This window comes from Peribacillus sp. TE19612 (assembly GCF_056279465.1).
Genome location: NZ_JBWCCL010000008.1, coordinates 1 through 115,343 on the forward strand (window position 1 = coordinate 1; position 115,343 = coordinate 115,343).

118 protein-coding genes, 1 tRNA gene, 1 other RNA gene and 4 riboswitches (1 of these 124 running past the window's edge) are annotated in these 115,343 nt (G+C 42.6%); of the genes, 102 read left to right on the forward strand and 18 right to left on the reverse strand.

The genetic code is table 11. The features are described from left to right. Positions 1–352 precede the first annotated feature (352 nt). The 6 genes from ACZ9AO_RS14880 (at position 353) to ACZ9AO_RS14905 (ending at position 5,904) form a co-directional block, all read left to right on the forward strand. The gene (locus ACZ9AO_RS14880; protein WP_476109355.1) at positions 353–1,453 is read left to right on the forward strand and encodes a DUF4097 family beta strand repeat-containing protein; all 1,101 of its coding nucleotides are present in this window, start codon (positions 353–355) and stop codon (positions 1,451–1,453) included. Between the two features lie 528 nt (positions 1,454–1,981). Beyond that, entirely contained in the window at positions 1,982–2,917 is a 936-nt protein-coding gene (gene hprK / locus ACZ9AO_RS14885) for an HPr(Ser) kinase/phosphatase (RefSeq protein ID WP_048687982.1), read from the forward strand. 26 nt (positions 2,918–2,943) lie between these two features. Then, positions 2,944–3,756, forward strand: coding sequence for a prolipoprotein diacylglyceryl transferase (gene lgt / locus ACZ9AO_RS14890; RefSeq protein ID WP_340878088.1), 813 nt, complete (start codon positions 2,944–2,946; stop codon positions 3,754–3,756). Between the two features lie 27 nt (positions 3,757–3,783). After that, positions 3,784–4,728 (forward strand): nucleoside recognition domain-containing protein, encoded by a 945-nt coding sequence (locus ACZ9AO_RS14895; RefSeq protein WP_251540531.1) that lies wholly within the window; start codon positions 3,784–3,786, stop codon positions 4,726–4,728. After that, entirely contained in the window at positions 4,718–5,389 is a 672-nt protein-coding gene (gene ppaX, locus ACZ9AO_RS14900) for a pyrophosphatase PpaX (protein WP_476109356.1), read from the forward strand. The genes ACZ9AO_RS14895 and ppaX overlap by 11 nt, the downstream gene beginning before the upstream one ends. Further along, positions 5,386–5,904, forward strand: coding sequence for an acyltransferase (locus ACZ9AO_RS14905; RefSeq protein WP_476109357.1), 519 nt, complete (start codon positions 5,386–5,388; stop codon positions 5,902–5,904). Before ppaX ends, ACZ9AO_RS14905 begins: the two co-directional genes overlap by 4 nt. 37 nt (positions 5,905–5,941) lie before the next feature. Here the strand turns inward: ACZ9AO_RS14905 and ACZ9AO_RS14910 are convergent, their stop codons facing one another. From ACZ9AO_RS14910 to ACZ9AO_RS14920, 3 genes are all read right to left on the reverse strand, one after another. Beyond that, the gene (locus ACZ9AO_RS14910) at positions 5,942–6,085 is read right to left on the reverse strand and encodes a YwzD family small protein (protein ID WP_251540524.1); all 144 of its coding nucleotides are present in this window, start codon (positions 6,083–6,085) and stop codon (positions 5,942–5,944) included. A gap of 78 nt (positions 6,086–6,163) precedes the next feature. Then, complete coding sequence (locus tag ACZ9AO_RS14915) at positions 6,164–6,796, reverse strand: class D sortase (protein WP_251540522.1); 633 nt, start codon at positions 6,794–6,796, stop codon at positions 6,164–6,166. 1 nt (position 6,797) lies between these two features. After that, entirely contained in the window at positions 6,798–7,856 is a 1,059-nt protein-coding gene (locus ACZ9AO_RS14920) for a processed acidic surface protein (RefSeq protein ID WP_476109358.1), read from the reverse strand. 472 nt (positions 7,857–8,328) lie between these two features. Between ACZ9AO_RS14920 and ACZ9AO_RS14925 the strand changes: the two genes are divergently transcribed. From ACZ9AO_RS14925 to ACZ9AO_RS15000, 16 genes are all read left to right on the forward strand, one after another. Then, positions 8,329–9,513, forward strand: coding sequence for an ATP phosphoribosyltransferase regulatory subunit (locus ACZ9AO_RS14925; RefSeq protein WP_048687999.1), 1,185 nt, complete (start codon positions 8,329–8,331; stop codon positions 9,511–9,513). Beyond that, positions 9,506–10,135 (forward strand): ATP phosphoribosyltransferase, encoded by a 630-nt coding sequence (gene hisG, locus ACZ9AO_RS14930; RefSeq protein WP_034311625.1) that lies wholly within the window; start codon positions 9,506–9,508, stop codon positions 10,133–10,135. The genes ACZ9AO_RS14925 and hisG overlap by 8 nt, the downstream gene beginning before the upstream one ends. A gap of 26 nt (positions 10,136–10,161) precedes the next feature. Then, positions 10,162–11,451, forward strand: a complete 1,290-nt coding sequence (gene hisD / locus ACZ9AO_RS14935) for a histidinol dehydrogenase (RefSeq protein ID WP_476109359.1) — start codon at positions 10,162–10,164, stop codon at positions 11,449–11,451. An 89-nt stretch (positions 11,452–11,540) separates the two neighbouring features. Continuing rightward, positions 11,541–12,128, forward strand: a complete 588-nt coding sequence (gene hisB, locus ACZ9AO_RS14940) for an imidazoleglycerol-phosphate dehydratase HisB (RefSeq protein WP_048688005.1) — start codon at positions 11,541–11,543, stop codon at positions 12,126–12,128. Beyond that, positions 12,129–12,761 (forward strand): imidazole glycerol phosphate synthase subunit HisH, encoded by a 633-nt coding sequence (gene hisH / locus ACZ9AO_RS14945; protein WP_476109360.1) that lies wholly within the window; start codon positions 12,129–12,131, stop codon positions 12,759–12,761. Beyond that, positions 12,758–13,492, forward strand: coding sequence for a 1-(5-phosphoribosyl)-5-[(5-phosphoribosylamino)methylideneamino]imidazole-4-carboxamide isomerase (gene hisA, locus ACZ9AO_RS14950; protein ID WP_476109361.1), 735 nt, complete (start codon positions 12,758–12,760; stop codon positions 13,490–13,492). Before hisH ends, hisA begins: the two co-directional genes overlap by 4 nt. Then, on the forward strand, positions 13,493–14,251 hold the full coding sequence (gene hisF / locus ACZ9AO_RS14955) for an imidazole glycerol phosphate synthase subunit HisF (RefSeq protein ID WP_251540513.1): 759 nt from the start codon (positions 13,493–13,495) through the stop codon (positions 14,249–14,251). It abuts the gene before it with no gap. Next, positions 14,248–14,904 carry a bifunctional phosphoribosyl-AMP cyclohydrolase/phosphoribosyl-ATP diphosphatase HisIE gene (gene hisIE / locus ACZ9AO_RS14960; RefSeq protein ID WP_251540511.1) on the forward strand — a complete coding sequence of 219 codons (657 nt, stop codon included), beginning with the start codon at positions 14,248–14,250 and terminating at the stop codon, positions 14,902–14,904. The genes hisF and hisIE overlap by 4 nt, the downstream gene beginning before the upstream one ends. A 31-nt stretch (positions 14,905–14,935) precedes the next feature. Next, on the forward strand, positions 14,936–15,121 hold the full coding sequence (locus ACZ9AO_RS14965; RefSeq protein WP_476109362.1) for a hypothetical protein: 186 nt from the start codon (positions 14,936–14,938) through the stop codon (positions 15,119–15,121). Next, positions 15,114–16,616, forward strand: coding sequence for a tetratricopeptide repeat protein (locus tag ACZ9AO_RS14970; RefSeq protein WP_476109363.1), 1,503 nt, complete (start codon positions 15,114–15,116; stop codon positions 16,614–16,616). Before ACZ9AO_RS14965 ends, ACZ9AO_RS14970 begins: the two co-directional genes overlap by 8 nt. A 103-nt stretch (positions 16,617–16,719) precedes the next feature. Beyond that, a complete protein-coding gene (gene trxB / locus ACZ9AO_RS14975) occupies positions 16,720–17,667 on the forward strand; it encodes a thioredoxin-disulfide reductase (RefSeq protein WP_034309960.1) in 948 nt (315 codons plus the stop codon). 557 nt (positions 17,668–18,224) lie between these two features. Next, the gene (locus tag ACZ9AO_RS14980) at positions 18,225–18,683 is read left to right on the forward strand and encodes an NUDIX hydrolase (RefSeq protein WP_034309963.1); all 459 of its coding nucleotides are present in this window, start codon (positions 18,225–18,227) and stop codon (positions 18,681–18,683) included. Positions 18,684–18,728: 45 nt separating this feature from the next. Continuing rightward, a complete protein-coding gene (gene rapZ / locus ACZ9AO_RS14985; RefSeq protein ID WP_048688021.1) occupies positions 18,729–19,628 on the forward strand; it encodes an RNase adapter RapZ in 900 nt (299 codons plus the stop codon). After that, entirely contained in the window at positions 19,618–20,604 is a 987-nt protein-coding gene (locus ACZ9AO_RS14990) for a gluconeogenesis factor YvcK family protein (RefSeq protein WP_063595787.1), read from the forward strand. Before rapZ ends, ACZ9AO_RS14990 begins: the two co-directional genes overlap by 11 nt. Before the next feature lie 67 nt (positions 20,605–20,671). Continuing rightward, entirely contained in the window at positions 20,672–21,625 is a 954-nt protein-coding gene (gene whiA, locus ACZ9AO_RS14995) for a DNA-binding protein WhiA (protein ID WP_034309971.1), read from the forward strand. Positions 21,626–21,645: 20 nt separating this feature from the next. Continuing rightward, a complete protein-coding gene (locus ACZ9AO_RS15000) occupies positions 21,646–21,903 on the forward strand; it encodes an HPr family phosphocarrier protein (RefSeq protein ID WP_476109364.1) in 258 nt (85 codons plus the stop codon). Positions 21,904–22,003: 100 nt separating this feature from the next. On the opposite strand, the gene clpP is transcribed toward ACZ9AO_RS15000, so the two are convergent. After that, complete coding sequence (clpP, locus tag ACZ9AO_RS15005; RefSeq protein ID WP_034309977.1) at positions 22,004–22,609, reverse strand: ATP-dependent Clp endopeptidase proteolytic subunit ClpP; 606 nt, start codon at positions 22,607–22,609, stop codon at positions 22,004–22,006. 289 nt (positions 22,610–22,898) lie between these two features. Here clpP and ACZ9AO_RS15010 point away from each other — a divergent pair. The 16 genes from ACZ9AO_RS15010 (at position 22,899) to ACZ9AO_RS15085 (ending at position 34,331) form a co-directional block, all read left to right on the forward strand. Beyond that, positions 22,899–22,970 (forward strand) — tRNA-Arg (locus ACZ9AO_RS15010). Between the two features lie 313 nt (positions 22,971–23,283). Further along, positions 23,284–24,621 carry an RNA polymerase factor sigma-54 gene (rpoN, locus tag ACZ9AO_RS15015; protein WP_476109365.1) on the forward strand — a complete coding sequence of 446 codons (1,338 nt, stop codon included), beginning with the start codon at positions 23,284–23,286 and terminating at the stop codon, positions 24,619–24,621. Positions 24,622–24,636: 15 nt separating this feature from the next. Continuing rightward, entirely contained in the window at positions 24,637–24,879 is a 243-nt protein-coding gene (locus ACZ9AO_RS15020) for a glutaredoxin family protein (protein WP_251540502.1), read from the forward strand. Between the two features lie 139 nt (positions 24,880–25,018). After that, entirely contained in the window at positions 25,019–26,053 is a 1,035-nt protein-coding gene (locus ACZ9AO_RS15025; RefSeq protein WP_048688036.1) for a sugar-binding transcriptional regulator, read from the forward strand. A 32-nt stretch (positions 26,054–26,085) separates the two neighbouring features. Then, the gene (gene gap / locus ACZ9AO_RS15030) at positions 26,086–27,093 is read left to right on the forward strand and encodes a type I glyceraldehyde-3-phosphate dehydrogenase (RefSeq protein WP_034309982.1); all 1,008 of its coding nucleotides are present in this window, start codon (positions 26,086–26,088) and stop codon (positions 27,091–27,093) included. 246 nt (positions 27,094–27,339) lie between these two features. After that, entirely contained in the window at positions 27,340–28,524 is a 1,185-nt protein-coding gene (locus ACZ9AO_RS15035; protein WP_053536811.1) for a phosphoglycerate kinase, read from the forward strand. 46 nt (positions 28,525–28,570) lie between these two features. Then, on the forward strand, positions 28,571–29,332 hold the full coding sequence (tpiA, locus tag ACZ9AO_RS15040) for a triose-phosphate isomerase (RefSeq protein ID WP_048688041.1): 762 nt from the start codon (positions 28,571–28,573) through the stop codon (positions 29,330–29,332). Further along, positions 29,325–30,860, forward strand: coding sequence for a 2,3-bisphosphoglycerate-independent phosphoglycerate mutase (gene gpmI, locus ACZ9AO_RS15045; RefSeq protein WP_476109366.1), 1,536 nt, complete (start codon positions 29,325–29,327; stop codon positions 30,858–30,860). The genes tpiA and gpmI overlap by 8 nt, the downstream gene beginning before the upstream one ends. 30 nt (positions 30,861–30,890) lie before the next feature. Beyond that, positions 30,891–32,186: a phosphopyruvate hydratase gene (gene eno / locus ACZ9AO_RS15050; RefSeq protein WP_476109367.1), complete on the forward strand. Its 1,296-nt coding sequence runs from the start codon at positions 30,891–30,893 to the stop codon at positions 32,184–32,186. A gap of 258 nt (positions 32,187–32,444) precedes the next feature. Next, on the forward strand, positions 32,445–32,606 hold the full coding sequence (locus tag ACZ9AO_RS15055; RefSeq protein ID WP_476109368.1) for a hypothetical protein: 162 nt from the start codon (positions 32,445–32,447) through the stop codon (positions 32,604–32,606). Positions 32,607–32,697: 91 nt separating this feature from the next. Then, entirely contained in the window at positions 32,698–32,907 is a 210-nt protein-coding gene (locus ACZ9AO_RS15060) for a hypothetical protein (RefSeq protein WP_476109369.1), read from the forward strand. Between the two features lie 111 nt (positions 32,908–33,018). Further along, positions 33,019–33,345, forward strand: a complete 327-nt coding sequence (locus ACZ9AO_RS15065) for a hypothetical protein (protein ID WP_476109370.1) — start codon at positions 33,019–33,021, stop codon at positions 33,343–33,345. 20 nt (positions 33,346–33,365) lie between these two features. Beyond that, complete coding sequence (locus tag ACZ9AO_RS15070) at positions 33,366–33,560, forward strand: hypothetical protein (protein WP_476109371.1); 195 nt, start codon at positions 33,366–33,368, stop codon at positions 33,558–33,560. 58 nt (positions 33,561–33,618) lie between these two features. Further along, complete coding sequence (locus ACZ9AO_RS15075) at positions 33,619–33,798, forward strand: hypothetical protein (RefSeq protein ID WP_476109372.1); 180 nt, start codon at positions 33,619–33,621, stop codon at positions 33,796–33,798. Continuing rightward, positions 33,795–33,959: a hypothetical protein gene (locus ACZ9AO_RS15080; protein ID WP_157831060.1), complete on the forward strand. Its 165-nt coding sequence runs from the start codon at positions 33,795–33,797 to the stop codon at positions 33,957–33,959. The genes ACZ9AO_RS15075 and ACZ9AO_RS15080 overlap by 4 nt, the downstream gene beginning before the upstream one ends. A gap of 3 nt (positions 33,960–33,962) precedes the next feature. Then, a complete protein-coding gene (locus ACZ9AO_RS15085; RefSeq protein ID WP_476109373.1) occupies positions 33,963–34,331 on the forward strand; it encodes a hypothetical protein in 369 nt (122 codons plus the stop codon). 315 nt (positions 34,332–34,646) lie between these two features. On the opposite strand, the gene ACZ9AO_RS15090 is transcribed toward ACZ9AO_RS15085, so the two are convergent. Further along, on the reverse strand, positions 34,647–35,477 hold the full coding sequence (locus ACZ9AO_RS15090) for a M15 family metallopeptidase (RefSeq protein ID WP_476109374.1): 831 nt from the start codon (positions 35,475–35,477) through the stop codon (positions 34,647–34,649). A gap of 55 nt (positions 35,478–35,532) precedes the next feature. Beyond that, positions 35,533–36,075 (reverse strand): hypothetical protein, encoded by a 543-nt coding sequence (locus tag ACZ9AO_RS15095; RefSeq protein WP_048688068.1) that lies wholly within the window; start codon positions 36,073–36,075, stop codon positions 35,533–35,535. 176 nt (positions 36,076–36,251) lie between these two features. Here ACZ9AO_RS15095 and secG point away from each other — a divergent pair, with 176 nt between their 5' ends. The 6 genes from secG to ACZ9AO_RS15125 all read left to right on the forward strand — a co-directional run bounded on the left by secG (position 36,252) and on the right by ACZ9AO_RS15125 (position 41,957). Next, positions 36,252–36,485: a preprotein translocase subunit SecG gene (gene secG, locus ACZ9AO_RS15100; protein ID WP_034309999.1), complete on the forward strand. Its 234-nt coding sequence runs from the start codon at positions 36,252–36,254 to the stop codon at positions 36,483–36,485. A gap of 141 nt (positions 36,486–36,626) precedes the next feature. Continuing rightward, complete coding sequence (locus ACZ9AO_RS15105) at positions 36,627–37,373, forward strand: alpha/beta hydrolase (protein ID WP_251540487.1); 747 nt, start codon at positions 36,627–36,629, stop codon at positions 37,371–37,373. 30 nt (positions 37,374–37,403) lie between these two features. After that, positions 37,404–39,761, forward strand: coding sequence for a ribonuclease R (gene rnr / locus ACZ9AO_RS15110; protein ID WP_048688073.1), 2,358 nt, complete (start codon positions 37,404–37,406; stop codon positions 39,759–39,761). A gap of 67 nt (positions 39,762–39,828) precedes the next feature. Further along, on the forward strand, positions 39,829–40,296 hold the full coding sequence (gene smpB, locus ACZ9AO_RS15115) for an SsrA-binding protein SmpB (protein ID WP_048688075.1): 468 nt from the start codon (positions 39,829–39,831) through the stop codon (positions 40,294–40,296). Positions 40,297–40,419: 123 nt separating this feature from the next. Then, positions 40,420–40,781, forward strand: a transfer-messenger RNA (tmRNA) gene (gene ssrA / locus ACZ9AO_RS15120). A 201-nt stretch (positions 40,782–40,982) separates the two neighbouring features. Continuing rightward, positions 40,983–41,957, forward strand: coding sequence for a nuclease-related domain-containing protein (locus tag ACZ9AO_RS15125; protein ID WP_476109375.1), 975 nt, complete (start codon positions 40,983–40,985; stop codon positions 41,955–41,957). Between the two features lie 202 nt (positions 41,958–42,159). Here ACZ9AO_RS15125 and ACZ9AO_RS15130 read toward each other — a convergent pair whose 3' ends face one another. After that, the gene (locus ACZ9AO_RS15130) at positions 42,160–42,636 is read right to left on the reverse strand and encodes a helical membrane plugin domain-containing protein (RefSeq protein WP_251540485.1); all 477 of its coding nucleotides are present in this window, start codon (positions 42,634–42,636) and stop codon (positions 42,160–42,162) included. Positions 42,637–42,652: 16 nt separating this feature from the next. Continuing rightward, positions 42,653–45,592 (reverse strand): formate dehydrogenase subunit alpha, encoded by a 2,940-nt coding sequence (gene fdhF / locus ACZ9AO_RS15135; protein ID WP_251540484.1) that lies wholly within the window; start codon positions 45,590–45,592, stop codon positions 42,653–42,655. Between the two features lie 334 nt (positions 45,593–45,926). Between fdhF and ACZ9AO_RS15140 the strand changes: the two genes are divergently transcribed. From ACZ9AO_RS15140 to ACZ9AO_RS15225, 18 genes are all read left to right on the forward strand, one after another. After that, on the forward strand, positions 45,927–46,289 hold the full coding sequence (locus ACZ9AO_RS15140) for a Na-translocating system protein MpsC family protein (RefSeq protein WP_048688083.1): 363 nt from the start codon (positions 45,927–45,929) through the stop codon (positions 46,287–46,289). A gap of 55 nt (positions 46,290–46,344) precedes the next feature. Beyond that, positions 46,345–47,142, forward strand: coding sequence for a formate dehydrogenase accessory sulfurtransferase FdhD (gene fdhD / locus ACZ9AO_RS15145; RefSeq protein WP_289351310.1), 798 nt, complete (start codon positions 46,345–46,347; stop codon positions 47,140–47,142). 146 nt (positions 47,143–47,288) lie between these two features. After that, positions 47,289–48,161, forward strand: a complete 873-nt coding sequence (locus ACZ9AO_RS15150) for a LysR family transcriptional regulator (RefSeq protein WP_476109376.1) — start codon at positions 47,289–47,291, stop codon at positions 48,159–48,161. Between the two features lie 154 nt (positions 48,162–48,315). After that, entirely contained in the window at positions 48,316–49,242 is a 927-nt protein-coding gene (locus ACZ9AO_RS15155) for an AEC family transporter (RefSeq protein ID WP_034310023.1), read from the forward strand. A 321-nt stretch (positions 49,243–49,563) separates the two neighbouring features. Beyond that, positions 49,564–50,586: a tripartite tricarboxylate transporter substrate binding protein gene (locus ACZ9AO_RS15160; protein ID WP_034310025.1), complete on the forward strand. Its 1,023-nt coding sequence runs from the start codon at positions 49,564–49,566 to the stop codon at positions 50,584–50,586. Positions 50,587–50,642: 56 nt separating this feature from the next. Further along, a complete protein-coding gene (locus tag ACZ9AO_RS15165) occupies positions 50,643–51,098 on the forward strand; it encodes a tripartite tricarboxylate transporter TctB family protein (protein WP_054398749.1) in 456 nt (151 codons plus the stop codon). An 18-nt stretch (positions 51,099–51,116) separates the two neighbouring features. Further along, complete coding sequence (locus ACZ9AO_RS15170; RefSeq protein WP_476109377.1) at positions 51,117–52,643, forward strand: tripartite tricarboxylate transporter permease; 1,527 nt, start codon at positions 51,117–51,119, stop codon at positions 52,641–52,643. A gap of 79 nt (positions 52,644–52,722) precedes the next feature. Beyond that, the gene (locus ACZ9AO_RS15175) at positions 52,723–53,235 is read left to right on the forward strand and encodes a hypothetical protein (protein ID WP_476109378.1); all 513 of its coding nucleotides are present in this window, start codon (positions 52,723–52,725) and stop codon (positions 53,233–53,235) included. Next, the gene (locus ACZ9AO_RS15180) at positions 53,232–54,311 is read left to right on the forward strand and encodes a sensor histidine kinase (RefSeq protein WP_476109379.1); all 1,080 of its coding nucleotides are present in this window, start codon (positions 53,232–53,234) and stop codon (positions 54,309–54,311) included. Before ACZ9AO_RS15175 ends, ACZ9AO_RS15180 begins: the two co-directional genes overlap by 4 nt. A gap of 1 nt (position 54,312) precedes the next feature. Then, complete coding sequence (locus tag ACZ9AO_RS15185; protein WP_082196624.1) at positions 54,313–55,020, forward strand: response regulator; 708 nt, start codon at positions 54,313–54,315, stop codon at positions 55,018–55,020. Positions 55,021–55,312: 292 nt separating this feature from the next. After that, on the forward strand, positions 55,313–56,365 hold the full coding sequence (gene desA / locus ACZ9AO_RS15190; protein ID WP_476109380.1) for a Delta(5) desaturase DesA: 1,053 nt from the start codon (positions 55,313–55,315) through the stop codon (positions 56,363–56,365). 94 nt (positions 56,366–56,459) lie between these two features. Beyond that, positions 56,460–57,581: a sensor histidine kinase gene (locus tag ACZ9AO_RS15195; RefSeq protein ID WP_048688106.1), complete on the forward strand. Its 1,122-nt coding sequence runs from the start codon at positions 56,460–56,462 to the stop codon at positions 57,579–57,581. A gap of 12 nt (positions 57,582–57,593) precedes the next feature. Beyond that, positions 57,594–58,202 (forward strand): response regulator transcription factor, encoded by a 609-nt coding sequence (locus tag ACZ9AO_RS15200; protein ID WP_034310044.1) that lies wholly within the window; start codon positions 57,594–57,596, stop codon positions 58,200–58,202. Positions 58,203–58,306: 104 nt separating this feature from the next. Further along, positions 58,307–58,828: a peptide-methionine (S)-S-oxide reductase MsrA gene (gene msrA / locus ACZ9AO_RS15205; protein WP_251540472.1), complete on the forward strand. Its 522-nt coding sequence runs from the start codon at positions 58,307–58,309 to the stop codon at positions 58,826–58,828. A gap of 147 nt (positions 58,829–58,975) precedes the next feature. Further along, a complete protein-coding gene (locus tag ACZ9AO_RS15210) occupies positions 58,976–59,671 on the forward strand; it encodes a response regulator transcription factor (protein ID WP_476109381.1) in 696 nt (231 codons plus the stop codon). Then, on the forward strand, positions 59,668–61,023 hold the full coding sequence (locus tag ACZ9AO_RS15215) for a sensor histidine kinase (RefSeq protein WP_476109382.1): 1,356 nt from the start codon (positions 59,668–59,670) through the stop codon (positions 61,021–61,023). Before ACZ9AO_RS15210 ends, ACZ9AO_RS15215 begins: the two co-directional genes overlap by 4 nt. 64 nt (positions 61,024–61,087) lie before the next feature. Continuing rightward, positions 61,088–61,636, forward strand: a complete 549-nt coding sequence (locus ACZ9AO_RS15220; protein WP_048688116.1) for a PepSY domain-containing protein — start codon at positions 61,088–61,090, stop codon at positions 61,634–61,636. 249 nt (positions 61,637–61,885) lie between these two features. Further along, the gene (locus ACZ9AO_RS15225) at positions 61,886–62,368 is read left to right on the forward strand and encodes a tetratricopeptide repeat protein (RefSeq protein WP_251540467.1); all 483 of its coding nucleotides are present in this window, start codon (positions 61,886–61,888) and stop codon (positions 62,366–62,368) included. Positions 62,369–62,593: 225 nt separating this feature from the next. Here ACZ9AO_RS15225 and shc read toward each other — a convergent pair whose 3' ends face one another. The 3 genes from shc to ACZ9AO_RS15240 all read right to left on the reverse strand — a co-directional run bounded on the left by shc (position 62,594) and on the right by ACZ9AO_RS15240 (position 66,867). Next, the gene (gene shc, locus ACZ9AO_RS15230) at positions 62,594–64,489 is read right to left on the reverse strand and encodes a squalene--hopene cyclase (RefSeq protein WP_048688130.1); all 1,896 of its coding nucleotides are present in this window, start codon (positions 64,487–64,489) and stop codon (positions 62,594–62,596) included. Between the two features lie 167 nt (positions 64,490–64,656). Next, complete coding sequence (locus ACZ9AO_RS15235) at positions 64,657–66,306, reverse strand: M14 family metallopeptidase (protein WP_476109383.1); 1,650 nt, start codon at positions 66,304–66,306, stop codon at positions 64,657–64,659. A 219-nt stretch (positions 66,307–66,525) separates the two neighbouring features. Beyond that, entirely contained in the window at positions 66,526–66,867 is a 342-nt protein-coding gene (locus ACZ9AO_RS15240) for a DUF1450 domain-containing protein (RefSeq protein ID WP_226990537.1), read from the reverse strand. Between the two features lie 265 nt (positions 66,868–67,132). Here ACZ9AO_RS15240 and ACZ9AO_RS15245 point away from each other — a divergent pair, with 265 nt between their 5' ends. From ACZ9AO_RS15245 to ltaS, 6 genes are all read left to right on the forward strand, one after another. Then, positions 67,133–68,083 (forward strand): ABC transporter permease, encoded by a 951-nt coding sequence (locus tag ACZ9AO_RS15245; RefSeq protein ID WP_048688135.1) that lies wholly within the window; start codon positions 67,133–67,135, stop codon positions 68,081–68,083. After that, complete coding sequence (locus ACZ9AO_RS15250) at positions 68,076–69,023, forward strand: iron chelate uptake ABC transporter family permease subunit (RefSeq protein WP_048688138.1); 948 nt, start codon at positions 68,076–68,078, stop codon at positions 69,021–69,023. Before ACZ9AO_RS15245 ends, ACZ9AO_RS15250 begins: the two co-directional genes overlap by 8 nt. Beyond that, positions 69,017–69,775 (forward strand): iron ABC transporter ATP-binding protein, encoded by a 759-nt coding sequence (locus ACZ9AO_RS15255; protein ID WP_034310071.1) that lies wholly within the window; start codon positions 69,017–69,019, stop codon positions 69,773–69,775. Before ACZ9AO_RS15250 ends, ACZ9AO_RS15255 begins: the two co-directional genes overlap by 7 nt. Positions 69,776–69,988: 213 nt before the next feature. Further along, positions 69,989–70,933 (forward strand): siderophore ABC transporter substrate-binding protein, encoded by a 945-nt coding sequence (locus ACZ9AO_RS15260; RefSeq protein ID WP_268591509.1) that lies wholly within the window; start codon positions 69,989–69,991, stop codon positions 70,931–70,933. Between the two features lie 522 nt (positions 70,934–71,455). After that, positions 71,456–71,611, forward strand: a complete 156-nt coding sequence (locus ACZ9AO_RS15265) for a hypothetical protein (RefSeq protein ID WP_476109384.1) — start codon at positions 71,456–71,458, stop codon at positions 71,609–71,611. 402 nt (positions 71,612–72,013) lie between these two features. Further along, positions 72,014–73,981, forward strand: a complete 1,968-nt coding sequence (gene ltaS, locus ACZ9AO_RS15270) for a lipoteichoic acid synthase (RefSeq protein WP_476109385.1) — start codon at positions 72,014–72,016, stop codon at positions 73,979–73,981. A 54-nt stretch (positions 73,982–74,035) separates the two neighbouring features. Here ltaS and ACZ9AO_RS15275 read toward each other — a convergent pair whose 3' ends face one another. After that, positions 74,036–74,656 (reverse strand): RraA family protein, encoded by a 621-nt coding sequence (locus ACZ9AO_RS15275; protein WP_476109386.1) that lies wholly within the window; start codon positions 74,654–74,656, stop codon positions 74,036–74,038. 203 nt (positions 74,657–74,859) lie between these two features. On the opposite strand from ACZ9AO_RS15275, the gene ACZ9AO_RS15280 reads away from it, so the two are divergent. Further along, positions 74,860–75,084: a hypothetical protein gene (locus tag ACZ9AO_RS15280; protein ID WP_072272278.1), complete on the forward strand. Its 225-nt coding sequence runs from the start codon at positions 74,860–74,862 to the stop codon at positions 75,082–75,084. Between the two features lie 658 nt (positions 75,085–75,742). Here ACZ9AO_RS15280 and ACZ9AO_RS15285 read toward each other — a convergent pair. Next, complete coding sequence (locus ACZ9AO_RS15285; RefSeq protein WP_034310080.1) at positions 75,743–75,922, reverse strand: hypothetical protein; 180 nt, start codon at positions 75,920–75,922, stop codon at positions 75,743–75,745. Between the two features lie 118 nt (positions 75,923–76,040). On the opposite strand from ACZ9AO_RS15285, the gene ACZ9AO_RS15290 reads away from it, so the two are divergent. The 7 genes from ACZ9AO_RS15290 to ACZ9AO_RS15320 all read left to right on the forward strand — a co-directional run bounded on the left by ACZ9AO_RS15290 (position 76,041) and on the right by ACZ9AO_RS15320 (position 83,090). Further along, positions 76,041–76,370 carry a DUF948 domain-containing protein gene (locus ACZ9AO_RS15290; RefSeq protein WP_072272279.1) on the forward strand — a complete coding sequence of 110 codons (330 nt, stop codon included), beginning with the start codon at positions 76,041–76,043 and terminating at the stop codon, positions 76,368–76,370. A gap of 40 nt (positions 76,371–76,410) precedes the next feature. Next, a riboswitch (guanidine-I (ykkC/yxkD leader) is annotated at positions 76,411–76,509 on the forward strand. Between the two features lie 48 nt (positions 76,510–76,557). Beyond that, positions 76,558–76,878 carry a quaternary ammonium compound efflux SMR transporter SugE gene (gene sugE / locus ACZ9AO_RS15295; RefSeq protein ID WP_251540456.1) on the forward strand — a complete coding sequence of 107 codons (321 nt, stop codon included), beginning with the start codon at positions 76,558–76,560 and terminating at the stop codon, positions 76,876–76,878. A gap of 54 nt (positions 76,879–76,932) precedes the next feature. Beyond that, complete coding sequence (locus ACZ9AO_RS15300; RefSeq protein ID WP_251540455.1) at positions 76,933–77,466, forward strand: YhcN/YlaJ family sporulation lipoprotein; 534 nt, start codon at positions 76,933–76,935, stop codon at positions 77,464–77,466. A 143-nt stretch (positions 77,467–77,609) separates the two neighbouring features. Beyond that, the gene (locus ACZ9AO_RS15305) at positions 77,610–79,121 is read left to right on the forward strand and encodes a spore germination protein (RefSeq protein ID WP_476109466.1); all 1,512 of its coding nucleotides are present in this window, start codon (positions 77,610–77,612) and stop codon (positions 79,119–79,121) included. 24 nt (positions 79,122–79,145) lie between these two features. Further along, positions 79,146–80,246, forward strand: a complete 1,101-nt coding sequence (locus ACZ9AO_RS15310) for a GerAB/ArcD/ProY family transporter (protein WP_251540451.1) — start codon at positions 79,146–79,148, stop codon at positions 80,244–80,246. Beyond that, positions 80,243–81,325 carry a Ger(x)C family spore germination protein gene (locus tag ACZ9AO_RS15315; RefSeq protein WP_251540448.1) on the forward strand — a complete coding sequence of 361 codons (1,083 nt, stop codon included), beginning with the start codon at positions 80,243–80,245 and terminating at the stop codon, positions 81,323–81,325. Before ACZ9AO_RS15310 ends, ACZ9AO_RS15315 begins: the two co-directional genes overlap by 4 nt. A gap of 85 nt (positions 81,326–81,410) precedes the next feature. Next, positions 81,411–83,090 (forward strand): glycoside hydrolase family 13 protein, encoded by a 1,680-nt coding sequence (locus tag ACZ9AO_RS15320; protein ID WP_251540446.1) that lies wholly within the window; start codon positions 81,411–81,413, stop codon positions 83,088–83,090. 49 nt (positions 83,091–83,139) lie between these two features. On the opposite strand, the gene ACZ9AO_RS15325 is transcribed toward ACZ9AO_RS15320, so the two are convergent. Further along, positions 83,140–84,591 (reverse strand): amino acid permease, encoded by a 1,452-nt coding sequence (locus tag ACZ9AO_RS15325; protein WP_034310089.1) that lies wholly within the window; start codon positions 84,589–84,591, stop codon positions 83,140–83,142. A 96-nt stretch (positions 84,592–84,687) separates the two neighbouring features. Beyond that, a riboswitch (Lysine riboswitch) is annotated at positions 84,688–84,872 on the reverse strand. Between the two features lie 257 nt (positions 84,873–85,129). Beyond that, entirely contained in the window at positions 85,130–86,092 is a 963-nt protein-coding gene (locus ACZ9AO_RS15330; RefSeq protein WP_476109387.1) for a LacI family DNA-binding transcriptional regulator, read from the reverse strand. Positions 86,093–86,722: 630 nt separating this feature from the next. Here ACZ9AO_RS15330 and ACZ9AO_RS15335 point away from each other — a divergent pair. The 5 genes from ACZ9AO_RS15335 to ACZ9AO_RS15355 all read left to right on the forward strand — a co-directional run bounded on the left by ACZ9AO_RS15335 (position 86,723) and on the right by ACZ9AO_RS15355 (position 91,546). Beyond that, on the forward strand, positions 86,723–87,646 hold the full coding sequence (locus tag ACZ9AO_RS15335) for a metal ABC transporter solute-binding protein, Zn/Mn family (RefSeq protein WP_476109388.1): 924 nt from the start codon (positions 86,723–86,725) through the stop codon (positions 87,644–87,646). Between the two features lie 12 nt (positions 87,647–87,658). Continuing rightward, entirely contained in the window at positions 87,659–88,414 is a 756-nt protein-coding gene (locus ACZ9AO_RS15340; RefSeq protein WP_048688176.1) for a metal ABC transporter ATP-binding protein, read from the forward strand. A 10-nt stretch (positions 88,415–88,424) separates the two neighbouring features. After that, entirely contained in the window at positions 88,425–89,348 is a 924-nt protein-coding gene (locus ACZ9AO_RS15345; RefSeq protein ID WP_048688180.1) for a metal ABC transporter permease, read from the forward strand. Then, positions 89,345–90,226, forward strand: a complete 882-nt coding sequence (locus tag ACZ9AO_RS15350; protein WP_285856517.1) for a metal ABC transporter permease — start codon at positions 89,345–89,347, stop codon at positions 90,224–90,226. The genes ACZ9AO_RS15345 and ACZ9AO_RS15350 overlap by 4 nt, the downstream gene beginning before the upstream one ends. A 147-nt stretch (positions 90,227–90,373) precedes the next feature. Beyond that, complete coding sequence (locus tag ACZ9AO_RS15355; protein ID WP_048688186.1) at positions 90,374–91,546, forward strand: FtsW/RodA/SpoVE family cell cycle protein; 1,173 nt, start codon at positions 90,374–90,376, stop codon at positions 91,544–91,546. Positions 91,547–91,628: 82 nt separating this feature from the next. On the opposite strand, the gene ACZ9AO_RS15360 is transcribed toward ACZ9AO_RS15355, so the two are convergent. Together ACZ9AO_RS15360 and ACZ9AO_RS15365 are read right to left on the reverse strand one after the other, a co-directional pair. Next, entirely contained in the window at positions 91,629–91,964 is a 336-nt protein-coding gene (locus ACZ9AO_RS15360; protein WP_048688189.1) for a spore coat protein, read from the reverse strand. Positions 91,965–91,977: 13 nt separating this feature from the next. Next, positions 91,978–92,256 (reverse strand): hypothetical protein, encoded by a 279-nt coding sequence (locus ACZ9AO_RS15365; RefSeq protein WP_034310108.1) that lies wholly within the window; start codon positions 92,254–92,256, stop codon positions 91,978–91,980. Positions 92,257–92,404: 148 nt separating this feature from the next. Between ACZ9AO_RS15365 and ACZ9AO_RS15370 the strand changes: the two genes are divergently transcribed. After that, positions 92,405–93,322, forward strand: coding sequence for a proline dehydrogenase family protein (locus tag ACZ9AO_RS15370; RefSeq protein ID WP_476109389.1), 918 nt, complete (start codon positions 92,405–92,407; stop codon positions 93,320–93,322). 49 nt (positions 93,323–93,371) lie between these two features. Here ACZ9AO_RS15370 and ACZ9AO_RS15375 read toward each other — a convergent pair whose 3' ends face one another. After that, complete coding sequence (locus ACZ9AO_RS15375; RefSeq protein ID WP_072273724.1) at positions 93,372–93,506, reverse strand: YuzL family protein; 135 nt, start codon at positions 93,504–93,506, stop codon at positions 93,372–93,374. A 208-nt stretch (positions 93,507–93,714) separates the two neighbouring features. Here ACZ9AO_RS15375 and ACZ9AO_RS15380 point away from each other — a divergent pair, with 208 nt between their 5' ends. From ACZ9AO_RS15380 to ACZ9AO_RS15475, 20 genes are all read left to right on the forward strand, one after another. Next, a complete protein-coding gene (locus tag ACZ9AO_RS15380; protein ID WP_251540438.1) occupies positions 93,715–96,099 on the forward strand; it encodes a 3-hydroxyacyl-CoA dehydrogenase/enoyl-CoA hydratase family protein in 2,385 nt (794 codons plus the stop codon). A gap of 71 nt (positions 96,100–96,170) precedes the next feature. Continuing rightward, positions 96,171–97,349: an acetyl-CoA C-acetyltransferase gene (locus ACZ9AO_RS15385; protein WP_251540426.1), complete on the forward strand. Its 1,179-nt coding sequence runs from the start codon at positions 96,171–96,173 to the stop codon at positions 97,347–97,349. A gap of 69 nt (positions 97,350–97,418) precedes the next feature. After that, positions 97,419–99,206 carry an acyl-CoA dehydrogenase family protein gene (locus ACZ9AO_RS15390; protein WP_476109390.1) on the forward strand — a complete coding sequence of 596 codons (1,788 nt, stop codon included), beginning with the start codon at positions 97,419–97,421 and terminating at the stop codon, positions 99,204–99,206. A gap of 141 nt (positions 99,207–99,347) precedes the next feature. Further along, complete coding sequence (locus ACZ9AO_RS15395) at positions 99,348–99,704, forward strand: arsenate reductase family protein (protein WP_034310119.1); 357 nt, start codon at positions 99,348–99,350, stop codon at positions 99,702–99,704. 95 nt (positions 99,705–99,799) lie between these two features. Then, positions 99,800–100,183 (forward strand): glycine cleavage system protein GcvH, encoded by a 384-nt coding sequence (gene gcvH, locus ACZ9AO_RS15400; protein ID WP_053536759.1) that lies wholly within the window; start codon positions 99,800–99,802, stop codon positions 100,181–100,183. Between the two features lie 94 nt (positions 100,184–100,277). Beyond that, the gene (locus tag ACZ9AO_RS15405) at positions 100,278–100,643 is read left to right on the forward strand and encodes a toprim domain-containing protein (protein ID WP_251540418.1); all 366 of its coding nucleotides are present in this window, start codon (positions 100,278–100,280) and stop codon (positions 100,641–100,643) included. A gap of 3 nt (positions 100,644–100,646) precedes the next feature. Continuing rightward, positions 100,647–100,955 carry a thioredoxin family protein gene (locus tag ACZ9AO_RS15410; protein WP_251540675.1) on the forward strand — a complete coding sequence of 103 codons (309 nt, stop codon included), beginning with the start codon at positions 100,647–100,649 and terminating at the stop codon, positions 100,953–100,955. A 144-nt stretch (positions 100,956–101,099) separates the two neighbouring features. Next, positions 101,100–101,207: riboswitch (SAM riboswitch) on the forward strand. A 100-nt stretch (positions 101,208–101,307) separates the two neighbouring features. After that, entirely contained in the window at positions 101,308–102,618 is a 1,311-nt protein-coding gene (locus ACZ9AO_RS15415) for an O-acetylhomoserine aminocarboxypropyltransferase/cysteine synthase family protein (protein ID WP_406593109.1), read from the forward strand. 117 nt (positions 102,619–102,735) lie between these two features. Next, positions 102,736–102,848: riboswitch (SAM riboswitch) on the forward strand. Between the two features lie 153 nt (positions 102,849–103,001). Beyond that, the gene (locus ACZ9AO_RS15420; RefSeq protein ID WP_048688213.1) at positions 103,002–104,036 is read left to right on the forward strand and encodes a methionine ABC transporter ATP-binding protein; all 1,035 of its coding nucleotides are present in this window, start codon (positions 103,002–103,004) and stop codon (positions 104,034–104,036) included. Then, complete coding sequence (locus ACZ9AO_RS15425) at positions 104,029–104,697, forward strand: methionine ABC transporter permease (protein WP_476109391.1); 669 nt, start codon at positions 104,029–104,031, stop codon at positions 104,695–104,697. The genes ACZ9AO_RS15420 and ACZ9AO_RS15425 overlap by 8 nt, the downstream gene beginning before the upstream one ends. 15 nt (positions 104,698–104,712) lie before the next feature. Further along, positions 104,713–105,549, forward strand: a complete 837-nt coding sequence (locus tag ACZ9AO_RS15430) for a MetQ/NlpA family ABC transporter substrate-binding protein (RefSeq protein ID WP_476109392.1) — start codon at positions 104,713–104,715, stop codon at positions 105,547–105,549. Between the two features lie 810 nt (positions 105,550–106,359). After that, entirely contained in the window at positions 106,360–106,500 is a 141-nt protein-coding gene (locus ACZ9AO_RS15435) for a YuzK family famiily protein (protein WP_476109393.1), read from the forward strand. 451 nt (positions 106,501–106,951) lie between these two features. Beyond that, the gene (gene sufC, locus ACZ9AO_RS15440; RefSeq protein ID WP_034310141.1) at positions 106,952–107,737 is read left to right on the forward strand and encodes a Fe-S cluster assembly ATPase SufC; all 786 of its coding nucleotides are present in this window, start codon (positions 106,952–106,954) and stop codon (positions 107,735–107,737) included. 15 nt (positions 107,738–107,752) lie between these two features. Then, complete coding sequence (gene sufD / locus ACZ9AO_RS15445) at positions 107,753–109,054, forward strand: Fe-S cluster assembly protein SufD (protein WP_476109394.1); 1,302 nt, start codon at positions 107,753–107,755, stop codon at positions 109,052–109,054. After that, complete coding sequence (locus tag ACZ9AO_RS15450; RefSeq protein WP_476109395.1) at positions 109,054–110,283, forward strand: cysteine desulfurase; 1,230 nt, start codon at positions 109,054–109,056, stop codon at positions 110,281–110,283. The genes sufD and ACZ9AO_RS15450 overlap by 1 nt, the downstream gene beginning before the upstream one ends. Next, a complete protein-coding gene (gene sufU, locus ACZ9AO_RS15455) occupies positions 110,273–110,701 on the forward strand; it encodes a Fe-S cluster assembly sulfur transfer protein SufU (RefSeq protein ID WP_034310148.1) in 429 nt (142 codons plus the stop codon). Before ACZ9AO_RS15450 ends, sufU begins: the two co-directional genes overlap by 11 nt. 55 nt (positions 110,702–110,756) lie before the next feature. After that, entirely contained in the window at positions 110,757–112,154 is a 1,398-nt protein-coding gene (gene sufB / locus ACZ9AO_RS15460; protein WP_034310152.1) for a Fe-S cluster assembly protein SufB, read from the forward strand. Positions 112,155–112,346: 192 nt separating this feature from the next. Further along, positions 112,347–113,192: a DUF72 domain-containing protein gene (locus ACZ9AO_RS15465; RefSeq protein ID WP_476109396.1), complete on the forward strand. Its 846-nt coding sequence runs from the start codon at positions 112,347–112,349 to the stop codon at positions 113,190–113,192. 83 nt (positions 113,193–113,275) lie between these two features. Further along, positions 113,276–114,103, forward strand: coding sequence for a sulfite exporter TauE/SafE family protein (locus tag ACZ9AO_RS15470; protein WP_251540404.1), 828 nt, complete (start codon positions 113,276–113,278; stop codon positions 114,101–114,103). Between the two features lie 16 nt (positions 114,104–114,119). Further along, on the forward strand, positions 114,120–115,343 hold the 5' portion of the coding sequence (locus tag ACZ9AO_RS15475; protein WP_476109397.1) for a bifunctional metallophosphatase/5'-nucleotidase. It continues 162 nt past the right edge of the window; 1,224 of the gene's 1,386 nt are visible here — the first part of the coding sequence; the start codon lies at positions 114,120–114,122; its stop codon lies off the right edge, out of view.

A 115,343-nucleotide genomic window follows, 5' to 3' on the forward strand; every position in this document is an offset into this window, starting at 1 on the left:
GGTAAAATTAAAAGACCTGAGTCCGATAGAATACCGAACTCAGGTCTTAGAAGCTGCTTAAATTATATGTCTAACTTTATTGGGTCAGATCAACTGGCTTTTCTTCGAGTTTATCTACAGTCTTGAACAAGCCATCAGGCTTGTTTTTTTGTAGAAAAATGACGGTGTGCATTTAATCAATCATTTGATTAAAGAATGGGAAAACAAGATATTTCCGGGGAAATCAAACATCTTCCTTTTCGGAAATTGTCATTTTCGTTTGTCGAATGATGGGAAAAACGGTATTTATGAAACTTTTTAGATATCTAGGCGTATGTATGAATAAAATGATAGAAGAAAGCGAGGAATGTTCATGCAGGAGGAAAGAAAGAAAATTTTAGAAATGATTCAGGGTGGAAAGTTATCAGCGGAAGAAGCCATGGGCCTATTGGAAGAATTAGATAAAGCCAGTCAGGAAAGTGAAGCTAAAGAGCAGAAATTGCAAAATGAATTATCGACGGTAGTCGTGGATAAGAAAAGCGAAGGAAGCAATCAGGATACGTTTAAGAAGAATATCCAGTCATCGAAAGAAAAGATTATGGATTTCGTTGAAAGTGCTTTTAAGAAAATCAAAGAAACGGATCTTGATTTCAATTTCGGGAAATCTGTGGAGGTCAGTCATATTTTCCAGCATGATCAAGATTTCCTGAATGTAGTTGATGTAGATATAGCGAATGGGAAAATGAAAATCGCCGCATGGGACCATGATGATGTCCGGGTGCAATGCCAGGCTAAGGTATACCGTGTGGAAGATATAGAAGAAGCCAGGAAAAACTTTTTGGAAGAAGTCGATTTCACGATTGAAAATGGAAAATTGAAGTTCAAGGTTCGTGAAAAATCCATAAAGGTTGATACGACCATGTACATTCCAAGAAAGGAATATGAGGACATTCATGTAAGGATGTTCAATGGCGCAATCACGGCTGAATCATTGAAATCAGAGAACTTTAAAGCGAAAACGGCGAATGGTGCCATTCATATCATGCAGGGTACGGGTGATTCCTGTGAGCTTGAAACTGGTAACGGGATGATCACCATTTCAGATACCAATTTTAATGACTTGGAAGCCGAGACCTTGAATGGAGCGATTAATGCCGATGGGTACTTCAAGAAATTGGATGTTCAAACGTTCAATGGTGAAGTCATCTGTACGAATTCAGGGATGGATTGCGATTCGATCCATGCTAAGTCAGTCACTGGAAAAGTCCAGCTGACCCTGCCTCCAGGTAAGGCGATCGAAGGAGAGTTGAAATCCAATTTAGGAAGCTTTAATGTAACTTTGGAAGGGATGACCATCATCGAAGAGAAAAGTGATGTGGTTCAGAAGGTCCTTAAGTTCAAGACGGTTAAAGAAGAGGTTCCTGTGCTTCATGTTTTTGCAGAAACGAAGACTGCAGCAATAACGGTTTCCTGAAAAGGGAAAGTTCACTGGCGGCGCAAAATGCATGCAAACTCTCTGAAAATGAGTTTGCCTGCATTTTTTTTGGATTGTACAATTTGGTTGTTGATTTCCGCTCCAGGCACTCGCTTATCCAGAGGCGGTCGTGGAGCCTCCTCGGCTTGCGCCTGTGGGGTCTCCCCCCTAGACGCGCTTTGCCCGCAGGAGTCTCGTACCTTCCTCTCCAATCAAATTTGTTATTAAATTTATAAGGAGTTGGAGGTTTTGCGTTGGAGTTGGTTCAGGAACATTATTCTCCCCCCTTTGTCTACTAAGAGAGCCCGCCAATATAAACTGCCGGGCTTGCTTTTATTTTGGTGTAAGGATTCATGTATGTTCCTCTCCTCTCTTTATTGGTTATGGGGCCATCCCGCTGCCATCATCCGTGCGGAGTGAATAAAAAAACGATAAATCGATAATGCATTGTTTGGTTATTAACAGAAAAATGCTAAAATAGAAAAAGTATCTCAAAAAATAGCATCGCTCCAAAAGGAGGAAAGATATATGGCAAAAGTCCGTACAAAGGATATAGTAGAAGCGTTCGGTCTAGAACTTATCAGTGGGGAAGAAGGAATTAACCGACCGATCGTCACGAGTGATTTATCTCGTCCCGGACTTGAAATAGCCGGTTTTTTTGATTATTATCCCGCAGATCGAGTACAGCTGTTAGGTATGACGGAGATGTCCTTTTTTAATCGGTTGAATGAACCGGATCGAATACAGAGGATGGAAGAGTTGTGCCGGGACTTTACTCCAGGCATCATCATTACGCGTGGTCAGGAAGTGCCGTTAGAATTGATCGAAGCTTCTGAGCGGGAATCCGTTCCTGTGATGAGATCCAATATGAAGACGACAAGGTTATACAGCCGTCTGACCAATTTCCTTGAAAGCAGGTTGGCACCAACCACTGCCGTTCATGGTGTATTGGTGGATATCTATGGTTTAGGTGTGTTGATCACCGGCAAAAGCGGAGTCGGTAAAAGTGAGACAGCCCTGGAATTAGTGAAACGGGGTCATCGTCTCGTAGCCGATGACTGTGTCGAAATCAGGCAGGAAGATCAAGATACGCTAGTCGGGAATGCCCCGGATTTAATTGAACATCTTCTTGAAATTAGGGGATTGGGAATCATAAATGTAATGACACTTTTTGGAGCTGGTGCAGTCCGCAGCAATAAAAAGATCTCAATCGTCATCAATCTTGAACTATGGGAAAAAAATAAGCAGTATGACCGGGTTGGCCTTGATGAAGAGAAAATGAAAATCATCGATACGGAAGTGACGAAAATTACCGTACCTGTCCGTCCAGGGCGAAATTTAGCTGTTATCATTGAAGTGGCAGCCATGAATTACCGCCTGAAACGAATGGGAGTAAATGCTGCAGAACAGTTTTCAGATCGCTTGAACCATGCCATTGCAGACCCGGAACATGATGAATTTTAAAAGGTTATAGGAAAAGAGGGGACAAAATGGAACAAGGAATACAGCCGCTGAATCCGATAGCGATTGATCTAGGTCCCATTCAGGTACATTGGTATGGGCTAATCATCGGTTTCGGTGTGTTATTGGGTCTTATTATCGCATTAAGGGAGTCGGAGCGAAGAGGTCTTGATAAGGAAATATTTACTGATTTGATTTTGTTTGCTGTCCCGATCGCGATCATTAGTGCCCGTATTTATTATGTGATCTTCCAATGGGAGTACTATTCACAAAACCCGGGGGATATCATAAAAATATGGAATGGCGGAATTGCCATACATGGTGCGTTGATCGGATCGGTGCTGACTGCAATCGTTTTTGCAAAGGTCAAGAAGGTCTCATTTTGGAAGCTGGTGGATATTGCTGCACCGAGCTTATTGTTGGGGCAGGCGATTGGCCGTTGGGGTAATTTCATGAATCAGGAAGCGCATGGGGGAGAAGTAACACGGTCATTCCTTGAAAATATGCATTTGCCTGAATTCATCATAAATCAAATGTACATAAACGGTACGTATTATCACCCGACCTTCTTGTATGAATCGATTTGGAATATCCTCGGAGTCATAATTCTCTTAAGTTTACGGAAAGTGAACTTGCGCAGGGGGGAACTGTTTTTAACCTATGTAATATGGTATTCCATCGGACGTTATTTCATCGAAGGATTGCGGACGGACAGTTTGATGCTGACGGAGTCACTGCGTATCGCACAAGTGATTTCGGTAGTGTTGATAGCTGTAGCCATTGCTTTAGTGGTCTATAGAAGGGTCCGCGGGCATGCAGACAAAAGATATTTAGATGCATAGGTAATATGTGAAAAGGGAGAGGGCATAGTGATAGTAGATTCGGTTAAAAAGGGACTTCTTTCAGGCTTGAATACAACCTGGTCTTTGGGGAAAGTGATATTTCCGGTTACTCTGATCGTCACTGTGCTTCAATATACGCCTGTATTGCCGTTCATCATCAACTTGATAGCGCCTTTGATGAATCTCATCGGTCTTCCAGGGGATGCTGCAATTCCGCTTGTATTAGGGAATTTCCTGAATTTATACGCAGCGATTGCAGGCATATTAACGCTTGATTTGACTGTGAAAGAAGTTTTTATCATCGCTATGATGCTATCTTTTTCACATAATTTATTGATCGAGTCAGGTGTGGCGATGAAAACCGGTGTCAAGCTGTGGGTCATCCTAACAGTACGGATCGGGCTTGCGCTTTTGTCCGCTGTCGTTATCAATCTTGTTTGGCAGGGCGGATCTGAAATGGCCCAAGGAACGGCTATCGGGGAGGCTGCAGAGATTAACGGAACGGGAGCAATCCTTTTGCATGGGGTCATCCAGGCCCTTTCAGGTATTGGCCAGTTGGCGGTCATCGTTATTCCGCTCATGGTGGCGGTTCAAATCATGAAGGATTTAAAGTGGCTGGAAGCCTTCTCGAAAGCCCTTGCCCCTTTCATGAAGGTCCTGGGGATGAAGCCGAATGCTTCCATGCCTTTCGTTACAGGCCTGACTCTCGGTTTGGCATATGGCGCAGGCGTGATGATTCAAGCGGCTAAAGAGGATAATGTTTCGAAGAAGGATATGACGATTGCATTCATCTTTTTAGTTGCCTGCCATGCTGTTGTAGAAGACACACTGATTTTTATTCCGCTGGGGATTCCGGTCTTGCCGCTGTTACTTATTCGGCTGCTCACTGCCATTGTTTTAACGATGGCCGTTGCGTATATATGGAATCGGACTGATAGGGTACAGAGAAAGGAAGCTGTATATGAACAGTAACATAACTACATTATTATTTGATCTTGATGGTACGTTGATCAATACAAATGAATTGATCATCGCCTCTTTTACAGAAACTTTAAACCACTTTTGTCCTGGAAAGTACAATCGGGAAGATATCATTCCATTTATCGGACCGACTTTGGTCGATACGTTTTCTTCCATTGATCCAAAACGTGTGGACGAAATGATCGCATACTATCGGGAGCATAATTGGAGGAACCATGATTTGCTTGTCACACAATTTGACGGGGTGTTCGAAACCGTTCAAACGCTGAAGCAGAGCGGTTATAAATTGGCAGTCGTTACGACAAAGAAGCGCGATGTCGTCGAAAAGGGCCTGCGTTTAAGCAAACTGGATCAGTTCTTTGAAGTGGTGGTCACACTGGAAGAGGTGGAAAAGGCAAAGCCGGACCCAGAGCCTTTGGTAAAAGCTTTACATCAGCTCGGTTCGGTTCCTGAAGAAGCGATCATGATTGGCGACAGTTATCATGATATCATGGGCGGGAAAAATACAGGTACAAAAACGGCAGGGGTCTCCTGGTCCATTAAAGGCCGTGAATACCTGGAAAGCTATCACCCTGATTATATGCTTGAGCAGATGGCGGATTTATTGAGTATCGTTGAGGTGGAAAAACTCACGGAGGCTAGAAAAAAATGAGACGCACGTCCCGCTATCCAGTTGAAGGGGCCAATTCACTATGGCATGTATATAAGACCGTTCCATTCTGGAAAGTCGTCAAGAATTTTGTGGTGATACAGCTAGCGCGTTACACGCCTTTTCTGGGCATGAAGAATTGGCTATATAGGACTTTTTTACATATGAAGGTAGGGAAGCATACTTCGTTTGCCTTGATGGTCATGCCGGATGTGATGTTTCCGGAAAAAATATCGGTCGGAATAAATACTGTCATTGGCTATAATACGACGATCCTTGCTCATGAATATTTGGTTCATGAATATCGTTTAGGAGAAGTAGTCATTGGCGATGAAGTATTGATTGGCGCGAATTCGACCATTCTTCCAGGACTTTCAATTGGTAATGGGGCGATTGTCTCTGCGGGGACGCTTGTCCATAAGGATGTTCCGGAGGGAGCTTTCGTTGGCGGGAATCCAATGAAAATCATATATACCAAAGAGGAAATGCTTGAGAGAGCGCAGCAAACTTCCTTATGAAAAAAGGGACTTGCCCCTATATGCGGCAGGTCCTTTTTTAATGGCATTTTGGGTATAACGGAGTCAGTTCATTCTTTAGATGCTCTATCATTTCGTTGATTGATATATTTTCCTGGTTCACCGTCGCTTCATACGTTTCTTTTAAAATTTGAAAAAACCTTTCCTGTGCCTGTTTTTCCATATTGAGCTAGTCCTCCTATCATCTAGTAAAGATTTATGAAGAGGGAGCTGAACGACTTCAGCCCCGCATCTCATTTATCTATTCCGATTTCAATAAATCGGCAACCAATACGTACCGTTCCGGTGCACTACCAATATATGAAAACGGGTAGCAGGTTGTTACTGTAAGTGTGGCTTTAGGCTTGGGAACGATCACGGTACGGTCATCTGCATCGACGATACGGACCTTCCTCACTTTATATGTAAACGTACCTGCTTCTGTCTTGGCAATCAGCAAGTCACCCTCGCCGACTTCACCTAGATCTCTGAAAATTGTATCTCGATGACCGGATAAAACGGAATTATCCTTTTCACCGGGAAGGACGGATCCCGCATAATGACCGACGCCCTTTTCGAGCTCATCTTCGTCCGTTCCGTGATAAATCGGGAGTGTTGCTTCGATTTTTGGAATATATAGCTCCCCCATCAAATCACCGGTTTCCGGTCGTTCTTCATATAGTTCAATGCCATCAGGATTATCTGCTTTCGTCTTCGGTTCGGGGAGCTTAGCCGTTGCTTCCGTCGTGTCAGAATTATTCCATTTATATAGGGCATAGCCTTTTAACAGCGTATAAGCGTTTGTCGTTGTAAAATAAAAACCTAAGGTTAAAAAGCATACAGCAGTGATAAGCAACGATTTTTTCTTATGCCTGGATTGCCTTTTTTTGCTCATCTTAATTAGTGAGTCTCGCTTTTCTAATTAATCCGAAAGCGATACCAATCAACATTAAACCGAATAAAGCACCGAATAAATAATTACCTGCCGTTTTAGGAAGCACTCCACCTTTTTCCGTTTTATGCTCAGGTTTTGCCGGTTTCTTCTTTTCTTTTTTTACCTCAGCCACTTTAGAAATGACCTCGGTGGACTGTTTCATGTCATTGCCGGTTTCTTTCACTAAATCGGAACCGATCATTTCACCGGTCAATGTAAAATCGAGCAGGAACTTGCCGTTTAAATCATAAATGGAGACTAGTAAACTAGCATTCGTCAATTCCTTAAGCTGGAATAATGCATCAAGGGAAAGGTTTGTCGTGATACCATCCTGAATTAAAGCGAATTTGAATTGAATTTGCAGCAAGCTTTGAAGATCATTATATATCGAAAGCAATTCTGCCACTTGTTCTGCAGATAATTCATCAATTGTTTCAAAATAATCTAGTTGATTCATCCTATCGGAGATCGCCATTAAACGAGATTCAAAAGAAGGGTCTTCGACGATAGGCAAAAGGTGGTTCATGAATCTGTCGAGCTCTTCGTCCGTAAGGCCGATCTCAGTAAAGAGACCATCCATTAAATCGCTGATCTCTTCTTCATCATATTCCATCTCTTCCTCATCATAATCCATTTCTAAATCGATGATATCCTCAATGTCGTAAATGAAATGGAAGGTATCGATGATGGAATCCCCCTCTTCCAGTTCGCCGTATTCCATTAATAATTCAGTAAGTTCAGCTTCTGTCATTTCATATTGTTTAAGTAGATTCTGTAAGGTCTCAGGAGTGACGGCAGGTCCTAATGTTTCACGTAACTCTTCTGCCGATTTCAATTCATTCAATGTTAAGTCGTAATAGGATAAATACTCTTCCAATTCTTCTTGCGTCATTCTAACTTCAGAAAGGTATGCATTAAGCTCATCCTGGTTGATCTTAGTTGCTGCAAAACCCTTCGTTCCGCTTGAACCCAGTGAAAAAAGAACGATAAGTGCCACAAAAAACGAAAAATATTTCTTCATTCCCATATCCCCCTAAATTTATCTAATATTGCCAAACTCCTATGTATTATAAAACAGCTAAACCAAAAGGTACACATTAATAACAATGAATGGCTAAAGATAGGAAGAATTGTCTAGGGAAAAGGGCTTAAACCGATCATGAAAAATATCCAAGACCGACGTGGTATGGAAGGAATGGGATTAGGCATATTTTCCTTGACGTGAGGTGGGGGCGGGGGTAAACTATTAATAACTTCAACCTGCTACCATATTAGCGAACTAAAGTAATTTAATAGATTATTGCGATTATTTATATGATTATGTCATTTAATTTGATACTATTTTTATATGTTATCCGAAAATTGGATTTAAGCGTGAAAACCTTGGAAAGATAAAGGGATAAACAAAATAGGGAATGGGTGCATCGGTTTTTGCCTATAGGCGGACCGATTGGATATAGATAGTAATCAATATTGCAAAAGGATGTGCAGTCGTGACAAAGCCATTTATGTTTGAAAAACCATTAGGCATGAGAGATACATTGCCGGTGCTGTATGAAACGAAAGTGTCGGCCAGAAATAAAATGAGTGATGAAATCAAGAAGTGGGGCTATCAATTTATTGAAACGCCAGCTTTGGAATATTATGAAACAATTGGCGAGGCTTCAGCAATATTGGATCAACAGTTGTTTAAACTTCTTGATTCCCAGGGGCATACGCTCGTACTCCGTCCCGAGATGACAGCGCCCATTGCACGGGTCGCAGCATCCAAGCTGCTAAAACAGCAAATTCCGCTTCGCCTGGCCTATTCCGCGAATGTATACCGGGCACAGCAGCGTGAAGGAGGCAGGCCGGCAGAATTCGAACAGATTGGCATTGAATGTATCGGAAATAAGTCAATAAGTGCCGATGCTGAAATGATTGCCCTGCTTGCGGATGCCCTAAAGGCTGCAGGGCTTCAGGAATTTAAAATTTCCATTGGACATATCGGATTTCTGCAAGAGTTTTTCTTGAGCATTCTAGGTACGGAAGAAAGGGCCTCTATATTAAGGAAGTTTTTGTATGAAAAAAATTATGTTGGTTATCGCGAGCATGTTAAATCACTGCCGCTTTCATCCATTGATAAACAACGGCTTATCGAATTTACCTCCTTACGTGGCAGTGAAGGAACCGTGGAAAAGGCGCTAGGGTTGGTTGAAAATAATAAAGGGCAAGATTCTTTGGCTGAACTGAAGGAATTGTCTGCGCAGCTAAAAGAATTTGACGTTGAACAATATGTGAGCTTCGACCTAACATTGGTCAGTCATATGAGTTATTACACGGGAACTTTATTTGAAGTGTATGCCGGACAAGTCGGTTCTCCAATCGGCAATGGCGGCCGGTATGATAATCTGCTTGAGAAGTTCGGCTGGAATGCTTCGGCCACAGGTTTTGCAATCCGGGTGGATCGTCTTGCAGAAGCTCTTGGGGAGCCGATTCAGCCTGTCGCGCCAGAATGTATTTTATTCAGTCCCGAACGAAGATTGGAAGCGATCGGTTTTGCAAGGGAAAAACGCTCCGTAGGGAAATTGGTAACGATTCAAGATATTACAGTCGTCCAAAATGTCGATGCTTTTACACGGACATTTTCTGAAGTTCATTTATTCGTGGGGAACGGGGGGAATGGAAAAGATGAATAATAGCTTTTTAACGATTGCCATGCCGAAAGGGAGAATATTTGAAGAAGCGGCAGAGCTATTAAGAAGGGCCGGTTTTCGTCTCCCTCCTGAGTTTGATGATTCCCGGAAATTGATCCTTGAGGTGGAAGAAGAGAATCTGAGGTTCATTTTAGCTAAACCGATGGATGTCGTAACCTATGTGGAACACGGCGTCGCTGACATTGGAATTGCAGGGAAGGATGTCATGCTTGAGGAAGAACGTGATGTCTATGAGTTACTTGATTTGAAAATCAGTGCCTGCTACTTGGCTGTAGCTGGACTGCCAGGTACGAAAATAAGTGACATCGCCCCCAAAATAGCCAGTAAATACCCGAATGTTGCTTCCAGTTATTTTCGCGAGCAGGGGGAGCAAGTCGAGATTATAAAGTTGAATGGGTCTATTGAGTTAGCACCGTTAATTGGTTTAGCTGAACGAATCGTCGATATCGTTTCAACCGGGCGGACATTGAAGGAAAACGGTCTTGTGGAATATGCGAAAATCGCCAATGTGACTTCGAGGCTGGTAGCAAACCCTGTCAGCTATCGAATTAAAGAAGCAAGGATTACCGAAATCGTGGAACGGCTAGCAGAAATTATTGAATAGTAAAGAATCGCTAATGAGGTGAAGGTATGAAAATAGAACGGTTTGCTGAAGGGATTTCCCTGAAACGCTCGGTTGAAGCAGGTACTGCCGATCAAAGAAAAGCGGTTCAGGATATTATTTATGATGTCAGGAAAAGCGGAAACGCGGCTTTACATACCTATACCGAACGTTTCGATGGTGTCAGTCCAGGGGAATTGCTTGTATCGGAGCTGGAAATGGAAGAAGCGACAGCGGCATTGACTGCTGAGCAGCTTGATATTATTCATGAAGCTGCGAATAATATCCGAATGTTTCACGAGAAACAAATTCGAAATTCATGGTTTACGACTGATGATACGGGAACGATGCTAGGACAAAAATTGACACCTCTTGATGCTGTAGGTGTTTATGTACCTGGAGGCACAGCGGCCTATCCTTCGTCAGTATTGATGAATGCACTTCCTGCTAAGGCCGCGGGGGTGGAACGGATCGTTATGGTATCTCCTCCAGGGAAAGATGGGAAATTATCGCCAGCGGTTTTGGCAGCCGCTAAAATTGCCGGAGTTAAGGAAATCTATAAAGTTGGCGGGGCCCAGGCCATAGCTGCCCTCGCTTATGGGACGGAAACAATTAAGAAAGTGGATAAAATAGTGGGTCCGGGAAATATATATGTGGCGTTAGCGAAGCGCGAAGTATTCGGGGATGTCGCCATTGATATGATAGCAGGTCCAAGTGAAATAGCGGTATTGGCGGACGAAACGGCCATCGCTGCAGAAGTAGCGGCAGACTTGTTATCACAGGCGGAGCATGATGCCCGGGCTTGCAGTGTTTTGGTCACGACTTCTACGTCTCTTGCAGAAGAAGTGGCTGAAGAAGTGACCAAGCAGGTGGCGTTGCTTCCACGTCATGATATTGCTGCAGCCTCGATAAGGGATTATGGAAGAATCGTTGTATGCGGGAATATGGCAGAAGCTGTTGAAGCGATTAATGAACTTGCACCGGAACATTTGGAAATTTTGACCAAAGATGCACTTGAAATCATGGCTAAAATCCGCCATGCCGGTGCAATCTTCATTGGCCGCTTTAGCTCGGAGCCCGTCGGGGATTACTTTGGAGGCCCCAATCATGTGTTGCCTACCAATGGAACCGCCCGTTTTTCCAGCCCGCTGAATGTGGATGATTTCCAAAAGAAATCGAGCATCATCATGTATAGTGAAACGGCCTTCCGCAAAAATGCAGAAAAAATCGCAGCATTTGCCCGAATGGAAGGACTTGAGGCCCATGCCCGTGCCATCGAATCACGTGGTGTGAATGAATCGGGAAAAGGTCCTGAATGATTAAATAAGTGAAATCGGTGATATAAAAACTTTAGACATGCATTTACATCTTAGGAAAAGGGGTCGTACCCCGTTGAGGAGGAGCTGTAATGGAACGTTTTGCTAGTGTGGAGCGAAAGACGAATGAAACGGAAATAAGTTTGAAGTTTGATGTGGATGGGGAAGGTAATTCCTCCATTAAGACCGGCGTTCCGTTTATGACGCATATGCTGGATTTGTTCACGAAACACGGGAAGTTTGATTTGACAGTAGATGCAAATGGGGATACGGACGTGGATGATCACCATACAACTGAAGATATTGGCATTTGCTTGGGTCAGACGTTATTGGAGGCCCTTGGAGACAAGCGCGGGATAAAGCGTTACGGAAATGCTTTCGTACCTATGGATGAAGCACTCGCCCAGGTTGTCATCGATTTAAGCAATCGTCCGCATCTTGAGTTCCGGGCTGAGTTTCCTTCGCAAAAGGTAGGTACTTTCGATACTGAACTGGTGCACGAGTTTCTTTGGAAATTCGCTCTTGAAGCCAGGATGAACCTTCATGTAGTCGTTCATTACGGTCACAACACACATCATATGATCGAAGCAATATTCAAAGCGCTTGGACGTGCATTGGATGAAGCTACGACAATCGATCCACGTGTCAAAGGCATCCCTTCGACGAAAGGAATGTTGTAAATGATCGGGATCGTCGATTATGGCATGGGGAATTTATTTTCTGTAAGTAAAGGGCTTGAGCGCCTTGGTGCCGGTTCATTCATTTCCGATGACCCAAAAGAACTTTCAAAGGCGAAAGGGATCATACTTCCCGGCGTTGGCTCTTTCAGGGATGCCATGAGTCTCTTGGAAAAACAAAAGCTGGATGAATTTCTACGGGGATATGTAGCGGATGGGGGGTATCTATTAGGCATCTGCCTTGGTATGCAGCTTCTCTTTGATGAAAGTGAGGAAAATGGACCGGCAAAAGGATTATCCCTCATCCCGGGAAAAGTCGTTCGTTTTAAGGGAGTGGATGCGAATGACCAGGTTTATAAAGTGCCGCACATGGGCTGGAATCGACTTGAATTCAAACACGCATCACCAGTGAATGAGGGGCTGGAAGAGGAACATGTTTATTTCGTCCATTCATACTACGTCGATACAGATGAATCATTCGTTACCGCTTCGGCGACGTATGATGTGGAAGTGCCGGCGATCGTCGGTAAAGGGAATGTATTCGGCATGCAGTTCCATCCGGAAAAAAGCGGGAATATGGGTATGTCACTCTTGAGAAATTATCTGTCATTAGTAGAAGGGAAGGAAGAAGCATGAGCAACTTTACTATTTACCCGGCGATTGATATGCGCGGAGGCAAGTGCGTCCGCTTAATCCAGGGAGATTACAATCGGGAAACCGTTTATGGTGATTCCCCCTTCGATATGGCTAAAAGCTTTGCGGACCAAGGAGCCGGTTGGATACATATGGTCGACCTTGACGGAGCTAAAGAGGGAGTAAGAATCAATGATTCATACGTAATTAAAGCGGCAAGTGAGTTAGGCGCCCGCATTCAAATCGGCGGCGGCATCCGAACGGAACGGGATATAGCCCATTATCTGGATAATGGAGTGGAACGTGTCATTCTAGGCAGCTCGGCCGTTTCAGACCCTGATTTCACTAAAGATATGATTAGGAAATATGGAAGCCATATCGCTATCGGGATCGATGCGAAGGATGGCAAGGTTGCCACTCATGGCTGGCTTCAAACGTCTGGAACCCTTGCGGTAGATCTTGGCAAACTACTGGCCGATGCTGGTGCCGAGACCTTTATCGTGACTGATATCGCGACGGATGGCATGCTTTCAGGGCCGAATGTGAAAGGTATATTGGCCATGGCGGAGGCAACTGGTAAAAACGTGATTGCTTCAGGAGGCATTAGTTCACTCGAAGACCTTATCACCCTCAAGGAGTATGAAGCCCAAGGCATTGCAGGGGCTATCATTGGCAAGGCACTTTATACCAACCGCTTTACTGTAGAAGAAGCACTAGAAAAGGTGCGTGGTTAAATGCTCACTAAACGAATTATTCCATGTCTCGATGTAAAAGATGGGCGCGTAGTCAAGGGCATACAATTTGTTTCCCTTAGGGATGCTGGAGATCCGGTCGAACTTGCAGCCTTTTACGACCAAGAAGGTGCCGATGAGCTTGTCTTCCTGGATATTTCCGCATCACATGAAGGCAGGGAAACGATCGTCGACGTCGTTCAAGCGGTAGCGGGCAGCTTGGCAATCCCGTTCACGGTGGGCGGCGGCATTAATTCATTGGCGGATATGAAGAAGATCCTGCGGGCTGGTGCCGATAAAGTATCCTTAAATACAGCAGCCATCCTGCGTCCGGATTTAATTAATGAAGGTGCTGATTATTTTGGTTCCCAATGTATCGTGGTTGCCATAGACGCCCGATATGATGAAGGGCTTGGGTCTTGGCGCGTATATACCCACGGCGGCCGGAAACCGACTGAATGGGAAGTGACCGAGTGGGCGAAGGAAGCCGTATCCCGCGGTGCTGGGGAAATTTTATTGACAAGCATGGATTGTGACGGCGAGAAACAAGGGTTTAATATCGCTTTGACAAAATCGGTATCTGAAGCCGTTTCAGTTCCGGTCATCGCCTCTGGCGGGGCAGGCAACGCTGAACATTTCCAGGAAGCCTTCCAAGAAGGTAAAGCCGACGCAGCATTAGCGGCATCGATTTTTCATTATAAAGAAACATCCGTTAAAGAAGTCAAAGCGTTTCTCAAACAACAAGGAGTGGTTGTACGATGAATCTTGAAACTATTAAATACGATGAAAAAGGTCTGGTACCGGCAATTATTCAAGATGCAGGAACAGGCGAAGTGCTGACACTTGCTTACATGAATCAAGAATCTCTGCAATTGTCGATTGAAAAAGGGGAAACGGTTTTCTTCAGCCGTTCGCGCAATGAATTATGGCATAAAGGAGCAACCAGCGGCAATATCCAGAAAATCACCGAAATGAAGTATGACTGCGATCAAGATGCATTGGTCGTTCGGGTCGTGCCTGCAGGTCCTGCGTGCCATACAGGGGCAACAAGCTGTTTTAGCGAAACGATTTACCAAAATGGTGAAGCCGGACAAGACGTGAAGGCGGATGTGACTTTCTTGACGGAATTGGAAAGATTGATTGAAAAAAGAAAATCGGAAATGCCTGAAGGTTCATATACGACCTACCTATTCGATAAGGGCGTTGATAAGATCCTGAAGAAAGTCGGTGAAGAAGCGGCAGAAGTGATCATTGCTGCTAAGAACCGTGATGCAGAGGAACTTTCGATGGAAAGTGCCGATCTCCTCTATCACTTATTCGTTCTTCTTCAAGAGCAGGAGCTGCCTTTCCAAGCGGTGCTTGATGTATTGAAGGCTAGACATGCCGATAAGGACGAACCGAAAGAAACCGAATGAATGTGATTGCCCTCCGTCAATAGGAGGGCTTTTGTGTGTATTTACGATGGCGATCAGCGATCTTGAATCCCCATATGACAAGGAAAATGCTTCGATTTTTCTTGAAGAAAGCTTGATGATTCCCGTTTTCCATTTTCTTGAATTGTTCGGCAAATTTTCTCCAATATGTTATAATACTATGGTTAATCAACTTGTAGATGGAGGATTACATGAGTAAAGACTCTAAATTTGGCCAACAGGCAAAAATTCTAACCTTTCACCCAACAGGTGAGTATTATTTCACCAAGGGTTTAAAAGCTTATCATAGACGGGAATTACCTAAATCAAAGAAATACCTGGAACGTGCGCTGGAACTTGAACCTGCTGAACCGATGATAGCTTGTCAATTGGCAATCACTTGCTCGGAAATCGGTGAATATAATTATTCAAACAACCTTTTGGAAAACATCTTGGATGCGATGGATCCCTATATGTCGGAATGTCATTACTTCCTGGCGAATAATTATGCCCACTTAGGCATGTTCAAGGAGGCTTATCGTCACGCCAGTGCTTATCTTGATAAAGAAGAAGACGGGGAGTTCAGCGATGACGCAGAGGATCTGCTTGAATTGATAACTTTTGAGTCGGATGAGTCAGAAGAAAATCCCTTTAAGCATGATGGGCTCATTACCAAACAGGAACAAGCCCGTGAGTACCTGGAATCAGGCAATTTCCCGAAGGCGATCGAAGTGCTGAAAGAAACGATTGCCGAGTACGAGGATTACTGGTCCGCTTATAATAACCTGGCACTTGCCTATTTCTATCTTGGTCAAGTGAATGAAGCTTTTGCAACACTTGATGAGGTATTGGAAAAAAGTCCGGGAAACCTGCATGCTCTTTGTAACCTTGTTGTATTTCATCATTATCAACAGGATGAGGCAAAGGTTGAAGAGCTCATACAGATGCTGGAGAAAATTAGGCCGATGCTATCCGAACATCGTTTCAAGCTTGGAGCGACCTTCGCTCTGATCGGAAATTATGATTCTGCATATAATTGGCTTAAAGTACTTCAAAAGCAAGGGTTCGAAGGAGATGGAACCTTCTATTATTGGCTTACCATTTCCGCTTACCACCTAGGCCACGAACAGGCTGCCAAAAAGGCATGGAAAAAGGTCGTGGAAATGAACCCGGAAAAGGAAGGCATGGAGCCTTGGGGAGATATGAATGCAACTTCAGATGGTTTTGAACATCATTTTCCTTCTATTATAAAAAGGCTGGAAAGTGAATTCATCGAAGAAAGGCTTTTTGCCATTTTCCTTCTGAAACATTCAGTTCATAAACAGAAGCTATTGAAAAACCAGGTCCTCAACCTAAACCAGAATTTCACTGAATTGGAACGTGATTATGCCGAACTTGTTCAAGGTCCTGCTAAAGATCGCCAATTAACACCGATTGATTTTGCCGATCGCACAGCTGAGTTATTATATCAGCATTTCCAACCGATACAATTAAATGAAGCCGGGCTCTATTTAATGTGGTTTTCCGTTTTCATCGAAGCGGTGAAATCCGAGCAGAAGCTAAATAATCCTGCAGGATGGGCATCTGCGGTGGAGTACGTGTGGATTCAGCTTAAAAGTGAGAAGGCGAGCAAACAGGCAATCGCAGACAAACATTTCATTTCGGTGTCCACCTTATCGAAGTACGTGAAGTTGGTTCAAAACTTACTCGGATGAGCAGATATTTGGACGAAAAATTATTTGTTATATAGGATAATAGGTAGGGAACACTAACCGTAGTGAAGGTTCCATTTGTAATGGAATATGGAGGAGTGAAAACATGTCTGAAAAAATTTATGACGTTGTTATTATTGGAGCTGGTCCTGCAGGGATGACGGCGGCTGTCTATACATCACGTGCGAACCTTTCAACATTGATGTTAGAACGCGGAGTACCGGGCGGGCAAATGGCCAATACGGAGGAAGTTGAAAATTATCCTGGGTTCGACACTATACTCGGACCTGAACTTTCAACGAAAATGTTTGACCATGCAAAGAAATTCGGTGCGGAGTATGCCTATGGGGATGTTAAGGAAATCATCGACGGTGAAGAGTATAAAACGATCAAAGCCGGTTCAAAGGAATTCAAAGCACGTTCAATCATCATTTCATCTGGTGCCGAATACAAGAAAATCGGCGTTCCTGGCGAAAAAGAATTGGGCGGCCGCGGTGTATCGTATTGTGCAGTTTGTGATGGTGCATTCTTCAAGCAAAAAGAACTGTTCGTTATCGGCGGCGGAGACTCTGCTGTTGAAGAGGGTGTGTACTTAACCCGCTTTGCTTCAAAAGTGACGATCGTTCACAGACGTGACGAACTTCGTGCTCAAAAGATTCTTCAAGATCGTGCATTTGCCAATGAGAAAATTAACTTCATCTGGAATCACACTTTGAAGGAAATCAATGAAAAAGGCGGCAAGGTCGGCGGTGTCACACTAGTTTCCACTGAAAACGGAGAAGAGACAGTGATGGACGCAGACGGTGTATTCATTTATATCGGAATGCTTCCGCTAACGAAACCATTTGAAAACTTGGGCATCTTGAACTCAACAGGCTATATTGAAACGAATGATCGGATGGAAACACGCGTACCTGGTATTTTCGCTGCAGGTGATGTTCGTGAAAAAACATTGCGCCAAATCGTTACAGCTACAGGCGATGGAAGCATTGCCGCCCAATCCGCTCAGCATTTTGTTGAGGAACTTCAAGAAAAATTGCAGCCAAAGGCTTGATTTCATAAGAATATACAAACGTAATTCCGTTTTAACGATGTTGTAACATGCGTGAAATAATGATTCGGTATAGTAGGGGGTAGAAGTTGACCCCCTTTAATTATAAACGTTTAAGGACACAGAATAAGTTTCTGTGTCTTTTTTTTGTTTTCCTGCTTTGAGACTATATCTTTAGTTCCAATTTTTAGGATGTTACCGAGCGGTTTTTAATGTGAAACAAGCCGTTCCTTTGCATTTAGGAAGCGAAAGTGGAGAAGAATAGGAGTTAAGCAGGATAAAGGCTTACCTATGTGATTCCTTGCGAATGAAGATTCCACCAATGCAGGAAGTTTACTTTATTGTTTGCTCATTTTAAAAATAGTATAATGATAAGATATACTAAACATATATATATCTTTCATAATGGTAAGAAGATGAAAAATACAACTTGTTTGAACTATTAGCATTTGTAAATCGCCAAATGGATATCTAGCGGCGGTTTAAGGATATAAACTGAATCTCTTCAACACGGGGGGGAAGGTTTCTATAGTCGAGCAGAGCCAATCGAGGTGAAGAACGTGCAACGTGTCACAAACTGTGTATTGATCAGAGATAATCAAATCCTCTTATTGAAAAAGCCTAGACGCGGATGGTGGGTAGCTCCCGGCGGCAAGATGGAACCTGGGGAGTCTGTACGAGATGCTTGCATTAGGGAATATCGCGAAGAAACGGGCGTTTATTTAAAAAACCCTTCCATCAAAGGTATTTTCACCTTCATCATGAAGGACGGAGATAAAGTTTTATCAGAATGGATGATGTTCACTTTCTTTGCAACGGATTCCGATGGTGTAAATGTGGATGTTTGTGAAGAAGGGGAACTTAGCTGGCATCCGGTTGAAGATGTTAAAAAGCTGATGATGGCTGAAGGTGATTTTCACATCCTGGATTATATGGTTCATGGCAGTGGGATCATCTATGGAACCTTTACCTATACGCCAGAGTTCAAGCTGCTTTCTTACCGGTTGGATCCAGGTTAATTTTTAGATATAAAAAAGATTGCTATACATGGGGGCGGAGAAACTATGAGTACAGGGCAGATGAGTGAAACGCAATTGGTCATCATTACCGGAATGTCCGGAGCAGGCAAGACAGTGGCGGTTCAAAGTTTTGAAGACCTCGGCTTTTTTTGCGTCGATAATTTGCCGCCCACGCTGTTGCCAAAGTTTTTGGAGTTAATGAAGGACTCCGGGAATAAGATGAATAAAGTGGCTCTTGTCATGGATTTAAGGGGAAGGGAATTTTTTGATTCCTTATTTCTTGCACTGGATAATTTAACGGATGCAGCTGCAGTATCACCAAGAATCCTTTTTCTTGAAGCGGATGATGATTCCTTGGTACGCAGATATAAGGAAACGAGAAGGACCCATCCCCTTGCTCCATTAGGCCGGCCATTGGAAGGCATTAAAATGGAACGGGAACTTTTGGACGAATTGAAGGGAAGGGCCCAGTTGATCTTTAATACTTCCCAACTGAAGCCGCGCGAATTGAGGGAGAAAATCGCTTCGGAGTTTTCTGCCGATAAAAGTGTCGGTTTTACAGTCAATGTCATGTCGTTCGGGTTCAAGCATGGTCTGCCCATAGATGCCGACCTTGTGTTTGATGTACGGTTCCTGCCAAATCCATATTATATTGATCATATGAGGCCAAGGACTGGTTTGGAACAGGAAGTGTCGAGTTACGTTTTAAAATGGAGTGAGACGCAAAAATTCTTGGAAAAAGTGACCGATCTGCTCGCTTTCATGCTTCCATATTATAAACGTGAAGGGAAAGCACAGCTTGTTGTTGCGATTGGGTGTACAGGCGGTCAGCACCGTTCTGTAGCTTTGACGGAGTATATTTCAAACCACTTCAAAAAGGATTACAGGGTTCAAGTATCACATCGCGATATCGAAAAAAGTAAGGGGAAAGCAGATGTTAGATAAAAAGAAACAGCCTAAGGTTGTGATCATCGGAGGGGGAACCGGCCTTCCTGTTTTGTTGAGAGGGTTAAAGAAGCATCCGGTGGATATAACGGCAATCGTAACGGTTGCTGATGATGGTGGAAGTTCAGGCCGCCTTCGCGAGGATATGGATATTCCCGCTCCGGGTGATATTCGTAACGTGCTGGCTGCGTTATCGGATGTAGAGCCCCTTGTTGAACAAATGTTTCAGCATCGCTTTCAGAGTAAAAATGAGTTGTCAGGGCATTCGCTTGGGAATTTGATACTGGCGGCAATGACTTCGCTGACCGGGGATTTCGTCCATGCGATCCAGGAAATGAGTAAATTCCTTAATGTCCGCGGCAAAGTGCTTCCGGCTGCCAACCAAAGTGTGGTTCTCCATGCAGAGATGGATGACGGAACGATTGTTACAGGAGAATCCAAAATTCCCTTCTCAGGAAAGAAAATAAAAAAAGTATTCCTGTCTCCTCGTCATATAAAGCCGCTTAGTGAAACTCTCCAGGAAATCAAGCAGGCAGATCTTATAGTCATAGGTCCAGGAAGCCTATATACTAGCATTCTGCCTAACTTACTTGTCCCTGGTTTAGGAGAAGAGGTAGCCCGTTCCAAGGCTAAGAAGGTGTACATTTGCAATTTGATGACACAAGCCGGCGAGACTCTGGATTATAGCGCGAGTGATCATATAAAAGCGATATATGACCATATGGGAAATGCATATATTGACAGGATACTTGTTAATAATGAGGAAATACCAACCGAGATTCAGCAGCGCTATCAAGCTGAATATGCAAAACCGGTCATGTATGATGTGGAAAGCTTAAAAATGATGGGTCTTGAAATCATACAAGAACGCATTTTCAGCTATGAAGGGAATGTAATACGCCATGATACGAAAAAAGTGGCGGATTTGCTTTATAATATGCTTGTAAATGAAACAAAAAGCCACATAGTACCGTAAATATAAGCGGGGACGGTTTTTTGATTGATAAAAATAGATTACCTGCGTTCGATTGGGGGTGAAATGGATGTCTTTTGCTTCAGAAACAAAAAAAGAGCTTACAACATTAGAGGGAAAGGATTGCTGCGGTAAAGCGGAATTGTGTGCGCTTATCCGGATGAACGGATCCCTTTCATTTTCTAATCGGAAGCTTGTTGTGGATATTCAAACTGAGAATGCTGCGATTGCCAGAAGGATTTATACGCTGCTTAAAAAAAGTTATGAGGTCCAGGTCGAGCTGTTGGTCCGTAAAAAGATGAAGCTTAAAAAGAACAATGTATATATTGTCAGGATGTCATCCGGAGGACAGCGGGTTTTAACCGATTTGGAAATTTTAGGAGATGGCTTTGAAATTCTCCATGATATATCCGATACTATTGTTGGGAAGAAATGCTGTAAGCGTTCTTATCTAAGAGGTGCATTTCTTGCAGGGGGTTCGGTTAACAATCCGGAAACGTCTTCCTATCACCTTGAGATTTTCTCACTTTATAAAGAGCACAATGATGCCCTTTGTGAGCTAATGAATAAGTTTGGCTTGAAGGCCAAGACACTTGAACGCAAGAAGGGGTACATCATTTATTTGAAAGAAGCCGAAAAGATTGCCGAGTTTTTAAGTATAGTTGGCGCCCATTCAGCTTTATTAAGGTTCGAGGATGTACGGATTGTCCGTGATATGCGTAATTCAGTGAATCGACTTGTGAATTGTGAAACAGCCAATTTGAACAAAACGATCGGGGCATCATTGCGCCAGGTTGAAAATATCCATTATATCGAGGATACGGTAGGACTTAGCATTTTACCGGATAAGCTTCGGGAAATTGCGGAGCTTAGGATAGCGTTTCAGGATATAACCTTAAAGGAACTTGGGGAAATGGTATCCGGAGGAACCATCAGTAAGTCCGGGATTAATCACCGATTGCGAAAGATTGATGAAATAGCTGACAGGCTCCGTGGGGGAGAGGCTATTGCTGCGAAAAAATAAAGCTAACAGGGGAGATCAAGATGGTGGAGAAACAAGTTGAGGTAAAATTGAAAACGGGTTTGCAAGCTCGGCCGGCGGCGCTTTTTGTACAAGAAGCTAACCGCTTTCATTCAGATGTTTTTCTTGAAAAAGAAGGAAAGAAAGTGAATGCAAAAAGTATAATGGGATTAATGAGCCTAGCCATCAGTTCTGGCGTGTCCGTGAAGTTAATCGTCAAAGGACGCGATGAAAAAGAAGCGTTAGAAGCATTGGAAGAGTTCGTTCAGCAAGAGGGTTAAAAAAGGGGATGCCTAAATGTGCATCCTTTTCTTTTATCATGAAAAAAAGGCTCCGGAGGTCGCTTATGGCGATCTCCGGAGCCTTTCTTTTGTTGCAGGATTACTTAGAGTTTTTATCATCAAGAACGCTGCGCGTGATGACTTTGTCAATCAAGCCATATTCAAGAGCTCTTTCGGAAGTCATGAAGTTATCACGTTCCGTATCTCTTTGAAGGACTTCGATAGGTTGTCCCGTACGTTCTGCCAAGATTTGGTTCAGCTTATCTTTCAAGTGAAGGATACGGCGGGCAGCAATTTCAATTTCCGTAGCTTGACCTTGAGCTCCTCCAAGTGGTTGGTGAATCATGACTTCACTGTTTGGCAACGCATAACGTTTGCCTTTTTCGCCAGCGGCCAATAGGAAAGCACCCATGGAAGCGGCCATACCGATGCATACTGTCGATACATTAGGCTTGATATATTGCATGGTATCGTAAATGGCCATACCGGAAGTGATGCTTCCGCCAGGGCTGTTGATGTATAGAGTGATATCTTTTTCAGGATTTTCCGCTTCTAAAAATAGTAATTGAGCAACAATGGAGTTGGAAACATTATCGTCAATTGCACTTCCTAGCATAATGATCCGGTCTTTTAATAAACGGGAGTAAATATCGTAGGCACGCTCCCCACGACTTGTTTGTTCGATAACTGTAGGAATTAAATTCATGTTCATTTCCTCCTTCGATTAAGAGAATCATTTAAATTCTTTATGTATGTATGATACACTTTTTGGTCAATTTAGGTCAAACAAAACAAACCCTATTATGGATAATTTGTTCGACAATTTTCTGGCTAAGGCTCCTTCCTGATAGATTATTTTATATATTATGCCGCACAGGGATGAATTTCCACATTACCCATAATACCCAAATGATAAAGTTTTAAACCTGATAACCCTTGCAAAGGAGGGGATTCTATCATATAATGAAGTCTGTTGAAAAAATATTTTCTATTACGCCCTCGTAGTGCAACGGATAGAACGCAAGCCTCCGAAGCTTGAAATGCAGGTTCGATTCCTGCCGAGGGCATTACCAATCTTCTGCTTAATAAAGCGGGGGATTTTTTATTTGTCATTTTTAGGAGAGTTAAAATTTTTGCTGAATTTGCTCATTTTCCGTAATATTCCATCGAATCCTGTAATGTCGGTCCTGTCTTGAAAATATTCGCCCACACTATTGAAAAATGGTGATTTTTCAATAAAGTAGTTGTTAAATTTGCGTTTCTAACATATAGTATTTAAAACAAATAAACTATTCAGAAAAAAATCGTAAGCGTTTTCATGGGTTTTTGTGTAGAATTTTCTCCTGATAATGTAAAATGGAGTGGGGGAGGGATGAATCGATGAGTATGAATATGAAAGCAGGACTTTTTCAACAGCAAACATTAAAGATGGCAATGACCCAGGAGCTCATGCAAGCTATTACATTGCTGCAATACTCCTCGCAGGAGCTATCGGCTTTTTTAGAAAATAAAATGGTGGAGAACCCATTACTGTCCATAGATCAGCCAACATCTTCTTTATTTCAGCCAACTTTTGACCGCAAAAAAGGTAAACGGACTCTTAAAAATACGTATGATGCCAACTATTGGATTGAACAGATCAGTGAAGATACCATATCGCTTGAACAGCATATCATGTCCCAGGTGAATCACCAGCAGTTTTCCGGTGAGCAGCAGAAGGCAATGCTTCTATTAATTCATAACCTTGATGAAAACGGTTACTTAAGGACTCAGCTGGATGATATATGCATCCCAGGCATAGCTCCGGCCGTTTTGGAAGAGAGTCTCTCGCTTTTACAGGAGCTTGAGCCGCATGGTATTGGAGCGAGGAATCTTCAAGAGTGCCTTTTGCTTCAAGTGAAAGCAGAAGGGGAGAATCTGCTGGCGGAATCGATCATAGAAAACCATTTCCTCGATTTTGCTGAAAAGCGCTGGAAAGACCTAAGCAAGAAAATCGGTGTTACACTGAAGGAGATTCAAGAAGTCTTTGATTATGTCCAGACGTTGAACCCGCGTCCGGCATCACTCTTTTTTCAGGAAAAACCTTCTTATATAGTGCCGGATGTGGTCGTGGAAGTTCGGGATGGCATGCTGCTTGTCGGGAATTATGATGGTAACACACCCAATCTTAATGTGGATAAAGGATATTTAAACCGAATGAAGAGCCATAAGGATCAGGGAGTTCAGCGGTTTATCCAGGATAAGTGGCAGGAATACCAATGGATCTCCAGAGGAATCCAACAGAGAAAAGAAACGATATTGAAGGTTATTCAGTGCATCGTCGAAAAACAGCCGGCGTGCTTTCATCATGGCCTGAACTATTTGAAGCCGATGACGATGAAAGAAATCGCAGACGAACTTGGCATACATGAGTCCACAGTAAGCCGGGCGGTTAAAGGGAAGTACGTACAGACACCATTTGGCACGATAGAGATGCGGATATTTTTCACTACTTCTTTACAGTCGGTCGGCCTTGATGAGGATATGTCGGGCATGCAGGCGAAAAAGAGCCTCCAGGCAGCCATCAATGGGGAAAATAAACAAAAGCCACTTTCGGATCAAGACTTGGCGGAACGGCTGAAAGAAGAGCATGGAATTATCCTGGCACGCCGAACCGTTGCCAAGTACCGGGAACAATTAGGGATCCCTTCTTCATCTAAACGAAAAAGATATGATTGAAAAGGATGAGTGGTTTTGGAATCGAATGCGTTTGTTTTATATAGTAGGGATAAATGCCCGTTATGTGATAAAGCCAAGCAGGTACTCGAAGAAGTGAAAGTGGAGTCAGGCATAGGCTATAAGGAAATCGATATCCATACCGATGATGATTTGCTTGAGAGATTCGGGCTGATGATCCCTGTCGTTGAATGGAAAGATGAAATCGTTCAGTTCGGAAACGTTGATAAATCAGCTCTAAATAGGCTTTTGGAAAAATAATTTTTCAAATCATTTGAAGAAACATTCCGTTCCTGCTAGAATAAAATATGTAGCAGGAATATTTTTTTGTTTTAAGTGGGACAGAAAATGACTACGCGGGACGTTAAAGGTCCAACTTAACTTTTTAGGAGTTTTAAATATGCGTACATTACTCGAGGTACAAAGAAAATTATTGCCCGATTTCCTTATGGTTATGCAAAAAAGATATGATATCCTGCGTTATATCAAAATGATGCAGCCGGTTGGAAGGCGCAGTCTGTCCGTGAGCCTTAATTTGACAGAGCGGACGCTTAGAGGCGAGGTTGATTTTCTGAAAAGTCAGAACCTGGTTAACATCTTCAGCTCTGGCATGACGCTGACTGATGAAGGGATTGAAATCCTGGATAAGTTAGAAGGAATAATGCGTGAAGTAATGGGTATAGACATAATGGAAAAGCAATTGCAGGATTTGTTACAAGTGGATGAAGTCATAATTGTCTCAGGAAATTGTGATGAAACCCCATGGGTGAAAAAAGAATTGGGCAAAGCTTGTGCAAACCGTATGAAACGAGAATGGAACTCAAAGAATATCATTGCGGTTACTGGCGGATCGACAATGGCCGAAGTGGCTAATTCGTTGTCACCTGATGAAGCATCCAGGAAATTGACATTTGTCCCAGCCCGCGGGGGAATTGGTGAAGCGGTGCAGAATCAGGCCAATACGATTGTCGAAAAAATGGCACAGAAGGCTCAAGCCTCATACAGAGTGTTATATGTACCCGATCAATTAAGCGGTGAGGTTTATGCATCATTTCAGAAGGAACCTGCAATTAAAGAAGTGATTTCCCAAATCAAGTCTGCCGATATGATCATTCATGGAATCGGTGATGCCATGGCGATGGCAGAGAGAAGAAATTCTTCGCCAGAAATGTTAAAGAAGCTGTTAGATGGAAATGCTGTAGGAGAGGCATTCGGTTATTACTACGATGAAAACGGCAAAGTTGTTCATAAAGTTTTGACGGTCGGCATCCAGTTAGATGATCTTAGCCCTGAAAAGCGAGTGATAACTGTGGCAGGTGGCAAAACTAAAGCAAAGGCTATCCGTTCCTACATGAAAGGCGCACCTTCATCAACCGTTTTGATCACGGATGAAGCTGCGGCACAAGAGTTAATTCAGGGGAATTACACCCCTTAATATATTTGCGAACTTAAAAGGAGGAATTTTTCATGGCAGTAAAAGTTGGTATTAATGGTTTTGGACGTATTGGACGTAATGTATTTCGTGCAGCATTGAGTAATCCTGGGGTAGAGATTGTTGCTATTAACGACTTAACGGATGCTAATATGTTAGCGCACCTTCTTCAATACGATACAATTCATGGATCTCTTAATGAAAAAGTAGCAGTTGATGGGGATTACCTTGTTGTTGATGGTCACAAAGTAAAAGTATTGGCTGAACGTGATCCTGCACAATTAGCATGGGGTGAACTGGGAGTAGAAGTAGTTGTGGAATCTACTGGACGTTTCACAAAACGTGCGGATGCAGCTAAGCATTTAGAAGCTGGCGCGAAAAAAGTAATAATCTCTGCTCCTGCATCTGATGAAGATATCACGATCGTCATGGGTGTAAACGAAGACAAATATGATGCAGCAAACCACCATGTAATCTCTAATGCTTCTTGTACAACGAACTGCTTAGCTCCATTTGCTAAAGTGCTTCATGAACAATTCGGAATCAAACGCGGTATGATGACTACTGTTCACTCTTATACAAATGATCAGCAAATCCTTGATTTGCCTCATAAAGATTACCGTCGTGCACGTGCAGCTGCAGAGAATATCATTCCTACAACAACTGGGGCAGCAAAAGCTGTTGCACTTGTCCTTCCTGAACTTAAAGGGAAATTAAATGGTATGGCAATGCGTGTACCTACTCCAAACGTGTCTGTTGTCGACCTTGTTGCTGAACTTGAAAAAGACACAACAGTTGAAGAAGTTAATGCAGCATTCAAAAAGGCTTCTGAAGGTGAGTTAAAAGGAATCCTTGAGTACAGCGAACTTCCGCTAGTATCAACTGACTATAACGGTAACCCATCATCATCTACAATCGATGCCCTTTCCACAATGGTAATGGAAGGAAACATGGTTAAAGTATTATCTTGGTATGATAATGAAACAGGATATTCAAGCCGTGTTGTTGATTTGATCGACTATTTGGCTAAAAAAGGATTGTAATTAGAATAATAAAAAACCTCACCAAGGTGAGGTTTTTTTTATCATAGCCCTAAAAAAACTTGGCAGAAGATGATATTATTAGTAAGTCATTAATCAGTCAAGCGTTTACATTTCTTGTTTTTGGATAATTTCCTGGAAACCGACTATAATGAAAAAGAGAAAAGGGGAGTTGGGAAATTTACCCTCTCCCTTTTTGGCTAAAAGAATCAAAAATATGATAACAATATCTAAGGAGGTTCTTGGATTATGAATAAAAAGTCGATTAAAGATATTGAATTAAAGGGGAAACGCGTATTTTGCCGTGTTGATTTCAACGTTCCGATGCAGGACGGAAAGATTTCGGATGATACGAGAATCAAGGCTGCACTGCCGACGATTTCCTATTTGACAGAACAAGGCGCAAAAGTAATCTTAGCCAGCCATCTTGGCCGTCCTAAAGGACAAGTCGTAGAAGAATTGCGTTTAGCACCTGTTGCGGAAAGACTAAGCGAACTTAGCGGCAAAGATGTGCAAAAGGCAGAAGAAGCATACGGCGAGACCGTTCAATCCATCATTGATAACATGCAAAATGGCGAGATCCTGTTGTTGGAAAACGTTCGTTTCTATCCAGGAGAAGAGAAGAACGACCAAGAATTGGCGAAATCATTTGCGGCACTGGCTGATGTATATGTTAACGATGCATTCGGAGCTGCACACCGTGCACATGCTTCAACTGAAGGAATAGCTCACCATCTCCCGGCCGTTGCTGGATTGCTGATGGAAAAAGAGCTTTCTGTACTTGGAAAAGCCCTATCCAACCCAGAACGTCCTTTTACAGCTATAATTGGCGGAGCAAAAGTAAAGGATAAGATAGGCGTTATCGAAAACCTTTTGGAAAAAGTCGATCACTTGATCATTGGTGGTGGATTGGGTTACACATTCATTAAAGCGCAAGGTCATGAAATCGGTAATTCTTTATTGGAAGAAGACAAAATAGAATTGGCCAAATCTTTCATCGAAAGTGCAAAAGAAAAAGGCGTAAAACTTCATTTGCCTATCGATGCAGTCGTAACGGCTGAATTTTCACCTGATGCAGAGACGGATAATGTCGATATCGATGCTATTCCAAATGATAAAATGGCTCTTGATATCGGACCAAAAACAAGTGAATTATTTGCGGATGTTATCAAAAGTTCCAAGCTTGTCATTTGGAATGGACCAATGGGTGTATTCGAGTTCGATAAATTTGCGAATGGAACGAGAACCGTTGCTCAAGCCTTGGCGGAAGCAAATGATACGTACAGCATTGTTGGCGGAGGGGATTCGGCCGCAGCTGCAGAAAAGTTTGGCCTGGCAGAAAAGATGTCCCATATTTCAACTGGCGGCGGTGCATCTCTTGAGTTCATGGAAGGCAAAGAGTTGCCTGGCGTTGTGGCCTTGAACGATAAATAAGATTAAACCGTTACATATTTCAACATTAGAAGGGATGAGAAACCAAATGCGTAAACCGATTATTGCAGGAAACTGGAAAATGAATAAAACACTATCTGAAGCGACTGCCTTTTTAGAAGAAGTGAGCAATTTGATTCCGAAGCAAGATGTAATCGATACGGTTGTATGTGCTCCAGCTTTATTTTTGGATCAGCTCGTTCAAGCAGCAAAAGGAACCGATGTGAAAATCGGGGCACAGAACATGCACTTTGAAGAAAGCGGTGCTTTCACAGGAGAAATCAGCCCAATCGCCTTGGCTGATCTTGGGGTATCCTATGTCATACTTGGTCATTCTGAGCGCAGGGAAATGTTCAACGAAACGGATGAAGCCGTTAATAAAAAAGCTCATGCCGCTTTTGCCCACCAGTTGACCCCGATCGTTTGCTGCGGTGAAACACTTGAGCAAAGGGAAGCTGGCGAAACGAATGATTTCGTAGGCAGCCAGATTGAAAAGGGCCTAGCAGGATTATCTGACGATCAATTGAAACAAGCCGTTATTGCTTATGAGCCGATTTGGGCGATTGGAACAGGAAAATCGTCATCTGCTCAAGATGCTAATGAAGTTTGTGCGCATATCCGCTCAGTTGTTGCCGACAAATTTTCAAATGAAGCAGCTGCAGCCATCCGCATTCAGTACGGTGGCAGTGTAAAACCTGAGAATATTAAAGAGTACATGGCACAACCTGATATAGACGGTGCGTTGGTTGGCGGTGCTAGCTTGAAATCCGATTCATTTTTACAATTGCTGGAGGCTGGTCACTATGAGTAAGTCGCCTGTGGCACTTATCATCTTAGACGGTTTTGGCTGCCGTAACGAAGAAAAGGGTAATGCTGTTTTTCATGCGAAAAAACCGAACTTTGACCGATATTGGGAACAGTATCCGCACTCCCATTTAACTGCAAGCGGGGAAGCGGTCGGCTTGCCTGCCGGTCAAATGGGGAACTCGGAAGTGGGCCATTTGAATATCGGGGCAGGACGGATCGTTTATCAAAGCCTGACCCGTGTGAACCTGGCAATCCGTGAAGGTGAGTTTGCACAAAACCCAACTTTGGTCGATGCCATGAGCCATACCAAGAAAAAAGGCACGGACCTTCATCTTTTCGGTCTTCTTTCAGATGGCGGCGTGCATAGTCATATTGATCATATGTATGCCCTTTTGAAATTGGCCGCTAAAGAAGGAGTTAAAAATGTATATGTACATGCATTTTTAGATGGCCGTGATGTCGGCCCGAAAACGGCACAGGGTTATATTAAGGAAGCGGAAGCGAAAATGAAGGAAATCGGTGTGGGTCAGTTTGCGACCATTTCCGGAAGATATTATTCGATGGACCGTGATAAGCGCTGGGAACGTGTGGAGAAATCCTACCGTTCGATGGTGTATGGTGATGGCCCTGCTTACTCTTCTGCGATGGAATGTGTCGAGGATTCGTATGAACATGGAATTTTCGACGAGTTCGTGATACCTTCAGTCATAACGGCGGAAGACGGTAAACCGGTGGCAACGATTAAAGATGATGATGCCGTAATCTTTTATAACTTCCGTCCAGACCGGGCGATCCAGATTTCCAATACGTTCACGAATGAGGATTTTCGCTCATTTGACCGCGGTCCTGGACATCCGAAGCATCTCCATTTTGTCTGCTTGACACATTTTTCAGAAACAGTTGACGGATATGTTGCATTTAATCCGACAAATCTTGATAATACATTAGGGGAAGTACTTTCCCAAAACCAGCTTACCCAGCTTCGTATCGCTGAAACTGAAAAATATCCGCATGTGACGTTTTTCATGAGCGGCGGACGTGAAGAGAAGTTTCCTGGTGAAGAGAGGATTTTAATTAATTCTCCGAAAGTCGCTACATATGATTTACAACCGGAAATGAGTGCTTATGAAGTGACGGATGCATTGGTGGAACAAATTGAGGCTGACCGTTTTGATGCCATTCTCTTGAATTTTGCCAACCCGGACATGGTTGGTCATTCAGGGATGCTTGAGCCTACCATTAAAGCGATTGAAACAGTGGATGAATGCCTAGGCAGGATTGTCGATTTAATCGTCTCAAAAGGCGGTATAGCGATCATCACCGCTGACCATGGGAATGCTGATGAAGTGGTAACGCTAGAAGGCAACCCGATGACAGCCCATACTACGAATCCCGTTCCTGTCATTATCACTAAAAATCAGGTAACATTAAGAACAGGTGGTATCTTAGGCGATTTAGCTCCAACGATGCTTGATTTGCTTGGAGTCGAAAAACCTGTTGAAATGACAGGGAAATCCCTATTATCTAAATAAAATTGTGAATAGGAAAAGGAGAGATTTATAATGCCGTACATCGAACATGTATATGCACGCGAAGTGCTAGATTCACGTGGTAACCCAACAATAGAAGTAGAAATCCAAACAGAGTCCGGATACTTCGGACGTGCAATCGTACCATCAGGTGCTTCGACAGGAGAGCACGAAGCGGTTGAGCTTCGTGACGGGGATAAATCTCGCTACCTGGGTAAAGGGGTACAAAAAGCAGTCGATAATGTTAATGATATCATTGCTGAAGCTGTCATCGGTTTGGATGTAACGAACCAAGCAGGCCTTGACCTAACTATGATTGAATTGGATGGCACTGAAAACAAAGGAAACTTGGGAGCTAATGCAATCCTTGGCGTCTCAATGGCTGCTGCCCATGCCGCTGCGGAATTTTCTGGATTACCATTGTATCGTTACCTTGGTGGGTTCAATGCGAAACAACTTCCGACTCCAATGATGAACATCATTAACGGCGGATCACATGCCGATAACAATGTCGACTTCCAGGAATTCATGATCCTTCCTGTAGGAGCTCCTAGCTTCAAAGAAGCAGTTCGTATGGGTGCGGAAGTATTCCATGCCTTGAAATCTGTCCTTTCTGCCAAAGGCTTGAATACGGCAGTCGGCGATGAAGGCGGCTTTGCGCCAAACCTTGGTTCAAACCGTGAAGCGCTTCAAGTCATCATCGAGGCAATTGAAAAAGCTGGCTACAAAGCAGGCGAAGATATCTATCTTGGCATGGACGTGGCTTCATCTGAATTCTATAACAAAGAAACAGGCAAATATGATCTTGCAGGCGAAGGCCGCAATGGTGTTTCATCCGAAGAAATGGTTGCTTTCTATGAAGAGCTAGTGAATGAATTCCCTATTATCTCCATCGAAGACGGCCTGGATGAAAATGACTGGGATGGCCACAAGCTTCTAACGGAACGCATCGGTTCTAAAGTTCAGCTTGTTGGTGACGATCTTTTCGTAACGAACACGAAAAAATTGGCTGAAGGCATCGAAAAAGGCATCGGTAACTCCATCCTGATCAAAGTGAACCAAATTGGTACACTGACTGAAACGTTTGATGCAATTGAAATGGCTAAACGCGCAGGCTACACTGCAGTCGTTTCCCACCGTTCAGGTGAAACGGAAGATGCAACGATCGCTGATATCGCCGTTGCAACAAACGCAGGACAAATCAAAACCGGTTCCATGTCCCGTACGGACCGTATCGCTAAATACAACCAACTTCTTCGCATCGAAGACCAGCTTGGTGACTTGGCTGTATATGGCGGCTTGAAATCTTTCTATAACTTGAAGAAGTAATTAAAGCATAAAATACGTCCGAACTTTGTCATACAAGGCACTTTTGGACACTTTGAGTTATGTAGTACATCAACTCGAACTTAGCAATACAAATGTTTAGTATCAACCCCTGATTTATAAGTGAGTGAAATCGCTTATGAATTGGGGGTTTTTGCGTGTTAATACAGGACTTGTTGAAAGAATTTTCATTTGACTTACAAATTAAAAATTATTCCAAGCGAACTATCGAGACCTACAATTACAAAATGGTATGGCCCAATGGATATTGATATTGCTAAAGATATTGACGATAAGGTCAACTTGTTAAAAGAGGAATTGGGAATTGGATATTGGATAGCCAAAAAAGGCAAGCATCCAAACTCCAAGGAGTTTATAAAAAAAACACAAGGAAATCCACGCATATTATGGCATTCGCTTTAAATATGATGCTTACTGTGCTTATTTAACGAAAACTGAAAGTAAAGTTCGTGAAAGCCTAGAGCTGCCTAAAACTCAAGATGATGCAAAACTTGTGTTCGATATTGTGGCTAGAAAATATAATTTGCAATTAGCAGAAAGGCGACAAATCAACGGTTTCGGTAAAGTGGACAGAGCAATACATCAACCAAAGATAGATAGAAAGTATGTCCCACAAGCCACGCTTGTTTATGATTACATGGTAGATGGTCATGAGCTGGATGTTAAAAACACAGACGAAAAATCTTATATGCCAAACTTTTAGACCGTTCCAATAGGAATGGTCTTTTTTAGATTGACAGCATAATTTTGGTACTTCATACTTCTATAGTAATAGATGTAACGGAATATTTAGTTAATTAGGAGGACAAAAGCCATGAAACCAGAAATCTTATCAACAGCCATCGAAACGCTAACAGGATTGTTTTTCCGTAACAATAATGAAGGAACTGACTTTCTTGCCAAACGCACATTGGACCATTATATAAACGACCTTGATTTGCTTGGTGATATCAACTCTGTAGCTGTGGAAATTGATAAACAGCGAGCGTGGACTCTCATTCCCAAGCTACGATTATTTGACAGCAAGAGCGCTGATGAAATCGAAGTTGCTTTAGGTGGGTTGGGATATACCGATGCTGAAATTATTGCCAGTGACATAGTATTTGAGGAGTGGAAAAAATCTCAAAAGCACTGCCAATGATTTTAAAAGGAGGAATACCGATGTGGGGACGATACCTTTGGAAACTCCGATTGTTATTGACCATTCCATATTTGTTATTTGCGATATTAATGTTTTCGTCCATTGGCAACGATAAGGATTATGGTTATTATTGGATGGCGTTTGTGGCCTATGCGATTGTTTCCAATATCATCCTTCATAAAATGGAAAAGAAAGAAAAGATGGAAAAGGAATGAATTTAAGGAGGTAAGCACTTTACCTCCTTTGCCAATTTGATAAATGGAGGTGGATATTATGGGGCTCAAGAACATTTACAAAAAATCATTGTCTATGGCTCTGGTACGGGCTGGACATGACATTCATCATACTATGCCCAATCGAAACAACAAAAAATACCAAGTGTTTGATTTCATCCATACCGATGAATTAATAAAAGATTTACTGGAGTTAACCAAACGGGAGGTGAGACAATGACTGAACGTTTTTCTATCGCTATTATAATCTCCTGTGTAGCTGTAGTAATGGGCATACTGATTGATTTAGGAATGCTGTATATTGCATTCATACTTCTTGTAATTTGTGTATTGGCTGTTCTTCCCGTCAAGTGGTTTCGTGATTGGTTATGGAGTGACTAAAATATGCTGGTTGTGCATCAATTGAATATAAAAATTCAAAAATTGGGAGGTATGTCACCAATGAAAAAATACATAAATATAGTTGGAGCATTGGGCTTAATCGTTCTGATTATGGCAATGCCATTTTTCTACACAACCATTTTTTTGGGTAGTTTTATCTTGGACCCAACACCGCATACGAATCCTCAGCCTGGCCATGAAGACCACAATGCAACAAAAATTTGGGAGGGTATGTCAAAAGAGGAATATCAGAAAATTAAATACGTAGAAGAACATAAAAATAAATATGAAAATGAAGAACCTGCATTCAACCCAGATGAATCATCAAGTTTCAACCTATTTGAAGTTGAAAATAAAAACGATGAATATTGAAGGACCCCGCCAATTATGCGGAGTCCTTTTTTCGTTGCTTAAATATGCAATGCTCCAAAAATAGGTTTCGTTCTTTCAGTCGTTGAAATGCATTCACCCAATTACTTTGGGATTCTGCTTCTGACGAGAAGATGGATTCTGCACAGTAATTTCTTTTCACCTCCCATACAATGTGAGAATACACATTGTATGGGAGGTTTTTTTGCTTATAAAGTTAGCCGTCCAGTCACTGATTCCGGCTTGTTCAGGGCTGATAAAAGGATTTAATCAAACGTTTGATTAATAAAAAAAGGTGCCGCATCCGGGCACCTTTTTTTAATTATCCGAAACAGCTTCCACTGGTACGGCATTATAGTATTCTTCTAATGTAATCTTCGCTTCAAAGATTTCAGTTGCGGCATCGACACCAACATAGCGGATATGCCATGGTTCGTATTTATAACCTGTGATGTTTTCCTTGCCTTCAGGGTAGCGGATGATAAATCCGTATTCATGTGCATGTTCAGAAAGCCAGGCGGCTTCTTTAGTATCACCGAAGCAGTCTTGGGCAGCACATGCACCATCGTGAGTCGTGACATCAATCGCGAGTCCCGTTTCATGCTCACTTGTCCCAGGCATTGCACTGTAGGTTTTCGCTTTTTCTTCCCCGTCCTTAGCCACATAGTTATTAAAGACCTCGATCTGTCTTTGGTGAGAGCGATAAGCGGAAACTCCGGCAAAGTGCATATTGTCTTTTTCGGCAGCTTGGAACATTAATTCAAGAGCCTTTCCCGCTTCTTCTCGCATCATTCTTTTTTCGATTTTATCTTCAAAGATGAAATTCACATTTGGGTAGATTAGGTCAGCAGGTTTGTAATCTTCAGGCAGGCTGTATTGTTTATTGACAAGTACAGGTATGCTTTCCGGATGGGCCAACGTCTGAAGGCCAGCCTGTCCGGGTTTAGCCGCTTCATCAACCTCCACCTGGCGCTGGGCCGATTCTTTTGAATCATTATTCTTGTCGGTCTCAGTCTCCTTCTCAGTCTCCTGGGAGCTCGGTTGTTCTTCTTTTTGCTCTTTTTCATGCTCGCTTGTCAGGTCGGATGAACAGCCAGCCATCAGAATGAAAGATGATAGAGCGGTTGCTGCAAATATAGGTTTTAACATATGAAAGGCCCCTTGCTTTTAATATAAGATTTCCAATAAAAGTAGTTTTGAAAAATTATCGTGATAAGTAATCCCTAGTTAATTCACTTTGATATTTATCAAGAAATAAGCCAATCCAGACGACCATCAATAAAAATGGATAATCATTACGGATTGCGGTTTCCACGACGGGATCAGACCAAAAGCTCGAAAGGAAACCAGAGGACATCCTGATTGTCTCGAATGTGACAAGGGCGTGAAGCGATAACCAAAGAATCGTAAGGGTATTGGTCCCGAACCCAATAACCGCCGCTATGACGCTCAGCAAGGCGGCTGCTGCCCCGATCAGGAGGACATTGAAGCTTGATTGGAAAAAGTCGATACCGCTATTGGAAAGTCCATTATAAATAATAGCAGTAAAATAAACGGTTGTCGTGATATATGCAGCAAATAATAAGTATCGATTTCCGTGATATTTTGCCAGCAGCAATAAAAGCGGTGATAGGATGATTAATAGGACGCTGATGAAATTGCTTCCGCCTGTCCATAAAGAATAGCCGGCAACCGCCGAGAATAGGATGGTCAGGAGATCAAGAATCCGTAGTATGGACTTAAACATGTTGACACCTCTTTCTCTATTTATGCAAATTATCTCAAACTTTGATTCAAAAAGAAATAAATGACTATGGGTTTTTAGGAATTCTTACCATCATAGTATAACAAAGATTGTGGATATTTATTGGGTGTGGTAAAGTTAAAGTAATTGTTTATTGGTTCTTCAGGAGGTGTAATTGCATGCATGCATTTCTCATAACGCTTTTAGTGATTGTCAGTATCGCCCTCATTGTGACGGTATTGCTTCAATCAGGTAAGAGTGCAGGTTTATCAGGTGCGATTGCCGGCGGTGCTGAGCAGTTATTCGGAAAGCAAAAGGCACGCGGTTTGGACCTGGTTTTACATCGGGCGACAATAGTATTGGCGATTCTATTCTTTGCTTTAACTTTACTTGTTGCATACTTTGATGTGTAATGGATCAAAAATGAGTCTAGCTAAATAGCTAGGCTTTTTTCTTTGCACAATAGTTGCATGAATAGATATAGTGATTTTAGTACTTAATTATAGGATAGGGATTTTTAAAAATTCTATTTACTGATAAAGGAGTTCAAGGTCATGAAAATCAAGCTGCAGCAGCCCTTTACTTTTGAAGGCGGAAAAAGGGCTGTCTTACTTTTACATGGATTCACGGGGAATTCAGCGGATGTACGGATGCTGGGCCGTTTCTTGGAGAAACAGGGATACACCTGCCATGCCCCGCACTATGAAGGGCATGGCGTTCCCCCAGAGGAGCTGGTGAAAACAGGTCCGGAAGATTGGTGGAAAGATGTCATGATGGGCTACGATTTCCTGAAAAGCAAAGGCCATGAAGAAATTGCTGTTGCCGGACTCTCATTAGGAGGCGTATTTTCTCTTAAATTAGGTTACACTGTACCTATAAAGGGTATCGTATCAATGTGTGCGCCTATGTATATCAAAAGTGAAGAAATGATGTTTAAAGGAGTATTGGAGTACGCCAGAGAATTTAAGAAGTATGAAGGAAAAACTCAAGAGCAAATAGAGCTTGAAATGGACCTCCTTGCCGATAAACCGATGAATACATTGAAAGCCCTTCAGGAATTGATAACGGATGTACGGGAGCACGTCGATCTTATTTACGCTCCGACATTTGTCGTGCAGGGCCGGCATGATGATGTTATCAATCCAAAAAGTGCCGATATTATTATTGATTCCATTGAATCACCGGTCAAAAAAATCAAGTGGTATGAAGAATCCGGTCATGTCATAACCCTTGATAAAGAAAAAGACGAGCTGCATGAAGATGTATTGGAATTTTTAGAAAGTCTGGATTGGTCCGAATAACAAAAATATACCCTGAATAGGAGGGTTTTCATGGAAGATAATATTCAAGAACATATTAATAAGCTTCTGACATATATGACGGATGAAGCGTATAAGCCGTTAACGGTACAAGAACTGGAAGAGGCTTTGAAAATCGAAGACTCGGCAGATTTCAAGAATTTCGTTAAGGCTTTAGTAAAGATGGAAGAAAAGGGATTGGTGGTCAGAACGAGGAGCAATCGTTACGGCCTGCCGCAAAAAATGAATTTGTTCCGCGGTAAATTAACAGGACACGCTAAGGGATTCGCCTTTGTCACACCTGAAGACAACCCGGGAATGGATGATATTTTCATTCCGCCAAATGAAACGGGCACAGCGATGCATGGAGATGTCGTCATGGTACGGGTATCTTCGGAAACATCGGGCTCAAGGCAAGAAGGCACGGTCATCAGAATACTTGAACGCGGAATTACACAAGTGGTCGGTACATACTCCGAAAGTAAAAGTTTTGGTTTCGTCATCCCTGATGATAAAAAGATCGCAAACGATATCTTCATTCCACAGCATGCTTCACATGGAGCGGTAGAGGGACATAAGGTTGTCGTCAAGCTTACATCTTATCCTGAAGGACGCATAAGTGCCGAAGGTGAAGTCATTGAGATTCTTGGCCATAAAAATGATCCTGGTGTGGATATTCTTTCCGTGATCCATAAGTATGGTTTGCCGATGGAGTTCCCGGATGACGTCATGGAGCAAGCCAATGCCGTTTCCGATACCATTCAGGAAAGTGAAATTGGCAACCGCAGGGACTTGCGTAATGATGTTTTGGTCACGATTGATGGAGCGGATGCAAAGGATCTGGATGATGCCGTCACTGTTTCCAAGCTTGAAAATGGCAATTACAAGCTGGGCGTTCATATTGCTGATGTCAGTCATTACGTGAAGGAAGGCTCTCCAATCGATAAGGAAGCCCTGGAAAGAGGGACGAGCGTGTATTTGGTGGACAGGGTCATCCCGATGATCCCGCATCGTTTATCAAATGGCATTTGTTCCTTGAACCCACAAGTCGATCGTTTTACACTCTCATGTGAAATGGAAATCACGCCGGATGGCAAAGTCGTCAACCATGATATTTTTGAAAGTGTTATTAAAACGACGGAACGTATGACATATGGCAATGTGAACAAAATCCTTGTCGATAAAGATGAAGAACAGCTTGAACGCTATGAAGCGTTGGTGCCGATGTTCCAGGACATGGAAAAGCTAGCGGCCATCCTTCGCAAGAACCGGATGAACCGCGGTGCGATCGACTTTGATTTCAATGAAGCGAGAGTAATCGTTGATGAAGAGGGCCATCCGACTGATGTGGTTTTACGTGAAAGGTCGGTTGCGGAAAAGCTGATTGAAGAGTTCATGCTTGCAGCTAATGAAACCGTTGCTGAGCATTTCCACCGTCTTGACGTGCCGTTCATTTATCGTATTCATGAAGATCCCAAGCCGGAAAAACTGCAGCGTTTCTTTGAATTCATTACGAACTTCGGATACATTGTAAGGGGATCGGCCAATGACGTCCATCCTAAGGCGTTACAGGAAATCATTGAGGCGGTTGCCGGTAAACCGGAAGAAACGGTCATATCCACCGTCATGCTTCGTTCCATGCAACAGGCGAAATATGATCCGGAGAGCTTAGGCCACTTTGGTTTATCTGCTGAGTTTTATACACATTTCACATCGCCGATTCGCCGTTACCCGGATTTGATTGTGCACAGGTTGATCAGGACCTACTTGGTGGAAGGTAAAATGGATGAAGCTACGAAGGAGAAATGGAATGCCAATTTACCTGAGATTGCCGATCATACATCGAAACGTGAACGTCGCTCAGTCGATGCCGAGCGGGAAACGGATGATCTGAAAAAAGCGGAATACATGCTGGATAAAATCGGCGAAGAATATACCGGGATCATTGGTTCAGTCACGAATTTCGGGATGTTCGTCGAGTTGCCGAACACGATTGAAGGACTTGTCCATGTCAGCTTCATGACGGATGATTATTATCGCTTCGATGAGCGTCAGCTAGCAATGATCGGGGAACGTACCGGTAATGTGTTCCGGATTGGCGATGAAATCGACGTTCGTGTTTCCAACGTCAATAAAGAGGAACGCGCCATCGATTTTGAAATTATCGGCATGAAGGTAAGCCGTCCGCGTCCATCCGGCGAGAAGAAAATATTCAAAGCCAATTCAGGTGAACGCAAACGCGGCCGAGGCGGCAATGGAGGACGTAATGAAGGAAAAGGCGGCGGCCGTAATGGAGATTCGCCTTCTACTGGGAGAAAACCGAAAAAGAAGAAAAAATTCTTTGAAAATGCGCCAGCTGCCAAGCGCAAGAGAAAACCTAAAAAGAGATAAAGATTGAGGCGGGGGGATGATTCTTTCATCCTCTTGCCGCGATTGGATGTAAAAAGGGGAGAGTTAGATGCCAAAAGGCTCAGGTAAACAACTAGCACAAAATAAAAAAGCATATCATGATTTCTTTATTGAACAAACGTTTGAAGCGGGAATCGTTTTAAAAGGGACCGAAATCAAAGCAATCCGTGCGGCCCGAGTGAATTTGAAGGATGCCTTCGCTAAAATAGAAAATGGCGAAATTTATCTTCATAATATGCACGTCAGCCCTTATGAGCAGGGAAACCAGTTTAACCATGACCCGTTGCGGACACGGAAACTTCTTTTGCATAAAAAAGAAATCAGTAAACTGATCGGTGTGACAAAGGAAACAGGTTACACCATTGTCCCGTTGAAAATGTATTTAAAGAATGGCTTTGCCAAAGTTTTAATCGGACTGGGTAAAGGGAAGAAACAATATGACAAGCGTGATGACCTGAAGAAGAAGGAAGCGAAGCGTGATATTGAACGTGCTTTCCGTGAACGTCAGAAGATGTAGAACTGCCAAGACCTTACAATTGATTTTTTGAACCAATCTGTTATAATTAATCCTGTACCGATGACAATTGAATATCAGCCAACTTGCTGACTATTCTTCTCTCGTACGCTCCATTTATATCATGGGGACGTTACGGATTCGACAGGGATAGTTCGAGCTTAAGTTGCGAGTCGAGGGGATCGGCCTCGTTAAAACGTCAACGCCTATAACTGGCAAACAAAACAACAACCTAGCTTTCGCTGCTTAATAACAGTCGATAGCTGTTCCTCCCTCCATGGCCCACGTGGTAGGGTAAGGGACTCACTCTAAGTGGGATACGCCGGAATCCACCGTCTGAGGATGAAGGAAGAGACCAATCAGACTAGCTGCTCTGCCGCCTGTCGATAGGCTAATGAGTTCGCGAAATGCGAATATATCGACTACACTCGTAGAAGCTTAAGTGCCGTTATGTCTGGACGTGGGTTCGACTCCCACCGTCTCCACCAATACATATATTGGTGGTTTTTTATTTGGTTTTTTTTCGTCGTTTTTGTCGAAAAATCGATAAATCGTATAATTCGCAGATATATCAGGATTTTTCGTTGATATATCTCCAATTTCGAAGATATATTCCCGATTTCGCAGATAAACTGTACAATTTCCATCATTTGCTGTAGAATCTTTTTGAAGAAAATAGGATTGGAGCGATGAAATTGATTGTAAAAAAGCGAAAAGTTCCTCTTGCCGTCCGCAAATTACGTGCATTAGCGTGCAGGCTTCCTCCGAATCACCCTAAAGTTCCCTTAATCATGAACGATCTCAAAAAAAGGGAAGCGGGCTATAAAGGGGAATGTTCCATTGATTTTCCATTAAGCTTTCTTGAACCGAAAAGCTATTTCATCTTCCACGATTTAAGGCTTCAGGATCAATCCCGATTTTTTCAACTGGATACCTTATTAATCTCCAAGAAATATGCGCTTATCATTGAAGTGAAGAACATTGCAGGGTCGATCTATTTTGATCAGCATTTCAATCAGCTCATTCGAACGATAGAAGGAAAAGAAACGGCCTTTCCAGATCCCATCATACAAGTCAGCCGCCAGGAATCACAATTGACCAATTGGTTCTTGAAAAACGGTTTTCCCTCACTGCCCATCCTTTCATTGATTGTCATCAGTAATCCCCAAACAATCATCCGTACAGCTCTTGAAAACCATGAACTCCACTATAAAGTTATCCATCGCGATGCACTTCCCACTAAAATTAATCAAATGGAGCATTCCATAACAGAATCCAGTTTTAGTGAGAAAGATTTGAAGAAAGCAATTCGCGTAATGAATAAACACCACATCGATGCGGACTTTTCCATTCTGGAACGATACAATCTTGCCGAAAAGGACCTAATTAAAGGAGTGATTTGTGAGAATTGTAAGGGCAATAAATTATTTAGAAGGCATGGCACATGGCTTTGCAATCAATGCCAACTCTCCAGTAAAAAAGCACATATCCCGGCTTTACGAGATTATTTTTATCTATTAGGCTCGACTATAACGAATCAGCAGTTGAGGGATTTTTTATGCATTTCCTCTTCATCCAGTGCAACACGGATTTTGCAATCATTGAATCTGACAAGCAGCGGTGTGAATAAGGGGAGGGTGTACAGACTGAATTTTGATGAGTGACTTTAACTCATTTCTTTATATTCACATCAACATTTTGGAGATTTTTTCTGAGACAAGATGTAATTCTTTTGCGCTTAATAATTTCTTCCAGATTGATTAAATCCTCCACTCTAACGCTGCACTTTCAGCAGTTTTGCAGCAACTAAGCCCTATGATAAAACAAAGACTCAAAAGAAGCTTCTCTTGAGTCTTTGTTCCGTCTCTATTCTTTTAATTCCTTGCCCATTCCCTTGAGGAAGTGAACGCCAAAGCCGATTGCCCGGTTTATGTCTGGATCATTCAATGTTTTCATTAATTCCAGAACGCCGATCTTCTTATCGGCCTGAAGGAATTTGTTTCCTTCATCGATTCCTGCAAGTGCACTGTTCAGCAGTTTCGTGGATTGTGCGGCATCGGCGTTCATCAAGGCTCCTGTTGCCCCCATAAGGGTATTGATCAGGTTTGTGACAGGTTGCCTTGTGATTTGTTGAAGTGCGATTTTCGCAATTTGTTCTTTTCCTTGAAGCATGGAGGTCGCGGCTTCGAATACTCCCGAGTCATTCAGTTCATTGACGATTTTAAACATATTGTTCAAGGCATCTTCATTATCGGTGACCAGCATTTTCAGTTCTTCCAGTTTTTGTAGCTTTATTTCTTCCTCAGTAATGGGATTATGGATTTCCGTTATAGGAGCTGCCATGATCTTCACCTTCCTTTTATTTATCCGTTAAGTGAACATACCCTGGACGGGCCCACTTACGTTCAACCTCGACACCATTTTGAGGATGACGTTTTTTGTTCCGTGGATTGGTACCCGGTAATGGAATGTCTCCGCTTGCGTTTAATACTTCCATGCGGACCATCGTCTGTTTGTAAGCAGGCGTGCTTGTGCGGCGATCATAGATGGGACCGGTCAGGAAGTTAATGGCAGAGTCTTTATCGACGGAGTTCATCGGTAAAAATAGCTCATTATTTTTAACACGGTCTGTGATCAATGCTTTTAACTTAACGGCCCCGAATGGAGACACTAAGCGAACGAGTCCGCCATCACTGACTTTGCGTTCTTTGGCAAGTTCTGGTGAAACCTCGACGAAAATATCAGGTACCTTCGATTGGATTCCATTGGATTTGTTCGTCATATTGCCTTCATGGAAATGCTCCAGCATGCGTCCATTATTGATATGAAGGTCATATTCTTCCGGGAATTTATGAGGTTCCACCCAGTCAGCCAGTGCAAAGCGCGCTTTTTTATCAGGGAAGTTGAAGCCATCTACATAAAGAAGGGGCGTGCTTGATCCATCATGGCTCCCCCAGAGGAAGCTGTTCCATCCTTCCAGCACCTCGTAATTGGCTTGGCTGAATATCGGTGACAGGCTTGCCATTTCGTCATAGATTTCACTAGGGTGAGAGTAGTTCCAATTCGCACCTAAGCGGTTGGCGATTTCTTGGGTGATTTCCCAGTCCGCCTTAGAATCTCCCATAGTGGGAAGGGCTTTATATAATCGCTGTACACGGCGCTCCGTATTGGTGAACGTTCCGTCTTTTTCAAGAGATGGAGCTCCGGGCAATACCACGTCAGCATATTGGGCTGTCCTTGAAAGGAAAATATCCTGGACAACAAAGAAGTCCAATCCGGATAACACTTTATCAACATGGTTGGCATCCGCATCAACAAGTGCCATATCTTCACCTACAAGATACATCGCCTTCATGTCGCCTTTTTCTATCGCTTTAAGCATTTCAATATTGTTCAAGCCTGGTTGGCCATCGATTTTCACACCATAAGCTTTTTCGAATTTAGCACGTGCCACGTCATCGGTAACATGCTGATATCCCGGAAGCCATGTTGGAAGTGTACCCATATCGCAAGCGCCCTGTACATTGTTATGGCCGCGAAGCGGATAGGCTCCCGCTCCTGGACGACGGTAGTTACCCGTAGCCAATAGCAGGTTGGAAATTGCCGCCGAAGTATCGGAAGCACCGGTGTTTTGTGTAACCCCCATTCCCCAAAGAATGCATGTTCCGTCTGCATCGCGAATGGCCTCAGCTATTTGGATCAATGTTTCTCTGGAAATGCCTGTGTGTGTTTCTGCATATTCCAGGGTATATTTCTCAAGTACTTCTTTATAATCGTCAAAGAAGTTAACATTTTCATTGATGAATTCTTGATCATGCCAGCCTTGATCGATCAAATATTTTGTAACCGCCATCAACCAGACTTGGTCCGTTCCTTGTTTTGGGCTGATATGGATGTCGGAACGTTCGGCCATTTCGTTTTTGCGGATGTCAGCTACAATCAGTTTTTGTCCGTGAAGCTTGTGTGCCCGTTTAACGCGTGTCGCCAGTACGGGATGCCCTTCTGCCGGGTTGGCCCCAACGATGATGACAAGTCCTGCTGCGGCGATATCCTTGATCGTACCAGCATCTCCGCCCATGCCGACTGTACGGAACAGTCCGTCTGTTGCCGGGGATTGACAGTAACGCGAGCAGTTGTCGACGTTATTCGTTTCGAACATTTGCCGTGCCAGTTTTTGAATGACATAGTTTTCTTCATTCGTGATCTTGGATGAGGAAATGAAGCCTACTGAATTTCCGCCGTATTGCTGTTTGATCGAACCCAGTCTGGACGCAACCAAATCAAGTGCTTCATCCCAGCTTGATTCAACGAATCTTCCATTTTTCCGAATCAGGGGCTTTGTCAAACGTTCTTCCGAGTTTACGAAGTCCCAACCGAATTTCCCTTTGACACATGTGGATATCGCATTGACGGGTGCTTCATGAGTAGGTTGGACTTTAAGGATTTTACGGCCTTTTGTCCAGACTTCGAATGTGCATCCTACCCCACAGAACGTACAGACCGTTTTTGTCTTCTTCGTCCGTGTCTCTCGCATTGCCGCTTCAATTTCCGAAATGGCAAAAATCCCGCTGTATCCAGGTTCCACTTCTTTGACAAGGTCTATCATTGGTTCCAGCATATCGTTTTTCAAGCCTGACATGAAACCTGCTTCGCCAAGCATCGATTTTTCCATTAATGCATTACATGGACAAATCGTTACACACTGTCCGCAGCCTACGCAAGATGAGTTATTGATTTCCGTTCCTTCATCCCAGATTACCCGAGGGCGATCTGCTTCCCAGTCGATGGACAGCGTCTCGTTGACCTGAAGGTTTTGGCACACTTCAACACATTGCCCGCATGCGATGCATTGATTGGCATCATAGCGGTAAAATGGATGGGACATATCGACGGCACCCAATTCCACTTTCGGTGTATAAGGATATTTTTGGTGTTCAATTTCCATTAATTCTGCCGTGTTATGTAGTTTGCAATTTCCGTTATTATTATCACATACAGTACAGTATAAAGAATGGTTTTCCAGGATTCGGTCCATGGCCTCGGTTTGGGCTTCTTTTGCCTTGCTTGAGTCCAAGGCTATATCCATGCCGCTCACTGCTTTTGTCGAACATGACCGGACGAGTTTCCCATTAACTTCGACGATGCATGTGTCGCATGTTTGGATCGGATCCACTTCAGGAACATAACAAATCTGTGGATGGGCCATCTCATTTTGGTTGATGACCTCCAGTATTGTCGCACCTTCATTAGCGGTATAAGCCTTCCCGTTGATTGTGATGGTGATGTTTGAATCGCTCATTATATTTCCCCCTTTTATAGCCAAAAAGACGCAAAAAAACCACCATGATTACACCTCCGTCTCTGAACGGAAATGTAGGTCATGGTGGAATAGTTTAATAGCAAAGCTTGCCAATATACCAATCCATACCATAATGGATAATTTTAAAAAAGATAGGACACAACAGTACACTATTATGCTCCCAACTTTCATCATTGATATTATACCTTTTATTATGGAAAGAAACAATCCTGGAAAGAGGGTATCATTCCCAAATCCCTTTCGTTTTTCTTCGCGTTGATTTATGATAAGAAAATTGAGAACTTAATTTTTCTTGAAATGGAGTGACGCAACGGTGTCAAAAGTTATCCATGAATTCAATGATATGATTCGTAAGCTGCGCAAGGAACTATTCGGTAAAGGACCAGAACGCATACACACGGTTTTCGTGGAAAATATGGCCGTTTCTACGTTATATGGAAATTTGACTCCTACGGAAATGTTCATATCAAGATCGGAGGAAGGAAGGGATATGGTCCATTCTGCTCGAACCAAAATGGTTCAGGATGTTTATTCGGAGAGTCCACCTGATGGAATGGAAGATCTGGTTGGAGCTAAACTGCTCCATTTGTTTTCAGACATCAAAATCAAAGAGAACATAGCGATTTCCGTATTCGTATTTGATAAGAATATAGCGGACAAACTCAACGGGCATTGACCAGGTTCCTTACATATTGGTCAATTGGCTCCTGGATAGTAAAAGGAGTGGGAACATGAAAGCGATTGAAATCAAGAGGGACATCATCCGAATAACCAAAGGTAACATCGAGCGGACGAAAGATGCGATCGTAACGGAGCATCCCGTTACTGTCAAAATAAATGGCCAGGAATTCGTCACGATGGTTTGTACACCCGAATACATCGAGGATATGGTGATTGGTTATTTGGCTTCGGAAGGCATCATCAAAAAATATGATGAGATAAAAGAAATCTGGGTCCAGGAAAAAGAAGGCTTTGTTCATGTGAAGACGGATAAAGTGAATCCCTACTTCCAGGACTTTCAAAATAAGCGGTATATTACATCATGCTGCGGAATGAGCAGACAAGGTTTCGTCTTTGTAAATGATGCATTGACTGCCAAGAAAATGGATGATGTTTCGGTGAAACTGACTCCTGATGACTGCTTCCGCTTGATGAAGGATTTACAAAATTCTGCTGTCACCTTCCAGAACACGGGCGGAGTCCACAATGCTGCTTTATGTGATGCCAATGGCCTCGTATTAAGCAGGATGGACATCGGACGGCATAATGCCTTGGACAAAATATACGGCCATTGCTTGAAAAATGGCATTTCAATGGAAGGGAAGGCTATCGTGTTCAGCGGCCGGATTTCATCGGAAATTCTTTTGAAAGTGGCGAAAATCGGCTGTGAACTGATACTCTCGAAATCCGCTCCAACTGAATTGGCTTTGGAGTTGGCTGAAGGATTGGGAATCACGACGGTCGGGTTCATTCGCAATGATTCATTGAATATCTACACATGTCCTGAAAGGATTCTATTGAATGACTGAGCATCCTTCGCTGGAAGGATGCTTATCGGAAAGTCCTGCCGGTTTGGCCTGGGCTTTTTTGTCTTTGTAAAAGGATATATCCAACAGGCCTTTTATGGTACAGTTTTTATAAAACATTCAAGGGAATTCGTATCGGGGGAAGGGTTATGAACGAAAGGGATTGGCATATTTTAAAGGTGTTGCATGAACACAGGAATATTACTAAAACGGCGCAAAGTTTATATATCTCGCAACCTTCTTTAACGAAACGGATTCAACAAATGGAGAAGGAATTCAATCTGAAGATTGTGGAGCGGGGAACTAGGGGAGTGCAGTTCACCCCTCAAGGTGAATATTTGGCCATCTGTGCAGATGAGATGCTGATCAGGCTCCGGCAGATAAAAGAGACAGCATTCAATATGGGTCAGGAGATCAGTGGAACATTACGGCTGGGTGTTTCCAACTATATTACGCTGCATAAGTTGCCAGGCCTGCTGAAAATATTTCGTGAGCGATTTCCTAAAGTGGATTTCCATGTGACAACTGGCTGGAGTAAAGAAGTGCTGAACCTCATTTATAAGGAAGATGTGCATGTCGGGATTGTTCGGGGGGACTATCAATGGTCAGGATCAAGGCATCATCTTTTTGAGGAAACCATTTGTATTGCTTCCAAGGAAGAAATTGAAGTCCGGAACCTGCCTTTCCTGCCGAGGATCGATTATGGGACAGATGCCCTTTTGAAAACAATGATCGATAATTGGTGGAGAGACAATTTTTCCGGACCTCCTTTGGTGGGGATGGAAGTGGACAAAGGGGATACATGCAAGGAAATGGTCAGGAATGGCCTGGGATATGGCATCCTCCCCAGTGTTTTATTGGAGAAAGACCAAAACCTCCGTCAAATGGACCTTAAGGACAAGCAAGGTAATCCCCTTATCAGGAATACATGGATGTTATATCATGAAAAGTCTCTGGAATTAAAACTGGTCAAAGAGTTTGTCGAATTTGTCAAAGGCGTCGATTTCATGAGGGATATTTAACGGGAAGCACAGAAACCTCTGTGCTTTTTTATCATTCCTTTTTTGAATGGATAACGATAATTTATTGGTATTTTAATTATGGTCATCCCGGCATTATGATAGATGGGAGATGTAAATCATCAGGAATTTGCCTAAGGAATGGAGAGGAAGTCAAGTGAGTGTCCTGTTTCTGATTGTATTGAATGTCATTGTACCAGTTTTTTTCCTTATTGGGGCGGGGGCCATTCTGCATCGTAAATTCAAGTTGGATATGAATACGTTGTCTAAATTGAATCACTTCCTGCTCATGCCCGCCATTAGCTTTGTCAATATCTATCAAAGCAAATTGGGCGGGGGGATGATTGTCCAGATATTCAGCTTCCTTGCTCTTCAAGCAGTAAGCCTCATCATCGTGAGTACAGTGGTAGCGAAACTAGCCAGGTTTGATCAAAGTCTTTCGGCCACGTTTAAAAATAGTGTAGTCCTGAATAACTCGGCCAATTTCGGGTTACCTGTCAGTCAGATGGTTTTTAATGGAAACCCCCTTGGCCTGTCGATCCAAGTCATCGTGATCATTTTCCAAAACCTGTTGACCTATACCTATGGATTGATGAATTCTGTTTCCGTCCATACAAAAAGTGCAAAGGGTGCCATTCGCGAGTTCTTGAAGAACCCCGTCATTTATGCTTTATTGCTTGGTTTAATATTACATTCAGTTTCTTTCGAAATCCCTCTGTTCTTATGGACCCCGATTGATAATATCGCGAGTGCCTTCATAGCCATTGCATTGATTACATTAGGTGCACAGAGTGCCTATTTGAAAATAACGCATTTCCCGCTTCCGCTTATCCTTAGCTTGGCGGGGCGTTTAATACTCTCACCATCCATCGCCTTCTTGATCATTCTCATGCTGGGCTTGGAAGGGACTGTCGCCCAAGGGTTGTTTATCGCAAGCTCATTTCCCACATCCAGAAACAGCGCATTATTTGCTTTGGAATATGACAACCATCCGGAGTATGCGGCACAGGCGGTTTTGATGTCGACTTTATTCAGCAGCATAACGGTAACGATGGTCGTGTATCTATCAAAAATACTATTCTAGCAGGGCTGCTCAAAAGTTTGTCTGCAGTTTAAAGTATTTGTAAAATCGAACCGCGCTTTCCGCGGCGTTCTTTACGCCTGTGGGGTCTCCCTTGGACACGCTTTTCCTGCAGGAGTCTCAATCACTTTGTTTCATTTAGATAGAACCCCTTTTGTTTGCAAACTGGGACTGCTCTGAAGGAGCAGTCTTTTCCCCTTTTCCCGCGATAAAACTTTATGAACAATATGAAGGTTTTGGAATTTATGCATTTTAGTTGGGCAATCATTGAAAGCGAAGATATTTTTGTAGAATTAAGAAAACGCTTTCAAAAGGGGGATTACTATGTTTTCTCGTAAAAAGATATCAGCGGTACTATTGGCAGGTTCGTTAGCTTTAAGTTTAGGTGCATGCAGCAGTTCGGGGACATCAGGAGAAAAGAAAGAAGATACAGGTTATCCGAAAAAAGCGATAACGGTCGTTGCGCCTTCGGGTGCAGGCGGGGGATGGGATTTAACGGCCCGTTCATTTACAAAGGTCTTGGGTGAGACGAAATTGGTGAACCAGCCATTGACCGTCGAAAACAAACCCGGCGGCGGGGGCGCTGTCTTCATGGCGGATTATGCAACACAGCAAGCGGATAATAATGACATGCTGTTCGTTAATTCACCGCCTGTCATCATCAATAACCTTAAAAAAGAAGGCAACAGTCCTTATGGATATAAAAATACGACTCCTTTGGCGCAGCTGACAAAGGATTATGGGGCGATAGTGGTAAAGGCGGATTCTGAATTCAAGGATTTGAAATCAGTGCTGGAAGCGGTGAAGAAAGATCCGCGTAAGCTGACCTTTGCAGGGGGATCTGCACCGGGATCCATGGATCATTTGATTTCCATTCTTCCAGCCTATGAATATGGCTTGAATCCAACCGAACTTAAATACGTTTCTTACGACGGTGGCGGGGAAGCGATTACGGCATTGCTTGGCGGAAATGCGGATGTGATCGGAACGGATGCATCCAGTGTCAGGGAATTTTTAAAAGCAGGAAAGATTAGAGTGTTGGCCGTAACCTCGAATGAACGTTTAGGTGGGGATCTTAAAGACATACCGACGGCAAAGGAACAAGGGGTCGATGCTGAATTCACGATTTGGAGAGGCGTTTTTGGACCTCAGAATATGTCTGGTGAAGCGAAAACCTTTTGGGACGGAACCATTGAGAAGCTAGTTGAAACTTCTGAATGGAAAAAGGAAGTGGAAGTGCAGGGATGGGAACAAGAATATAAAAATAGTGAAGAATTCAGCAAGTTTTTAGTAGAACAGGAGAAACAGGTGCAGCAATTATTGAAAGCTTTAGGCATGGAAAAATAATCGAGAAGAAGGGGGTGTTTTCACCTTCTTCTTATTTTCTGAAATGGGGGATTGTGATGGATGTTAAATTTGATCGCTTTGCTTCTGCAGCCTTTCTGGCTGTCGGAGTGCTGTTTATGATAGGGAGCAGGAAACTGGCCAGTTCTTCTTATGGAAGTTCCGTAGGACCGGACATTTTCCCTTTTGTATTGGGGCTCGTCCTTTCTCTTTTAAGTATTCGCCTGTTCTATGAGGCATTTCGGGGCAAGGGGCAGGAATCACGTAAGGACAAACTGCAATATAAACCTTTTATCATCATTCTGCTCTCCACCTTGATTTATATTTTGACGTTGGAAACGATAGGATATGTCATTACGACCTTTCTGTTTTTGTTTGTTTGCTTTCAAACGATGGAACGGAATAAGTGGGTGACATCGCTCATCATTTCCGCAGGTTTTTCCGGAATCATCTATTATTTATTCGTAAATGTGTTAAAGGGAACACTGCCGGGTTGGCCAATCTGGTTTTCATAAAAGGAAGGGGGATGTGAAGTGGGCACTTTTGATTATTTAATGCATGGATTTGAAACGGCACTAACTTGGTATAACATACTATTTGCATTTGTCGGAGTAATGATCGGTACGGCGGTCGGCGTTTTGCCGGGGATCGGGCCGATGAGCGGTGTGGCTCTTTTAATTCCGGTAACCGCTTCGATTACCGGTGGACTTCCTCCAGAGCAAGCGGCAACAAGCGCCATCATTTTACTTGCAGGTGTTTATTATGGAGCGATGTATGGAGGATCGACAACTTCAATCCTATTGAATACACCTGGCGAATCTTCTTCTGTCGTCACCACATTGGATGGCTACCAAATGGCCAAGAAGGGAAGAGCCGGGAGTGCTTTATCCATTTCGGCAATCGGTTCCTTCGTCGGAGGGATCGTCACCCTTATCGCCATGATTGCCTTGGCTCAGCCATTATCGACGATTGCCATTAAATTCGGTCCGGCGGAGTATTTTTCACTCATGCTTCTAGGGTTGGCGGCAGTCAGCGGCCTTGCGGGAAAATCCGTAACCAAGGCACTGATCATGACGGTTTGCGGTTTGTTGATCGGGACGATAGGCATTGATAATGTTTCCGGGATCGCCCGTTTTACATTCGATATTCCTTGGCTGTATCAAGGGGTCGAATTCCTGACGATCGCTGTTGGTCTATTCGCACTTGGGGAAGTATTCAAGACAATCTTGGAAAAGGACGAGGATGATGGGGAAATTGCAAAGATCAATAATTTGATTCCTTCCAAAGAAGAATTCAAGGAATCTGCGGGGCCGATTGCGAGGGGATCGCTCTTAGGTTTCTTTGTAGGGATCCTGCCGGGTGCAGGGGCCACTCTTGCTTCCTTCTTCTCATACCTTATGGAAAAACGGATTTCAAAAAAACCTGGGAGATTCGGTACAGGGGCGATCGCTGGCGTGGCTGGTCCTGAAACGGCCAATAACGCGGCTTCTGGCGGAGCGATGATACCATTATTGACGCTGGGAATTCCGGGTTCCGGTACGACGGCGATTTTAATGGGTGCGCTCATGATGTACAATGTTCAGCCAGGTCCATTATTATTCGAGGACCATCCCCAGGTGGCTTGGGGACTTATCGCCAGTATGTTCATCGGGAATCTGATGCTCCTCATCCTTAATCTCCCGCTCGTTAAGGTGTTTGCGAAAATCATTGAAACGCCAAAGAAATATTTGATTCCGATCATTATCGCGATTTCCATTTTTGGTGTTTATGCGGTACAAGTATCGACTTATGATTTATTGCTATTACTAGGGTGCGGGGTCTTGGGATACTTCTTAAGTAAAAATGATTATCCAATCGCCCCGTTGGTATTAGGCCTGGTTTTAGGGCCGATGATAGAAAACAATATGCGCAGGGCACTGACGATATCCGATGGGGATTACAGTTTGTTTTTCACTCGGCCGCTTTCGCTGACCTTCCTGATCGTAACGGTATTATGGCTGCTCATTCCGGTTTTACTTAAGAAGAGAGGGAAGGATGTTGTCATCAATATTGAAGGTTAATCAATATTTTCCGAATGTTGCGAAATAACCCCTTTTTTAAAGGGGTTATTTTTTATATGATGTAAGTAGAGGTGATTGAATGCGTTTACACACCAAGTTGATGCTGGGCATCTGTACGTTAATCATCTTAATGGGTGGAATCTTTGAAGTTATTTTCATAAATATCCTGGAAAATAACCTGAAGCAGGAAACAGGGGAAAAAGCATTGTCGGTTGCCCAGACCATTTCTTTGCTGCCTGAAATTAAACAAGCTTTTCGAACGGATCATCCTTCTGTAATCATCCAGCCCATCGCGGAAAGAATTCGCAGGCAGATCGATGCGGAATTCATAGTAATAGGAGATGAGAATGAAACACGGCTGTCCCATCCAAATCCCGACTTGATCGGAAAGAAAATGGTTGGGGGAGATAACGGCGAGGTTTGGGATGGGAAATCCATCATCACGGAGTCCACTGGCACATTGGGACCTTCCATAAGGGGGAAATCCCCGATAATCGCTAATGAAAAGGTCATTGGTGTCGTCTCCGTTGGCTACCTACAGGATGATATTGAAAAAGAAGTGTCCAGTATACAAAAAGAAAGATCGTCTTGATCATCTCTTTTATATTAATCGGCGGTTTGTTGGTGGCCTTTTTCATTTCATTCAATATAAAAAAGGCGATACTGGGTCTGGAGCCGAAAGAGATCGCCTGGATGTTTCAAGAGAAGCATGCCATTTTGGAATCCATTCATGAAGGCATCATTGCCATTGATGTTCATGGGAAAATCACGGTCGTCAATGAAACGGCGCATAAAATCCTTCATATTCCGAAAGGCGTCATGCTTCGCGGACAAAAAATCGAAGAAGTCATAACGCATACACATTTGCTTGATGTAGTAAGCACGGCACGGGCCGAATATGACCAGGAATTCATGATTGACGGTGAAGTTTTTTTGGCAAGCCGGATCCCCATTTTGAATGGACAGGGGGAAATCATCGGTGCCGTTGCAAGTTTGAGAAATAAATCGGAGCTATCCAATCTCCTTCAAGAACTGTCACATGTAAAGGCGTATGCAGAAGGGCTGAGGGCCCAAACACATGAATATTCCAATCGGCTTTATACACTGCTGGGCTTGATTCAACTTGGTTCATATAAAGAAGCAATGGATTTCATATCGAAGGAAGTCGATGTCACCCAGGGCTTCCTTCACTTTCTGATGAAGGAAGTGCCCGATCCGATCATTGCGGGGTTCATTTTAGGGAAGGTAAGTTTAGCCAGCGAGCTGAAAATTGATTTCACCATCGATAGAGAAAGCAGTTTTAAAGATATTCCGTCCGAAATAGATCGGGATTTATTAGTGACGATCATCGGCAATCTCATCAATAATGCCTTCGAAGCTGTACGGGAAAACGAAAGGGAGGAAAAAAGGGTATCGTTGTTCGTCACCGACTTGGGTAAAGAGGTGATCATAGAGGTTGAAGATAATGGAAAAGGGATGAGCTCAGAGGTTACCGAAATGATTTTCCAGGACGGTTTTACGACGAAAAGCCATCAAACCAATTCAGGTATAGGTTTGAGCCTTGTTCAGGAAGCAATTGATGGTTTAGGGGGATATATCACTTTTTCGACGAAAGAAGGGGAATATACGATCTTTACCGTAGCTATACCAAAAAACAGAGGGGGATGAAATGATGGCCCATCGCGCTATAGAAGTTCTGATCGTCGAGGATGACCTGCGGATTGCCGAGATACAAAAGCTATTCATCGAAAAGCTTGAGGGGTTTCAAACGATCGGGATCGCATCAAGCTATGACGAGGCTAAAAGCTTCATTGAAATCATGCAGCCGGATCTATTGCTGCTCGATATGTATTTTCCGGATATGAATGGGCTCGATATCCTGAAAGAAATCAAGCAGCAAAGCAAACAAATGGATGTCATCATGATAACGGCGGCTAAAGAAATCGAAAAAGTCCAGGAAGCCATCAAGATTGGCATATTTGATTATATAATCAAGCCTGTCGCATTTGAACGTTTCAAGCAGTCCTTACGCCGGTATCAAGAGTATCACATTAAACTGTCTGAATTGGAAAAGGGCAATTTTCCCGTAACGCAGCAACAGGTGGACAAGCTTTTGCGAAAGGAAATGAAAGAAAAAGAGAGGGAACAAACTTCACTGCCAAAAGGAATCGATCGGATGACTTTGGAGAAGGTGATGGTTGTGTTGGGGAAATCTTCCCCGGGGTTAACTGCGGAAATAGTGGCGAAGGAAATCGGGGTGAGCAGGACAACGGCAAGGCGGTATCTGGAGCACTTGATGTCAGAGGAAAAAATTGATGCCGATTTAACATATGGCACGGTAGGACGACCTGAACGGGTTTATGCCATCAAGATATAATGGGTTCGCCAAAGGCGGATCTTTTTTTACTTGATCGCATAAATGCAGGCGATTTCTTGGAATCGGATTGATGGGAAATTCACGTTTTTTGAAGTTTAAAAATGATGAATGAGGAAAAAATACGTGTGAAAAGTTTTGATGCAGACAAGTATATGACAAGTGTCATGGCAGGGATTTGACGTTTATGACTATAGAAAGTCGATTATTAATCTTATACTTAAAGCAGAGATGCCGACATCGTTTTTCGAATTAATGCATTCAAACACTCCATATATTTTAAGAGGAGGAAACCATGAGTAACCATAATCAAAAACAATTGAGAAAAGATATTGCCCCTTTTGAAAAATCCAATACTAAATCAAGCGTGAAACAGCTCATAAATACATTTCCGCCATTTTTCCTGTTATGGTATTTAGCTTATCAAAGCTTAACCATTTCATACTGGCTGACACTTGCATTGGCCGTTCTTGCTTCAGGATTCGTAGTCAGGATTTTCATCATTTTCCATGATTGCTGCCATCAATCGTTTTTCAAAAGCAGGAAAGCGAATAGCGTCCTGGGTACAATCAGTGGGATCGTTACATTATTTCCGTATGAGCAATGGAAGCATAGCCACTCCATACATCATGCAACAAGCAGTAATTTAAACAAACGCGGTACAGGGGATATTTGGATCATGACCGTTGATGAATATATCGCCGCTTCATTCTGGGGGCGTCTTGCTTACCGTTTATATAGAAATCCGATCGTCATGTTTGGATTGGGTCCATTTTATCTATTTCTTGTATCGAACCGTCTGAATAAAAAGGGCGCTAAAAAGAAAGAACGGATGAATACGTATTTGACAAATGCTGCAATCGTGGCAATTTATGGTCTTTTATGCTTGGCTATCGGATGGCAGGCATTCCTGATGATTCAGGTACCGATGCTTTTTGTAACGGGATCACTGGGCATCTGGCTGTTTTATGTACAGCATCAGTTCGAAGATTCTTATTTCGAAGAGGAATCTGAATGGGATTACGTGAAGGCTGCCATTGATGGAAGTTCTTATTATAAACTTCCAAAGGTTTTGCAATGGGTAACCGGTAATATCGGTTTCCACCACGTGCATCACCTTAGTCCAAGAGTGCCAAACTATAATTTGGAAAAAGTCCATGATTCCACCCTGCCATTGCAGCAGGCAACGACAATCACCCTTAGTTCAAGTTTAAAATCGCTTCGCTTTCGCCTTTATGATGGAGAAAACAAGACGTTTGTAAGCTTTAAAGAGATTAAGGAACGTCTAAATGAAACAAAGTCTAAGGTGGAAATCAATAATAAACGTCCAAGTCTGCAAGAAAAATAAATAGTTCATCAAAAAACCATTCGATTCCCATTGGATGGTTTTTTGATGAAACTCCTTAGTATATACTAGGGTAAAAAGAAATAGAGGCGGCGCCATGCAAAGTTGGTATCATATCTTTCCGAAAAACACAGGGCTGAGCCCTTATGTCTGGATCATTTTTTGTATCCTTCCTTTTTATTTCATCTTCAAATCCTCTTCGATGTTGGAGATAGTCTTTGGAATCGTCATGATCATTTTGTTTTTCATATCATATGGTCTCTCATTCGTTTCGAAGGGATGGCCCGTATACGTATGGACGGCGATACAAATAATCATTTCCATATCGATGACCATATTTTTCAGCTACATTTACTTTTCACTCTTTTTGGCATTCTTTATTGGGAATGTTCAAAATAAGGTTGGCTTTTTCGTATTATATTCAATCCAGCTATTGGCTACCATCGTGTCTGTCAATATTGGCTTCATCATGAAAGACCCTACCTTCTTTTCGCAATTTCCCTTTATGCTCATTTGTGTGGTAGGCGTGATCCTTCTCCCTTTCAACACGTATAATCGGAACAAACGGGGTATGCTGGAAGAACAATTGGAGGACGCCCATAAACGAATATCAGAGCTTGGCAAAATGGAAGAACGTCAGCGGATTGCCCGTGACCTACATGATACACTTGGACAAAAGCTGTCCTTGATTGGCTTGAAAAGTGACCTTGCAGGGAAATTGATCGATTTGAATCCGGAGACGGCCAAGAAGGAAATCAAGGATATCCGTCAAACGGCGAGGACGGCACTCAAGGAAGTACGTGAAATGGTGTCGGAAATGCGTGGGGCGAAGCTAAGCGATGAAATCATCCGGGTCAAGCAAATATTGAAAGCGGCAGAGATAGAATTCAATTTGGAAGGCACCACGGAATTGCGAGATACTCCATTGCTTGTTGAAACGGTTTTGAGCATGTGCTTAAAGGAAGCTGTGACCAATATCGTCAAGCATAGCGGTGCGGACTGCTGTAATATCGTCATCGAAGAATTACAAACAGGGGTGACGATCACAGTACAGGATAATGGAGTGGGACTTTCACATCGATCAGAGTATATTAAAGGAAATGGACTTCAAGGAATGAAAGAAAGGCTCGAATTCGTTAATGGCAGCCTGGATATTAGATCAACAGATGGAACGACACTGTATATAAGGGTTCCGAATGCTATAAAAAATAATGGATAGGTGGGATTAACCTTGATTCGAATCGTAATTGCCGAAGATCAGCGGATGCTGCTTGGCGCACTAGGTTCCATCCTTGATTTGGAAAGTGACATGGAAGTTGTCGGAAAAGCGAGCAATGGGGAAGAAGCAATGAATCTCGTCAATCAATTAAAGCCGGATATCTGCATAACCGATATTGAAATGCCAGTTAAAACCGGGCTCGATGTAGCGGAGGAGATCAAGGATCAGGGCCACCAATGCAAAGTCATCATTTTGACCACCTTTGCACGTCCTGGGTATTTTGAAAGAGCAAGAAAGGCCGAGGTAGGCGGATATCTTCTCAAGGATAGCCCTAGTGAGGAACTGGCGAACTCGATCCGTGTCATCATGGATGGGCGGCGCATTTATGCTCCCGAGCTGGTGGATATGGCTTTCGAAGAAGAAAACCCTTTGACTGAAAGAGAGAGCCAGGTGCTCAAATTGATCGCAGATGGTAAGACCACAAAGGAAATAGCAAGCCAGCTTTATCTGACCAATGGAACGGTCCGTAATTATATATCAGTCATCCTTGATAAATTGGATGTAAGCAACCGCGTAGAAGCGATCGTAAGATTCAAGGAAAAGGGCTGGTCAAAAGATTGAACAAAGCGTAAATCCCTGGAGGCTTCGCAAATCAAAAAAGCACAGTGTCAGGATTGAAATATGGTATATTAATTTCTATTACATAAGGAAAGAGGATGACCATTATGCAAAAGGCTACATTTGCTGGAGGCTGTTTCTGGTGCATGGTGACACCATTTGAAGAACAACCGGGGATTGGGGGAATCGTATCCGGTTATACGGGAGGACATGTTGAAAACCCGACTTACGAGGAAGTGAAGAAGGGAACTACTGGGCATTATGAAGTCGTGGAAATCACTTTCGATCCTCAGTTATTTCCTTATGAAAGATTGCTGGAACTATATTGGCAGCAAATCGATCCAACCGACGATGGCGGTCAATTCCATGACAGAGGAAGCCAATATCGGACGGCCATCTTCTATCATGATGAAGCTCAAGAAAAACTGGCCCTTGAAGCGAAAGAAAAGGTAGCGGCCAGCGGGAAGTTCCAGAAACCAATCGTAACGGAAATCCTTCCGGCCCAAACCTTTTACCCTGCCGAAGAATACCATCAAGGCTATCATAAAAAAAACAAAGATGATTATAAAGCGGACCGTGCGAAATCGGGACGCGATGAATTCATTGGCCAGCATTGGAACGGTGAATGATATGGATCGGGTGTGTTTTCACATCCGGTTCTTTTTATTGTCCTTTTAAAGGTACAAAAATTAAAATCATTATTTTATGCGGAGGGGTCAATTTCTCATGATATTTTCATATTTCTTCAGTACACTAAGGGTTAGGTGGTGATGATCATGAATAAGAGAATTTTAATAATAGAAGATGAAGAAAAAATAGCGAGGGTCCTTCAGCTGGAACTTAATCATGAGGGTTATCAAACAGAATCGGCTTTTACGGGAAAGGCAGGTCTGGAAAGGGCAGAAGCCGAAGAGTGGGATTTAATCTTATTGGATGTGATGCTGCCCGAGTTGAATGGCATAGAAGTACTAAGGCGTTACCGAAAAAAGAATGGATCGACACCGGTCATCCTTCTGACCGCAAGGGATGCTGTGCCAGACAAGGTGAACGGCCTGGACCATGGCGCGAATGATTATGTAACGAAGCCGTTTGAAATTGAAGAGCTGCTGGCACGGATCCGTGCTTGTTTTCGTACCAATGTAAGGGAGAGCCAATCAGTAGGGGAAGCGGATGAATTAAAGCTCCATGATCTGAAGCTGAACCTTGGTACTAGGGACATTCACAGGCAAGGCAATAGGATTGAGCTGACTTCACGCGAGTTCGATTTGCTGGTTTATCTTTTGCAAAATAAAAATCAAGTGCTTTCAAGGGAGCAAATCCTGACACATGTATGGGGATATGACTTTGCAGGGGATACGAATGTGGTTGATGTGTATATCCGTTATTTGCGCAAAAAGATAGATTATCCCTTTGAGCAGCAGCTCATCCATACTTACCGCGGGGTTGGTTACAGCCTGAAGGAGCCAGTATGAAGATTCGGACGAAAATCCAATCGTATTCCAGTCTTTTTTTAAGCGTCATGCTCATATTGTTGAGTATCATCGTTTTAATCGCCTTCCTTTGGATATCGTTAGAGAGGGAACGGGATCTGCTTGAAGATCAAGCTTCATTAATCGAAGAAAATATCCTGACGAAAGATTTGATTTCCGGTGATTCCGATTTAATGGAGCCGTATATCCCGGACGATGGAATGGTGCGGATATTCGACACGGATGGAAGGCTGGTAAAATCATTTACGGATGAAGAGGACCTCAAGGGGCTTGCGGTTAAATCCATTAACGAGAAAGGATATGATTTTGCCAAAGCTGACGGTGAATATGTATTGACCTACCGTTATCCTTATCCTGATGAGGGGAAGAAACTGGGGATGATCGAGGTCACACAGCCGCAGGATACCCTCCTTGATAATTTATCGACGCTTGCCCTCGTTTTGGGCGGTGCATCCCTTTTTGTCATTCTGTTATCGATTCTTGCCGGTAAGTGGCTGGCCAACCTGATCCTCAAACCGATATCGGTCATGAGCGGAACGATGAAGGATATTGAGAAAAGCGGGGAATTCAAACGGATACCGCTATCGGATCAATCAAAGGACGAGCTGCAGGTGATGGGAGCGGCATTCAACAGGATGATGGAAAGGCTGGAGCGGAATTATAACCAACAGCAGCAATTCCTTTCAGATGCCTCACATGAATTGAAAACACCGATTACGGTAATCGAAAGTTACTCCTCTCTATTGAAACGCTGGGGAATGAAGGATCAGGCTATTCAGGAAGAGGCAGTGGAGGCAATCCATCATGAAGCCGTCCGGATGAAAAAGCTGACGGAACATCTTCTGCAGTCAGCTTCCCAAACGGAACCTTCAGAAGATGTGGAAGGGAAAATAGAACTCATTTCGTTTTGTGAAGGGATTGCCCAAACATTCAGAAGGACGGGAAATCGTGAAATAACGATAGAGTCAGAGTTTAAGGAAATCTATGCAATGACCATTTCCAGTAAGCTTGAACAGGTAATTGTCATCCTATTGGACAATGCAATGAAATATAGTGAATCAAGTATACAGATCATGATAAAACGGCAGGATAATGAAATTGTCATCGGTGTGAAAGATCACGGCGGAGGGATATCATCAGAACATCTCCCACATGTATTTGACCGTTTTTATCGCGTTGATTCTTCAAGGGCAAGGAAAACGGGAGGCAATGGACTCGGGCTATCCATCGCCCGGACGCTTGTAGAGTCATTCGACGGTAAATTGGAGATTCAAAGCGAGGTGGGAGAGGGAACGCTGGTGACTCTTACTCTTTCTCATCAAATTCTAATCTAACGCTCATGTTCATTTCATGAAGGGTGCTTATTATAAAGGTAACAACTTAAAGGAGGAATCATTCATGAAAAAACAGTGGAGTACGATTAAAGAAGGTATCATTCAAAGGAAAAAGGTAATCATGACAGTGTCCATAGCGTCTGTATTGCTTTTCGGCGGTGCTGCTGGAACGGCGGTATATGCAGTCAATAAGGGGAACCTATCCGAGGATGAGGCTGTCAAAATGATTTCAGAAAAACTAGGCGGGGAAGTTACTCAATTTGAAAAGGATTGGGACCAGCCGATGACCTATGAGATGACCGTAAAAACGAAAGAAGGCTATCAGGACGTTGACGTTGATGCTGAAAAAGGAGAGATTCTTTCTCAGGAGATGGAAGACGGTGATGATGAGGATATGAGCACACAACAAGCCGTGGAAACTGCAAAAGTCAGCAGTGATCAAGCTGAAAAGATTGCCTTGAAAGCGGTGGATGGTCAAGTAACGGATATGGAGCTGGATTCAGAGAATGGCACCCTTGTGTATGAGCTGGAAATAAAACAAGGACTAAAGGAATATGATGTAGTGGTGGATGCCACCACGGGAAAAGTATTGAAAAACCAATTGGATGATTAATCATATGTCATGTCGATAGTAATCCATGATATAAGGAGATTGAAGTATATGAAAGGATTTGCCGGGTGGCAGATCCTTTTTTTATTTGCCAAGCCAGTGGGGAAGTGAAGCTTCCGCATCCTTAACGATCATATTAGTTCCTGGCTTCAGCATTGTTGAAAGATGGGCTGTTTATATATATAAGATGGAATTGAAAAGAAGAATCGTGAATAGGGGCATTAAGGAATCATATACAATGGAGGAATGTTTATGGGAAATTTGGAAAGGGCCCTGTACTTAAGGGAAAAGAAAGAATTCGAAAAATCCAATCGTTTATTGATGGATCTGGCAAAGCAAAACCCTGGCGATGCAGTCATACAGTATCAGTGTGCCTGGAGTTTGGATATTCTCGGACTTGAGGTAAAGGCGGTGCCCTATTATGAAGCGGCACTCGAATTAGGTTTGCCGGAGGACGATGCAAAAGGGGCCTACCTCGGGTTGGGGAGCACATATCGCACCATAGGGGAATATGAAAAATCAAGACGGACATTGGAATCCGGGCTGGCGAAGTTTCCTGGGGATAAGGCTTTATTGGTATTCAGGGCCATGGCATTTTATAATTTGGGCCAACATGATCTTGCGATGGAATCTCTTTTGAAGATCATTGCCGAAACGTCGAGGGATCGAGAAATACAATCTTATGCTAAGGCGATAGAATTTTATAGTGATAAACTGGATAAAGTTTTCACATAATCGTAATCATCCCCAAACTATCCACAAAACCTGTATAAACAAGTCATTTTTACATAGCAGAAATGAATGAATCAACAAATTTGATGGGAAAATCCTTGCTTTTGCCACTTTTACGGATAAATGAATGTGGATAACCTCGGATTGTGGATAACTTCCCGGTGTTATTCACTACTTTTCCACAGGTAATCCACATATTCACCTTTAATATGAAAAAAACACTGGCGATTAAGTCTCCAGGAATTTTTTATTGTAATGACTTAAGGCTAAAAGGGGATAAATATAACGATAGCTATGATAATGGATATACAAAAAATCTGCCATTCCCTGGCCTGCAGGATAATCATTGGTCCAGCTTTCTTGTTGACCTGCACGGATGAGATAGGCAATGCCTTTTTCAATCTCTGCTGTCGGCTTTTCTGATGCCGATATCAACGCATCCACAGCCCAGGCTGTATGTGTCAGTGTGCTAGTTCCGAGGGGGATATATCGTTGCTTGATATCACTGTAACAAGATTCACCCCAGCCGCCATCTTCATTTTGAATTTTCTTCAACCAAGTTAAGGCTTTTTGGATGGATGGATGTCCAGTAGCTTGCCCTGCTGCCTTCATTCCGGTCAGTGCAGACCATGTGCCATATAGATAGCAGATGCCCCAGCGCCCATACCAGGAGCCATCACGCTTCTGGTCTTCCAAAAGCCAATCCACCGCTCTTTTACTGACTTCTTCCGGCTTTTTCATATTTGTATAGTTCCCCAGGAATTCCAGCGTCCTTCCTGTCAGATCAGCGGTGGAAGGGTCAGTCAGGAGATATTTAGAACCCTCTATAGGAAGAAGCTGCAGCCATTTATGGTCGTTATTCCGTTCGAAGGCTGGAAATCCACCGTCATCATTTTGCATGGAGATCGTGAAGGCGACACCGCGCTGCCAGCTGTCCCGATTATCCGGTTTCGCTTGCAATTGCTTAGCCAGCGCCCGCAGTGAGGCGGTCGTATCATCGACATCCGGATTCATGGTATTCAAATCCGAGAACCCCCAGCCGCCAGGAATTGCGTCAGGATTATGAATCAGCCAATCTCCATACATATAATGCTGGCGTGACAACAAGTACTGATTGGCCGCCTTGACCGCTTTGTCTTTGAAAGGCATTCCCGCTTCTTGAAGGGCGTAGCTTATTAAGGAGGTATTCCAAACATGGGGCGTCGTGAACTGGATATGTGTATGTCCCTCAATGGAGCAGGCCATCCCCTTCAGACCGGCAATGGCCTTTAGAATCACTGGATCTCTTTTCGAATATCCAATTGAAAGGAGGGCAAAGATCATGAAAAAGGTGGAGCCGAAATAATTGTACAGTGTCCCGTCTGGTTCCAGCCTGTCGAGCATGAACCTTTTCGTTGAATCCAGGGCCAAGGAATGCAAATAATCCGGATATCCAATCAAGGTTTTGACGCCTGTTTGAAGTTTGGAGAAGAAGGAACGATATTCTTCGGTACGGTATTCTTCCCACACTTGCTCTTCGGAACTGTCCTCCCTTGTTTGAAATAAATCTTTTAAACTTGGCGTGTCCGGGGTCGTGATCTGAAACTTTTTATGGCCAAGCAATAGCAATGGAATCATGTTGACCCGCCCATATACGGAAAGATCATAAATGCTGACGAAAAAGGTCGGAGGCAGTAAGACCACTTCGAGAGGAATGGGGAATAGGCGCGGCCATTGATATTGTCCGGTGACAGTAAGCATCATTTTCGTTAACATTTTGGCCTGTTTGATGCCGCCCTTGGAAAGAATGAATTGTTTGGCTTTCCTCATATGGGGATGATTCTTATTGCGGAGTCCGCTAAAAAGAAGGCCATAGTAAGCCTCGATCGTAACCGTAACATTGCCGTCCTTCTCATCTTGGAAAAGTTTCCATGACCCGTTTTCCGTTTGCTTGCTTTCGATTCTTTTTACTAAAGCCTCTATAAGAGGAGTATCTTCCATATCTAGAATTTTCAATAATATGATCATATAGGCATCTGCTGTTATCCCGGTGTCAAAGGGATAATTCCACGAACCATCAGCGGATTGGTCTTGTTTCAAGCGATGAACAAGGCGATTGATTTCCGATTGTACATGTTGGTTCAATGTCTTTCCTCCTCAAAAAACACATTTTCCGTTTATATGTATATTCAAAACTTGTCGTTGCATTCAAGAAATCATGTCAGGCGCATCGTCCCACATGAATAAAGGAGGGGGGAACTAAAAACGCTTTGGCAATGAAAGCTGCCAAAGCGTCATTTAGATCCTATGCATCATTTAACTGGTAAGGAAGATGACCGCATATAGCGGTAAATCGGCAGTTCTTTTCCTTTGGCAGCCGGGATGAAATTGAATGTCACGTAGCTGTCTATGCCTTCAGGTTCGAGGGCAAGGGAGATGAAGTTGGCATGAGGCTGAGCCATGTCGAATACATAGCTTCCTGTTGGGAAATCCCGAGTTTTTGAAGTGACGTTGGTCGTGACTTCCCTTGTTGAATGTCCGCTTTCCAGTTCAGCGGAAACTTTTATATCATTGACCCTATAGCTTTCAACAGCTACCTTCATGGGTTTTTTTAATTTTTTCACTTCTACTCCCAATAGCTGAAATTTTTCAGCGATATTTTTATATTCGGGCGGAAGGATATAGGCTGTCGGACGATCTCTGACAAGGGTAGGGTAGGCATCGGTTGAATCCAGCCAATCGATGGAGGCATCGACCATTTTCGCTTTCGCTAAATCGACTACCGTCAATTTTTGATCCTTAACCAATTTATTTTCGCTGGTGATGACGATTTTATCGTTATCATTTTCTCTTCGCCCTTTTTGCACGATTTCCGTTTCGGCCTGTTTAACGGCCTTTTTAACTTTACTTGCCTGTTCGGCTGTCGTTTTGATGAAGGCTGCCTGTGCTGTAGCTTGTGCAAAAACACGTCGATTAAAGTCGGTACGGCCGATATTGATTCCCCTTGTTTCGATTAAATAGGTCATTGTATTTTTCAAACCAAGGGCGTTTCGGCCAATCCGGGCTTCGGTGCTTCCTTCTGTGGCGGTAAGGACCCCATCATCAGAAGTGGCCAGTGTATAGTAATCGTGATAGGAAAGCTTTTCTTTTTCCAATGTTTTAAAAACATTGGGTAAAAGCAGTTGATCGGATGCTTTTCGAAGCTGTTCGGGAATATTTAAATTCTTGGCTGAGGAGATGAGTAAATCATAGGAAGCGATCGATCCATTTGCTCCGACCTTTTTCAGGGGGGCGGGATTCACTGTATATTCATGTACATCCAGAATGACTTCCGGTTCATAATCATCGATTGATTGATGAATCGTCTGAACTTCAGGATATTCCACTTTTAAGTAGTCCCTATTCGCATCCATGTCATTTGCGGTAAATCGTTTGAAATAATAAGAGCCATCGGGATTGACCCGTGGAACGATGGCAACATTGACTTTATCGAGGACATCACCAAGCTTGCCTTCAGCCAGCCATTGTGCAAGGACTAATGTTGATTCACCAGATGCGGGTTCATTGCCATGGATCTGGCCTTGAATCCAAATCAATGGTTTATGGGAACCCTTAATCGGTTTTTTTGAATCCTTGCTGAAAAGAAGCATCGGGATGTCGCGTCCTTCTGTGGATTTACCTATCGTCTTGACCTGGATGTTCTTGTTTTTATGGGCGAGGGACTTGATATGATCAAACATTTCTTCCTGGCTCGTAAAGGCGATCTTGTTTTGTTTAAAGGCTGGGGTATTGAAAGAAACATTAGGGTCAGGGAAAAGGTGGGAGAGGTTATCTGGTTGAATGTAGCTTGGACCATTTCCATAATAAGGGGTGAATTCTTCGGCTTCGGCTAAGGGGCCAGGCAATCCAGTGACGAGACCTAGTGTTACGACTGATACAATGGTAGGAATGATTTTTTTCATGGATGTCCTCCTGTCTATCTTTTTCCATAAATTATCATATATTAAACTATTTATACAGTGAAAACGTATGAAAATAGTGAAAAATAGGAAGTAACGACTAGATTAATGATTCCATGGTAAAATTCGCAATCCTTTTAATAGATGTTCATCACCTGTATTCTGTATAATTACAGGTGGAAAGTCAAAATGATACAGATCAAGCTATTTGCTTGGCCCGTATCATTTCAATTCATCATATAACTTATTTAAAAGATCCTGTGAATCTTCGCCGCTCATTATCTGGCCGTTCACTTTCGCATAGGGGGTTTTCTTACAAAGCTTACACTCACTCAAACATTCATATTCCTTATATTGAATCCTTGGATTCTCTAAGAACTTACCATAATCGGCAATTGTTTGTTCATTAAGGAAGCGGTCAAGATTATTTTGGCAAAATTCAATCTGGATTTTCGCCTTTTTTGAGAACACTTTGGATAACAAGTTTTTCATCATATCGCTTCTTTCATTGGAAGAGTAAATATTTGTTATTTTGATTTTATCACTTCCTGAAACGAAATGCATGGTTGATTCATCCGAATCCATTACAATTTAACTATCGGGAGAATATCAAGTAATTCCCTTGTATATATTGACACATGTCCAAGAAATGATAGAATAAGAATGGATGATAATGAATCTCATTATCACGAATGGAAGATCCTTGTAACTATTGCAATTTAATGAGTCCCGTTTCAATAGGTGACTTAATGATAGTCTTTATTCAAATATATTTAATTAAAAATATTATCGCTGTATTAAAGTGAGATAGGAAGAGTAGGAAATGTAGATGAAGATAAGATATTTAGTCATGGCGTTAATTGTTCTATCATTTACGTCATTATTCATTGGTGTAAAAGATATTACCCCCCTGGATTTATTGAATCTCAGTGATGATAAAGTGCAAATCATGCTGCAAAGCCGTTTCCCCAGAATGGTGACCATAGTCATTGCCGGTATTGTGATGAGTATAAGCGGTCTGATCATGCAGCAATTGAGCCGCAATAAATTTGTATCCCCGACGACTGCCGGTACCATGGACTCTGCAAGGCTGGGACTTCTTCTTGCCATTATCATTTTTCCATCGGCAGCACTTATTGAGAAAATGGCATTCGCTTTCATATTCGCTTTGGCAGGTACATTCTTGTTCATGAAAATTCTTGATCAAGTGAAATATAAGGATACGATCTTCATTCCATTGGTTGGTTTGATGTTTGGTAATATCGTAGGATCGATCTCGACCTTCTTTGCCTATAAATATGATTTGATTCAAAGCCTCAACACATGGATGAATGGTGATTTCTCGATGATCATGTCGGGAAGGTACGAACTTATATATCTAAGTATCCCGCTAGTCATTCTCGCATACTTCTTTGCCAATAAATTCACTGTGGCAGGGATGGGTGAGGAGTTTGCTATCAATCTAGGACTCAATTATAAGCTTATAGTCAATTTTGGATTGATCATCGTGGCATTATCCTCCACTGTCGTTTTGTTAACGGTGGGAACGATTCCTTTCATAGGATTGATCGTACCGAATATTGTATCCCTTTACCTTGGTGACAATTTGAAAAAGAGTCTTTCTCATACAGCATTGCTAGGGGCAGTCTTCCTATTGATCTGCGATATTCTGGGCAGGATCCTCATATATCCATTTGAAATCCCGATCGGACTCGTGGTTGGTGTGATAGGAAGCGCCGTATTTATCTATCTGATACTGAGGAGAAAGGCATATGAATAATAAAAGTAGGATCATTATATTGGCTGTTCTTGCAGCTGCTTTAACGGCAGGTTATATCTTTTGGGACCTTGGCCCGAATTGGGATTATGCACTGCCGAGAAGGGTCATAAAAATCATCGCCATCATCGTGGTTGGCTGTGCAATTGCTTTTTCAACAGTAATTTTCCAGACGGTCACGAATAATAAAATCCTGACGCCAAGCATTTTAGGGTTGGACTCCATGTATATGCTGATTCAAACGGGAGTGATTTTCATCTTCGGTTCAACGCATATCATGATCATGAATAAAAATCTCAATTTCCTGATAACACTTGCGGCCATGCTCATTTTTGCAAGCCTGCTGTTCAAGTTCATGTTCAAGAAAAACCGCAATATTTACTTCCTATTGCTGATCGGTATCATCTTCGGAACCTTATTCGGCAGCATGTCTTCATTCATGCAGGTATTGATTGACCCGAATGAATTCCAAATCATTCAAAATAAAATGTTCGCCAGCTTCAATAATGTCAACACGGACCTGTTAACGTTAGCTATTATCCTCATGATTGCGGCAATGATATATTTCATGAGATTTCTGAAGTATTTAGATGTCATGTCCCTAGGGAGGGACCAAGCCATAAACTTGGGTGTGGATTATGATTTTGTCACGAAGCGGGTTTTAATCGTCGTTACGGTTTTAATTTCCATTTCGACTGCCTTGATCGGTCCGATCACGTTCCTTGGATTGCTTGTTGCAAATGTGGCTTATCAATTCATTAAGTCCTATCAGCATAAACATATCCTCCCGGGTGCAATGCTGATCAGTGTGATTGCCTTGGTCGGCGGCCAATTCATTGTAGAGAGGATCTTCACGTTTTCCACGACCTTAAGTGTCATCATCAACTTTGTCGGCGGTGTCTATTTCATCTATCTTCTATTAAAGGAGAATAAATCATGGTAGAAGTGAAAAATTTATTCAAAAAATATAATAATAAAACAGTTGTCGAGGATGTTTCCATTGAAATAATGAAAGGGAAAATCACATCCTTCATCGGTCCCAATGGAGCGGGGAAAAGTACCGTCCTTTCGATGATCAGCCGTCTCATTACCCGGGATTCAGGAGAAGTCCTGATCGAGGGTAAGGATATGGGGAAATTCAATAGCAATGAACTTGCGAAAAAGATTGCCATCTTAAAGCAGGCTAACCACATCAATATCCGTTTAACGATTCGTGAACTCGTCGCCTTTGGCCGTTTTCCTTATTCACAAGGAAAGCTGACGAAAGAGGATTGGAAATACGTCGATGAAGCGATTGAATATATGGAACTTGCTGACATGCAGGATAAGTTTCTTGACCAGCTTAGCGGCGGGCAGCAACAGCGGGCCTTCATTGCCATGGTCATTGCTCAGAACACGGAGTATGTGCTTCTTGATGAACCCCTGAACAATCTTGATATGAAGCATTCCGTCCAAATCATGAAGGTATTGAGGAGATTGGCCGATGAATTGGGGAAAACGGTCATCATCGTCATTCATGACATTAATTTTGCATCCTGTTATTCCGACTATATCGTCGCATTGAAGGATGGCAAGGTTGTTCATAATGGACCTACCGAACAAGTCATCAATTCCAATGTATTAAAGGAAATTTATGATATGGATATTGAAATCCAAAGTATCAATGACAATAAGATCTGTGTGTACTTCACATAAGACAATTCCAAAATTGGTTTTAAATTACTTCAGTATTCATAGCCGTCCAGAAGTCACACTATACGCTTCTTAGGCAGTTAAGAGTTGGCGGGCGCCCAAGACTTTAGCCGCCTCCTGTTCATTCGGCAGGAAAAGTGTTGAAGGTGAACTCTGTGATGGTGAGGATTCAATATGTAATTTTAAATAAAAAAATTTTTCGAGGTGACCATAATGATTAAGAAATTATCCTTACTGCTTTTGGTTGCAATGCTGGCTGTAGTGGCTGTAGCTTGTGGATCAGATAAGGAAAAAGAAGAATCAAGCACGAAAAAAGAAAGTGCTAAAAGCGAAGAAATTACGGTTAAGCACCAACTAGGCGAAACGAAAGTGAAAACAAACCCTGAAAAAGTCGTTGTATTCGATATGGGTACTCTTGATACTCTTGATAAATTAGGTGTGGAAGTAGCAGCTGTCCCTCATGATGGACTTCCGGAATACCTTTCTAAATATGAAGGTACAACTGAAAATGCCGGTGGATTAAAAGAGCCTGACTTCGAAAAAATCAACGAAATTGCTCCAGACCTAATCCTTATTTCTGGCCGTCAATCTGAAGCATATAAAGAATTAAGCAAAATTGCCCCTACTGTTTTTGTAGGTGTGGATACAACAAAGTATATGGAATCGTTTGAAGAAAACGTAACACTTTTGGGTAAAATCTTCGATAAAAAAGACGAAGCAGCTAAAGAGTTGGCAAGTGTTGAAGAAAACATTAACGCTTTGAAAGAAAAAGCTCCGACTGACAAAACTGGTTTAATCGTTCTTTCCAGCGGCGGAAAAGTAAGTGCTTACGGACCTGATTCAAGATTTGGAATCATCCATGATGTATTCGGAGTACCTGCAGTGGATGATAAATTGGAAGTATCGACACATGGTCAAAGTATTTCTTTCGAATACATTGCTGAAAAAAATCCGGACTACCTATTCGTTGTAGATAGAGATGCAGTTGCCGGTGATGGAGCTGCAGCAAAAAAGACGATTGAAAATGACATTGTAAAAAATACAAAGGCATTTAAAGAAGGTAACATCATTTATCTAGACCCTAACTACTGGTACTTATCAGGCGGCGGTTTAGAATCTGTTGACGCTATGGTTAAAGAAGTTTCAGAAGGCATTAAATAATGTAAACATGATGAAAGATGATCCTGTCCTCGATCGAGGGGCAGGATTTTTTATTTTTTATAATAAAGCTGGATGAAACAAATATACTAACAAAGGGGAAGGAAAGAATTTCGGCAGAACATAGGTAAGCTTATAATAAGGCGCCCACAACCCAATTAAGGGGGAATGGGAAAGGACAAGGTCTATATTCCGCATGTTGCCGCTGCTATGGCTTATATGGGCTGCAATCGTCAGAATTTGACCCTTCAGCCAAAATGAAAAATTCAGTTTCTTCCTATTATATTGTCTTTTGCATCCTTTCCGGTTCCAGGAGCGATTTGAAATCGTAAGTTATGTTAAATTTGGGAAATTGCATCTTTTATGGATGATAAAAATATTATGATCTCCACTTCAAATTATCGGGGAGAATTCGGTGTCATTAATTTTTAGGAAAAATTATTTGAAAAAAGCTGAATAAAAAAGCTGGAGGGGAATGATGTCGATACTTCGTGTAATCCATTTGTTATTTTATGGGATTTGAGGGTGACAGGACGCGATAATGACCGGGTCAAACTTTTACAGGCACGGGGTTTCAAAAGTGCGGATGAGAAAAGCATCCATGTAACCGGTAATCCATTTTCAACTGTCGAATTATCGGGAAATAAAATCTGGGATATAACCATAGCTTTCAATAATTGAAGGCTTATATCTTTACATATTTTGTAATGTACTGGTTTTTTTATAAAGAGTCGTTTATAATGGTAAAAGCCTGAAGGACGTTAAAATATTTAGTGACTGCCATCCGCAGTCACACCAAAAAATTACGGTAATATTTATTGGATTAAGACATGTAGTTCCTATATATTTGTTATAGGTGCGCTGAACATTCGAGACGGGCGAAACTCTGTTATTTTTTCTAAGGCTTGTTCATAAGCCAAAGAAGCATTCTGGATATAAGAGTTATGGATGTGACAAAAGGTGGTTTTCACAATCTTGACTATCCAAGTGAAAGAATGCTATTATAAGGTTTCCGATTTTCCGTCTTTTGTAAGTTTGTAAAAATTTATATAAATAAACCACTAGATTAATAGAGGTGAAAGCATGAATAATTTTCTTAAAAAAAGCCGGCATTTATTTGCAGATAACATACTAGGCTTTTTCTTTATTGCGGTAGTCTTGTTTTGGATAAAAACTTATATTGGATATCGAATTGAATTTAACTTAGGTCTTGAAAATGGCCTGCAACAGTTCTTACTGTTTATAAATCCGATTAGTTCAGCCATTTTATTCTTTGGCTTGGCACTATTGGCTAGAGGCAAAAAATCGTTTAAATGGATCATCAGGTTGAACCTATTGATGTCCTTATGGTTATTCTTCAATATTGTATATTACCGGTCATTTACCGATTTCATTACATTGCCAACCTTGACGCAAGTGCAAAATGCCGGGGATTTGGGACCGAGTATTTTAGAATTATTTAAAGGCCATGATGTATTTTATTTCCTTGATACGATACTTTTGATCGTATTGTACAGATTCAAAGACTTTAAAGTGGAAGACTTCAAAGTCAAACGCCGTACAGTTGGAATGGTTTACCTAGCGGGACTAGCAATTTTCGCCATCAATTTGGGACTTGCTGAAAAGGATCGCCCGCAATTGTTATCAAGAACATTCGACCGGAACTATATCGTCAAATACTTGGGCATGTTCAACTATACGGTTTATGACGCCGTTCAGAATACGAAAACATACGCCCAGCGTGCGACTGCAAACAGCACGGATATCGCCGAAGTCGTCAACTATACGAAGGCAACAAGCGCTGAGCCGAACCCTAAGTATTTTGGGGCAGCCAAAGGCAAGAATGTCATCTACCTGCATTTGGAATCGATGCAGAATTTCCTTATCGATTATAAGTTGAATGGGGAAGAAGTAACTCCATTTTTAAACTCACTTGCAGCAGATAAGTCAGATTTCATGCACTTTGATAATTTCTTCCATCAAGTAGGCCAAGGTAAAACAGCGGATGCTGAATTCATGCTTGAAAATTCCCTGTTCGGCTTACCACAGGGGGCAGCATTCACAAACCGTTCCCAAAATACGTATCAAGCAGCACCAGCTATTTTAGGACAACAAGGATACACATCTGCTGTGTTCCATGGTAATTACAAATCTTTCTGGAACCGGGATAATATGTATAAGTCTCTTGGTTTCAATCAGTTCTTTGATGCAAACCATTATAATATGGAAAATAAAGAGGAAGTACTAAGTTATGGATTAATGGATAAGCCGTTCTTTAAGGAATCGATTCCAATGTTAGAAACGCTTAAACAGCCTTTCTATACAAAATTCATAACGGTATCTCATCATTTCCCATATGCAATGGACCAGGAAAAAGCAACAATCGGTAAGCATACGACAGGTGATGCTTCCGTTGATAGTTACTTCCAAACTGCACGCTATGCCGATGAGGCGCTTAAAGAGTTTTTCGATTATCTGAAGGAATCCGGTCTATATGATAATTCGGTAATCGTTATGTATGGTGATCATTATGGTATTTCCGAAAACCATAAAGAAGCCATGTCAAAAGTTCTTGGCGAGGATGTTGGCGCCTTTGAGAATGCCCAATTGCAACGTGTACCATTATTGATCCATGTTCCAGGTGTTGAAGGCGGGGAAATGCACCAATACGGAGGACAGATTGACCTTCTCCCGACTTTATTGCATCTGTTAGGAATTGAATCTAAAGATTATGTACAATTCGGTTCCGATTTATTGTCAAAAGATCATAATGAAGTGGTACCTTTCAGGAATGGCGATTTTGTAACACCGGAGGTCACTTCCATTAAAGGGAAATACTACGATACTAAAACGGGAGAATTGGTCGAGGAAAATGATGCCATCCTCAATTATAAAACGAGAGCTGAAACGATGCTCAATTTATCCGACCAAGTAGTGAACGGCGACTTACTCCGTTTCTATACTCCAAACGGCTTTAAACCGATTGATCCTGCTGATTATGATTACACATATGATGAAGAAGGCTCTAAGGAAGAAAAGACCGATAAATAAGACTAATGAAAGAACAGGCAGGAAGCCATCGCTTCCTGCCTGTTTTTTTATGCGTCATCCTTTATTGGTCATCATGGCAATATACTTTCTGATTTCATCAGGCTTCCCGGCATATTTTTCAGCACGCTGTTCGTCTTTGGTGATTTTATCCTTTGCTTTGACCAGGATTTCTTCACCCTTATCTTTGGGCACGACCACGACTCCATCTATGTCCCCTATGATGATGTCCCCTGGATATACGTTGACACCTCCACAGGATATGGGCACATTGGTTTCGCCTACACCTGCCTTGCCGCTAGAGGCAACCGTCGTCCCTTTGCTGAATACAGGGAAATTCAATTGTTTAATGGCTTCAAGGTCGCGAATGACCCCATCGACTACGAGGCCGCCAATTTCCATGGTCTGCATCATGCCGACAACAAAGTCTCCTGCTATAGCCCGGTATGTATCACCCTTGCTGTCAACGACAATTATATCCCCAGGCTTGGCTTCACCGATTGCTTTTAACACGGCAGAATTATCACCGACGGGAATCTGTACGGTCAAAGCTCGTCCGGCCATACGAAATTCTTCCTTTAAGGGCTTTATTGCCGAATCTAGATTGCTCAACCCTTCCATTGCATCTGAAATCGCCGTGGTGGGCAAATTCCTGAACTGTTGAATAAGATTATCCATGACTATGATTCCTCCTTAAGAGTTAATGAATATAGCCTAATTATACACAAATTTCGTAATTTTCTAATAGTTTTCAGCTTGATAAAATGGTAAGTGTTGTTCACTGTCTGTTACGCCGGTTCATAACCGAACTGCGAATTTTTAAGAAATACAGGCACCCATTTTTTCATTTTTAATAGGATGTGCTTGAAGGAGTGATGACTATGCCATGGCAACAAAAAATTAGCTATTTAATAGGTCAGCCTGTTGGGATTTCATTAACGAATGGACAAGGGACGTCAGGTGTTTTGTGTGGTACTTCAGGTGAAAAGCTTCTTGTTATTGAATATATGTATCAAGCACAATTCGCCTTAAAACAATACGATTTTTATATGATTCAGGATATAAATGCATTTCCACCCTGTCAGAACACACAACCATTATATTAATGAAAAGAGCCATTTTAGAGGGGCTTCAGGCTTTAGATAAACTCGATGAAAATCGAATTTGCCTAAAGTTTTTTTACGGTTTGTACAATTTGAACGTTGCCATTCCAGGTGCCTCCTTGGCGGCTTCTGAGCCAGCGGGTTCTTTCTGGACGCGATTTCCGCAGGAGTCTCGCACACCCGCTCCAATTGTTATAACTCTTAGATAGAACCCTTTTGCCTACAGTCTTCATTGTTTGTTTAAAACTTAAGGTGATTGCTCAACCCTTCCATTGCATCTGAAATCGCCGTGGTGGGCAAATTCCTGAACTGTTGAGTAAACTAATAGTTTTCCGTTTGATAGTATGGTAAATGAGTGTAATCAATATCTGAAGGGGGAGGGAAGCTCAGCTGTCACAAGGGGGTTGAAGTCCAATTCCGTTTTAATCAAACGATTGATTAAACTGTATAGATCATCGCTATGAAGATTGAAATCCTGCATAGATACAGTCCTAGCAATAGTAATGGTCGGGTCTCCATGGCAGTTTGATCCGTACAGGAACATTCTTCCGAAGCAAGGGTAGAATGATGGTGCATATCCTCGGTATTTTTTACTGATCTGGATGGGGTGTCAGCGAAGAAATCCATAACACAGCCAGTGTGCAGGGGATACTTACAATCTTCAAAGCAGGAGCAGAATTAAGACGGATGTTGCCAATGTAAGCCAAAGGGGGCTGAAAACTTCTGGATGAATGATTAAAAAAATGATTCCTGCAATCGTGGCGGCCTGCTGTATGGTCATATGTCTAATGAAGTGGATTCCAGCTTTAAAACAGGCTTTAAGAAGAGGCATTTGATTCATTTTCATTCCTCCTTTTACTTTCAATAATATGACCAGGCATAAAAGAAAATACATGGGGATTCGTTTTCTGCTCAATTATTACGGGTATAGTAAAGGTAAAATAAAAGGAGGAATCTAGGTGATCATTGTATATATTAGTCTTGCCCTCTTTATCGGATCGATTATTTATTTAGCGTTTTTTGCTTTTAAAACATTTAAGGATACCAAACCGACAATTGAAAATGTGAATCAAACCGTTACACGCATCCAGGCCAAAACGGACCAGATTAAATCGGAAACGGACCAACTCGCCATGACCCAGCAAGAAATCACTGAAGATGTTGAATATAAAAAAGAGGCTGTCCAATATACGGTTGAGGCGGCTAAAGAAATACCTGAACCCTTTAAGAATATTTGGTTTTCAATAAAAGGTGACAAGTGGAAGCTTAGAAACAGAAGCGATGCATAAGTGTTTGACCGATCTGAAATGTACATGATATAGTATGGAAATACTATGTTTCTAGGGTTCCTCGGTTGAATGTTACCGGAATGGTCCAAGAGAAACGCGCAGTAATCTGCGTACACGGAGGGAAAAAAGCCCGGGAGGTTATGAAAGATGACCTCCCGGGCTTTTGCTGTAATTGGAGGGGAAAAAGATGGCATGGATTCAATTGGTGATTGCAGGATTATTTGAAGTGGTATGGGCGACAAGTCTAAAGTATACCGAGGGTTTTACGAAATTATTACCTTCTATCATAACGATTGCTGGCATGGTTATTAGTTTTTATTTTTTGTCATCGGCGATAAAAACTCTGCCTATGGGAACAGCGTATGCAATCTGGACTGGAATAGGGGCTCTTGGGGCTGTTCTGGTAGGCATCATCGTTTTTAACGAGCCTAAGGATGCGAAGCGATTGGTATTCGCCGTTTTTATTTTGGTTGGAATTATCGGCTTGAAGGTCACTTCTTCTGAATAATCTGCCCACTCCTCGCAAATAGTAATGTTAAATGATTTTTGAGGAGTGAAGAATATGAACTATAAAGCGATAGTATCAAGTGCAATGATGGCTTTAGTGATTACAGGTTGTGCAACGAATGATAAAGAAGATGCCAGTGAAAATCTTGGCCTGAATCGTACTCATCAGGATAATTTGGATAATCCGATGAATGTAGGCGACACAAGGCAAAATGTTAATAATGTCAATAATGATAATAATGATAATGGCGTAAACGGTATGAGGGTCTCCGAGGATATCTCAAATCGAGTCGAAGCTTTGAAGGAAGTAAGTAACGCAAATGTCATCGTGACAGAAAATAATGCCTATGTAGGCGCAGTATTAAAAGACGGCGGGGAAAAGGATATCTCGAATGACCTTAAAGAAAGGGTTGCTGATGCAGTAAGGGGAGCAGATCCGTCTGTAGACCAAGTTTATGTGTCGGCAAATCCGGACTTTGTTCAAAGAATGGATGGGTATGCGAATGATATCGAGAATGGAAAACCCGTTGAAGGATTTGCTGAAGAGTTCCGTGAACTTGTAACACGGATCTTTCCAAGTCCAAGATAATTGGAAAATTAAGAAGTAAAGACTTATCCGGTGGATTCCGGATAGGTCTTTTCCTATTTTAAAGATATCCGTGGAACATGACTAACTTTAAATAGGGTGGTTACAATAATCGAATGAACGAAAAACTTTGTATTGGGGGTGGGATGGTGAGGTTTTTTAAGGGCAAGAGGGAAATGGATTCAGCATCCTTTCAGGTTACTTCCAAGGATTTTCAGGAACTCCTTAAAAAGTTTAAAGCATCTAATGATTTTCTTACCTTCCAATTCCCGAATGATGATGGCTATATCATCTCCTACTTCAATTCACTGGTCAGTGTACAACAGCTCCACGAACAAGTATTGGCGGTCATGTCGAATCAACCAAAGAAGGTCCTTAAGCAACTAAAAGGCGATATTCCGATGGAAGATATGAAATTGACGGCTGATTTAAAAGACATTCAAAGATTGGTTTTGGAAGGATCGATCATGATTCAATACAATCAAGATGATGAAATGTGTTTGCTCATTCCGTGTGTTCACAGTGTGAAAAGGCAAATTTCAACACCTGAGTCGGAGTATACGGTCGTTGGATCCAAGGAGGCGTTTGTTGAATCGCTTGATTCGAATTTGAATCTGATCCGTAACCGATTGCCCACTCCTGAATTGCAGTCCAAGGAATTTAGGGTCGGGAGCATCTCGCAAACAAGGATAGCGGTACTCTACATAGATGGGGTGGTAAATCAACAGATCATCAAGACGGTCATACAGAGAATAGAAGATATAGAATATGATACGATCGTCGATATTTCGTTCGTAAGCCAGATGATCACGGATAATCGGAATTCGATGTTCCCGCAATTGATTGATACGGAGCGGCCTGATCATCTGGCCAGTGTATTATCGGAAGGGAAAATAGGGATCATGCTGGATGGATCTCCTCATGCATTGGTTGGTCCCAATACCATCATTTCATTCTTCTCGTCATTTGAAGATTATTTTCAAATTTGGAATCTCGGTACTTCATTCCGTTTGATTCGGCTTTTCGCCGTGCTGTTTTCCGTTTTGTCATCACCTCTGTATGTGGCCGTTTTAACCTATCATTATCAAGTGATCCCAACTGATTTGCTGCCAATCTTAATATCATCCAGGGGAGTGATCCCTTTTCCGCCGATCTTGGAAGCGATCGTGCTGGAAGGGACGATCGAATTGCTGAGGGAAGCGGCGGTCAGGCTGCCTGCCAAGGTTGGCTCCACCATCGGCATTGTTGGCGGTATAGTCATCGGTTCAGCCGCTGTGGAAGCGGGATTTGTCAGTAATGTCTTGTTGATGCTTGTCGCTTTGGCTGCCTTGGCTTCATTTACGGTGCCGATTTACCAAATCAGCAATACGATTCGCCTTATCCGCTTTCCCTTTCTAATTGCTGCCCAGTTATACGGGCTGTTAGGAATAGCTTTATGCAGTGCATTCATTTTAAGTCATTTATTGAAATTGACTTCGCTTGGCAGTCCTTATTTAGACCCGCTTTACCCGTTAAGAATTCATGACTTTAAAGATAGTCTGATTCGCCTCCCTTTTTCAAAGCAGAAAAAACGCCCGCAGTTTCTGCGGACGGAAAATCCACTAAGGATAGGGAAAGAGGCGGAAAAACGAAACACCCGTAATGATATCGATGAATAAGGAAGTAGAAAGCGGTGAGAAGGAATGGAAGTCAAACCAAATGAAACAAAACAAATATCTCCATTTTTTGTTTTTTTCCTCATGCCCGGCATGCAGATTGGAGTAGGGATATTGGGGTTTGAACGGATCATAGCGAAAGAGGCTGGCCAAGACGCATGGATATCGGTCCTGATATCAGGGTTGATCATAAATGTTCTGCTTTGGATGTGTTTCAAGCTTTTGGGCAGGGGCCCCCAAACACTTGATTTGGTTGCCATCCACAAGGATTTGTTTGGTAAATGGGTCGGAAATGCTTTCAATATATTATTCATCCTCTACTTTATAATGATTTCCATCATTCTTATCAGGACTTATTTAGAAGTCATTCAGGTTTGGATGTTCCCAGGTGTCAATGTCCTGATGCTGATAACCATCATTCTAATTCTCGTATATCGCTTTGTGGAGGGAGGTTTCAGGGTCATTACCGGTTTTTGCATAATCGGCCTTATGATCGGATCGCCATTATTCCTTTTGAATTATTTCCCTTTGAAGTACGCCCACTTTGAAAATTTGGGTCCTTTTCTTGATCATTCCTTTTTGGAAATCATGAAGGCCTGTAAGAAGATGACCCTGAATTACCTTGGTTTTGAATTAATCCTCATTTATTATCCTTTCATTAAAAATCGTAAAAAATCTCAAAAGTGGGCCCACTTAGGGGCGTTGTTCACTATGGTGATCTATGTAGTATCCATACTTGTTTCATTAGCCTACTATCATCAAGATCAGCTGAAAGATGTAATTTGGGCAACTTTGACGTTATGGAAAATTGTAGACCTTCCATTCATTGAAAGGTTCGAATACATAGGGATTTCCGTTTGGCTGTTCATGGTGCTGCCGAATGTTTGCCTAGGGGTTTGGGCAGCAAGCAGGACAGCGAAAAGAGTATTCGGATTTAGACAAAAAAAGATGTTGGTTCTCATTCTGATCATCATTTTGGCTTCCTGCATTTTTTTGGATAACCGCTATAGGATCAATAAGTTTAACACGATCAGTTCGCAAATTGGTTTTTATATCGTTTATTTGTATCTTCCTCTCTTATTCATATGGCAGTCGATCGTCTATAAATTCAGGGGGCATAAATCATGAAAATCAAACTTCTCTTGATAACATTAGCAAGCTTTTTGATGACGGCGTGCGGCGTGGAAAAGCAAATATTAGAAGATATATTAATTGCTGAAGTCGTAGGCTATGATGATGCCGGAGACAAGAAAATCAAAGGAACGGTCGTTGTCAGCGTTCCTCAGCCTGGGGAGGAAGCAGATCTGGGTAAAGAAGTATATGAAGCGGACTCCCATGATATAAAGGCGGCCCGCCAGCAGGAAAATGCAAAAACACCATATCCGATTGTCGGCGGGAGACTGACAGTCACTCTATATGGTGAAGAATTGGCAAGTAAGGGATTGAATGATTATGTCGATACATATAGGCGTGACCCAATGGTGGGAAGGGATTTGTATTTAGCGGTCGTTCATGGCAAAGCGGAGGATGTAGTTAAAATGGAGCCGAAGTTGATTAAAACTCCAGGGGTTCAAGTGAAGGAGCTGATCGAACAGAATATAAGGACTAATTTGCCTGATGTAGATCTTCACAGGTATTTATATGCGTGTCATGGTAAAGGGATCGATCCGGTCTTGCCCTTATTGGAAACAACAGGAGACCAAATACGGGTAAGGGGGATCGCCTTGTTTAAAACGGATCGCTATATTGGGAAATATATACCTTATGAAGACGGCTTTTTATATAAGGTCCTTAGTGAAAATTTTAAGCTGGGGAGTTATGAAATTAAATGGAAGGAAAATGACTTTACCGAAATCAATAACGTGGAGTCACGTGTCCATTATCATATTTCGAATGCCAATCAAGACCCAAAGGTCAGGATTGAAGTGAAAATGAAAGCGAGTCTGCTAGAGGTCCAAGGCTACGACTTGGGCAAAGCGGTCGACCTGAATAAAATAGAGGCCAGGGCCGAGCAGGTCATTGGCAAAAAATTAAATGAGATGGTAACCATGTTTCAGGAGAACCATATAGATCCGCTTGCACTCGGTGATCATGCTAAAAGTAAAACAAGAAATTTTGATCAAAAACATTGGGAGGAGGCATATCCCGATATTCCAATTGAGGTCGATCTGGATATTGAAATGATTCAAACGGGAATAGCTGAATAAAAGTAGAATATTCTGGAGTTTCCCCCTTTATAATAGGGTATTGGTGTAAAGATTGTGTCAATGCGGCTAAAAAAGGGGGAAAAGCATGGACAAAGCATGGTGGAAAGAGGCAGTTGTGTATCAAGTGTATCCAAGGAGTTTTATGGATAGTGATGGCGATGGTATTGGTGATATAAACGGGATTTTGATGAAGCTAGATTATTTACAAGAGCTAGGTGTGAACGTGATATGGCTATCCCCAGTTTATCAATCTCCCAATGATGACAATGGGTACGATATCAGTGATTATAAAGCAATCATGACTGAATTCGGGACCATGGCCGATTTCGATAGGTTGTTAAAGGCCGTTCATGAACGTGGAATGAAGATCATGATGGACCTGGTGGTCAATCATTCTTCAGATGAACATCCATGGTTCGAGGAATCCAGATCCTCAAAAGACAATCCGAAACGTGATTACTATATTTGGAAACCTGGCAGGAATGGGAAAGAGCCAAATAATTGGGAGTCGATTTTTAAAGGTTCAGCATGGGAATATGATGAAGCAACCGATGAATATTATTTACATTTATTCAGCAGGAAACAACCGGATTTAAACTGGGAGAACCCTAAGCTCCGTGAAGAAGTTTACAGCATCATGACTTGGTGGCTGGATAAGGGTGTCGATGGCTTCCGGATGGATGTCATCAACTTCCTTTCAAAAGATCAAAGCTATTCAGATGGAGCCGTTCATCATGAGAAGCAGTATGGTGATGGAAGCCCCTTTTTCCTGAATGGACCGCGCATACATGAGTTTCTGCAGGAAATCAATCAACGGGCACTTTCTGGACATGACGTGATTACGGTTGGGGAAATGCCAGGCGTCACGCCGGAGGAAGCGCAATTGTTCACAGGTAAAGATCGTGGTGAGCTACATATGGTCTTTCAATTCGAACATATGGATTTGGGGAGGGGACCAGAAGGGAAATGGAGTAACGATAAATGGAAGCTAACCGATTTAAAGCGAATCCTCTCTAAGTGGCAGACTGGTTTGGAGGGGGATGGCTGGAACAGTTTATACTGGAACAACCATGATCAGCCCCGGGTTGTCTCAAGGTTTGGTAATGATGGAAAGTATCGTATTGAAAGCGCAAAGATGCTTGCCGCTTGTCTTCATATGCTGCAAGGTACACCTTATATATATCAAGGGGAAGAGCTGGGAATGACCAATGTTGCATTTGAAAGCATCGATGAATACCGGGATATAGAAACATTGAATTCATATGACGAACTCGTCCATTCTCATGGCTGGTCAAAAGAGCGGATGATGTCAGCCATCCACGCCCACAGCCGGGATAATGCGAGGACACCTATTCAGTGGAATGACTCCCGGAACGCAGGATTCACGAAAGGGACCCCTTGGATTAAGGTTAATCCCAATTTTCCCGAGATTAATGCAGAAAAGGCTTACAATGATCCGAATTCCATTTTTCACTTTTATAAAAAGCTTATCCAACTGCGCAAGGAACATGATATCGTCGTTTATGGCCGTTTTGAACTGCTGTTGCCGGATGATGAACGAATATTTGCCTACACGAGATCGTTTGAGGAAGAACAGCTGTTGGTGCTATGCAACTTTAAAGAAGAGCAGGCCTCTTATACTTTGCCTGAAGAGCTGCATGCATATTCTGCCACAAAGCTGATCGGCAATTATGATCAGGAGGAAGAAGGAGTCTCCAGCAAACCCCTGCAACCATATGAATGCCGTGTTTATCATTTGAAATGAAAAAAGGACCTGTTCTTCTCCGGTTAGGGAAGAACAGGTCCTTTGCGTATTATTTTGATTTAAGGTCACATTCCTCAAGCGGAATGATTTTTGTTTTATGCTTAATTTTATAGCCGAACCATAGGACGAAAAATAGAATCAAGCCAATGTAGGAAACGAACATTGAATTCCAGTCGATCCCATCGCTGCTGAAAGCCTGATAGCCTTGTCCGATGATAATGATAATACAAAGGACAAGTGCGAATATAGGTCCGAATGGGAAGCCTTTTGCCCGGAATGGTAAAGCATTCATATCAAGGCCTTGAGCTGCGTAAGCTTTGCGGAACCGATAATGGGCAATCGCAATCCCTACCCAGGTGACGAATCCTGCCATGCCGGAAGCGTTCAATAACCAGATATAAACGACGCCATCCCCGAAAAATGAAGCTAAGAATGCAACGCAGCCAACTAAAGAAGTCACGATAAGTGCATTCACGGGCACTCCTCTTTTATCTAACTTACCTAGGAATTTCGGTGCTTTCCCATCACGTGCCAAGTCCCATAGCATACGCGTTGAAGCGTACATGCCAGAGTTACCTGCAGAGAGTACGGATGATAAAATGATCGCGTTCATGATGGATGCAGCAAATGCAAGGCCGGCACGTTCAAATACAAGCGTGAATGGACTTACGGCAACATCTTGACTCAATAAACGTGAATCCGTAAACGGAATGATCATTCCAATAACGAAAATTGCAAGGATATAGAACAAGAGGATGCGCCAGAAAACGGATCTGATTGCTTTAGGAATATTTTTTTCTGGGTCCTCACTTTCACCAGCAGTCACTCCAAGCAATTCCGTTCCTTGGAATGAAAAGCCAGCAGCCATGAATACGCCTAGAATCGTGAAGAACCCTCCGTTAAAGGGACCTTCGCCCATTGTGAAATTGGAAAAACCAATTGGGTCATTCCCACCCATGATTCCGAGAATGATCAGAACACCCGTAATCAAGAAAATGACGACTGTCACGACCTTGATCATGGCAAACCAGAATTCTGTTTCCCCGAAACCTTTAACTGACATGTAATTGATAAGAAACATAGTGATTAACGCAATGGCACTCCAGATAAATGAAGGGCTATCCGGGAACCAGAACTTCATAATTAAGACAACGGCAGCCAATTCGGCGGCAATAGTGATTGCCCAGTTATACCAGTAGTTCCAACCAATCGCAAAACCGAAAGACGGATCGACGAATTTGGATGCATAGACACGGAACGAACCGGCCACTGGCATGAAAGCCGCCATTTCTGCAAGACTTGTCATTAAGTAATAAACCATGATGCCGATGACCGCGTATGCCACCAAGGCACCGCCGGGACCGGCTGAATGAATGGCACCGCCACTTGCTAAAAATAAACCTGTTCCAATCGTTCCGCCTAATGAAATCATCATTAAATGACGCGCTTTCAGGCTCCTTTTCAGTTCAGTAGGGCTTGTTGGTGATTGTGAATTTGACAATTGATGTTACACTCCTTTTTATTGGAAGGGAACGAAAAATAAAAAAACAGCAGTCGAAAAAGATCGACGGCTGTTTATAATAAACCCGTTTATCCTTCCGAAGATAGCTCCCCACGCTTTTTGAAAAAACGTGACAGTGGTGTTCCTGTTCGGTAACACCGCCAGCAAGAATATACATGGAATATACCCTAACTTCGGCAACTTATCCTTTCAAACGGAGTCTTTAATTTTCCAGAATCTCGTCCGCTTTACTTTTATAAGCTGCAGCCTCTAACTCATCGGTAAATGAGGAAGTATTCAATTTTCTAAAATCGTTGGCGTCAGTTTGTAGGTGACGTCGGACGATTTTACTCATGAAATTCATGCAATCGCGAATAGATTGCTAGTAATTGAGTAAACTTTACTATATCAAAATTATAAAATAACTTCTGGGATATCGCAATGATTATTTTATGTGGTTATTTTTTCCTAGTTAATGAATGATGGCAGGAAGGAAGAATCAAGTGACGATATACTAAAATATAGCACATCCTGATAACTAAACGGTTTTCCGTTTTATTAGGGCATAGTCCAGTTTTACATGTTTGACCTCTTCAGGATTCTCAAAGAGATCCACTGCCATTTTCCCGATCCATTCCAGCGGTAAGGAAATGGTCGTGATGTCGAGCATTTCGCCAAGGCTATCATTATTGAAGCCGAGAATGGCCACATCTTCCGGTATCCTTATACCCGATTTCTTAGCGGTAAGAATGAAGCCCGCCGCCGTGTCATCATTCGTGATGATGATGGCTTCAGGTTTATCCATCATCGAATTCCATTCCTGAAACAATTGTTCACCGTCTTTGATGTGATAACTGCCTTCAAACAGCCATGCTTTATTGTTTATCAGTTGATGTTTACTCATGATATCGTTAAAGGCCTTTGTACGATGGGAACTGTTTCTGCTCTTTTTACGGCCAAGGCTGTATCCGATTTTCTTATATCCTTTAGCAATCACGTACTCAAGGGCACAGGAGAAAGCTGCATAATGATCAATGCTGATGGATGAGAATTCAGCCTGGGCGGTATCTTCACATAAAATAATCGGTCCGTATTTTTGATAATCCAAGAGGATTTTCATTTCCGAAATCCTTGAACAAACGATAATGCCATCGAGCTGCTTCATTTGCAGCATATTAAAAGCCTGGATCTCTTTCTCCCTGTCATAATTTGTTTGAAAGATGACGATATGACAGCCAATTGCATTTGCCTGTTTTGTGATTCCGTTAACGATTGCCCCGTAATATGGGTGATTGTTGAATGGGATGATGACGCCGATAAGGTTGGTTTTCCCTTTTGATAGATGAATGGCGTTGATGTTTCTCGTATAATTCAAACGATTGATTGCTTCTAAGACGCTCTTTCTTTTATCGGGGCTTACATATGGATGATCATTCAATACACGAGACACTGTTGAGACAGATACACCAGCACATTGAGCTATTTTTTTAATATTTGTCATGGTATCACCGTTTTTCTTTTTTTATATTGTACAGTATGAAACCCATTTCAGGGCAAGGGAACAGTGTGGGACTGCTGAAGATTTCTTCAAATAAGGTCTTGTTATGGTATTGGTTTCATCCTTTAAGATTGGTCTAAGTCTTAGAGGAGGAGGAAATCATGATGTTCCAAACTTTAATCACCCTGTTTGTGCTTTGCGGAATCGAATTGGGATTTGCGTACTTGGCCATTTCCTTGAAACAGGAGAAATGAGTGGCAATGCCCGTCAAGAAGTCCGCGGCTTTATGCGTGGAAACCGCGTTTACTCGTGAATTTCACGTCGTCCAGAAATAGCTCCCCTAGTTATGTTCACCAGTAAAACTCCACAATATAAATATAATTTCATCATACGGAATGACTGACTGTCAGGAAGCTGCTAGTGGGGCTTCCTGACAGTTTTTGCTGTGTGTAAAAGTCATTTGCCTTTTTGAAATGTTTAAAAATAGTTGCACTTTTTTTGTATATTTGTGTATAGTATAAAATAAGTTGTGTAGAGGAAACTTTTTAGCATTTACGACAATGTAAAAAAATTTACACTTAGTTTTGCACATGGCAAACTATTTTAGAAAGATGAAAAAGGGAGGGAATATGGATGGGTTTTCTTAAATCTATTGGAGGCGTGCTTGCTGCATTGCTGGTTTTAACGGGGTGCGGCAATGATACGGCCGAAAGCGATAATGGCAATGGCAAGCTGGATGTCGTTACAACAACGGGAATGATTGGAGATTTGGTTGAGAATATCGGCGGTAAACATGTCGAGGTCACAAGTTTAATGGGACCGGGAGTCGACCCCCATCTATATAAAGCGACGCAGGGTGATGTGAAGACACTGGATTCGGCTGATATGATTTTTTATAACGGATTGCATCTTGAAGGGAAAATGACGGATATATTTGAAATGATGAGCAAGGATAAACCGACGATTGCCGTAACGGAAGACTTCAAGGAGAACCAACTTCGCAAAGTGGGTGAAAAGGAGCATGATCCCCACGTATGGTTTGATGTAAAGCTTTGGATCGTTGCGGCGGAGGCAGTTAAGAAAGAATTGATTGCCAAGGACCCGGATCATGAAGCGGAGTATCGTGAAAATTATGAGGAATACGTTCTGCAATTGGAGGAACTTGATAAGTATGTCCATGAGGAAATCAATAAAGTACCTGAAGACCAACGGGTGCTCGTTACAGCACATGATGCTTTTGGGTACTACGGGGAGTCATATGGCCTGGACGTAAGAGGGCTCCAAGGGATCAATACATTATCGGAATATGGATCAAAAGATGTGACGGATATGCGGAACTATCTTGTGGAGAACAAAATAAAAGCGATTTTCATAGAGTCAAGCGTACCGAGGAAGGCTATCGAGGCTGTCATTCAAGGAGCAGGTAAGCAGGGCCACAAAGTGGAAATCGGCGGTGAATTGTTCTCGGATGCCATGGGTGAAAGAGGGACGGAAGAAGGAACGTATATCGGAATGGTCCGTCATAATACGGACACCATCGTCCGTGCTTTGAAATAGGGGGGAGAAACTATGAATCAAGCAGCTTTGAAGGTCGAGAATTTAACGATTGCTTATCATAAGAAGCCAGTTGTCGAAGATGTCTCATTTGAGGTGCCGGAAGGGAATTTAATCGGTATCATAGGCCCCAATGGAGCAGGGAAGTCCACTTTGATAAAGGGGATACTCGAATTGATCCCAAAAATATCGGGGCACATCACGATAAAGGGCTCTACTTATAAATCGATGAGGAAGAGTATCGGCTATGTACCACAGCGGGAGTCAGTGGATTGGGATTTTCCGACCAACGCACTTGATGTCGTGATGATGGGCAGATATGGTCATCTCGGATGGCTGAGGCGACCAGGGAAGTCCGAAAGGCAGAAGGGGATGGAGTGCCTGGAGAAGGTGGGGATGGCTGAATACGCAAACCGCCAGATCAGCCAGCTATCAGGCGGACAGCAGCAACGGATATTCCTGGCCCGTGCATTGGCACAGGAAGCGGATATTTATTTTATGGATGAACCGTTCGTAGGGGTGGATGCCGCAACAGAGAAAGCGATCATACAATTGCTGATGGAATTGAAGGAAAAAGGCAAAACCGTTCTGGTTGTGCACCATGACCTATCCACCGTGAAGGAATATTTCGACTGGACGATGTTATTGAATAAGAAGGTGATGAAAATAGGTCCGACAGATGAAGTGTTCATTCCCGAATACCTACAGGCAACATATGGAGGCCGCCTAGCGATACTATCAGACACAAAGTCCGGCCTTTTATTAAAATGAGGTGTACACGATGAATATAATGGACATTATCACCGATCCAAATACAAGGTGGATATTGCTTGGCACGATGTTCCTCGGATTAAGCAGCGGGGTCATCGGCAGCTTTGCCTACCTCAGAAAGCAGTCTTTGCTTGGCGACACGCTCGCACATGCAGCGTTACCCGGTATCTGTGTCGCCTTCATGTTAACTGGAGTGAAATCCACTTCCTACTTTTTGATAGGTGCCGCCCTGGCTGGCTTAGTCGCTGTCTTCTTGATCAGTGTGCTTACGAGATACAGTAAGATCAAGCAGGATGCGGCCTTGGGAATCGTCTTATCCTCTTTCTTTGGTTTCGGAATTGTGATGCTTACGCAAATCCAGCAGAGCGAGTATGGGAACCAGAGTGGATTGGATACCTTTTTATTCGGACAGACGGCGTCAATGGTCATGTCCGATGTATATATGATGATGACGGTTTCCTTTATTCTCATTTTCACTTGTACCGTATTTTTTAAAGAATTCAAATTACTGTCCTTTGATCCCGGGTTTGCTAAGGGAATGGGATTGCCGGTTGTTTTTCTGGATTATTTCATCATGATGCTGATCGTGGCAGCTGTAGTGATCGGTATCCAGGCTGTAGGCGTCGTATTGATGGCATCTTTACTGATAACACCTGCGGTATCCGCGAGATATTGGACGGAGCGCCTGCATATCATGGTCATCCTGTCTGGTATATTCGGAATGTTGAGCGGTGTGTCTGGAACGTTGATCAGTACATCTGTCAATGATTTGCCGACAGGACCGTTAATTGTCTTATCCGCGACGGTATGGTTTTTCTTTTCCATGCTTTTTGCACCTAAACGCGGAGTGCTTTCATCTATATGGAGAAGGGTTTCGACGAAAAAGAAATATTCTCTCGAAAAGGATAGAAGGAAAGGGAGCCACTCATCATGAATGATTTTTGGATTATCTTAGTCGGAGCATTAGTGGCGGGTTCTTGCAGTGTATTAGGGTGTTTTTTGATAGTCAGGAAAATGACGTTGATTGGGGATGCAATCAGTCATTCCGTTTTGCCGGGAATCGTATTGGCATTTTTAATAACCGGAACCCGTGATTCGGTTCCAATGCTGATCGGGGCTGCAGCGCTCGGCTTGCTTACCGTATTCTTGATCCAGCTTTTCCAATCGTCGGGCGTTCAATCCGACGCTGCGATCGGGATTGTATTCACTTCCCTTTTTGCAACGGGGATCGTACTTGTGAGCTTGTACACGCAACAAATAGATTTTGACCTGGAACATGTCCTTTATGGGGAAATAGCCTATACTCCGTGGAACACGATGACAATCGCGGGAATCGAGGCTGGACCAAAAGCTGTTTGGATAGTCGGCAGTTGTTTTATCCTGAACCTCATACTGATTTTCCTTTTCTTCAAACAGTTTAAACTCGTTTCTTTTGATCCAGCACTTGCTGCCGCGATGGGAATTCCTGTACTGTTCTTTCATTACTTATTGATGAGCCTCATTTCACTGACAACTGTTGCTTCTTTTGATAGTGTAGGTTCCATTTTAGTAGTTGGGATGCTCATCATACCTGCGGCAACGGCCTATCTGCTGTCAGACCGTTTAAGCCGCATGATATTGGTCAGTATTGGGGTCGGGGTGCTAAGTTCCGTCATCGGCTACTATTCAGCCACCATTTTGGATGCCTCGATATCAGGTTGCATGGTGGGTTCGGCCGCCATATTATTCGGATTGGCCTTTCTCTTTTCCCCGGGCAATGGATTGGTCAGCCTATTGCTGAAACGGAGAAAATCAAAGGAATCACATGCATAGCTCTCCATGCCTGCAGGCTTCATGGAAATAACTCCATGAGGCCTGTAAACTATTCTTCGATATAGTTGTGATTTTATTTGTTTAAAGTATAATGAATAAGTGTATTTATAGATGTATCGCAGGAGCCTTTTTAAGGGAGAGTTTAGTATGGAAGAACAAAATAAATTTTCATCTCGAATAGATTTTTCTTTGGTCACAATATTGCTGTTATTATGCGTTGGAAGTTGCCTGGCAATCTATAGTGCCCAAACGACTGGACAGTACGCTGAAAACTTCTTAATAAAACAAATTTTTTGGTATATAGTGGGAATTGGAATCGTATTAGGGTTCATCACACTGGATTCGGACCAGTTGAAAAAAATCTCTTGGTACGCTTATGGTTTCGGATTATTTTTACTTTTTTTACTGATCATTATGCCGGAAAGCATCGTTCCTGTCCGGAATGGTGCGAAAAGTTGGTTCATCATTCCGGGAATCGGTTCGATTCAGCCATCGGAATTCATGAAGGTTTTCCTGATCCTGGCTTTAGCGAATGTCATATCGAACCATCATCTCAAAAACACGCTGAAAACGATTCAAACGGATATCTGGCTGCTTATTAAAATCGGTCTTGTCACCGGTGCCCCTTTATTGTTAATCATGCAACAGCCGGATTTGGGCACCTCGCTTGTCATCATGTCAATCATGCTCGGAATGATTTTCATATCAGGGGTAACATGGAAGATCCTGCTGCCGATCGTTTCGGGAGGAATTGTCGTCGCGTCCACGGTCCTGTACTTTGTACTTTGGAAGCCGGAAATCCTGGAAAAATACCTAGGGGTAAAATCTTATCAATTCGGCCGTATCTATTCTTGGCTGGATCCATATAATTATGCCAGCTCCGAAGGGTATCACTTAACCAAATCCTTACTGGCCATAGGCTCCGGCCAGACCACAGGCAAGGGAATCGGTTCAAGGGAAGTGTATTTGCCCGAGAGTCATTCGGATTTCATTTTCAGCATCATCGGTGAAGAATTCGGCTTCATCGGATCAAGTATCATCATTTCCTTGTTTTTCCTATTGATTTACCACATAACAAAAACGGGAATGGACACGAAAAATAACTTCTATACATATATCTGTGTGGGCGTTATAAGCATGTTGACGTTCCACGTTTTTCAAAATATCGGCATGACTGTAGGCCTTTTGCCGATTACGGGGATTCCGCTTCCATTTGTCAGTTATGGAGGAAGCTCGCTCATGGGGAACATGATGGCGATGGGCTTAATATTCAGCATTCGGTATCACTATAAGAAGTATATGTTTTCTACGGATATCTAATAATAAAGCCGGCCCCCGATGGGCCGGCTTTATTTGTAGCAAAAAAACAAAAGGAGCAGAATCCACCCCCCTGAATGTTTGTTTATTGAATGTTCGTTCCAGATGGAAATTGATTTTTATATCCGGAAAATTGTTGATACGATTGGCCTAAGCTGGTAGCTTGCGCCTTTTCTAAACTATACCAGCCTTTTTCGAACATAAGGTTATAGAGTTCACGCTGCATCTCCTGATTTTCTTTGGAAATGGAGAAAATGTCTTGGAATAATGCTTGATTACTCATTTCATGCAGGGCAACGGAAAGGGAGTTGCAAAAGTACTTTTCAGTTGTGAGCATATCATTTATAAAATCCCTGTCATTCATTTGCGGTGTTTTTGCCACGGGAGATTCAGGATTTTGGACTTTGTTTTCATTGGGCATCAAGAACCCTCCTTTATTGATATTGTTGTTGACTCTGATTTTGGTCCGGGTTCAAATGTTTCAAAATGGTATCGTAATGGCGTTGATGCATGAGTCCGCACCGATTTAACGCATCAATGATTTGCGGGTCCTTACATTGTGTGGCAAAAAAATGTGCTTTTTTAACCGCATTCAGATTCCATGCAAGCATGTCAGTCAAGTATAAGCTATCTTTCACCGAAACCATCTCCGGCGGCTGTTTCATGAAGCCGGTCGACTGCTGTTGGCTATTAAACGAATTTTGCTGTTCCATCATTCTACCTCCTTATGTGTTCTTTAATCGGGCTTAATTTTCCCTTCATGAAATTTTTTATTCTTGATTCTAAATATCTGAAAAATGAATTAAATGGTAAAATAATCTTGTGCATCTATTTTCCAAAATGATTTGGAGGGGAATGCAGATGGAAAGGATTTTGAAAAATCTATTCCTTTTTTTATCAAAGAATAAAGCTATGAAACAGGCTGCGAAAAAATACGGGCTGCGGTTTGGTGCATGTCGCTTCGTGGCAGGAGAATCCTTGGATATGGCATGTGATGTGATTGCTGAACTTAACCGGAAGGGGCTTGCTGTCACCATTGATTATTTGGGTGAATTCATTGAAGATGAACAAGAAGCAGGGAAGATGGCAGAAGAGTGTATCGAAGCCATCCGGATGATTGGCACAAATGATCTGGATTCACAGTTATCCCTGAAGCTGACCTCGATGGGCTTGGATGTGTCCGAACAAGTCGTAATGAATAACATGCGGAGAATCTTGGATGAAGCTAGAGCCCATCGTGTTTTCGTGACGCTTGATATGGAAGATTTTCCGCGCTGTCAGCCGACTTTGGATGTATTCAAAACCCTGAAGTCTGAATATAATGAATTGGGGACTGTCATTCAAGCTTATCTGTATCGGACTGAGAGGGATATTGAAGAGCTGGATGCATACCATCCGAATTTAAGACTTGTTAAAGGGGCTTATAAAGAACCAAGGGACGTGGCTTTTCCCGAAAAAAAAGATGTGGATGAGAATTTCAAGAAAATCATCAAGAAGCATATGCAAAATGGAAATTACACAGCCGTTGCCACACATGATGATAAAATCATTGATTATACGAGGGACTTGGTCAAAGATCAGGGAATACCCCGGGATTCATTTGAATTTCAAATGTTATATGGCATCCGCACTGAAAGGCAGCTTGAACTTGTTAAAGAAGGATATAAGGTAAGGGTGTATGTTCCTTATGGTACGGATTGGTATGGATATTTCATGCGCCGCCTTGCGGAGAGGCCAGCCAATATTGCTTTCGTTTTAAAAGGCCTATTCAAGAAATAGGAAGCGAGAGCCGCCCCGGAAAAGGGACGGCTGCTCAAATCAAGAAGGATTATCTTTTGAACTGATTGTTTTGGCTGTTCACTTTATTGATTCCATGTTGACGTTCAGCGCCAGGGCCGGCATTGCCTTTAACACTTGCTGCGCTCACGGCTGCTTTAGAAGGATTATCTTTACGCTTCATTATATAAGTCACCTCCTGCCCGGTTATTTTTTACTGAACGGAGGAGAAATAACCGGAAGAACGCGGAGAAAAAAATATATTTTTTCCTGTTTAATCATTGCGGAATTTCCAAATATATTCTATATTAGTAATAAGAAAAAATATTCAAAATTTTTTTGAATTAAAAATGAATGAGCATTCATTCAATAAATTGTGTAAGGGGGATATAAACTTGGTTCGACAAATACGAAAGGCTGCTGTTCTAGGGTCAGGAGTTATGGGATCAGGGATTGCTGCACACCTTGCTAACATCGGCATTCCGACTTTATTATTGGATATTGTACCTCGTGAACTCACTGAGGATGAAAAGAAAAAGGGACTGACATTAGATAATAAACAAGTGCGTAACCGCATCAGCCAAACGGCGATTACGAAACTTTTAAAACAGAAACCAGCTCCGCTTTCGGCTAAGGGAAACATCGCGTTGATCGAGGCTGGAAACCTGGAAGATGATATAAGTCGTTTAAAGGATGTCGATTGGATCATCGAAGTGGTCGTTGAGAAGCTTGAGGTTAAGCAAAGTGTGTTCGCCCAGGTTGATCAGCATCGTAAACCAGGAAGCATCGTTTCTTCGAATACATCCGGAATTTCAATCGAAGCGATGGCAGAAGGACGTTCGGAGGACTTTCAAAAGCACTTCCTGGGAACTCACTTCTTCAATCCGCCGCGTTATCTTAAATTGTTGGAGATCATCCCTACTAAGGCAACTTCATCAGAAGTGCTCGAATATATGAAACGATTTGGCGAAGATGTTCTTGGAAAAGGTGTTGTCGAAGCCAAGGATACCCCAAACTTCATCGCAAACCGCATTGGAACTTATGGTTTATTGGTCACTTTGCGGGAAATGCAAAAAGGCGGATACAGTGTCGGTGAGGTCGATTCGGTTACAGGTCCGTTGATTGGAAGGGCAACTAGCGCCACTTTCCGGACACTTGATGTCGTTGGATTGGATACCTTTGCACATGTTGCCAGAAACGTTTATGACCAGGTGGACGGAGAAGAAAAAGAAGTTTTCAAGATACCTGATTTCATGAATGAAATGCTTAAGAATGGGTGGCTTGGAAGCAAGTCAGGACAAGGATTCTTCTTGAAAAAAGGCAAGGAAATCCTTGAACTGAATCCCGAAACCCTTGAATATGCTGCACGAAAAAGATTGAAAACGCCTTCCATCGAAATGGCTAAACAGGCCAAGGGCTTGGATAATAAAATGAAAGCGCTTGTTTATAGCGAAGACCGTGCCGGCCAATTACTATGGAATGTCCTGAATCCGGCGCTTGTGTATTCTGCCCAGCTGCTTGGGGACATCGCGGATGACATCGTGGCAATCGATCAAGCGATGAAATGGGGATTTGGATGGTCCACAGGCCCATTTGAAACCTGGGATGCGATAGGTGTAGAGAAATCGGCAGCCCGAATGGAAGCGGAAGGCATAACCGTCCCGCAATGGGTGAAGGATATGCTCGCTAAAGGCATCAAGTCATTCTATAAAGAAGAAAATGGCATAGTTCACTATTATGATAATGGTGAATATAAAGAGCTTGTCGAAAATCCTAAAGTGATCAATCTTAAAGCGATCAAGAAGCAAAAAGGCGTAATCAAGAAAAACAGTGGCGCAAGCTTGATCGATATCGGCGATGGAGTGGCTCTGCTTGAATTCACTTCGCCGAATAATGCAATCGGTCTGGATATCATACAAATGATCAATGCCGCGGTTGAAGAAGCGGAAACGAATTTTAAAGGCCTGGTCATCGGAAACCAAGGAAAGAATTTCTGTGTCGGCGCTAATATTGCAATGATGCTGATGGAAGCGCAGGATGACAATATTTTTGAACTCGATATGGTCATCAGCCAATTCCAACAGGCGATGCTAAAAATTAAGTACAGTGCAGTTCCTGTAGTGGTTGCCCCGTTTAATATGACACTTGGCGGGGGTGCTGAAGTGTCCCTTCCGGCAGCGCGCATCCAGGCAACGACTGAAACGTATATGGGACTAGTGGAACCTGGTGTCGGCTTGATCCCAGGCGGCGGCGGGACTAAAGAACTTTATGTGAAGACTTTGAGGAATATGCCGAAGGGCGTTGACTTCGACTTACAGAAAGTGGCCAACCAAGTATTTGAAACGGTCGCCATGGCAAAAGTTTCGACCTCAGCCGAGGAAGCGAGGGGGAATAATTTCCTTAATTCAGCTGATGGAATAAGCGTGAATGCGGATCATCAGCTATATGATGCGAAACAGGCGGTACTTTCCATGCATGAACAAGGCTATATCGCTCCAGCCCGCACAAAGATCCCTGTCGTAGGTGAAACTGGATATGCTGCACTGCTATTAGGGGCGGAATCCATGCGCCTTTCAGGCTTCTTATCAGAACATGACCTTGTCATAGCCAAAGAGCTGGCATACGTCCTGGCAGGAGGAAAACTCCCATTTGGCACGGAAGTTGATGAACAGTATATCTTGAACCTGGAAAAACAGGCATTCCTAAAACTGATTTCGACTCCGAAATCCCAGGCAAGGATGCAGCACATGCTCGTTAAAGGTAAACCACTCCGTAATTGATGAATAGATGAAGATATGGCCAAAACGTGATCGATAGATTGATAGCTTAAAAATGAGTAAGGGGGATCCTCATGAAAGAAGCGGTAATAGTAGCTGGAGCAAGGACTCCGGTAGGAAGAGCGAAAAAAGGTTCTCTTGCTAGTGTACGCCCTGATGATTTAGGGGCTCTTGTCGTAAAGGAAACGTTAAAGCGTGCAGGGAATTATGAAGGAGCGATAGATGACCTGATTATCGGTTGTGCAATGCCTGAAGCGGAACAAGGATTGAACATGGCGCGTAACATTGGGGCATTGGCAGGATTGCCTTATACAGTACCGGCCATAACGATTAATCGTTACTGTTCAAGCGGTCTCCAAAGTATTGCATATGGAGCGGAAAGGATCATGCTCGGCCAAAGTGATACAGTCATTGCAGGCGGAGCGGAATCCATGAGCCTTTTGCCAATGATGGGCCATGTAACACGTCCGAACGCGAGACTTGCGGAAACGGCACCGGAATATTATATGGGTATGGGTCACACTGCTGAAGCCGTTGCAAAAAAATACGGCATTTCCCGTGACGATCAAGATGCATTTTCTGTTAGAAGTCATCAGAAGGCGGCTAAGGCCATTGCAGAAGGAAAGTTTTCCGATGAAATCGTACCGGTTGACGTTACCCTTCGTTCAGTGGGACCAGATCTTAAGTTAAAGGAAAAATCATTTACTTTTACACAGGATGAGGGCGTTCGTCCAGGAACGACTGCTGAAGTGCTGAAAAAACTAAGACCTGCATTCTCCGTTACAGGATCCGTAACAGCAGGGAATTCATCACAGACGAGTGATGGTGCAGCCGCGGTCATGGTCATGGACGGGGAAAAGGCTTCTTCCTTAGGGATGAAACCCATGGGTAAGTTCCGTTCCTTTGCTGTAGCAGGAGTACCGCCTGAAATTATGGGCATCGGACCGATTGCAGCCATACCTAAAGCGTTGAAGCTAGCGGGTCTTGAATTATCGGATATTGGTTTATTTGAATTGAATGAAGCCTTTGCTTCCCAATCCATTCAAATCATTCGTGAGCTTGGATTGAATGAAGAGATTGTCAATGTAAATGGAGGAGCCATCGCTTTAGGCCATCCACTAGGATGTTCGGGAGCAAAATTGACATTAAGCCTGCTTCATGAAATGAAGCGCAGAAACCAACAGTTCGGAGTCGTGACAATGTGTATCGGCGGCGGGATGGGTGCTGCCGGAGTGTTTGAATTAATGGCGTAATCCGACCCCTTCCGGAAGCTGTCATGCTTCCGGCGGGATCACTATCTTAAACACATAGGAGGAAATAACATGTCCAATCAAACTACAGATAACCTCATTAAAGGCGGGGCCTTTTTAATAGAAGATATTACGTATGATCAAGTGTTTACACCGGAAGATTATTCTGATGAGCATAAAATGATTGCCAAAACTTCCGAGGAATTCGTAGTGAATGAAATTCTGCCGCAGGTTGAACATTTAGAAAACCATGAGTTTGAGCGTTCCGTTAAATTATTGAAGCATGCAGGTGAAATCGGTTTACTTGGGGCTGATGTTCCTGAGGAATACAGCGGATTGGGTCTCGATAAAATCAGTTCGGCATTGATTACGGAAAAAATGGCACTTGCAGGCGGTTTCGGAATTACGCATGGTGCACATGTAGGTATCGGCTCTTTGCCAATCGTATTATTCGGGAATGAAGACCAAAAGAAAAAATATCTTCCTGTACTGGCAACGGGTGAGAAGATTGCTGCGTATGCCTTAACGGAACCAAGCTCAGGTTCTGATGCCTTGGGAGCAAAAACGACAGCGAAATTGAATGCAGAAGGAACACACTATATTTTAAATGGCGAAAAACAATGGATTACAAATGCAGGTTTTGCAGATGTCTTCTGTGTATACGCCAAAATCGACGGTGAACAATTCTCCGCTTTCATTGTTGAGCGTGATTATAAAGGCGTATCAACTGGGGCTGAAGAAAAGAAAATGGGAATCAAAAGCTCATCTACACGCACTTTAATCCTCGAAGATGTTCATGTACCAGTCGAAAACCTTTTGGGTGTAGCCGGAAAAGGGCATGTCATCGCTTTCAATATCCTGAATATCGGCCGCTATAAATTAGGCGTCGGTGCTGTCGGCGGATCTAAACGTGCCCTTGAGATTACAGCTGCTTATACGAATCAACGTCAACAGTTCAAAACGAAAATTTCCGATTTTAACTTGACGAAAGAAAAACTTGCAACAATGGCAGCGAAAATTTATGCAGCAGAAAGCTCTGTATATCGTACGGTTGGACTTTATGATCAAAGACAAAGCAAATTGACGGATGAGCAAGTGAAAGATGGGAAATCAATGGCGGCTGCAATCGCTGAATACGCCATTGAATGTTCATTGAATAAATTCTTTGCTTCCGAAGTATTGGATTACGTTACGGACGAAGGCGTACAGCTTCATGGCGGTTATGGTTTCATGCAGGAGTATGAAATTGAAAAAGCATATCGCGATTCCCGTATTAATCGGATCTTTGAAGGTACAAATGAAATCAATAGATTGCTTGTCCCGGGAACATTCCTGAAGAAAGCACTTAAAGGGGAATTGCCGCTACTTCAAAAAGCTCAAGGCCTGCAAGAGGAATTAATGATGATGATGCCGGAAGAACCTGGCGATGAGCCACTGGCACAAGAAAAAATGCTTGTTAGGAACGCTAAGAAAATCGGTATTCTGGCAGCTGGGCTTGCGGCACAGAAATACGGCAAAGATCTTGATCAAGAACAAGAAATCCTCTCCAACATTGCTGATATCGCATCCCTTGCCTATGCAGCTGAATCCGTGGTATTGCGTACGGAAAAAGCAATTGCAGCTACAGGTCTGGAGAAGAACAAACAAAAAGTGCTTTACACTGAAATCTTCGTTCAGGAAGCTTTCAATGAAATAGAACAGCATGCAAAGGAAACGTTAATTGCGGTGGAAACAGGCGATACTCTCCGCATCATGCTTTCGTCGCTCCGTAAGCTGACAAGACACACTCCGATCAATGTCATTGCGAAAAAACGCGAAGCATCCGTCAAAGTAATCGAAACGGAAAAATATGCTCTTTAAGCAATGAGTCAGAATCCGTAAAGGGAATGCCCATAAAGGCATTCCCTTTATTTCCTTTGATGAAATCGCATTGGAAATTCAAAAGACATTTCGTTGTATTGCGTGGTAAAAACGGGTATTCTATTGATAGGTGGTGAAATGATGGGCTTAACATTATATTGGTACCCAAAATGCGGTACATGCCGTAATGCGAAGAAGTGGCTGGATAATCATGAACTGCAATATGAAGCGATCCATATAGCGGATAATCCCCCTTCGCGAACTGAAATAGAACAACTATATAAAAACAGCAATTTGGAGTTGAAGAAGTTTTTCAATACTAGCGGTCAAAAATATCGGGAGCTGGGCTTAAAGGATAAGCTGAAAGAAGCTTCTGAAGCAGAGATGCTTGATATATTGTCCACAGATGGCATGCTTCTGAAAAGGCCGATTGTTACGGATGGCACCAAAGTGACGGTAGGTTTCAAAGAAGAGCAATTCGAACAGGTTTGGAACTGAAATTTCACAAAATATTTGGTTAATTCCTTACTTAAACAAACAATCTACCTTATAATGGAATAGATAAAATAAGATGTACATATGGAGGGTTAATTATGACAACAACACCAAAAGAACTTCGTTACACTAAAGAACATGAATGGGTCAAAACGGAAGATGGAACAGTGCGCATTGGAATTACGGCATTCGCACAGTCCGAGCTTGGGGACATCGTATTCGTTGAGCTTCCGGAAATCGGCGATGAATTGAAAGCGAACGAACCATTTGGAAGTGTTGAATCCGTTAAGACCGTTTCTGAGCTTTATGCACCTATCAGTGGCAAGGTTGTTGAAGTAAACGAAGATTTAAGTGACAACCCTGAATATGTAAATGAGTCTCCTTATGAAAAGGCATGGATGGTCGTGCTTGAACCATCTAATGTCAGTGATATTGAAAACTTGATGAGCGCTGAAGAGTATGAGAGTTTAATCAACGGTTAAAAAGAAAGGAGAGGGGGGACTGAAAAGGCCTGCTCTCTTTTTCATTTGTACAGTGGGTGAGTTGCGCACATAATTCGTGAGATGGAGTGATGACATGGAGTGGGACGAATTCGATAAAGTGATCATTGTAGAAGGCAGTTCCGATAGAAGAAAAGTTGCCTCCGTTTTAAATGAAGATGTGGAAATAATATGTACGAATGGGACCATATCATTAACTAAGCTGGATGAATTAGTGGATGAATTGATGGACCGTGATGTTTATCTCCTTTTTGACGCAGATGAATCAGGAGAAAAGCTGCGGAAGCAGTTCCGAAGGGAAATGCCGGAAGCGAACCACCTGTATATTAATAAAATGTACAAAGAAGTGGAGAGCTCACCCGAACATCATATCGCAACTGTGCTCCTATCTGCCAATATGAATGTGAAAATGAAATTTCTAAGTCAAAGGGTGAACGACTAATTGATGCAAGAATGGAAAGAAGAAGAGTGTAAGCTTGCTGTTGGAAATGGGGAAACCTTTTGCTTATATTTATATACACCTTTATGCGGCACCTGTCAGGTGGCCTCCAAGATGCTGACGATATCCTTGGAGCTTTTTCCGGAATTGAAGGCAGGCAAAATGAATATGAACTATGTCCAAGCAATTGCCGAATCATATGAAATCGAAAGTGTTCCTTGCTTATTGCTTTTCAAAGAAGGGCAGCTGCACAAAAAAATATATGCCTTTCAATCCGTTCCTTATTTGTACGGATTGCTTAAGGAAATCAGCTAGGAAACCAATCAGAAACGCGGTTGGTTTTCTTTGTTGCTAACATTTGAATGAGAGAAGAAAAAAACAAAGAATATTCTAACAATTCATTGACTGATTTAATCTAAAATGCTATATTTTGAATAAAGTAATGGCAGAATTTAATAGTTCTTATCAAGAGTGGCGGAGGGACTGGCCCGACGAAGCCCGGCAACCGGTATAAATTTTTATATACGGTGCTAATTCCAGCAGAGTGTTGGCTCTGGTAGATGAGGTGTGTTCTTGAAACCTCTTCTTATTGAAGTGGTTTTTTTGTTTATAAAAAAGCCGGATTTCATATAATTCCAACTAAATCCATAGAAAAAGGTGAATTCATATGTCAGAGAAAAAGTTGCGCTTCGAAACATTGAGTGTTCATGGCGGTCTGCAAGCTGATGAAACAGGTGCCCGTGCCGTTCCTATCTACCAAAGCAATGCATACTTGTTCAAAGACACCGACCATGCAGCGAATTTATTTGGCCTAAAGGAGAATGGCTATATATATACACGGCTTCATAATCCCACGGTCAGTGTTTTTGAGGAAAGGATGGCCTTATTGGAAGGCGGTATCGGCGGATTGGCAACAGCAAGCGGAATGGCCGCCATCTCACTTTCAATCCTGAATATCGCTGCTGCAGGGGATGAGATTGTTTCTGCCTCTACATTATATGGCGGTACGTATAACCTTTTTGAAAATACTCTTCCTAAATATGGGATCAAAGTGAAGTTCGTTTCTCCCGATGATCCTGAAAACTTCAAAAGGGCGATTACGCCAAGAACTAAAGCCATTTTTGCTGAAACGATCGGAAATCCAAGTTTGAGGGTACTTGATATTGAAGCGGTAGCGGAAATCGCCCATGAAGCCGGCATACCTTTAATCATTGATAATACCTTCGCGACACCGTATCTTTGCAGACCGATTGATTTTGGAGCGGATATTGTCATCCATTCCGCTACAAAATGGCTTCTTGGAAATGGAACGACGCTAGGCGGTGTCATCGTGGATGGAGGGAAATTCGATTGGAACTCGCCAAACTACCCTGGCTTCACGGAGCCTGACCCAAGTTACGACGGTCTGGTATACGCCGAGGCAGTTGGACCTGCCGCATTCATAACGAAAGCCAGAGTCCAGTTGCTCCGTGATTTGGGTCCTGCACTAAGTGCCCAAAGTGCATTCCAGTTTACGCTTGGACTTGAAACGCTGCATGTAAGGATGAAAGAGCATCTATCGAACACCAAGTCTGTCATAAACTATTTAAAAAACCATCCTGCCGTGACCTGGGTTTCACATCCTGGTGATGAGGATCATCCCGATAAAGCCCTTGCGGATAAATATTTGCCAAAGGGAGCTGGATCTGTCGTGACATTTGGGATTCAAGGTAATCGCGAAGCTGGGGCAAAACTTATCAATTCGGTGGAATTATGGTCCCATGTGGCGAATGTAGGGGATGCGAAGAGCTTGATCATCCACCCAGCCAGTACGACCCATCAACAATTGAATGAGGCGGGTCTTGCGAAAGCGGGTGTAAGTGCCGATCAAGTCCGATTATCGATTGGGATTGAAAATGTAGAAGACTTAATAGAAGATTTGGAGCAGGCAATTGAAAAAGCGACGAACATCGTCTCCTTGACTTCCAAAACGCTTTAAGCAAAGTTCCTGTTCATTCTTGAACTAGAAATAATATACATTGCGCTCCTTTTTTATCTATGATAAAATTTCTCCATACTAAAGAACTTAATGATGTACAAATATTCTATATATTAGCTCTTATCAAGAGAGGTGGAGGGATGTGCCCGATGAAACCCGGCAACCGACAAGGAGATTTCCTTGGAAAGGTGCCAATTCACACAAAGTTTAATCACTTTGGAAGATGAGAGGAAGGCCTGTTTCTTCACCTGCCTTTCTGCTCATGCAGAAAGGTTTTTTCTATTTTAATTGGGAAAACTTTTACATGATAGGAGAAACAGACTAATAATGTAGAGAAATCAACTAAGTTCATAGGTTTTATTGGATAAAAGAGGTGAGGGTTAATGATAACATTGACGAAAGTCAGTAAGCTGTTCCGAACAGGAAAAGGAAACAGTGAGACGATCAAGGCTGTAAATAATGTGAATGTTGAAATAAATAAAGGCGAGATTTTCGGGATCATCGGTTACAGTGGAGCGGGGAAAAGTACTTTGATCAGAATGCTCAATGGATTGGAAACACCGACAGAGGGATCCGTTGTGGTGGCTGAAAAGGAAATTTCAAAAATTAAAGGGGCTCAGCTCCGTAAGGCCCGTCAAGAAATCAGCATGATTTTCCAACATTTCAATCTATTATGGTCAAGGACCGTTCAGGAGAATATATCTTTCCCGTTGGAAATTGCAGGAGTTTCTAAACCTGAACGCACCAAGCGTGTGAACGAATTGATCAAGTTAGTCGGACTTGAAGGCAGGGAAAAGGCCTATCCTTCGCAATTAAGCGGAGGGCAAAAGCAAAGGGTGGGAATAGCCAGGGCTCTGGCAAATGACCCTAAAGTGCTGCTGTGTGATGAAGCGACTTCTGCATTGGATCCGCAGACTACCGACTCCATACTCGAATTGCTTGTTGACATCAATCAGCGTTTGGGATTGACGATCGTCTTGATTACGCATGAAATGCATGTAATACGTAAAATCTGCCATCGCGTCGCCGTGATGGAAAGCGGGCAGGTTGTTGAACAAGGTCCTGTCCTGGATGTCTTCAAGAATCCTAAAGAACAAATGACGAAGCGTTTCGTCCAACAGGTAACGGAACCAGAAGAAACGAAAGAAACGATGGACCATTTGCTCGAACGCTATCCAGCAGGCAAAGTGATTCAATTGACCTTTGTAGGTGATCATGCAGAAAGCCCATTGATCACCAAGCTTGTACGTAACTTCGAGTTGGATGTCAATATCGTTCAAGGTAAGATATCCCAAACAAGAAGCGGTTCATATGGAACATTGTTTATCCATCTAGATGGCAAAGAGGATGAAATGCTCCGCGCAATCGAATTCATTAAAGCACAGCAGGTAGGCGTGGAGGTGATTACTCATGCTTGAAGAATTATTGCCGAATGTTGATTGGGAAGACATCATTGAAGCTACGAAAGAAACGCTTTACATGACAAGCGTCTCTGTAGTGGCAACCTTTTTTATAGGCATAATACTAGGATTGACCCTTTTCCTGACAGGGAAGGGTAATATGTGGCAAAACCGGGCTGTCAACGGAGTCATGAGTGCTGTCGTCAATATATTCCGTTCCATTCCATTTCTTATTTTGATCGTGCTGCTCATTCCTTTCACTAAAGCGCTTGTCGGTTCCATGATCGGTGAGAACGCTGCACTGCCGGCACTTATTATCGGTGCGGCCCCATTTTATGCGCGTATGGTTGAAATCGGACTTCGTGAAATCGATAAAGGTGTAATTGAAGCCGCTAAATCGATGGGGGCAAAAACGAGCACGATCATTTGGAAGGTCCTTCTTCCAGAGTCGATGCCTGCCCTTATTTCCGGGATTACGGTAACATCGATTGCATTGGTTGGATATACCGCGATGGCCGGGGTCATCGGCGCAGGCGGGCTTGGTAATCTAGCCTATTTGGACGGCTATCAAAGAAATCAAAATGACGTTACGCTTGTAGCGACGATCGTTATTCTAATTATCGTCTTCATAATTCAAATTATTGGAGATGTGATTACATCTAAATTGGACAAAAGATAAAGGGAGATGAATAGGATGAAAAAGTTTTTAGGATTTGCATTAATCTTAGTGTTATCTATCGCTTTGGCTGCTTGTGGAAGTGAAAAGGATAAAAGCGGCAGCGATACGGAAAAAGAATCGAAGAAAATAGTTGTAGGGGCATCCAATGTTCCACATGCAGAAATCCTTGAGGAAGCTAAACCGCTTCTTAAAGAAAAAGGAATCGATTTGGAAATTGAAACATTCCAGGACTATGTTTTACCAAATAAGGCGTTGAATGATAAGGAATTGGATGCTAACTACTTTCAACACATTCCATATTTAGAGGGGCAAATTAAAGAAAATGGATATGACTTCGTCAATGCTGGCGGAATCCATATCGAGCCGATTGCTCTATATTCAAAAAAATATGAAAGCATTGATAAACTTCCGGAAGGCGCAACAATTATTATGAGCAGCTCTGTTGCTGATCATGGACGCGCTTTATCCCTTTTGGAAAAGAATGGCCTGATCACTTTGAAAGAAGGCATCGATAAAACGACGGCTACAACAAAAGACATCGTTGAAAATAAGAAAAACCTTAAATTCGATGCCGATTATGAAGCGGCCCTGCTTCCTAAAATTTATGAGAGCGGCGAAGGCGATGCAGTCTTGATCAACTCCAACTATGCAATTGACGCCGGTTTGAATCCGCTTGAAGATTCGATTGCGATTGAAGATTCCGAATCACCTTATGTGAATGTCATTGCCGTAAACAAAGGTGACGAAAATAAAGAAGCAATCAAAGCGCTTGTAGAAGTATTGCATTCTAAAGAAATACAAGATTTCATTCTTAAAGAATACAAAGGTGCAGTTGTACCGGCGGATAAATAATTCGAGAATGGCGGCCTGATTTAATTCAGGTCGCAGTTTAAAAAGGTTTCGGAATGGTCTCATTCCGAAACCTTTTTGATTTTATAATGGATTTGAATCGATAATAGCTATTGAGTGCCGATGGGCATAGATAACAACCAAAACGCTCTTATTACACATAAGCATGGTTGCGGAATCTGCGTCAACAGCTTCAGGTTTTACAGCTTTCTTAATCACTTGTTCAATCAGAGGCACTTAATACGAGTATTTCCGGGTGTAACTATCGTCCCAACACAAATCCGTTACGGTCTGCTGACGCATAAATAAATAAGCGAGCTGGTTTGTCCATTCAGCTTTTACATAGTGCGTCGGTCATGATTTTTAGTTTGTCTACAGTTTTTTAGATTTTTAGGTTTTCAAAATTTGAACGTTACTTTCCACTTCAGGCACTCGCTTTCCGCGGGCGGTCCGGAAGCCTCCTCGGCGCTTTTGCGCCTGCGGGGTCTCCCTTGGCTCGCTTTCCCGCAGGAGTCTCGTACCTTCCGTTCCAATCCACTAAGACTAAACAATCAGATAGAATCACTTTCACCTACATTCTGTATTCCGTTCAATGCCGGTTAGGATTTCCATGATAAAGTGCCTCACTTCTCTAAGTTCGGATAATGATGATCCAGGTTGTTTCAGTCTGCGTCTTAATTTAATTCTTTTCATGTTTAATCAGGAAAGGAAAGGGTATAGAGATAATGAAGGAAAAAATGATACACAAATTTGAAAGGATGGTTCACTATCAATACTCTGGATCTAAATGTAACAAGCGAAATGGAAAAGGCGATGCAGTCTTCACATGGGATTGGCTACAGTGAGTACAGTAGAAACTTAGACCTCCGTATCGAGGTTGAGAAAGAACGGGATAGGGAACATGTAAAGTGCAACAAAATGGTCCACGACCTACAACGCAAAATTCACGGCTAAGCATATAAAAGAATTCTTTAAAAGATCGGTCTGTAGAGGTAAAATGGAAAGTGGTCCATAAAATAAGGGTTTCCTTATTGGATAAACTTACATAATACCTGACAGGCCGATTTTTTTCTTTTTAAAGCGGAACGTTCATACCTTGCAATCGAATTCTTTGAACATATAGTAATAAGGACGAAGATTTGCCGAATAATAAGATAATTTTAACAAAAGCTAAAATAAGTATGAATATGCAGTAAACAGGCCATATCTGTTAGTATTGTAAGAATTGGACAGGTTTTTAACATGGCAGAAGTGGAAACCTCTATCTATTTAGTTGATTCTAAATTGGATTTGTTATAAAATTGGAATGAGAATAAAGTGAGAATGCTTTTACGTAAATTATAGTAATGAAAGTAATCTTTACTTTCTGGTAATAAAATTGGAATTAGTTCACGGAGGTATTATTATGTCAGCTTCTACATTAACGGTTAAAGATCTTCACGTATCAATTGAAGGCAAAGAGATTTTAAAAGGGGTAAACCTTGAAGTTAAAGGTGGAGAAATCCATGCGATCATGGGACCAAATGGAACTGGTAAATCCACTTTATCATCAGCAATCATGGGTCACCCTAAATATGAGGTAACTAGCGGAAGCATCACATTCGATGGTGAAGATGTTTTGGAGATGGAAGTAGACGAGCGCGCTCGTGTCGGTCTATTCCTAGCTATGCAATATCCAAGTGAAATCAGCGGTGTTACAAACGCAGACTTCTTACGTTCTTCCATTAACGCACGCCGTGAAGAAGGCGATGAAATTTCATTAATGAAATTCATCCGTCAAATGGACCAAAAAATGGAATTCCTTGAAATGGATGAAGATATGGCGCAACGCTATTTGAATGAAGGTTTCTCAGGCGGAGAGAAAAAACGCAACGAGATTCTTCAATTAATGATGATCCAACCTAAAATTGCAATCTTGGATGAGATTGATTCAGGTCTAGATATCGATGCACTTAAAGTCGTTTCAAAAGGAATCAACGAAATGCGCGGAGAAGACTTTGGATGCTTGATCATCACTCACTACCAACGTCTATTAAATTACATCACTCCTGATTTTGTACATGTAATGATGCAAGGACGTGTCGTAAAATCAGGCGGTCCTGAACTTGCTGCCCGCTTGGAAGCGGAAGGTTATGACTGGATTAAACAAGAATTGGGCATTGAAGACGAAACTGTTGGCGAAGAAGCGTAAGTAGGAGGATTTGCAATGACTACAGAAACGAAATTACCGTTTGAACAAGAGGATATAAGCTCCTATTCAACTAAAAATAATGATCCAGCTTGGCTATCCGAGCTTCGGATTCAAGCGTTTTCTGAATTAGAAAAGCTCCCGATGCCAAAGCCGGACAAAACGAAAATCGATAAATGGAATTTCACTTCTTTCCAAACTCATACGGTTGAGAGTGAAGCTTTTGCCTCTTTAGGGGAGCTTCCGGAAGAAATTAAGTCCATCATTGAAGAAAATGAAAACTTATACATCCAACGCAATAATACGCCGGCACATATCAATCTGTCAGCAAATGTGAAAGAACAAGGCGTCATTTTTACGGATATTTTATCAGCGGCTCGTGATCATGCTGAGCTCGTGCAAAAATATTTCATGAAAGACGGCGTTAAAATAGATGAGCATCGTTTAACAGCACTTCATGCTGCATTAGTTAATGGGGGAGCATTCCTTTATGTTCCGAAAAATGTAGAAATCAAAGAGCCGATTCAATCGGTATTCCTTTTGGATAATCCAGATACTACACTTTTCAACCACGTCTTGATCGTAGCTGAAGATAATAGCTCTGTCACATATGTAGAGAACTATTTCTCAACCGTTGAGTCTAACGAAGGTGTTGCCAACATCGTAACTGAAGTATTTGCAAATGCGAATGCCAAGGTCCAATATGGTGCGGTCGATACCCTTTCAAAAGGCTTCACGACATATGTTAACCGCCGTGGAGTGGCAGGACGTGACGCACGTATTGAGTGGGCGCTTGGCCTGATGAACGACGGAAATACGATTTCGGATAATACAACATATCTAATGGGCGATGGCTCTCACGGTGATACAAAAACCGTTGTAGTCGGACGCGGGGAACAAAAGCAGAACTTCACGACTGCCATCATTCATTATGGCAAACGCTCTGAGGGTTATATCCTTAAGCACGGTGTCATGAAAGAATCCGCATCCTCCATTTTTAATGGAATTGGGAAAATAGAGTATGGTGCTACAAAGGCCAATGCCGAACAAGAGTCACGCGTATTGATGTTAAGTGAAAAAGCACGCGGGGACGCCAATCCGATCCTCTTGATCGATGAAGATGATGTAACGGCTGGTCATGCTGCTTCCGTCGGCCGTGTCGACCCGCTTCAACTGTATTATTTAATGAGCCGTGGTATTACAAAGAAAGAAGCAGAAAGACTTGTCATTCACGGATTCTTGGCCCCTGTTGTTAACGAGCTTCCAATTGAGGGAGTCAAAAAACAATTAGTAGCGGTCATTGAAAGGAAAGTACAGTAATGAACCCATACGAAATTCGTAAGCTTTTTCCAATATTAGATCAAGAAGTCAATGGTCAGCCATTAGTTTATTTAGATAGTGCTGCAACCTCTCAAAAACCGGCTGCAGTGATTGAAGCGATTGAGCAATATTACCGCGGCTATAACTCGAATGTTCACCGCGGGGTGCATACACTAGGAACAAAAGCTACGGATGCGTATGAAGGTGCTCGTGAAAAGGTACGTAAATTCATTAATGCTTCTTCTACAGAAGAAATCATCTTTACCAGAGGCACAACGACTGCATTAAATACTGTAGCAAGAAGTTACGGTGGTGCAAATATTAAAGAGGGTGACGAAATCGTCATCTCTTACATGGAGCATCACAGTAATATCATTCCGTGGCAGCAGCTTGCCAAAGAAAAAGGCGCTGTATTGAAGTATATTCCGCTTCAGGAGGATGGCACGATTTCCGTTGACGATGCGAGGGCTACAATTACGGAAGCAACGAAAATCGTGTCCATCATGCAGGTTTCGAATGTGCTTGGCGTTATCAATCCTGTGAAGGAAATCGCCCAAATTGCCCATGAGCACAATGCTGTAATGGTAGTCGACGGGGCACAAAGCACGCCGCATCTAAAAGTGGATGTCCGTGATTTGGATTGTGATTTCTTTGCCTTCTCAGGTCATAAAATGGTCGGTCCAACAGGCATCGGCGCATTATATGGCAAGAAAGATCTTCTGGAAAAAATGGAACCGATCGAATTCGGCGGAGAGATGATTGATTTTGTAGGTTTGTATGAGTCTACATGGAAAGAACTCCCGTGGAAATTCGAAGGCGGTACCCCAATCATCGCCGGCGCCATCGGCATGGGGGCTGCCATTGATTTCTTGGAGGAAATCGGTTTGGATAATATTGAACGGCATGAACATAAGCTCGCCGCTTATGCAATGGAGAAAATGTCAGCTGTTGAAGGGCTGACCATTTATGGTCCTAAAGATGCAGAAAAGCGTGCTGGTGTAATTACCTTTAATATTGATGACGTACATCCACATGATGTCGCTACCGTTCTTGATGCAGATGGAATTGCTGTCCGTGCCGGTCACCACTGCGCACAGCCATTAATGAAATGGCTTGACGTATCAGCGACAGCAAGAGCAAGTTTCTATCTATATAACACGGAAGAAGATATTGATAAGCTTGTGTCCGGGCTTGTTAAAACGAAGGAGTATTTCAGTAATGTCTTTTGATAACCTTGATACACTTTACCGTCAAGTCATTATGGATCACTATAAGAAACCTCGTAATAAGGGCATGCTAGAAGATGGAAGCATGACAATCGATATGAATAATCCAACTTGCGGCGATCGGATTCGTTTAACGATGAAGATTGAAGATGGCAAGGTCAGCGATGTTAAATTCGATGGTGATGGTTGTTCGATATCCATGAGTTCGGCTTCCATGATGACGCAAGCCATTAAGGGCAAAGACGTTGATACTGCTCTAGCGATGTCCGAGACTTTTTCCTTAATGATTCAGGGAAAAGAATACGACGATGAGATGGACCTTGGGGATATTGAAGCCCTTCAGGGTGTTTCTAAATTTCCTGCCCGAATCAAGTGTGCTACCCTAGCTTGGAAAGCCATGGAAAAGGGATTGAAGGAATAATTAAATTAAAATGAGCTGTTGTAATTCAGCCATTTGAAATGGAGGAATACGAGCTATGGCAAAGAAAATGCCTGATATCGGCGATTATAAATATGGCTTTGCGGATAAAGATGTTTCCATCTTCCGTTCAAAGCGTGGTCTGACAAAAGAAATCGTGGAAGAAATTTCTCGAATGAAGGATGAACCGCAATGGATGCTTGATTTCCGTTTGAAATCATTGGAGCATTTTTACAACATGCCAATGCCTCAATGGGGCGGCGACATGCAAAGCCTGAACTTTGATGAAATCACATACTATGTTAAGCCTTCAGAGAAATCAGAGAAATCTTGGGATGAAGTTCCTGATGAAATCAAACAGACTTTTGATAAATTGGGAATTCCTGAAGCCGAACAAAAATACCTTGCCGGTGTATCTGCCCAATATGAATCTGAAGTGGTTTACCATAGCATGAAAGAAGAATTGGAAGACTTGGGTATCGTGTTTAAAGATACGGACTCAGCACTTCGTGAAAATGAAGATATCTTCCGTGAGCATTTCGGGAAAACGATCCCGCCTACTGACAATAAATTCTCTGCATTGAACTCGGCAGTTTGGTCAGGTGGATCATTCATCTATGTACCAAAAGGCGTTAAAGTGGATACTCCGCTTCAAGCTTATTTCCGGATCAACTCTGAAAACATGGGGCAATTCGAACGTACGCTAATCATTGTTGATGAAGGCGCATCCGTTCACTATGTAGAAGGTTGTACAGCACCTGTTTATACAACTAACTCCCTTCATAGTGCGGTTGTTGAAATTGTCATCAAGAAAGATGCTTACTGCCGTTATACGACGATCCAAAACTGGGCAAACAACGTTTTTAACCTGGTTACGAAACGTGCGGTTTGTGACGCTAATGCAACAATGGAATGGATTGATGGTAACATCGGTTCCAAATTGACAATGAAATATCCTGCTGTCATCTTAAAAGGTGAAGGCGCTCGCGGTATGACATTATCGATTGCCATTGCAGGAAAAGGCCAACACCAAGACGCTGGAGCGAAAATGATTCACCTAGCGCCAAATACATCTTCAACGATTGTATCAAAATCAATTTCTAAACAGGGCGGTAAAGTAACATACCGTGGTATCGTTCATTTTGGACGTAAAGCGGATGGAGCTCGTTCCAACATTGAATGTGATACATTAATCATGGATAATCAGTCTACATCTGATACGATCCCTTACAATGAAATCTTGAATGATAACATTTCCCTTGAACACGAAGCGAAGGTTTCCAAAGTATCTGAAGAACAGTTGTTCTACTTGATGAGCCGCGGAATTTCTGAGCAAGAAGCAACGGAAATGATCGTAATGGGCTTCATCGAACCATTTACAAAAGAACTTCCAATGGAATATGCGGTTGAAATGAACCGTCTGATCAAGTTCGAAATGGAAGGCTCCATCGGATAATGACCGACTGGCCTGCCTGTAAGGCGATTTAGAATAACCATTCATACAAAAGCCTGCCGGGTCTGACTGGCAGGCTTTTTGTTTTGATATTTGGCACCCTTATACCAAAGATTAGATATGGCTCAATAAGGGTAAAAAATAATAAACGAGGAAGTCAGGAAATGGTCCTGTCCCAAAGGAGTGATGATGCAGATGATTTATGTTGGTGTGACCGGTTGGGGTGATCATGATAGTTTATATGGCGGTGTGTCCCAACGTGATAAACTCAAAGAGTACGGGGCTCATTTTCCCATTGTGGAGGTGGATGCGTCATTCTATGCAGTCCAGCCAAAGAGGAACAGTGAAAAGTGGGTTTCCGAGACGCCAGCATCCTTCCAGTTTGTCGTTAAAGCCTACCAAGGGATGACAGGACATCAACGTGGGGAAATCCCATTTGAAAGTAAGAAGGAGATGTTCAAGGCGTTTTGCGACTCACTGGAAGCATATCGGAAGTCCGGCAAGCTCGCGATGGTCTTATTTCAGTTTCCGCCATGGTTTGATTGTAAACGTGAAAATGTGAATTACTTGCGATGGTGCAAAGCTGAAATGGGCGATATCCCAGTTGCCATAGAGTTCCGGAATCAAAGCTGGTACAGGCCCAACGTAGTCCAGCAAACTTTGGATTTTATCGAAAAGGAAGGCTGGATCCATACTGTATGCGATGAGCCGCAGGCTGGAGAGGGATCCATTCCTGTCGTTCTGCAGGCCACCGATAAAGATAAAACCCTGGTGCGCTTTCATGGCCGTAATCTGCATGGTTGGCAAAGGCCTCCTTCGGGGGATAATTGGCGTGAGGTCAGGTACCTATATCGATATAATCATCAGGAATTGACTGAATGGGTGGAGAAAATCAGGATATTGGAAAAGGAATCCAAGGAGTTATATGTCCTGTTCAATAATAACTCAGGCGGGGATGCCGCTGATAATGCCAAACAAATGATTGAGTTGCTTGGTATAGAATATGAAGGGCTTTCTCCTAAGCAGCTTGGTTTGTTTTAAGAGGAATTATATAATGAATAATGAAATGATGTGACAAGCTAGTAGAGGTATATCCTCACAAACAGGTAAAGGCGGATTTTTTCATGGTATGGTTAGTATTAGTGGGTATTGGATTATTAGCGGGATCAACCGGCGCTCTTGTCGGTCTGGGCGGGGGCATCATCATCGTGCCTTCCCTTTTATATTTAGGTACATCTACAAATATTATCGATGAGCTGACTCCACAGGTCGCCGTTGGTGTTTCAACCGTAATCATGATTTTTACCGGCTTATCTTCCACTCTATCTTATTTAAAACATAAGGTGGTGGATTATAAGGCCGGCTTAATCTTTTTTATTGGCAGTGCACCTGGTGGAATAATGGGGGCCTATGTGAATAAAAACCTTAACGCCGAAGCTTTTTCATTGTACTTTGGAATTTTCATGGTTTTCATGGCCATCGTGTTATTAGTGAAAAATCATTTGAAGCCCATGCTTTTCAAGCCTGGAAAAGGGAAAATAGTGAAAACGTATAAAAGCGAAAATGGACATTCATTTTCCTATGGTTACCACCCCCTGTTAGCTGTATTGATTTCTTTTGTCGTGGGATTCAGCTCCGGGTTATTTGGAATTGGCGGCGGAGCCTTAATGGTACCCGTCATGATGCTTCTTTTCTTCTTCCCTCCGCATATGGCTGTAGCGACTTCGATGTTCATGGTATTTCTATCTTCCATCACTAATTCGATTACGCATATTTCCCTTGGAAATGTAAATTGGCCATATGCTTTTGCCCTGATTCCGGGTGCGTGGTTCGGTGCTAAATTGGGTGCATTCATAAATACGCGCCTAAAGAGTGCGTCGCTGGAAAATATGTTGAAAATAGTGCTGATAATCATTGGTTTACGTCTTATATACCAAGGCATTACAGGATAAACGAGGAGGAAAAATGATGTCAGAAATCATTCATTTATATCACACCAATGATCTCCATAGTCATTTTGAGAATTGGCCTCGTATTGATAAGTTTCTTAAAGAAAGAAGACAACTTCATCAAGAAACGGGAGAAGAAGCGATCATACTGGATATAGGCGATCATGTGGACCGCTGGCATCCATATACAGAAGGTACGTTGGGTAAAGGAAATATTGAACTGCTTAATGAAGCGGGCTACCAATATGTGACCATCGGCAATAATGAAGGGATCACTTTACCTCATGATGCGTTGGACTCCTTATATGATCATGCAAGGTTCAAGGTCTTGGCAGCCAATATTTATTACGGTGATAATGAAAGGCCGGAATGGGCGCTTCCATTTTGGATACATACAACGGTAAAAGGCACCAAAATCGCGATGATAGGTTTGACAGCCTTTTTTCAAAAGTTTTATTCTGCGATGGGCTGGGAAATAACGGAACCATTCATGGAGTTAAAGGCACAGCTCGAAAGGGTCAAAACAGAGGCGGATGTAATCATCATCCTTTCCCACCTGGGCATCCATGATGATGAGAGGATGGCAAGGGACTTTCCGGAGATTGACATTATACTTGGCGCGCATACCCACCACATCCTCCACCAAGGTAAATTGATCAATGACACACTCCTTTGCGGGGCAGGGAAATATGGTTTTTTTGTTGGACAGGTGGAAATGACCGTCAATCAGGAAAAGAAAATAAGCCAGAAGAGAGCTATTCTTTATGATACCAATGATTTTTTGGAATTGGAGAATGAACGGTCATGGATTGAAGAGATATATCAGGCCGGAGGGAAAACGCTAAAACAGGTTGTTGTGGACTTACCGTTTGCACTGGATAATGATTGGTTCAAACGAAGTCCTTTGACGGAAATCCTTGGGGAGGCCCTAAGGGAGTGGAGTCAGGCGGATTGTTCCTTTTTGAATGCAGGTCTTCTCCTCGAAGGGCTTCCGAAGGGACCTGTCACAAAAGGGGATATTCACAGAATCTGCCCACATCCCATCAATCCTTGCGTCGTTGAAGTCGATGGGAATGAATTAAAGGAAATCTTAATGCAATCGAGAAATGAAGAGTGGCCTCATATTCAGGTGAAAGGTTTCGGTTTCCGCGGAAAAATCATGGGAGTCATGCATTATGATCAAATTGAATTTAACGAAATGGAGAATGGAATCGTAAAAGGGATCCTTATAAAAGGAGAGAAA

What these genes read in the sequence shown, in the direction of transcription:
- hisG (WP_034311625.1), top strand. Translation starts at nt 9,506, where the DNA reads ATGAATAATAGCTTTTTAACGATTGCCATGCCGAAAGGGAGAATATTT.
- ACZ9AO_RS15225 (WP_251540467.1), top strand. Translation starts at nt 61,886, where the DNA reads ATGGGAAATTTGGAAAGGGCCCTGTACTTAAGGGAAAAGAAAGAATTC.
- ACZ9AO_RS15415 (WP_406593109.1), top strand. Translation starts at nt 101,308, where the DNA reads ATGTCAGAGAAAAAGTTGCGCTTCGAAACATTGAGTGTTCATGGCGGT.
- rnr (WP_048688073.1), top strand. Translation starts at nt 37,404, where the DNA reads ATGGAAGATAATATTCAAGAACATATTAATAAGCTTCTGACATATATG.
- ACZ9AO_RS15465 (WP_476109396.1), top strand. Translation starts at nt 112,347, where the DNA reads ATGATTTATGTTGGTGTGACCGGTTGGGGTGATCATGATAGTTTATAT.
- ACZ9AO_RS15085 (WP_476109373.1), top strand. Translation starts at nt 33,963, where the DNA reads ATGCTGGTTGTGCATCAATTGAATATAAAAATTCAAAAATTGGGAGGT.
- sufD (WP_476109394.1), top strand. Translation starts at nt 107,753, where the DNA reads ATGACTACAGAAACGAAATTACCGTTTGAACAAGAGGATATAAGCTCC.
- ACZ9AO_RS15395 (WP_034310119.1), top strand. Translation starts at nt 99,348, where the DNA reads ATGGGCTTAACATTATATTGGTACCCAAAATGCGGTACATGCCGTAAT.
- sufU (WP_034310148.1), top strand. Translation starts at nt 110,273, where the DNA reads ATGTCTTTTGATAACCTTGATACACTTTACCGTCAAGTCATTATGGAT.
- ACZ9AO_RS15125 (WP_476109375.1), top strand. Translation starts at nt 40,983, where the DNA reads ATGAAATTGATTGTAAAAAAGCGAAAAGTTCCTCTTGCCGTCCGCAAA.
- hisD (WP_476109359.1), top strand. Translation starts at nt 10,162, where the DNA reads ATGAAAATAGAACGGTTTGCTGAAGGGATTTCCCTGAAACGCTCGGTT.
- ACZ9AO_RS15160 (WP_034310025.1), top strand. Translation starts at nt 49,564, where the DNA reads ATGTTTTCTCGTAAAAAGATATCAGCGGTACTATTGGCAGGTTCGTTA.
- ACZ9AO_RS14905 (WP_476109357.1), top strand. Translation starts at nt 5,386, where the DNA reads ATGAGACGCACGTCCCGCTATCCAGTTGAAGGGGCCAATTCACTATGG.
- ACZ9AO_RS15335 (WP_476109388.1), top strand. Translation starts at nt 86,723, where the DNA reads ATGGGTTTTCTTAAATCTATTGGAGGCGTGCTTGCTGCATTGCTGGTT.
- hisB (WP_048688005.1), top strand. Translation starts at nt 11,541, where the DNA reads ATGGAACGTTTTGCTAGTGTGGAGCGAAAGACGAATGAAACGGAAATA.
- ACZ9AO_RS15280 (WP_072272278.1), top strand. Translation starts at nt 74,860, where the DNA reads ATGCCATGGCAACAAAAAATTAGCTATTTAATAGGTCAGCCTGTTGGG.
- ACZ9AO_RS15305 (WP_476109466.1), top strand. Translation starts at nt 77,610, where the DNA reads ATGGTGAGGTTTTTTAAGGGCAAGAGGGAAATGGATTCAGCATCCTTT.
- clpP (WP_034309977.1), bottom strand. Translation starts at nt 22,609, where the DNA reads ATGAATTTAATTCCTACAGTTATCGAACAAACAAGTCGTGGGGAGCGT.
- ACZ9AO_RS15330 (WP_476109387.1), bottom strand. Translation starts at nt 86,092, where the DNA reads ATGACAAATATTAAAAAAATAGCTCAATGTGCTGGTGTATCTGTCTCA.
- sugE (WP_251540456.1), top strand. Translation starts at nt 76,558, where the DNA reads ATGGCATGGATTCAATTGGTGATTGCAGGATTATTTGAAGTGGTATGG.
- ACZ9AO_RS15355 (WP_048688186.1), top strand. Translation starts at nt 90,374, where the DNA reads ATGGAAGAACAAAATAAATTTTCATCTCGAATAGATTTTTCTTTGGTC.
- ACZ9AO_RS15370 (WP_476109389.1), top strand. Translation starts at nt 92,405, where the DNA reads ATGGAAAGGATTTTGAAAAATCTATTCCTTTTTTTATCAAAGAATAAA.
- gap (WP_034309982.1), top strand. Translation starts at nt 26,086, where the DNA reads ATGGCAGTAAAAGTTGGTATTAATGGTTTTGGACGTATTGGACGTAAT.
- ACZ9AO_RS14910 (WP_251540524.1), bottom strand. Translation starts at nt 6,085, where the DNA reads ATGGAAAAACAGGCACAGGAAAGGTTTTTTCAAATTTTAAAAGAAACG.
- ACZ9AO_RS14990 (WP_063595787.1), top strand. Translation starts at nt 19,618, where the DNA reads ATGTTAGATAAAAAGAAACAGCCTAAGGTTGTGATCATCGGAGGGGGA.
- eno (WP_476109367.1), top strand. Translation starts at nt 30,891, where the DNA reads ATGCCGTACATCGAACATGTATATGCACGCGAAGTGCTAGATTCACGT.
- ACZ9AO_RS14970 (WP_476109363.1), top strand. Translation starts at nt 15,114, where the DNA reads ATGAGTAAAGACTCTAAATTTGGCCAACAGGCAAAAATTCTAACCTTT.
- ACZ9AO_RS15220 (WP_048688116.1), top strand. Translation starts at nt 61,088, where the DNA reads ATGAAAAAACAGTGGAGTACGATTAAAGAAGGTATCATTCAAAGGAAA.
- ACZ9AO_RS15345 (WP_048688180.1), top strand. Translation starts at nt 88,425, where the DNA reads ATGAATATAATGGACATTATCACCGATCCAAATACAAGGTGGATATTG.
- whiA (WP_034309971.1), top strand. Translation starts at nt 20,672, where the DNA reads ATGTCTTTTGCTTCAGAAACAAAAAAAGAGCTTACAACATTAGAGGGA.
- secG (WP_034309999.1), top strand. Translation starts at nt 36,252, where the DNA reads ATGCATGCATTTCTCATAACGCTTTTAGTGATTGTCAGTATCGCCCTC.
- fdhD (WP_289351310.1), top strand. Translation starts at nt 46,345, where the DNA reads ATGAAAGCGATTGAAATCAAGAGGGACATCATCCGAATAACCAAAGGT.
- ACZ9AO_RS15130 (WP_251540485.1), bottom strand. Translation starts at nt 42,636, where the DNA reads ATGGCAGCTCCTATAACGGAAATCCATAATCCCATTACTGAGGAAGAA.
- gpmI (WP_476109366.1), top strand. Translation starts at nt 29,325, where the DNA reads ATGAGTAAGTCGCCTGTGGCACTTATCATCTTAGACGGTTTTGGCTGC.
- ACZ9AO_RS15235 (WP_476109383.1), bottom strand. Translation starts at nt 66,306, where the DNA reads ATGAAAAAAATCATTCCTACCATTGTATCAGTCGTAACACTAGGTCTC.
- ACZ9AO_RS15095 (WP_048688068.1), bottom strand. Translation starts at nt 36,075, where the DNA reads ATGTTTAAGTCCATACTACGGATTCTTGATCTCCTGACCATCCTATTC.
- ACZ9AO_RS14880 (WP_476109355.1), top strand. Translation starts at nt 353, where the DNA reads ATGCAGGAGGAAAGAAAGAAAATTTTAGAAATGATTCAGGGTGGAAAG.
- ACZ9AO_RS15340 (WP_048688176.1), top strand. Translation starts at nt 87,659, where the DNA reads ATGAATCAAGCAGCTTTGAAGGTCGAGAATTTAACGATTGCTTATCAT.
- sufB (WP_034310152.1), top strand. Translation starts at nt 110,757, where the DNA reads ATGGCAAAGAAAATGCCTGATATCGGCGATTATAAATATGGCTTTGCG.
- ACZ9AO_RS15025 (WP_048688036.1), top strand. Translation starts at nt 25,019, where the DNA reads ATGCGTACATTACTCGAGGTACAAAGAAAATTATTGCCCGATTTCCTT.
- ACZ9AO_RS15075 (WP_476109372.1), top strand. Translation starts at nt 33,619, where the DNA reads ATGGGGCTCAAGAACATTTACAAAAAATCATTGTCTATGGCTCTGGTA.
- ACZ9AO_RS15090 (WP_476109374.1), bottom strand. Translation starts at nt 35,477, where the DNA reads ATGTTAAAACCTATATTTGCAGCAACCGCTCTATCATCTTTCATTCTG.
- rpoN (WP_476109365.1), top strand. Translation starts at nt 23,284, where the DNA reads ATGAGTATGAATATGAAAGCAGGACTTTTTCAACAGCAAACATTAAAG.
- trxB (WP_034309960.1), top strand. Translation starts at nt 16,720, where the DNA reads ATGTCTGAAAAAATTTATGACGTTGTTATTATTGGAGCTGGTCCTGCA.
- hisF (WP_251540513.1), top strand. Translation starts at nt 13,493, where the DNA reads ATGCTCACTAAACGAATTATTCCATGTCTCGATGTAAAAGATGGGCGC.
- ACZ9AO_RS15245 (WP_048688135.1), top strand. Translation starts at nt 67,133, where the DNA reads ATGAAGATAAGATATTTAGTCATGGCGTTAATTGTTCTATCATTTACG.
- ppaX (WP_476109356.1), top strand. Translation starts at nt 4,718, where the DNA reads ATGAACAGTAACATAACTACATTATTATTTGATCTTGATGGTACGTTG.
- hprK (WP_048687982.1), top strand. Translation starts at nt 1,982, where the DNA reads ATGGCAAAAGTCCGTACAAAGGATATAGTAGAAGCGTTCGGTCTAGAA.
- ACZ9AO_RS14920 (WP_476109358.1), bottom strand. Translation starts at nt 7,856, where the DNA reads ATGAAGAAATATTTTTCGTTTTTTGTGGCACTTATCGTTCTTTTTTCA.
- ACZ9AO_RS15000 (WP_476109364.1), top strand. Translation starts at nt 21,646, where the DNA reads ATGGTGGAGAAACAAGTTGAGGTAAAATTGAAAACGGGTTTGCAAGCT.
- hisIE (WP_251540511.1), top strand. Translation starts at nt 14,248, where the DNA reads ATGAATCTTGAAACTATTAAATACGATGAAAAAGGTCTGGTACCGGCA.
- hisA (WP_476109361.1), top strand. Translation starts at nt 12,758, where the DNA reads ATGAGCAACTTTACTATTTACCCGGCGATTGATATGCGCGGAGGCAAG.
- ACZ9AO_RS15450 (WP_476109395.1), top strand. Translation starts at nt 109,054, where the DNA reads ATGAACCCATACGAAATTCGTAAGCTTTTTCCAATATTAGATCAAGAA.
- ACZ9AO_RS15435 (WP_476109393.1), top strand. Translation starts at nt 106,360, where the DNA reads ATGCAGTCTTCACATGGGATTGGCTACAGTGAGTACAGTAGAAACTTA.
- desA (WP_476109380.1), top strand. Translation starts at nt 55,313, where the DNA reads ATGAGTAACCATAATCAAAAACAATTGAGAAAAGATATTGCCCCTTTT.
- ACZ9AO_RS15055 (WP_476109368.1), top strand. Translation starts at nt 32,445, where the DNA reads ATGGATATTGATATTGCTAAAGATATTGACGATAAGGTCAACTTGTTA.
- ACZ9AO_RS15410 (WP_251540675.1), top strand. Translation starts at nt 100,647, where the DNA reads ATGCAAGAATGGAAAGAAGAAGAGTGTAAGCTTGCTGTTGGAAATGGG.
- ACZ9AO_RS15105 (WP_251540487.1), top strand. Translation starts at nt 36,627, where the DNA reads ATGAAAATCAAGCTGCAGCAGCCCTTTACTTTTGAAGGCGGAAAAAGG.
- ACZ9AO_RS15300 (WP_251540455.1), top strand. Translation starts at nt 76,933, where the DNA reads ATGAACTATAAAGCGATAGTATCAAGTGCAATGATGGCTTTAGTGATT.
- ACZ9AO_RS15070 (WP_476109371.1), top strand. Translation starts at nt 33,366, where the DNA reads ATGTGGGGACGATACCTTTGGAAACTCCGATTGTTATTGACCATTCCA.
- ACZ9AO_RS15250 (WP_048688138.1), top strand. Translation starts at nt 68,076, where the DNA reads ATGAATAATAAAAGTAGGATCATTATATTGGCTGTTCTTGCAGCTGCT.
- ACZ9AO_RS15240 (WP_226990537.1), bottom strand. Translation starts at nt 66,867, where the DNA reads ATGCATTTCGTTTCAGGAAGTGATAAAATCAAAATAACAAATATTTAC.
- ACZ9AO_RS15365 (WP_034310108.1), bottom strand. Translation starts at nt 92,256, where the DNA reads ATGGAACAGCAAAATTCGTTTAATAGCCAACAGCAGTCGACCGGCTTC.
- ACZ9AO_RS15165 (WP_054398749.1), top strand. Translation starts at nt 50,643, where the DNA reads ATGGATGTTAAATTTGATCGCTTTGCTTCTGCAGCCTTTCTGGCTGTC.
- ltaS (WP_476109385.1), top strand. Translation starts at nt 72,014, where the DNA reads ATGAATAATTTTCTTAAAAAAAGCCGGCATTTATTTGCAGATAACATA.
- ACZ9AO_RS15255 (WP_034310071.1), top strand. Translation starts at nt 69,017, where the DNA reads ATGGTAGAAGTGAAAAATTTATTCAAAAAATATAATAATAAAACAGTT.
- ACZ9AO_RS15150 (WP_476109376.1), top strand. Translation starts at nt 47,289, where the DNA reads ATGAACGAAAGGGATTGGCATATTTTAAAGGTGTTGCATGAACACAGG.
- sufC (WP_034310141.1), top strand. Translation starts at nt 106,952, where the DNA reads ATGTCAGCTTCTACATTAACGGTTAAAGATCTTCACGTATCAATTGAA.
- rapZ (WP_048688021.1), top strand. Translation starts at nt 18,729, where the DNA reads ATGAGTACAGGGCAGATGAGTGAAACGCAATTGGTCATCATTACCGGA.
- ACZ9AO_RS15275 (WP_476109386.1), bottom strand. Translation starts at nt 74,656, where the DNA reads ATGGATAATCTTATTCAACAGTTCAGGAATTTGCCCACCACGGCGATT.
- ACZ9AO_RS15035 (WP_053536811.1), top strand. Translation starts at nt 27,340, where the DNA reads ATGAATAAAAAGTCGATTAAAGATATTGAATTAAAGGGGAAACGCGTA.
- tpiA (WP_048688041.1), top strand. Translation starts at nt 28,571, where the DNA reads ATGCGTAAACCGATTATTGCAGGAAACTGGAAAATGAATAAAACACTA.
- ACZ9AO_RS15405 (WP_251540418.1), top strand. Translation starts at nt 100,278, where the DNA reads ATGGAGTGGGACGAATTCGATAAAGTGATCATTGTAGAAGGCAGTTCC.
- msrA (WP_251540472.1), top strand. Translation starts at nt 58,307, where the DNA reads ATGCAAAAGGCTACATTTGCTGGAGGCTGTTTCTGGTGCATGGTGACA.
- fdhF (WP_251540484.1), bottom strand. Translation starts at nt 45,592, where the DNA reads ATGAGCGATTCAAACATCACCATCACAATCAACGGGAAGGCTTATACC.
- ACZ9AO_RS15195 (WP_048688106.1), top strand. Translation starts at nt 56,460, where the DNA reads ATGCAAAGTTGGTATCATATCTTTCCGAAAAACACAGGGCTGAGCCCT.
- gcvH (WP_053536759.1), top strand. Translation starts at nt 99,800, where the DNA reads ATGACAACAACACCAAAAGAACTTCGTTACACTAAAGAACATGAATGG.
- ACZ9AO_RS15285 (WP_034310080.1), bottom strand. Translation starts at nt 75,922, where the DNA reads ATGAATCAAATGCCTCTTCTTAAAGCCTGTTTTAAAGCTGGAATCCAC.
- ACZ9AO_RS15390 (WP_476109390.1), top strand. Translation starts at nt 97,419, where the DNA reads ATGTCCAATCAAACTACAGATAACCTCATTAAAGGCGGGGCCTTTTTA.
- ACZ9AO_RS15425 (WP_476109391.1), top strand. Translation starts at nt 104,029, where the DNA reads ATGCTTGAAGAATTATTGCCGAATGTTGATTGGGAAGACATCATTGAA.
- ACZ9AO_RS15470 (WP_251540404.1), top strand. Translation starts at nt 113,276, where the DNA reads ATGGTATGGTTAGTATTAGTGGGTATTGGATTATTAGCGGGATCAACC.
- ACZ9AO_RS15360 (WP_048688189.1), bottom strand. Translation starts at nt 91,964, where the DNA reads ATGCCCAATGAAAACAAAGTCCAAAATCCTGAATCTCCCGTGGCAAAA.
- ACZ9AO_RS15185 (WP_082196624.1), top strand. Translation starts at nt 54,313, where the DNA reads ATGATGGCCCATCGCGCTATAGAAGTTCTGATCGTCGAGGATGACCTG.
- ACZ9AO_RS15350 (WP_285856517.1), top strand. Translation starts at nt 89,345, where the DNA reads ATGAATGATTTTTGGATTATCTTAGTCGGAGCATTAGTGGCGGGTTCT.
- hisH (WP_476109360.1), top strand. Translation starts at nt 12,129, where the DNA reads ATGATCGGGATCGTCGATTATGGCATGGGGAATTTATTTTCTGTAAGT.
- ACZ9AO_RS15065 (WP_476109370.1), top strand. Translation starts at nt 33,019, where the DNA reads ATGAAACCAGAAATCTTATCAACAGCCATCGAAACGCTAACAGGATTG.
- ACZ9AO_RS15315 (WP_251540448.1), top strand. Translation starts at nt 80,243, where the DNA reads ATGAAAATCAAACTTCTCTTGATAACATTAGCAAGCTTTTTGATGACG.
- ACZ9AO_RS15175 (WP_476109378.1), top strand. Translation starts at nt 52,723, where the DNA reads ATGCGTTTACACACCAAGTTGATGCTGGGCATCTGTACGTTAATCATC.
- ACZ9AO_RS15320 (WP_251540446.1), top strand. Translation starts at nt 81,411, where the DNA reads ATGGACAAAGCATGGTGGAAAGAGGCAGTTGTGTATCAAGTGTATCCA.
- ACZ9AO_RS15210 (WP_476109381.1), top strand. Translation starts at nt 58,976, where the DNA reads ATGAATAAGAGAATTTTAATAATAGAAGATGAAGAAAAAATAGCGAGG.
- ACZ9AO_RS15080 (WP_157831060.1), top strand. Translation starts at nt 33,795, where the DNA reads ATGACTGAACGTTTTTCTATCGCTATTATAATCTCCTGTGTAGCTGTA.
- ACZ9AO_RS15215 (WP_476109382.1), top strand. Translation starts at nt 59,668, where the DNA reads ATGAAGATTCGGACGAAAATCCAATCGTATTCCAGTCTTTTTTTAAGC.
- ACZ9AO_RS15385 (WP_251540426.1), top strand. Translation starts at nt 96,171, where the DNA reads ATGAAAGAAGCGGTAATAGTAGCTGGAGCAAGGACTCCGGTAGGAAGA.
- ACZ9AO_RS15310 (WP_251540451.1), top strand. Translation starts at nt 79,146, where the DNA reads ATGGAAGTCAAACCAAATGAAACAAAACAAATATCTCCATTTTTTGTT.
- lgt (WP_340878088.1), top strand. Translation starts at nt 2,944, where the DNA reads ATGGAACAAGGAATACAGCCGCTGAATCCGATAGCGATTGATCTAGGT.
- ACZ9AO_RS15420 (WP_048688213.1), top strand. Translation starts at nt 103,002, where the DNA reads ATGATAACATTGACGAAAGTCAGTAAGCTGTTCCGAACAGGAAAAGGA.
- ACZ9AO_RS14915 (WP_251540522.1), bottom strand. Translation starts at nt 6,796, where the DNA reads ATGAGCAAAAAAAGGCAATCCAGGCATAAGAAAAAATCGTTGCTTATC.
- smpB (WP_048688075.1), top strand. Translation starts at nt 39,829, where the DNA reads ATGCCAAAAGGCTCAGGTAAACAACTAGCACAAAATAAAAAAGCATAT.
- ACZ9AO_RS15430 (WP_476109392.1), top strand. Translation starts at nt 104,713, where the DNA reads ATGAAAAAGTTTTTAGGATTTGCATTAATCTTAGTGTTATCTATCGCT.